This is a genomic window from Streptomyces sp. 11-1-2 (genome assembly GCF_003595545.1).
GTDB classification, from domain to species: Bacteria; Actinomycetota; Actinomycetes; order Streptomycetales; family Streptomycetaceae; genus Streptomyces; species Streptomyces hygroscopicus_B.
The window spans coordinates 5,953,089-6,066,130 of record NZ_CP022545.1 but is presented as its reverse complement, the minus strand read 5'-3'; the positions used below and the strand labels follow the sequence as shown (position 1 = coordinate 6,066,130).

106 protein-coding genes, 1 tRNA gene and 3 pseudogenes (2 of these 110 cut by a window edge) are annotated in these 113,042 nt (G+C 69.8%); 52 read left to right on the top strand and 58 right to left on the bottom strand.

What is annotated here, in order from left to right; genetic code table 11:
- Positions 1-232, top strand: the 3' portion of a protein-coding gene (locus tag CGL27_RS25720) for a hypothetical protein (protein WP_205587751.1). It extends 956 nt beyond the left edge of the window; 232 of the gene's 1,188 nt are visible here — the last part of the coding sequence; its start codon lies beyond the left edge, outside the window; the stop codon is at positions 230-232.
- A gap of 134 nt (positions 233-366) precedes the next feature.
- Here CGL27_RS25720 and CGL27_RS25715 read toward each other — a convergent pair whose 3' ends face one another.
- Together CGL27_RS25715 and clpB are read right to left on the bottom strand one after the other, a co-directional pair.
- The gene (locus CGL27_RS25715; protein WP_078642600.1) at positions 367-903 is read right to left on the bottom strand and encodes a YbjN domain-containing protein; all 537 of its coding nucleotides are present in this window, start codon (positions 901-903) and stop codon (positions 367-369) included.
- 142 nt (positions 904-1,045) lie between these two features.
- Positions 1,046-3,637 (bottom strand): ATP-dependent chaperone ClpB, encoded by a 2,592-nt coding sequence (gene clpB / locus CGL27_RS25710; protein WP_119990314.1) that lies wholly within the window; start codon positions 3,635-3,637, stop codon positions 1,046-1,048.
- Between the two features lie 137 nt (positions 3,638-3,774).
- Here clpB and CGL27_RS25705 point away from each other — a divergent pair, with 137 nt between their 5' ends.
- On the top strand, positions 3,775-4,179 hold the full coding sequence (locus CGL27_RS25705) for a TIGR03618 family F420-dependent PPOX class oxidoreductase (RefSeq protein ID WP_078642598.1): 405 nt from the start codon (positions 3,775-3,777) through the stop codon (positions 4,177-4,179).
- A 13-nt stretch (positions 4,180-4,192) separates the two neighbouring features.
- On the opposite strand, the gene proP is transcribed toward CGL27_RS25705, so the two are convergent.
- The 6 genes from proP to dnaK form a co-directional block, all read right to left on the bottom strand.
- Positions 4,193-5,719, bottom strand: coding sequence for a glycine betaine/L-proline transporter ProP (proP, locus tag CGL27_RS25700; protein WP_240450631.1), 1,527 nt, complete (start codon positions 5,717-5,719; stop codon positions 4,193-4,195).
- 138 nt (positions 5,720-5,857) lie between these two features.
- The gene (locus CGL27_RS25695) at positions 5,858-6,229 is read right to left on the bottom strand and encodes a cupin domain-containing protein (RefSeq protein WP_119990312.1); all 372 of its coding nucleotides are present in this window, start codon (positions 6,227-6,229) and stop codon (positions 5,858-5,860) included.
- Positions 6,230-6,390: 161 nt separating this feature from the next.
- Positions 6,391-6,870, bottom strand: a complete 480-nt coding sequence (locus CGL27_RS25690) for a helix-turn-helix domain-containing protein (protein WP_119990310.1) — start codon at positions 6,868-6,870, stop codon at positions 6,391-6,393.
- A gap of 5 nt (positions 6,871-6,875) precedes the next feature.
- Complete coding sequence (gene dnaJ, locus CGL27_RS25685; RefSeq protein WP_119990308.1) at positions 6,876-8,066, bottom strand: molecular chaperone DnaJ; 1,191 nt, start codon at positions 8,064-8,066, stop codon at positions 6,876-6,878.
- Positions 8,067-8,111: 45 nt separating this feature from the next.
- Complete coding sequence (gene grpE, locus CGL27_RS25680) at positions 8,112-8,762, bottom strand: nucleotide exchange factor GrpE (RefSeq protein WP_119990306.1); 651 nt, start codon at positions 8,760-8,762, stop codon at positions 8,112-8,114.
- Positions 8,759-10,630, bottom strand: coding sequence for a molecular chaperone DnaK (dnaK, locus tag CGL27_RS25675; protein ID WP_119990303.1), 1,872 nt, complete (start codon positions 10,628-10,630; stop codon positions 8,759-8,761). Before dnaK ends, grpE begins: the two co-directional genes overlap by 4 nt.
- 270 nt (positions 10,631-10,900) lie before the next feature.
- On the opposite strand from dnaK, the gene CGL27_RS25670 reads away from it, so the two are divergent.
- Complete coding sequence (locus CGL27_RS25670; RefSeq protein ID WP_119990302.1) at positions 10,901-13,165, top strand: (Fe-S)-binding protein; 2,265 nt, start codon at positions 10,901-10,903, stop codon at positions 13,163-13,165.
- A 164-nt stretch (positions 13,166-13,329) separates the two neighbouring features.
- On the opposite strand, the gene CGL27_RS25665 is transcribed toward CGL27_RS25670, so the two are convergent.
- Complete coding sequence (locus tag CGL27_RS25665) at positions 13,330-16,146, bottom strand: SpoIIE family protein phosphatase/ATP-binding protein (RefSeq protein WP_240450630.1); 2,817 nt, start codon at positions 16,144-16,146, stop codon at positions 13,330-13,332.
- Between the two features lie 711 nt (positions 16,147-16,857).
- Between CGL27_RS25665 and CGL27_RS25660 the strand changes: the two genes are divergently transcribed.
- Both CGL27_RS25660 and CGL27_RS25655 read left to right on the top strand, forming a co-directional pair.
- Positions 16,858-18,498: an FG-GAP repeat protein gene (locus CGL27_RS25660; RefSeq protein WP_119990300.1), complete on the top strand. Its 1,641-nt coding sequence runs from the start codon at positions 16,858-16,860 to the stop codon at positions 18,496-18,498.
- A 188-nt stretch (positions 18,499-18,686) separates the two neighbouring features.
- A complete protein-coding gene (locus tag CGL27_RS25655) occupies positions 18,687-19,640 on the top strand; it encodes a Yip1 family protein (protein ID WP_119990298.1) in 954 nt (317 codons plus the stop codon).
- 129 nt (positions 19,641-19,769) lie between these two features.
- Here CGL27_RS25655 and CGL27_RS25650 read toward each other — a convergent pair whose 3' ends face one another.
- Complete coding sequence (locus CGL27_RS25650) at positions 19,770-20,267, bottom strand: phosphoribosyltransferase (RefSeq protein WP_119990296.1); 498 nt, start codon at positions 20,265-20,267, stop codon at positions 19,770-19,772.
- 5 nt (positions 20,268-20,272) lie between these two features.
- Complete coding sequence (gene dcd / locus CGL27_RS25645) at positions 20,273-20,848, bottom strand: dCTP deaminase (RefSeq protein ID WP_078642588.1); 576 nt, start codon at positions 20,846-20,848, stop codon at positions 20,273-20,275.
- Between the two features lie 530 nt (positions 20,849-21,378).
- On the opposite strand from dcd, the gene CGL27_RS25640 reads away from it, so the two are divergent.
- Positions 21,379-21,452: transfer RNA gene (locus CGL27_RS25640), tRNA-Gly, on the top strand.
- 51 nt (positions 21,453-21,503) lie between these two features.
- Here the strand turns inward: CGL27_RS25640 and CGL27_RS25635 are convergent.
- The 11 genes from CGL27_RS25635 to CGL27_RS25585 all read right to left on the bottom strand — a co-directional run bounded on the left by CGL27_RS25635 (position 21,504) and on the right by CGL27_RS25585 (position 28,689).
- Positions 21,504-22,661 carry a tyrosine-type recombinase/integrase gene (locus tag CGL27_RS25635; protein ID WP_119990294.1) on the bottom strand — a complete coding sequence of 386 codons (1,158 nt, stop codon included), beginning with the start codon at positions 22,659-22,661 and terminating at the stop codon, positions 21,504-21,506.
- Positions 22,661-22,864: an excisionase family DNA-binding protein gene (locus CGL27_RS25630; RefSeq protein WP_030836256.1), complete on the bottom strand. Its 204-nt coding sequence runs from the start codon at positions 22,862-22,864 to the stop codon at positions 22,661-22,663. Before CGL27_RS25630 ends, CGL27_RS25635 begins: the two co-directional genes overlap by 1 nt.
- A complete protein-coding gene (locus tag CGL27_RS25625; protein ID WP_119990292.1) occupies positions 22,857-24,152 on the bottom strand; it encodes a replication initiator in 1,296 nt (431 codons plus the stop codon). Before CGL27_RS25625 ends, CGL27_RS25630 begins: the two co-directional genes overlap by 8 nt.
- Positions 24,153-24,316: 164 nt before the next feature.
- On the bottom strand, positions 24,317-24,613 hold the full coding sequence (locus tag CGL27_RS25620; RefSeq protein ID WP_119990290.1) for a hypothetical protein: 297 nt from the start codon (positions 24,611-24,613) through the stop codon (positions 24,317-24,319).
- Positions 24,614-24,637: 24 nt separating this feature from the next.
- Complete coding sequence (locus tag CGL27_RS25615) at positions 24,638-24,832, bottom strand: hypothetical protein (protein WP_020869652.1); 195 nt, start codon at positions 24,830-24,832, stop codon at positions 24,638-24,640.
- Between the two features lie 15 nt (positions 24,833-24,847).
- Positions 24,848-25,033, bottom strand: coding sequence for a mobile element transfer protein (locus CGL27_RS25610; RefSeq protein WP_069875102.1), 186 nt, complete (start codon positions 25,031-25,033; stop codon positions 24,848-24,850).
- A gap of 12 nt (positions 25,034-25,045) precedes the next feature.
- Entirely contained in the window at positions 25,046-25,672 is a 627-nt protein-coding gene (locus tag CGL27_RS25605) for a DUF2637 domain-containing protein (RefSeq protein WP_119990288.1), read from the bottom strand.
- Positions 25,673-25,695: 23 nt separating this feature from the next.
- Positions 25,696-25,905, bottom strand: a complete 210-nt coding sequence (locus tag CGL27_RS25600; protein WP_119990286.1) for a hypothetical protein — start codon at positions 25,903-25,905, stop codon at positions 25,696-25,698.
- Positions 25,906-25,986: 81 nt separating this feature from the next.
- Positions 25,987-27,363: an FtsK/SpoIIIE domain-containing protein gene (locus CGL27_RS25595; RefSeq protein ID WP_119990284.1), complete on the bottom strand. Its 1,377-nt coding sequence runs from the start codon at positions 27,361-27,363 to the stop codon at positions 25,987-25,989.
- Positions 27,364-27,368: 5 nt separating this feature from the next.
- A complete protein-coding gene (locus tag CGL27_RS25590; protein ID WP_030836282.1) occupies positions 27,369-27,719 on the bottom strand; it encodes a hypothetical protein in 351 nt (116 codons plus the stop codon).
- Between the two features lie 184 nt (positions 27,720-27,903).
- Complete coding sequence (locus CGL27_RS25585) at positions 27,904-28,689, bottom strand: GntR family transcriptional regulator (RefSeq protein WP_119990282.1); 786 nt, start codon at positions 28,687-28,689, stop codon at positions 27,904-27,906.
- Between the two features lie 111 nt (positions 28,690-28,800).
- Here CGL27_RS25585 and CGL27_RS25580 point away from each other — a divergent pair, with 111 nt between their 5' ends.
- From CGL27_RS25580 to CGL27_RS25570, 3 genes are read left to right on the top strand one after another with little or no spacing between them, the layout of a single operon-like run.
- Positions 28,801-29,208, top strand: a complete 408-nt coding sequence (locus CGL27_RS25580) for an NUDIX hydrolase (protein WP_119990280.1) — start codon at positions 28,801-28,803, stop codon at positions 29,206-29,208.
- A 45-nt stretch (positions 29,209-29,253) separates the two neighbouring features.
- Positions 29,254-29,682 carry an ATP-binding protein gene (locus CGL27_RS25575; protein ID WP_119990278.1) on the top strand — a complete coding sequence of 143 codons (429 nt, stop codon included), beginning with the start codon at positions 29,254-29,256 and terminating at the stop codon, positions 29,680-29,682.
- Positions 29,676-30,089 (top strand): hypothetical protein, encoded by a 414-nt coding sequence (locus CGL27_RS25570; RefSeq protein ID WP_119990276.1) that lies wholly within the window; start codon positions 29,676-29,678, stop codon positions 30,087-30,089. The genes CGL27_RS25575 and CGL27_RS25570 overlap by 7 nt, the downstream gene beginning before the upstream one ends.
- A gap of 353 nt (positions 30,090-30,442) precedes the next feature.
- Here CGL27_RS25570 and CGL27_RS25565 read toward each other — a convergent pair whose 3' ends face one another.
- Positions 30,443-31,516 carry a hypothetical protein gene (locus CGL27_RS25565; RefSeq protein WP_199817090.1) on the bottom strand — a complete coding sequence of 358 codons (1,074 nt, stop codon included), beginning with the start codon at positions 31,514-31,516 and terminating at the stop codon, positions 30,443-30,445.
- Positions 31,517-34,346: 2,830 nt separating this feature from the next.
- A protein-coding gene (locus tag CGL27_RS25560) for an IS5 family transposase (RefSeq protein WP_240451007.1) occupies positions 34,347-35,278 on the bottom strand; the annotation gives its coding sequence in 2 pieces (ribosomal slippage) (positions 34,347-34,859 and positions 34,862-35,278; 930 coding nt in all).
- A 128-nt stretch (positions 35,279-35,406) separates the two neighbouring features.
- Between CGL27_RS25560 and CGL27_RS25555 the strand changes: the two genes are divergently transcribed.
- Both CGL27_RS25555 and CGL27_RS25550 read left to right on the top strand, forming a co-directional pair.
- Complete coding sequence (locus CGL27_RS25555; RefSeq protein WP_037954114.1) at positions 35,407-35,628, top strand: hypothetical protein; 222 nt, start codon at positions 35,407-35,409, stop codon at positions 35,626-35,628.
- Complete coding sequence (locus tag CGL27_RS25550; RefSeq protein WP_119990275.1) at positions 35,615-36,025, top strand: PIN domain-containing protein; 411 nt, start codon at positions 35,615-35,617, stop codon at positions 36,023-36,025. The genes CGL27_RS25555 and CGL27_RS25550 overlap by 14 nt, the downstream gene beginning before the upstream one ends.
- Positions 36,026-36,755: 730 nt before the next feature.
- Here CGL27_RS25550 and CGL27_RS52250 read toward each other — a convergent pair.
- Positions 36,756-36,899: pseudogene (locus CGL27_RS52250) on the bottom strand (site-specific integrase); the annotation flags it as partial.
- A gap of 803 nt (positions 36,900-37,702) precedes the next feature.
- On the opposite strand from CGL27_RS52250, the gene CGL27_RS25535 reads away from it, so the two are divergent.
- The 3 genes and pseudogenes from CGL27_RS25535 to CGL27_RS25525 all read left to right on the top strand — a co-directional run.
- Entirely contained in the window at positions 37,703-38,320 is a 618-nt protein-coding gene (locus CGL27_RS25535) for an RNA polymerase sigma factor (protein WP_119990273.1), read from the top strand.
- A complete protein-coding gene (locus CGL27_RS25530) occupies positions 38,313-39,287 on the top strand; it encodes a CU044_5270 family protein (RefSeq protein WP_119990271.1) in 975 nt (324 codons plus the stop codon). The genes CGL27_RS25535 and CGL27_RS25530 overlap by 8 nt, the downstream gene beginning before the upstream one ends.
- 592 nt (positions 39,288-39,879) lie before the next feature.
- A pseudogene (locus CGL27_RS25525) lies at positions 39,880-40,011 on the top strand (DNA-binding protein); the annotation flags it as partial.
- A gap of 217 nt (positions 40,012-40,228) precedes the next feature.
- On the opposite strand, the gene CGL27_RS25520 reads toward CGL27_RS25525, so the two are convergent.
- The gene (locus tag CGL27_RS25520) at positions 40,229-41,449 is read right to left on the bottom strand and encodes an FAD-dependent monooxygenase (protein WP_119990269.1); all 1,221 of its coding nucleotides are present in this window, start codon (positions 41,447-41,449) and stop codon (positions 40,229-40,231) included.
- Between the two features lie 104 nt (positions 41,450-41,553).
- On the opposite strand from CGL27_RS25520, the gene CGL27_RS25515 reads away from it, so the two are divergent.
- The 3 genes and pseudogenes from CGL27_RS25515 to CGL27_RS52240 all read left to right on the top strand — a co-directional run.
- Positions 41,554-42,174 carry a PadR family transcriptional regulator gene (locus CGL27_RS25515; RefSeq protein WP_119990267.1) on the top strand — a complete coding sequence of 207 codons (621 nt, stop codon included), beginning with the start codon at positions 41,554-41,556 and terminating at the stop codon, positions 42,172-42,174.
- Positions 42,175-43,236: 1,062 nt separating this feature from the next.
- Positions 43,237-45,723: an IPT/TIG domain-containing protein gene (locus CGL27_RS25510; protein WP_119990265.1), complete on the top strand. Its 2,487-nt coding sequence runs from the start codon at positions 43,237-43,239 to the stop codon at positions 45,721-45,723.
- A 193-nt stretch (positions 45,724-45,916) separates the two neighbouring features.
- Positions 45,917-46,168, top strand: a pseudogene (locus CGL27_RS52240) (DNA-binding protein); the annotation flags it as partial.
- Positions 46,169-46,399: 231 nt separating this feature from the next.
- On the opposite strand, the gene CGL27_RS25500 reads toward CGL27_RS52240, so the two are convergent.
- The gene (locus CGL27_RS25500; protein ID WP_119990263.1) at positions 46,400-47,134 is read right to left on the bottom strand and encodes a DUF4232 domain-containing protein; all 735 of its coding nucleotides are present in this window, start codon (positions 47,132-47,134) and stop codon (positions 46,400-46,402) included.
- A 523-nt stretch (positions 47,135-47,657) separates the two neighbouring features.
- Between CGL27_RS25500 and CGL27_RS50200 the strand changes: the two genes are divergently transcribed.
- Positions 47,658-47,813, top strand: coding sequence for a DUF6131 family protein (locus CGL27_RS50200; protein WP_162953068.1), 156 nt, complete (start codon positions 47,658-47,660; stop codon positions 47,811-47,813).
- 54 nt (positions 47,814-47,867) lie between these two features.
- On the opposite strand, the gene CGL27_RS25495 is transcribed toward CGL27_RS50200, so the two are convergent.
- Positions 47,868-48,401, bottom strand: coding sequence for a DUF5994 family protein (locus CGL27_RS25495; RefSeq protein WP_119994543.1), 534 nt, complete (start codon positions 48,399-48,401; stop codon positions 47,868-47,870).
- Positions 48,402-48,697: 296 nt separating this feature from the next.
- Between CGL27_RS25495 and CGL27_RS25490 the strand changes: the two genes are divergently transcribed.
- Both CGL27_RS25490 and CGL27_RS52235 read left to right on the top strand, forming a co-directional pair.
- Entirely contained in the window at positions 48,698-49,297 is a 600-nt protein-coding gene (locus tag CGL27_RS25490; RefSeq protein ID WP_119990261.1) for a DUF5994 family protein, read from the top strand.
- 177 nt (positions 49,298-49,474) lie between these two features.
- Positions 49,475-49,735, top strand: coding sequence for a hypothetical protein (locus tag CGL27_RS52235; RefSeq protein ID WP_078647547.1), 261 nt, complete (start codon positions 49,475-49,477; stop codon positions 49,733-49,735).
- 236 nt (positions 49,736-49,971) lie between these two features.
- Here the strand turns inward: CGL27_RS52235 and CGL27_RS25480 are convergent, their stop codons facing one another.
- Positions 49,972-51,087: an acyl-CoA desaturase gene (locus tag CGL27_RS25480; RefSeq protein ID WP_240450629.1), complete on the bottom strand. Its 1,116-nt coding sequence runs from the start codon at positions 51,085-51,087 to the stop codon at positions 49,972-49,974.
- 779 nt (positions 51,088-51,866) lie between these two features.
- Here CGL27_RS25480 and CGL27_RS25475 point away from each other — a divergent pair.
- Together CGL27_RS25475 and CGL27_RS25470 are read left to right on the top strand one after the other, a co-directional pair.
- Positions 51,867-52,136 carry a hypothetical protein gene (locus CGL27_RS25475; RefSeq protein WP_159037818.1) on the top strand — a complete coding sequence of 90 codons (270 nt, stop codon included), beginning with the start codon at positions 51,867-51,869 and terminating at the stop codon, positions 52,134-52,136.
- A gap of 224 nt (positions 52,137-52,360) precedes the next feature.
- Complete coding sequence (locus CGL27_RS25470; RefSeq protein ID WP_119994542.1) at positions 52,361-53,599, top strand: PP2C family protein-serine/threonine phosphatase; 1,239 nt, start codon at positions 52,361-52,363, stop codon at positions 53,597-53,599.
- Positions 53,600-53,603: 4 nt separating this feature from the next.
- Here the strand turns inward: CGL27_RS25470 and CGL27_RS25465 are convergent, their stop codons facing one another.
- A complete protein-coding gene (locus CGL27_RS25465) occupies positions 53,604-54,179 on the bottom strand; it encodes a CGNR zinc finger domain-containing protein (RefSeq protein ID WP_119990254.1) in 576 nt (191 codons plus the stop codon).
- A gap of 82 nt (positions 54,180-54,261) precedes the next feature.
- On the opposite strand from CGL27_RS25465, the gene CGL27_RS25460 reads away from it, so the two are divergent.
- Positions 54,262-55,434: an epoxide hydrolase family protein gene (locus tag CGL27_RS25460; protein WP_078642573.1), complete on the top strand. Its 1,173-nt coding sequence runs from the start codon at positions 54,262-54,264 to the stop codon at positions 55,432-55,434.
- A gap of 76 nt (positions 55,435-55,510) precedes the next feature.
- On the opposite strand, the gene CGL27_RS25455 is transcribed toward CGL27_RS25460, so the two are convergent.
- Complete coding sequence (locus CGL27_RS25455) at positions 55,511-55,798, bottom strand: hypothetical protein (protein WP_119990252.1); 288 nt, start codon at positions 55,796-55,798, stop codon at positions 55,511-55,513.
- 6 nt (positions 55,799-55,804) lie between these two features.
- Between CGL27_RS25455 and CGL27_RS25450 the strand changes: the two genes are divergently transcribed.
- The gene (locus CGL27_RS25450; protein ID WP_240450628.1) at positions 55,805-56,584 is read left to right on the top strand and encodes a MerR family transcriptional regulator; all 780 of its coding nucleotides are present in this window, start codon (positions 55,805-55,807) and stop codon (positions 56,582-56,584) included.
- Positions 56,585-56,983: 399 nt separating this feature from the next.
- On the opposite strand, the gene CGL27_RS53220 is transcribed toward CGL27_RS25450, so the two are convergent.
- On the bottom strand, positions 56,984-57,769 hold the full coding sequence (locus CGL27_RS53220) for a helix-turn-helix domain-containing protein (RefSeq protein ID WP_119990249.1): 786 nt from the start codon (positions 57,767-57,769) through the stop codon (positions 56,984-56,986).
- 223 nt (positions 57,770-57,992) lie between these two features.
- Here CGL27_RS53220 and CGL27_RS25440 point away from each other — a divergent pair, with 223 nt between their 5' ends.
- The 5 genes from CGL27_RS25440 (at position 57,993) to CGL27_RS25420 (ending at position 65,355) form a co-directional block, all read left to right on the top strand.
- Complete coding sequence (locus CGL27_RS25440) at positions 57,993-58,655, top strand: DUF4097 family beta strand repeat-containing protein (protein ID WP_119990247.1); 663 nt, start codon at positions 57,993-57,995, stop codon at positions 58,653-58,655.
- Between the two features lie 58 nt (positions 58,656-58,713).
- Entirely contained in the window at positions 58,714-59,685 is a 972-nt protein-coding gene (locus CGL27_RS25435; protein WP_119990245.1) for an ATP-binding cassette domain-containing protein, read from the top strand.
- A complete protein-coding gene (locus tag CGL27_RS25430; RefSeq protein WP_119990243.1) occupies positions 59,682-60,473 on the top strand; it encodes an ABC transporter permease in 792 nt (263 codons plus the stop codon). Before CGL27_RS25435 ends, CGL27_RS25430 begins: the two co-directional genes overlap by 4 nt.
- Positions 60,474-60,725: 252 nt before the next feature.
- A complete protein-coding gene (locus CGL27_RS25425; protein ID WP_078642567.1) occupies positions 60,726-62,699 on the top strand; it encodes an APC family permease in 1,974 nt (657 codons plus the stop codon).
- Positions 62,700-62,811: 112 nt separating this feature from the next.
- Entirely contained in the window at positions 62,812-65,355 is a 2,544-nt protein-coding gene (locus tag CGL27_RS25420) for a DUF4118 domain-containing protein (RefSeq protein WP_119990241.1), read from the top strand.
- A 5-nt stretch (positions 65,356-65,360) separates the two neighbouring features.
- On the opposite strand, the gene CGL27_RS25415 is transcribed toward CGL27_RS25420, so the two are convergent.
- Positions 65,361-65,903, bottom strand: coding sequence for a DUF1707 domain-containing protein (locus CGL27_RS25415; protein WP_078642565.1), 543 nt, complete (start codon positions 65,901-65,903; stop codon positions 65,361-65,363).
- Between the two features lie 177 nt (positions 65,904-66,080).
- On the opposite strand from CGL27_RS25415, the gene CGL27_RS25410 reads away from it, so the two are divergent.
- The 5 genes from CGL27_RS25410 to CGL27_RS25390 all read left to right on the top strand — a co-directional run bounded on the left by CGL27_RS25410 (position 66,081) and on the right by CGL27_RS25390 (position 71,806).
- Positions 66,081-66,767 carry a DUF4232 domain-containing protein gene (locus tag CGL27_RS25410; protein ID WP_119990239.1) on the top strand — a complete coding sequence of 229 codons (687 nt, stop codon included), beginning with the start codon at positions 66,081-66,083 and terminating at the stop codon, positions 66,765-66,767.
- 64 nt (positions 66,768-66,831) lie between these two features.
- A complete protein-coding gene (locus CGL27_RS25405) occupies positions 66,832-67,578 on the top strand; it encodes a VCBS repeat-containing protein (protein WP_078642563.1) in 747 nt (248 codons plus the stop codon).
- 189 nt (positions 67,579-67,767) lie between these two features.
- A complete protein-coding gene (locus tag CGL27_RS25400; RefSeq protein ID WP_119990237.1) occupies positions 67,768-69,966 on the top strand; it encodes an MMPL family transporter in 2,199 nt (732 codons plus the stop codon).
- Positions 69,967-69,971: 5 nt separating this feature from the next.
- A complete protein-coding gene (locus tag CGL27_RS25395) occupies positions 69,972-71,171 on the top strand; it encodes a sensor histidine kinase (RefSeq protein ID WP_203348490.1) in 1,200 nt (399 codons plus the stop codon).
- Positions 71,168-71,806, top strand: a complete 639-nt coding sequence (locus CGL27_RS25390) for a response regulator transcription factor (RefSeq protein WP_078642561.1) — start codon at positions 71,168-71,170, stop codon at positions 71,804-71,806. The genes CGL27_RS25395 and CGL27_RS25390 overlap by 4 nt, the downstream gene beginning before the upstream one ends.
- 66 nt (positions 71,807-71,872) lie before the next feature.
- Here the strand turns inward: CGL27_RS25390 and CGL27_RS25385 are convergent, their stop codons facing one another.
- The 3 genes from CGL27_RS25385 to CGL27_RS25375 all read right to left on the bottom strand — a co-directional run bounded on the left by CGL27_RS25385 (position 71,873) and on the right by CGL27_RS25375 (position 73,913).
- Complete coding sequence (locus CGL27_RS25385) at positions 71,873-72,346, bottom strand: GNAT family N-acetyltransferase (RefSeq protein WP_119990235.1); 474 nt, start codon at positions 72,344-72,346, stop codon at positions 71,873-71,875.
- A gap of 22 nt (positions 72,347-72,368) precedes the next feature.
- On the bottom strand, positions 72,369-73,094 hold the full coding sequence (locus CGL27_RS25380; RefSeq protein WP_119994541.1) for a DUF899 domain-containing protein: 726 nt from the start codon (positions 73,092-73,094) through the stop codon (positions 72,369-72,371).
- Between the two features lie 177 nt (positions 73,095-73,271).
- The gene (locus CGL27_RS25375; RefSeq protein WP_119990234.1) at positions 73,272-73,913 is read right to left on the bottom strand and encodes a DUF4232 domain-containing protein; all 642 of its coding nucleotides are present in this window, start codon (positions 73,911-73,913) and stop codon (positions 73,272-73,274) included.
- A 244-nt stretch (positions 73,914-74,157) separates the two neighbouring features.
- Here CGL27_RS25375 and CGL27_RS25370 point away from each other — a divergent pair, with 244 nt between their 5' ends.
- Positions 74,158-74,712: an NUDIX domain-containing protein gene (locus CGL27_RS25370; protein ID WP_119990232.1), complete on the top strand. Its 555-nt coding sequence runs from the start codon at positions 74,158-74,160 to the stop codon at positions 74,710-74,712.
- On the opposite strand, the gene CGL27_RS25365 is transcribed toward CGL27_RS25370, so the two are convergent.
- Positions 74,713-75,150, bottom strand: coding sequence for a nuclear transport factor 2 family protein (locus tag CGL27_RS25365; RefSeq protein WP_078642557.1), 438 nt, complete (start codon positions 75,148-75,150; stop codon positions 74,713-74,715). It abuts the gene before it with no gap.
- Positions 75,151-75,400: 250 nt separating this feature from the next.
- On the opposite strand from CGL27_RS25365, the gene CGL27_RS25360 reads away from it, so the two are divergent.
- A complete protein-coding gene (locus CGL27_RS25360) occupies positions 75,401-75,757 on the top strand; it encodes a DUF5335 family protein (RefSeq protein ID WP_078642556.1) in 357 nt (118 codons plus the stop codon).
- Positions 75,758-75,809: 52 nt separating this feature from the next.
- On the opposite strand, the gene CGL27_RS25355 is transcribed toward CGL27_RS25360, so the two are convergent.
- Both CGL27_RS25355 and CGL27_RS25350 read right to left on the bottom strand, forming a co-directional pair.
- Positions 75,810-76,568, bottom strand: a complete 759-nt coding sequence (locus CGL27_RS25355; RefSeq protein ID WP_119990230.1) for a sulfite exporter TauE/SafE family protein — start codon at positions 76,566-76,568, stop codon at positions 75,810-75,812.
- A gap of 134 nt (positions 76,569-76,702) precedes the next feature.
- Positions 76,703-77,359, bottom strand: a complete 657-nt coding sequence (locus CGL27_RS25350) for a DUF4232 domain-containing protein (protein WP_119990228.1) — start codon at positions 77,357-77,359, stop codon at positions 76,703-76,705.
- Between the two features lie 339 nt (positions 77,360-77,698).
- Between CGL27_RS25350 and CGL27_RS25345 the strand changes: the two genes are divergently transcribed.
- Positions 77,699-79,960 carry a serine/threonine-protein kinase gene (locus tag CGL27_RS25345; RefSeq protein ID WP_119990225.1) on the top strand — a complete coding sequence of 754 codons (2,262 nt, stop codon included), beginning with the start codon at positions 77,699-77,701 and terminating at the stop codon, positions 79,958-79,960.
- Between the two features lie 84 nt (positions 79,961-80,044).
- Here the strand turns inward: CGL27_RS25345 and CGL27_RS25340 are convergent, their stop codons facing one another.
- Entirely contained in the window at positions 80,045-81,064 is a 1,020-nt protein-coding gene (locus tag CGL27_RS25340) for a hemolysin family protein (RefSeq protein WP_078642552.1), read from the bottom strand.
- Entirely contained in the window at positions 81,061-82,470 is a 1,410-nt protein-coding gene (locus CGL27_RS25335; protein WP_119990223.1) for a hemolysin family protein, read from the bottom strand. The genes CGL27_RS25340 and CGL27_RS25335 overlap by 4 nt, the downstream gene beginning before the upstream one ends.
- Positions 82,471-82,813: 343 nt before the next feature.
- On the opposite strand from CGL27_RS25335, the gene CGL27_RS25330 reads away from it, so the two are divergent.
- From CGL27_RS25330 to CGL27_RS25315, 4 genes are all read left to right on the top strand, one after another.
- Positions 82,814-83,416 carry a hypothetical protein gene (locus CGL27_RS25330; protein WP_119990221.1) on the top strand — a complete coding sequence of 201 codons (603 nt, stop codon included), beginning with the start codon at positions 82,814-82,816 and terminating at the stop codon, positions 83,414-83,416.
- 118 nt (positions 83,417-83,534) lie between these two features.
- Entirely contained in the window at positions 83,535-83,786 is a 252-nt protein-coding gene (locus tag CGL27_RS25325) for a hypothetical protein (RefSeq protein WP_078642549.1), read from the top strand.
- Positions 83,787-83,797: 11 nt separating this feature from the next.
- Complete coding sequence (locus tag CGL27_RS25320) at positions 83,798-84,946, top strand: flotillin (RefSeq protein WP_119990220.1); 1,149 nt, start codon at positions 83,798-83,800, stop codon at positions 84,944-84,946.
- Positions 84,947-85,153: 207 nt separating this feature from the next.
- Positions 85,154-85,585 carry an NUDIX hydrolase gene (locus tag CGL27_RS25315; RefSeq protein WP_119990218.1) on the top strand — a complete coding sequence of 144 codons (432 nt, stop codon included), beginning with the start codon at positions 85,154-85,156 and terminating at the stop codon, positions 85,583-85,585.
- 16 nt (positions 85,586-85,601) lie between these two features.
- Here the strand turns inward: CGL27_RS25315 and CGL27_RS25310 are convergent, their stop codons facing one another.
- A complete protein-coding gene (locus tag CGL27_RS25310) occupies positions 85,602-86,501 on the bottom strand; it encodes a LysR family transcriptional regulator (protein ID WP_119990216.1) in 900 nt (299 codons plus the stop codon).
- Positions 86,502-86,608: 107 nt separating this feature from the next.
- Here CGL27_RS25310 and CGL27_RS25305 point away from each other — a divergent pair, with 107 nt between their 5' ends.
- On the top strand, positions 86,609-87,520 hold the full coding sequence (locus CGL27_RS25305; RefSeq protein ID WP_119994540.1) for a PhzF family phenazine biosynthesis isomerase: 912 nt from the start codon (positions 86,609-86,611) through the stop codon (positions 87,518-87,520).
- Between the two features lie 50 nt (positions 87,521-87,570).
- Here CGL27_RS25305 and CGL27_RS25300 read toward each other — a convergent pair whose 3' ends face one another.
- The 4 genes from CGL27_RS25300 to CGL27_RS25285 form a co-directional block, all read right to left on the bottom strand.
- On the bottom strand, positions 87,571-88,251 hold the full coding sequence (locus tag CGL27_RS25300; protein ID WP_119990215.1) for a response regulator transcription factor: 681 nt from the start codon (positions 88,249-88,251) through the stop codon (positions 87,571-87,573).
- A complete protein-coding gene (locus tag CGL27_RS25295) occupies positions 88,248-89,582 on the bottom strand; it encodes a histidine kinase (RefSeq protein ID WP_119990213.1) in 1,335 nt (444 codons plus the stop codon). The genes CGL27_RS25300 and CGL27_RS25295 overlap by 4 nt, the downstream gene beginning before the upstream one ends.
- A 126-nt stretch (positions 89,583-89,708) precedes the next feature.
- Complete coding sequence (locus tag CGL27_RS25290; protein WP_119990211.1) at positions 89,709-91,946, bottom strand: MMPL family transporter; 2,238 nt, start codon at positions 91,944-91,946, stop codon at positions 89,709-89,711.
- Positions 91,947-92,458: 512 nt separating this feature from the next.
- Entirely contained in the window at positions 92,459-93,142 is a 684-nt protein-coding gene (locus tag CGL27_RS25285; RefSeq protein WP_119990209.1) for a hypothetical protein, read from the bottom strand.
- Between the two features lie 164 nt (positions 93,143-93,306).
- Here CGL27_RS25285 and CGL27_RS25280 point away from each other — a divergent pair, with 164 nt between their 5' ends.
- From CGL27_RS25280 to CGL27_RS25265, 4 genes are all read left to right on the top strand, one after another.
- Positions 93,307-93,945, top strand: coding sequence for an HAD family hydrolase (locus CGL27_RS25280; RefSeq protein WP_119990207.1), 639 nt, complete (start codon positions 93,307-93,309; stop codon positions 93,943-93,945).
- Positions 93,946-94,015: 70 nt separating this feature from the next.
- A complete protein-coding gene (locus tag CGL27_RS25275) occupies positions 94,016-95,188 on the top strand; it encodes a helix-turn-helix transcriptional regulator (RefSeq protein WP_119990205.1) in 1,173 nt (390 codons plus the stop codon).
- 93 nt (positions 95,189-95,281) lie between these two features.
- Positions 95,282-95,707 carry a hypothetical protein gene (locus tag CGL27_RS25270; protein WP_240450627.1) on the top strand — a complete coding sequence of 142 codons (426 nt, stop codon included), beginning with the start codon at positions 95,282-95,284 and terminating at the stop codon, positions 95,705-95,707.
- Complete coding sequence (locus CGL27_RS25265; RefSeq protein WP_119990203.1) at positions 95,704-95,943, top strand: hypothetical protein; 240 nt, start codon at positions 95,704-95,706, stop codon at positions 95,941-95,943. The genes CGL27_RS25270 and CGL27_RS25265 overlap by 4 nt, the downstream gene beginning before the upstream one ends.
- Before the next feature lie 15 nt (positions 95,944-95,958).
- Here the strand turns inward: CGL27_RS25265 and CGL27_RS25260 are convergent, their stop codons facing one another.
- The 9 genes from CGL27_RS25260 to CGL27_RS25220 all read right to left on the bottom strand — a co-directional run bounded on the left by CGL27_RS25260 (position 95,959) and on the right by CGL27_RS25220 (position 104,519).
- On the bottom strand, positions 95,959-97,056 hold the full coding sequence (locus CGL27_RS25260) for an ABC transporter ATP-binding protein (RefSeq protein WP_119990201.1): 1,098 nt from the start codon (positions 97,054-97,056) through the stop codon (positions 95,959-95,961).
- Positions 97,053-97,874, bottom strand: coding sequence for an ABC transporter permease (locus CGL27_RS25255; protein ID WP_237299938.1), 822 nt, complete (start codon positions 97,872-97,874; stop codon positions 97,053-97,055). Before CGL27_RS25255 ends, CGL27_RS25260 begins: the two co-directional genes overlap by 4 nt.
- 68 nt (positions 97,875-97,942) lie before the next feature.
- Positions 97,943-98,779 carry a molybdate ABC transporter substrate-binding protein gene (gene modA, locus CGL27_RS25250; RefSeq protein WP_205587749.1) on the bottom strand — a complete coding sequence of 279 codons (837 nt, stop codon included), beginning with the start codon at positions 98,777-98,779 and terminating at the stop codon, positions 97,943-97,945.
- 65 nt (positions 98,780-98,844) lie between these two features.
- On the bottom strand, positions 98,845-99,234 hold the full coding sequence (locus CGL27_RS25245; RefSeq protein WP_203348488.1) for a helix-turn-helix transcriptional regulator: 390 nt from the start codon (positions 99,232-99,234) through the stop codon (positions 98,845-98,847).
- A 111-nt stretch (positions 99,235-99,345) separates the two neighbouring features.
- A complete protein-coding gene (locus tag CGL27_RS25240) occupies positions 99,346-100,869 on the bottom strand; it encodes an FAD-dependent oxidoreductase (protein ID WP_162953067.1) in 1,524 nt (507 codons plus the stop codon).
- A complete protein-coding gene (locus tag CGL27_RS25235) occupies positions 100,853-101,254 on the bottom strand; it encodes a (2Fe-2S)-binding protein (protein ID WP_119990197.1) in 402 nt (133 codons plus the stop codon). Before CGL27_RS25235 ends, CGL27_RS25240 begins: the two co-directional genes overlap by 17 nt.
- The gene (locus CGL27_RS25230; RefSeq protein WP_119994538.1) at positions 101,251-102,438 is read right to left on the bottom strand and encodes an FAD-binding oxidoreductase; all 1,188 of its coding nucleotides are present in this window, start codon (positions 102,436-102,438) and stop codon (positions 101,251-101,253) included. Before CGL27_RS25230 ends, CGL27_RS25235 begins: the two co-directional genes overlap by 4 nt.
- A gap of 133 nt (positions 102,439-102,571) precedes the next feature.
- Positions 102,572-103,573: a proline racemase family protein gene (locus tag CGL27_RS25225; RefSeq protein WP_119990195.1), complete on the bottom strand. Its 1,002-nt coding sequence runs from the start codon at positions 103,571-103,573 to the stop codon at positions 102,572-102,574.
- Positions 103,574-103,598: 25 nt separating this feature from the next.
- Positions 103,599-104,519: a dihydrodipicolinate synthase family protein gene (locus tag CGL27_RS25220; protein ID WP_078642532.1), complete on the bottom strand. Its 921-nt coding sequence runs from the start codon at positions 104,517-104,519 to the stop codon at positions 103,599-103,601.
- 476 nt (positions 104,520-104,995) lie between these two features.
- Here CGL27_RS25220 and CGL27_RS25215 point away from each other — a divergent pair, with 476 nt between their 5' ends.
- Together CGL27_RS25215 and CGL27_RS25210 are read left to right on the top strand one after the other, a co-directional pair.
- Positions 104,996-106,759, top strand: coding sequence for a cellulose binding domain-containing protein (locus CGL27_RS25215; RefSeq protein WP_119990193.1), 1,764 nt, complete (start codon positions 104,996-104,998; stop codon positions 106,757-106,759).
- A gap of 81 nt (positions 106,760-106,840) precedes the next feature.
- Positions 106,841-107,185, top strand: a complete 345-nt coding sequence (locus CGL27_RS25210; protein ID WP_078642530.1) for a hypothetical protein — start codon at positions 106,841-106,843, stop codon at positions 107,183-107,185.
- Positions 107,186-107,301: 116 nt separating this feature from the next.
- Here the strand turns inward: CGL27_RS25210 and CGL27_RS25205 are convergent, their stop codons facing one another.
- The 3 genes from CGL27_RS25205 to CGL27_RS25195 form a co-directional block, all read right to left on the bottom strand.
- Positions 107,302-107,568, bottom strand: a complete 267-nt coding sequence (locus CGL27_RS25205; RefSeq protein WP_159037816.1) for a hypothetical protein — start codon at positions 107,566-107,568, stop codon at positions 107,302-107,304.
- On the bottom strand, positions 107,565-107,990 hold the full coding sequence (locus tag CGL27_RS25200) for a hypothetical protein (protein ID WP_119990191.1): 426 nt from the start codon (positions 107,988-107,990) through the stop codon (positions 107,565-107,567). The genes CGL27_RS25205 and CGL27_RS25200 overlap by 4 nt, the downstream gene beginning before the upstream one ends.
- A gap of 199 nt (positions 107,991-108,189) precedes the next feature.
- Positions 108,190-108,909, bottom strand: a complete 720-nt coding sequence (locus tag CGL27_RS25195) for a response regulator transcription factor (protein WP_119990189.1) — start codon at positions 108,907-108,909, stop codon at positions 108,190-108,192.
- A gap of 297 nt (positions 108,910-109,206) precedes the next feature.
- Here CGL27_RS25195 and CGL27_RS25185 point away from each other — a divergent pair, with 297 nt between their 5' ends.
- From CGL27_RS25185 to CGL27_RS25170, 4 genes are all read left to right on the top strand, one after another.
- Entirely contained in the window at positions 109,207-110,571 is a 1,365-nt protein-coding gene (locus tag CGL27_RS25185; RefSeq protein WP_119994537.1) for an aldehyde dehydrogenase family protein, read from the top strand.
- Positions 110,572-110,699: 128 nt separating this feature from the next.
- The gene (locus CGL27_RS25180; protein ID WP_119990187.1) at positions 110,700-111,800 is read left to right on the top strand and encodes an AMP-binding protein; all 1,101 of its coding nucleotides are present in this window, start codon (positions 110,700-110,702) and stop codon (positions 111,798-111,800) included.
- 185 nt (positions 111,801-111,985) lie between these two features.
- Complete coding sequence (locus tag CGL27_RS25175; RefSeq protein ID WP_162953066.1) at positions 111,986-112,456, top strand: hypothetical protein; 471 nt, start codon at positions 111,986-111,988, stop codon at positions 112,454-112,456.
- A 96-nt stretch (positions 112,457-112,552) separates the two neighbouring features.
- Positions 112,553-113,042: the 5' portion of a DUF3105 domain-containing protein gene (locus CGL27_RS25170; RefSeq protein WP_119990183.1), read on the top strand. It continues 179 nt past the right edge of the window; 490 of the gene's 669 nt are visible here — the first part of the coding sequence; the start codon lies at positions 112,553-112,555; its stop codon lies off the right edge, out of view.

Sequence of the window (113,042 nt, the reverse complement as noted above, 5' to 3'; positions counted from 1 at the left end):
GCTGCCGCTGGTCGTCTACACCCTCGTCCTGGTGTTCATCGCGCTCACCGGCTCGAACTACTTCGCGTCCAAGCCGCGCTTTCTGCTGCCCGCCTTCCCGCTGCTGTTCCCGGCGGCGCTGGCGATGGCAAGAGCCCGGCCACGCACCGCCGTCCTGGTGGGCGGCGCGCTGGCCGGGCTCTCCTGTCTCTACGGGATGTATCTGCTGACCATGGCCGACAGTCCGGCCTGACCGCGATAAGGGCATGCCGACCTGACCGCGGTCCGGGCCTCATATGGGCCCCGGGCCCCGTCCGGCCGCGATCCAGCCCTCCCGGTCCAGCCGTGATCCAGCCCCCGGTCCGACCGCGATGCGGGCCCCGCGGCTCAGGACTCGCCGTCGTCCGGCTTGTCGTCGCCGTCGGACTCGATGTCGGCCTCCAGACCAAGCTGTTCGACCAGCCAGCGGTCGAACTCGATCGAAGCCCGCACCCAGCTGACCGTGCTGGATACGAAGTGCTCAAGGCTGACGCCGGTGCCGATCAGCATCTGCGCCTCGCCGATCAACCGGACCGTGCCGTCGTCATTGGTGTGGGTGTAGACCTTCGGCCACAACGTGCGGCGGTTCCAGTCGTCGAGCGCCTCGAGCAGCCGCGGCTTCTCATCGATGCCATGCGGCCGGTCGTAGAACGTACGGACGGAGAAGACCTGCTGCTCCTCCTCCCCGCGGAACATGAAATAGGTGCGGAACTGCTCCCACGGCGCGGCGAGGTCCCCCTCCTCGTCGACGACGTACTTCAGCTCCATCTGCTCCAGCAGCTGCTTGACCAGATCCTGGTCGGGCAGCACGGGGCCGCTCGGACCCGTCGGTTCGGGCTCGGGCTGACCCCCGAAATTCGGAATCGAGGACGGGTCGATGCTCACCGTGGATTTCCCTTCGTATGGAATACCGCCATCCTCCCTCACACCCGCCCCCGCCGTGCAACCCCGGCCGTACATTGCCCGATCCGGCCGAACAAGGACCGGCGGGACCTATTGCCGGGGACGTGCCGGGGCGTGCCGGGACCTATTGCGCGGGGCCCACCAGAAGGCCGTCGCCGACCCGGTCCACCCGGACCTTGTCGCCGTCGCGGATCTCCCCGGCGAGGATCTCCTTGGCCAGCTGGTCGCCGATCGCGGTCTGGATCAGCCGGCGCAGCGGGCGCGCCCCGTACGCCGGGTCGTTGCCCTCCTCGGCCAGCCATTCCAGCGCGGCCGGGGTGATGTCGAGGGTCAGCCTGCGGTCGGCGAGGCGGCGGGCCAGCTTGGCGATCTGGAGCTCGGCGATCCGGGCCAGCTCCGGCCCGCTGAGCGCGGAGAAGACCACGAGGTCATCCAGGCGGTTGAGGAATTCCGGCTTGAAGGAGGTCCTTACGGTCTCCAGGACGCGTCGCTTCTTCTCCTCCTCGCCGAGCAGCGGATCCATCAGGTACTGGCTGCCCAGGTTGGAGGTGAGCACCAGGATGGTGTTGCGGAAGTCCACCGTCCGGCCCTGGCCGTCGGTGAGCCGCCCGTCGTCGAGAACCTGCAGCAGGATGTCGAAGACCTCGGGGTGGGCCTTCTCCACCTCGTCCAGCAGCACCACGCTGTACGGGCGGCGGCGCACCGCCTCGGTCAGCTGGCCGCCCTCCTCGTAGCCGACGTACCCGGGCGGGGCGCCGACCAGCCGGGCCACGCTGTGCTTCTCGCCGTACTCGCTCATGTCGATGCGGACCATGGCCCGCTCGTCGTCGAAGAGGAAGTCGGCGAGCGCCTTGGCCAGCTCGGTCTTGCCGACGCCGGTGGGGCCGAGGAAGAGGAACGAACCGGTGGGCCGGTCCGGGTCTGCGATGCCCGCACGGGTCCTGCGCACGGCGTCCGATACCGCCCTTACGGCTTCCAGCTGGCCGATCAGCCGCTTGCCCAGCTCGTCCTCCATGCGCAGCAGCTTCTTGGTCTCGCCCTCCAGCAGCCGGCCGGCGGGGATGCCGGTCCAGGAGGCGACCACATCCGCCACGTCGTCCGGCCCCACCTCCTCCTTGACCATGGTGGGGCGGTCCTGCTGGACCTCGGCCTCGGCCTCCGACGCCTCGGCCAGCTCCCGCTCGACGGCCGGGATCTCCCCGTACAGCAGCTTGGAGGCGGTGTCGAAGTCGCCGTCGCGCTGGGCGCGCTCGGCCTGGCCGCGCAGCTCGTCCAGCCGCTCCTTGAGCTCACCGACGCGGTTGAGGCCCTGCTTCTCCTTCTCCCAGCGGGCGGTGAGCCCGCGCAGCTCCTCCTCCTTGTCGGCGAGGTCGCGGCGCAGCTTGTCCAGCCGCAGCTTGCTGGCCTCGTCGGTCTCCCGGGCCAGCGCCATCTCCTCCATCCGCATCCGGTCCACCGACCGCTGGAGCTCGTCGATCTCCACGGGAGAGGAGTCGATCTCCATCCGGAGCCGGGAGGCCGCCTCGTCGACCAGGTCGATGGCCTTGTCGGGCAGGAAGCGGGAGGTGATGTACCGGTCGGAGAGGGCGGCGGCGGCCACCAGCGCGCCGTCGGCGATCTGCACCTTGTGGTGGGCCTCGTAGCGGCCCTTGAGCCCACGCAGGATGGCGACGGTGTCCTCGACGGTCGGCTCGGCGACCAGCACCTGCTGGAAGCGGCGCTCGAGCGCGGCGTCCTTCTCGATCCGCTCGCGGTATTCGTCGAGGGTGGTGGCGCCGACCATGCGCAGCTCACCGCGGGCCAGCATCGGCTTGAGCATATTGCCCGCGTCCATCGCGGAGTCGCCGCCGGCGCCCGCGCCGACCACGGTGTGCAGCTCGTCGATGAAGGTGATGATCTGGCCGTCGCTGGACTTGATCTCGGCCAGGACGGTCTTCAGCCGCTCCTCGAACTCACCGCGGTACTTCGCGCCCGCGACCATCGCACCGAGGTCGAGGGCGACCAGGCGCTTGTCGCGCAGGCTCTCGGGGACGTCGCCCTTGACGATCCGCTGGGCGAGCCCCTCGACGACGGCCGTCTTGCCGACGCCCGGATCGCCGATCAGCACCGGGTTGTTCTTGGTGCGCCGGGAGAGCACCTGCACCACCCGGCGGATCTCCTGGTCCCGGCCGATGACCGGGTCCAGCTTGCCCTCGCGCGCCGCGGCGGTGAAGTCCGTACCGAACTTCTCCAGGGCCTTGTACGTGCCCTCCGGATCGGCCGTCGTCACCCGCTGTCCACCCCTGACCTTCTCGAACGCGGCGAGCAGCTCCTTGGCGCTCGCCCCCTGCTGGTCGAGCAGCTCCCCGGCCTGGCCGCCCTTGGCGGCGATGCCGATGAGCACATGCTCGGTGGAGACATAGTCGTCGCCCAGTTCCCTGGCCCGCTGGGTGGCGTCCGCGATGACGGCGAGCAGCTCGCGGCTGGCCTGCGGCGGGGCCACGGTGGAGCCCTGGACGCTGGGCAGGGCGGCGAGCAGCCGCTCGACGCCGCTGCGCACGAGGGCCGCGTCGGCCTCTACGGCTGCCAGCAGATCCATGACGTTCTCGTTGTCCTGGCCCTCCAGCAGGGCGAGCAGGAGATGCGCGGGCGTCATATCCGCGTGCCCGGAGGACACCGCCCGGTCATTGGCGGCGCTCAGCGCCGCCCGGCTCTTGTTGGTCAGCTCGGCATCCACGTCCCTGTGCTCCTCCTCGCTGCGATCTTCCCATCCTGCCCTACCCAACCTCCGCAAAGTTGAGTCTATTCCACTCAACCTCGCTCACGCCACTCCCCTGGCCTGAGGTTCTGGGCCATGTCGGTAGGTTCTGGGCCATGTCTGTCGATCCCCGCAACCCCGATCCCGGGTACCTCGATTTCTGGCGCGAACGCCATGTGTGCACCCTGACCACCCCGCGCCCGGACGGCACCCCGCATGTCGTCCCGGTCGGCGTCACCTACGACCCCGAGGCCGGGCTCGCCCGCGTCATCGCGAACCGCCACAGCCGTAAGGTCGCCCATGTCCGGGCGGCGGGCGAGGGCGGTGCGCGGGTCGCGGTCTGCCAGCTGGCGGGCAGGCGGTGGGCCACGCTGGAGGGGCTCGCGGTCGTACGCGAGGACCCCGAGCTGATCGCGGAGGCGGTACGCCGCTACGCCGAGCGCTACGAACGCACCCCGCGCCCCAACCCCGACCGCGTCCTCATCGAAATCGCCCTCACCCGCGCCATGGGCAGGGGCTGAGGCCCGGGCCGGATCACTCCTCGTTCTCCTCCCGGTGGCCCGCCCCCGCCCAGGGGTGGCGCAGCCGGATCCAGACGTCGCGGGCGTGCCGCCCGGCCTCCGTACGGCTCTCGGCCACCGCCGTACGCGCCTCCTCGTCGGTCTCCACCATGGGCCCCGAGCCGCGCAGCGGCTTGCCCGCCGTCTCATGCAGGAACAGCGTGGCGATCAGCCCGATCACACCCGCCGCCATCAGGTAGAAGGCGGGCACCAGCGTGTTGTGCGTGGTGGCCACCAGCCACGAGGCCAGCAGCGGCGTCGTCCCGCCGAACAGCGACACGGAGAGGTTGTACGAGATCGACAGCGCGCCGTAGCGCAGCCGGGTCGGGAACAGCGCCGGAAGCGTGGCGGCGCTCGTCCCCGCGAAGATGACCAGCATCGCGCCCAGGATCAGACAGCCGATCGCGGGCATCAGCACGCCGCCCGCCCGGATCAGCAGCACCGCCGGAATGGCCAGCGCCACCAGACCCAGGCTGCCGACCAGGAACAGCGGCCGCCGCCCCCAGCGGTCGGAACCGTGCCCGACCACCGTGATCGCCAGCACCACGAACAGCATGGTGCCCAGCACCAGCACCTGGGCCGTGGTGGCGTCCTGGCCGAGCGTGGAGGACATGTACGTCGGCAGATACGACGTCACCATGTAGTTGGTGACGTTGTACAGCAGCACCAGGCCCATGCAGATCAGCATCGCCTCCCAGTGCTGGGTGAAGATCTCCTTCAGCCGCCCCCGTCCGGACTGGCGGGCCTCCTCGATCGGCACGGTGTCGCCATGCGCCTCCGCCGCCTGTGCCGCCTCGGCCGCCCGCTCGGCCTCCTGCTGGAACGCCGGGGTCTCCTCCAGCCGCAGCCGCATATACAGACCGATCAGCCCCAGCGGCCCCGCCACCAGGAACGGCACCCGCCAGCCCCACTCCACCATCCCGGTCTCACCGATGGCGGCGGTGAGCACGGTGACCAGACCGGAGCCCAGCGAATAGCCGATGAAGGTGCCGAAGTCGAGCCAGCTACCGAGAAAGCCACGGCGCTGATCGGGCGCGAACTCGGCGATGTAGGTGGTCGCCCCCGCGTACTCACCGCCGGTCGAGAAGCCCTGCAGCACCCGGCAGGCCAGGAGCAGCAGCGGGGCGGCGAAGCCGATCTGGGAATAGCCGGGCAGCACACCCACCGCGAAGGTGCCGGCCGCCATCATGATCATGGTGGTGGACAGCACCTTCCGCCGCCCGATCCGGTCGCCCAGCGGCCCGAACACCAGCCCGCCCAGCGGCCGCACCACGAAGGCCACGGCGAAGGTGGCGAACGTGGAGACCACCTGGGCGGCGGGGTCCTCGGCGGGGAAGAAGACCCGGCCGAGGGTGACCGCGACATAGGCGTAGACACCGAAGTCGAACCACTCCATGGTGTTGCCGATCGCGGTCGCCGCGACCGCGCGGCGCATCCCCGGCTTGTCGACGACGGTGACGTCCTCGATGTCCAGCGACTCCTTACGGCGTCGCAGCAGCATCCGGATGAGCTGGTCGGTACGGGCACTTCCGTGCGGCCACCCCCCGCGGCGGGGTCCACGCGGTGGTATCCGACCGGTACTCATCTCGTCCCCTGCCGACGGCTGAACCGCTACAGGACGCCGCTCCCGCCCCCCGTGTCAGGCCCCGGCCTCACTCGACTTCGCATACGTCAGCGCCATCTGCCCGGCGACGTCGTACACCACGACCTGCTCATCGCCGACGACCCACGCGTCATGGCCGGGCGCCACCACATACACATCCCCGGGCCCCAACTCGGCCTCCGCGCCATCGGCCGTGCGCAGCCGCATCCGGCCCTGGATCACGATCCCGCTGTGGTGGACCTCGCACAGATCGGTCCCCACGATCGGCCGCACCGACTCCCGCCAGCGCCAGCCGGGCTCGAAGGTGCCCACGGCGAAATCCAGCCCGGTCAGATGCAGGGCTTCGATATGGCCTCCGGGAAAGTCACGCCGTTCATCCGGCTTCTCGATCGTCTTGACTTCCACCATGGCGATACCTCCTCCCATATCTCCATGGTGCGCCCGGCACGCCCCATCGGCGCGCCCGGCCGGGAGCCCACCGGGCAGGCATATGGCGGGGCCGGGCACGCGAAAGGCCCGGTGGCCGTGAGGACGGTCACCGGGCCTGCGATCAGCGGCGCGCCGGGGCGCTACTCCGGGCGCTTGGGGCGCCAGACGACCAGGGCGCTGCTCTGCTGGACGTCCTGGTAGCGGACCAGGTCGCGGCGGTAGGAGGCGTGGACCTGGGCCTCACGCTGCTGCATGGCGGTCGCGGCGCCCTCGACCGCGGCCTGGAGCTCGGCGACATGGGCCTGGAGAGCCGCGACCTGGTTCTCCAGTTCGATGATGCGCTTGATCCCGGCGAGGTTGATGCCCTCGTCCTGGGACAGCTGCTGGACCTGGCGGAGCAGCTGGATGTCGCGCGCGGAGTACCGCCGGCCACGGCCGGCGGTGCGGTCGGGGGAGACCAGGCCGAGGCGGTCGTACTGACGCAGGGTCTGCGGGTGCAGCCCGGAGAGCTGAGCCGCCACCGAGATGACGTACACCGGCGAATCCTCGGTCAGCTCATAAGGGTTACGGGGCCGGCCGGCGCCCCTGCCTCCGATGCCTCCTCGGCCGTGCAGCTCCATTGGGCTCACGCTCCCTTCGCGGCCTTGAACAGCTCCGCCCGTGGGTCCTCTCCCACGGTCGCTTCGCGATACGACTCCAGCGCGTCCCGCGCCGTGTCGCTCAGGTCCTGCGGCACCGTGACCTCGACGGTGACCAGCAGGTCTCCGCGCGTGCCGTCCTTACGGACCGCACCCTTGCCACGGGCGCGCATCGTCCGTCCGTTGGGCGTGCCGGGCGGCAGCTTCAGGGTGACCGGCGGGCCGCCCAGGGTCGGGACCTTGATCTCGCCGCCGAGCGCCGCCTCCGGAAGGGTGACGGGCACGGTGACGGTCAGGTTGTCGCCCTTACGGCCGAAGACCGGATGCGCGTCCACGTGCACGACCACATACAGATCACCGGCCGGGCCGCCGGTCTCGCCCGGGGCGCCCTTGCCGCGCAGCCGGATCCGCTGGCTGTCGCTGACGCCCGCGGGGATCCGGACCTGCATGGTGCGGGCGGAACGGGCCCGTCCGCTGCCCTTGCAGGTCTCGCACGGGTTCTGAGCGATCAGGCCGCGGCCGCGGCACTCCACGCACGGGTCGGTGAGCGAGAAGCCGCCCCCGCCGCCCCGGCTGACCTGGCCGGTGCCGACACAGGTCGGGCAGACCCGCGGGGTGCCGTCCCGGTCGCCGGTGCCCGAACACGCCTTGCACGGGGCCTGGCTGGACATCCGCAGCGGGACCGTGGCCCCCTCGACGGCCTCGGTGAAGCTGAGCGTCACCTCGGACTCGATGTCCTGGCCCCGGCGCGGCTGGGCGCGGGTGGCGCCGCCGCGGCCGAACAGCCCGCCGAAGACATCCCCGAGCCCGCCTCCGAAGCCACCGGCGCCACCGCCACCGGCACCGCCTCCGCCCTGGGCGCCGCCGAAGAGGTCGCCCAGGTCGAAGTTGAAGTTTCCGGTGCCGCCCGGACCGCCAGGACCGGGGCGGAATCCGCCGCTCCCGAAGAGCGAGCGGGCCTCGTCGTACTCCTTGCGCCGCTTGGGGTCGCCGAGGATGTCATTGGCCTCGGAGATCTCCTTGAAGCGGTCCTCCGCCTTGGCGTCGCCCTTGTTGGCGTCCGGATGGTACTCGCGGGCGAGCTTCCGGTACGCCTTCTTGATCTCCGCCTCGGTCGCGTCCTTGGGGACGCCGAGGACTTTGTAGTAGTCCTTCTCCACGAAGTCCTTGGTGCTCATCCTCGACGTCCCTCCTCTCCTGCTGCTCCCGCGATCACCGTCACGTCAGCCCTCTTCCGGGCCACCGCTCTCCTCGTCCGGCGCCGCGGCCTCGCCTTCGCCGCCCTTGACGGGGGTGGCTCCCGGCTGGGGCTCGGCGACCGCGACCCGCGCCGGGCGGATCGTGCGCTCGCCGATTCGATACCCCGGCTGCAGAATCTGCACGCACGTGGTCTCGGTGACATCCGGCGCGTACGAATGCATCAGGGCCTCGTGCACCAGCGGGTCGAAGGGCTCGCCCTCCTTGCCGAACTGCTGCAGGCCCAGCTTCGCCGAAACCGACTCCACCGATTCGCCGACCGACTTGAAGCCGCCGACGAGCTCGCCGTGCTCACGGGCGCGGCCGATGTCGTCGAGCACGGGCAGCAGCTCGGACAGGAGGCTCGCCACCGCGATCTCCTTGACCGTCACCCGGTCCCGCTCGACCCTGCGCCGATAGTTCTGGTACTCCGCCTGGAGCCGCTGGAGGTCGGCCGTCCGCTCACTGAGGGCGGTACGCACCTGGTCCAGCTGTGCCTGAAGGGCTACGTCCCCGGCCGGGGCTGCCGGGCCCGCCTTGTCGGCGGACCCGGCGCCCTTCGCCGCGTCGTCGGGGGTCTGCGCGGCCTCGGAGGGGACGTCGGGCTGCTCCTCGAAGCCCGGGGTCTCCTCCGTCACGCGGCACCACCCTGGCCCTTGCCGGCCTTGTCGTCGTCGACGATCTCGGCGTCCACCACATCGTCATCGGCCTTGGCCTGGCCCGCGGCGCCGGCGTCACCGGCGGCGGCACCGGCCGCGTCCGCGCCGTCCGCCTGGGTGTTGGCGTACATGGCCTGGCCCAGCTTCTGGCTGACCGCGGCGACCTTCTCGGTCGCGGTGCGGATCTCGGCGGTGTCCTCGCCCTTGAGCTTCTCCTTCAGCTCGGTGAGGGCCTCCTCGACCTCGGTCTTGACCTCGCCCGGGACCTTGTCCTCGTTGTCCTTGAGGAACTTGTCCGTCTGGTAGACGAGCTGCTCGGCCTGGTTGCGGGTCTCGGCGGCCTCGCGGCGCTTGTGGTCCTCCTCCGCGTACTGCTCGGCCTCGCGCATCATGCGGTCGATGTCGTCCTTCGGCAGCGCGGAGCCGCCGGTGACGGTCATCTTCTGCTCCTTGCCGGTGCCGAGGTCCTTCGCGCCGACGTGCATGATGCCGTTGGCGTCGATGTCGAAGGTGACCTCGATCTGCGGCACGCCGCGCGGGGCCGGCGGCAGGCCGGTCAGCTCGAACATCCCGAGCTTCTTGTTGTACGCCGCGATCTCGCGCTCGCCCTGGTAGACCTGGATCTGCACGGACGGCTGGTTGTCCTCGGCCGTGGTGAAGATCTCCGAGCGCTTGGTCGGAATGGTCGTGTTGCGCTCGATCAGCTTGGTCATGATGCCGCCCTTGGTCTCGATGCCGAGGGACAGCGGGGTGACGTCCAGCAGCAGGACGTCCTTGACCTCACCCTTGAGGACACCGGCCTGGAGGGAGGCGCCGATGGCGACGACCTCGTCCGGGTTGACGCCCTTGTTGGCCTCCTTGCCGCCGGTCAGCTCCTTGACGAGCTCGGCGACGGCGGGCATGCGGGTCGAGCCACCGACCAGGACCACGTGGTCGATCTCGGACAGCGAGATGCCCGCGTCCTTGATGACGTTGTGGAACGGGGTCTTGCAGCGCTCCAGCAGGTCGGAGGTGAGCTGCTGGAACTGGGCGCGGGTGAGCTTCTCGTCCAGGTGCAGCGGGCCCTCGGCGGACGCCGTGATGTAGGGCAGGTTGATGGTGGTCTCGGACGAGCTGGAGAGCTCGATCTTCGCCTTCTCAGCGGCCTCGCGGAGGCGCTGCAGGGCCATCTTGTCCTTGGACAGGTCGACGCCGTGGCCGTTGTTGAACTGCTTGACCAGGTGGTCGACGACGCGCTGGTCCCAGTCGTCACCACCGAGGTGGTTGTCACCGTTGGTGGCCTTGACCTCCACCACGCCGTCGCCGATCTCCAGCAGCGAGACGTCGAAGGTGCCGCCACCGAGGTCGAAGACCAGGATGGTCTGGTCGTCCTTCTCCAGCCCGTAGGCGAGCGCGGCGGCGGTAGGCTCGTTGACGATACGCAGGACGTTGAGGCCCGCGATCTCACCGGCTTCCTTGGTGGCCTGGCGCTCGGCGTCGTTGAAGTACGCCGGGACGGTGATGACCGCGTCCGCGACCTTCTCGCCGAGGTACGACTCCGCATCCCGCTTGAGCTTCTGCAGGATGAAGGCGCTCATCTGCTGCGGGTTGAAGTCCTTGCCGTCGAGGTTGACCTTCCAGTCGGTGCCCATGTGGCGCTTGACCGACCGGATGGTGCGGTCCACGTTGGTGACCGCCTGGCGCTTGGCCACCTCGCCGACGAGCACCTCGCCGTTCTTCGCGAACGCCACAACGGACGGCGTGGTCCTGGCGCCCTCGGCGTTGGTGATGACGGTGGGCTCACCGCCCTCGAGAACACTGACGACGGAGTTCGTCGTACCCAGGTCGATGCCGACCGCACGTGCCATTTCGGGATCCTCCAGCTACAGCATTGAGTGGAACAGGCTCAAGCGTGCATCAGCCCGATCGTCGCTGTCAACAGACCTGAGTCGCATGGGCTCAAGTTTTATATGAGGCTTATGCCCAACCAGGCGCGGATGAGAGGGAGGAGGGGCCAAGTGAGCGACACAGATCACCGGCTCGTCGACTACATACGCCCCCGTCCGGGCGGGTAATCTCGGTCAGGCCACATTAAGTTACTGCTTAGTAATCCAGCTCGCAGGTTCGAGGAGCCCCATATGCAACTCGCCGCGATCATCGTGTCGCTGGTTCTCACCGCGGTCGGCGTTGCCCTGCTCGGCCGGGCCGTCGCGCAGTTCGTGCGCTTCTTCAAGCTCGGCGCGCCGGTCCCAGCGGGGGCCAGGACCGACAACCCCTACCAGCGCAGCGTGACCCTGGCCCGGGAGTTCCTCGCGCACACCCGCATGAACAAGTGGGGCGTGATCGGCGTCGCCCACTGGTTCGTGGCGATCGGCTTCCTGACCCTGCCGCCGACCATCATCAACGCCTACGGCCAGCTCTTCCAGGCGGACTGGACGCTGCCGATCCTCGGCGGCTTCCTCCCCTACGAGCTGTACATCGAGTTCATCGGCACGATGACCACCCTGGGCATCCTGACGCTGATGGCGATCCGGCTGCTCAACCTGCCCAGCCGGGCCGGCCGCAAGTCGCGGTTCGCGGGCTCCACCGCCTGGCAGGCGTACTTCGTCGAGTACGTCATCCTCATCATCGGCGTCGCGATCATGGCCCTGCGCGGCACCGAGGGCGCGCTGCACCACGTCGACCACTACGAGCCCGCGTACTTCGCCTCGTATCCGCTGGTCCAGCTCTTCGACGGGCTGAGCGTGGACACGGTGCAGAACCTGACCTACCTGTTCGCGATGATCAAGCTCGGTACGACCATGATCTGGATGATCACGGTCAGCACCAACCTCGACATGAGCATCGCCTGGCACCGCTTCCTCGCCTTCCCCAACATCTGGTTCAAGCGCAACACGGACGGCGACGTGGCCCTCGGCGCGCTGCAGCCGATGGTGAGCGAGGGCAAGCAGATCGACTTCGAGGACCCGGACGAGGACGCCCAGTTCGGCGTCTCGCAGATCGAGCACTTCTCCTGGAAGGGCATCCTCGACTTCTCCACCTGCACCGAATGCGGCCGCTGCCAGTCGCAGTGCCCCGCCTGGAACACCGGCAAGCCGCTGTCGCCCAAGCTGCTGATCATGGCGCTGCGCGACCACTCGCACGCCAAGGCCCCGTATCTGCTCGCCGGTGGCGGCAAGACCATGGAGGGCGAGGAGAAGGCGAGCGAGGGGCAGCTCGCGGACGTGCCCGCGTCCGCGCTGGCCGAGGCCGAGCGTCCCCTGATCGGGACCCTCGAAGAGAACGGCGTCATCGACCCCGACGTGCTGTGGTCCTGCACCACCTGCGGTGCGTGCGTCGAGCAGTGCCCGGTGGACATCGAGCACGTTGACCACATCGTGGACATGCGCCGCTACCAGGTGATGATCGAGTCCTCGTTCCCGTCCGAGGCGGGCACGATGCTCAAGAACCTGGAGAAGAAGGGCAACCCCTGGGGGCTCGCCAAGAAGCAGCGCCTCGCGTGGACCAAGGAAGTCGACTTCGAGGTGCCGGTCGTCGGCAAGGACATCGAGGACCTCACCGAGGTCGACTACCTGTACTGGGTCGGCTGCGCGGGCGCCCTGGAGGACCGGGCGAAGAAGACCACCAAGGCCTTCGCGGAGCTGCTGCACATCGCGGGCGTCAAGTTCGCGATCATGGGCGGCGACGAGGCATGCACCGGTGACTCCGCCCGCCGCCTGGGCAACGAGTTCCTCTTCCAGCAGCTCGGCCAGCAGAACGTCGAAATGCTGAACATGGCCTTCGGAGAGGATGCCGAGGAAGGCGTCACGGTCGAGAAGGCCAAGAAGAAGATCGTCGCGACCTGCCCGCACTGCTTCAACACCATCGCCAACGAGTACCCGCAGCTTGGCGGCGAGTTCGAGGTCATCCACCACACCCAGCTGCTGCAGCACCTCATCGACGAGGGCAAGCTGATCCCGGTCACCCCGGTCGAGGGTCTGATCACCTACCACGACCCCTGCTACCTGGGCCGCCACAACAAGGTCTACACCCCGCCGCGCGAGATCATCGCCAAGGTGCCGGGGCTGCGGAACGAGGAGATGCACCGCCACAAGGAACGCGGCTTCTGCTGCGGCGCGGGCGGCGCCCGGATGTGGATGGAGGAGCGGATCGGCAAGCGCATCAACAACGAGCGCGTGGACGAGGCGCTGTCCCTCAACCCGGACATCGTCTCCACCGCCTGCCCGTTCTGCCTGGTGATGCTGACCGACTCCGTCAACGGCAAGAAGAACGACGGGAAGGCGAAGGAAGAGCTGCAGGTCGTGGACGTGGCGCAGCTCCTCCTCGACTCGGTGAGGACCCCGGCCGCGCCGGAGGACGGCGGCAAGAGCGCCGAGGAGCCGGAGCCGGCCCCGGCCAAGTAACGCCGCAACCGATGCGCCGAAGCCCGCCCACGGGGTCCGTGGGCGGGCTTCACGCTGTGCTGAGGGCCGTACGGCGGCCCTGGAGAGTCGTAGGCGGCCGCGTTGCCCTTACGACGCTTAGCGCCTTACGGCTGTCATGCGAGCCCTGGAGCGACCTGAGGCCCTTACGACCGCGGCTTGACGCTCTTCGACAGCGGCAGCGCCTGCTCGGTCCAGATGACCTTGCCGTCCGAGGTGTAGCGGGTACCCCAGCGGTCGGCGAACTGCGAGACCAGGAAGAGCCCCCGGCCGCCCTCGTCCGTCGTCCCCGCGTACCGCAGATGCGGGGAGGTGCTGCTGGTGTCGAAGACCTCGCAGATCAGGCTGCGGTCGCAGAGCAGCCGGACCCGGATCGGGCCGGTCGCGTAGCGGATCGCGTTGGTGATCAGCTCGCTGAGGATGAGCTCGGTCGTGAACGCGACATCGCCCAGATCCCACTCCGCCAGCTTCCGGGCCACCGCGGCGCGCACCGCGGCCACCTGCGACGGGTCGGAGGCCACCTCCCAGTCGGCCGTCAGACCGGGCTCCAGCACCCTCGTACGGGCCACGATCAGCGCGATGTCGTCGCTCGGGCGGTCGGGCAGCAGCGCGTCCAGCACGGCCGTACAGGCATCCTCGGGCGTCCGGCCGGGGTGGGACAGGGCATCGCGCAGCATCGCCAGACCGGTGTCGATGTCACGGTCGCGCTTCTCGATCAGCCCGTCCGTGTAGAGCACCAGATGGCTGCCCTCGGGCAGGTCCAGCTCCGACGTCTCGAACGGCAGCCCACCGAGGCCCAGCGGGGGCCCGGCGGGCAGGTCGAGGAACTCCACCGAGCCGTCGGGACGCACCAGCGCGGGCGGCGGATGACCGGCCCGCGCCATCGTGCACCGCCGCGTCACCGGATCGTAGATCGCGTACAGACACGTCGCCCCCGTGATCCCCTCGCTCCCACCGCCGTCACCGTCAAGTCCGCCAGGGCCCTCGTCCTGGTCGATCCGGGCGATCAGGTCATCGAGGTGCGACAGGATCTCGTCGGGCGGGAGATCGAGCGTGGAGAAGTTGTGCACCGCCGTCCGCAACCGCCCCATCGTCGCCGCCGCGTGCAGGCCATGCCCCACCACATCACCCACCACCAGCGCCACCCGCGCCCCCGGCAACGGGATGACGTCGAACCAGTCGCCCCCGACCCCCGACTCGGCCGGCAGATAGCGGAAGGCCACATCCAGCGCGTTCTGCTCCGGCAGCATCCGGGGCAGCAGGCTGCGCTGCAGGGTCACCGCCATGGTGTGCTCACGGGTGTAGCGCCGGGCGTTGTCGATGCTGACGGCGGCCCGGGTGACCAGCTCCTCGGCGAGGGAGATGTCGTCCTCCTCGAAGGGCTCCGGCTTCTCCGCGCGCATGAAACTGGCCACGCCCAGGACGACGCCCCGGGCTCGCAGCGGGACCGTGATCATCGAGTGGATGCCGTAGTCGACGATCCGCCGGGCGTGCTCGGGGTCCTGGTCCTGCCAGCCGGCGAAGTCGCTCAGGACCGGCTCGACCGTCACCGCTCCGCTGCGGAAACCGCGGGCCTGGGGCGCGCTCGGGCCGAACTCGATCAGCATGCCGAGGGGGTAGAGCGGCCCGTCGTCGCGGATGCCGCTGAGGGCCGTACGGCGCAGGACGGTACGGCCGCCGTCGGCGACCGCCATAGCGCTCCACGGGCCCGTTTCCGGGGCGCCGGTGCCCGCCGCTCCGTCCGGGGGCTCCTCGCCGCGCAGCACCGAGTCCGCGAGGTCCACCGAGACGTAGTCGGCGAACCGGGCCACCGCGTACTCCGCCAGCTCCTGGGCGGTGCGCACCACGTCCAGCGTGGTGCCGATGGAGACGCCCGCGTCGTACAGCAGCTTGAGCCGGTTGCGCGCGAGGTCGACCTTGCCGGACAGCGCGCGCAGCTCCGTGGTGTCGCGCAGGGTGGCGACGCTGCCGGGCGGGCCGCCGTCGCGGTCGGTGGGGCGGTGGCTGACGGACAGCAGCCGCTCACCCGCCGTATGGACCTCGTCGGTGGCGGGGCGCCCGGACACCAGCAGCGCGGCGGTGTGCGGATCGAAGCCGAGCTCGGACACCAGCCGGCCCTCGGCGTCCGGCGGCAGATCGAAGAGCCGGCGCGCCTCGTCGTTGGCGAGCACCAGCCGCCGGTCGCCGCCGACGATCAGCACGCCCTCGCGCACCGAGTGCAGCACCGCGTCATGGTGCTCGTACATCCGCGTCATCTCGGCCGGGTCCAGCCCGTGGGTCTGGCGCCGCAGCCGCCTGCTGACCAGGGCCGTGCCCGCCGTGGCGAGCGCCATCGCGGCCGCGGCCGCGCCGAACAGCAGCGGGAGCTGATGGTCGGCCGCACCGCTGACTTTCTTGATCGTGATACCGGCCGCGACCAGGCCGACGACCTTCCCATGGCTGTCCTTGACGGGCACCACGGACCGCACGGACAGGCCAAGCGTGCCCGTGAAGGTCTCCTGGACCGTCCGGCCCTCCGCCGCCGCGCGGATGCTGCCCATGAAGTGCTTGCCGATCCGGGCGGGGTTGGGGTGGGTGAAGCGGATCCCCTGGGGCGTCATGACGACGACGAAGTCGACGTGGGAACCCTTACGGGCACGCTCGGCGAGCGGCTGCAGCACGGCGCTCGGATCGGGGCCGCGGATCGTGCTCACCATGCCCGGCGCGCTCGCGAAGCTCTCGGCGACCGCCATGGAGCGGTTACGGGCCTCCCGCTCGCTGTCGTAACGGGACTGCAGGACGAGCGCCACCACGGCGGCGACGACCAGCAGCAGCACGACCCCCACCTGCAGAACGAAGACCTGGCCGGCCACGGTGCGCACGCCGCGCACCGGGTTCCGGCGGGGCCGCCCGTAGCCGCGGCCGTGGGCGGTGCCGTGGCCGGAGCCGGGACCGGATCCGCCGCCGGTCCGGCCGATGCGCACCGGCGACCGCTCCTGCGGGCCCCGCTGGGCGTACGCGTCCTGCCGACCCCGCGGATCCCAGTGGTCATGGGGATCCGGCGAGCCCTGCGGATCGGATTGATCGCGCTGATCTCGCTGACCCTGCTGGTCCTGCTGAACGCGCCGCCCACGTCGTTCCCACGCCGAGCGGGGCCCCTCACGCCGACCCCGTGGGCGCCAGTCGTTCATCGTGCGGGCCAGCGGAACCCGTGGTCGACCGAAAAGTCCGGCCATGTCGTTATTTCTAGCACCCTCGCTCAGCGGCGGGCGAGCGGCGTCCGCCGCCGGGCGCCGAGCGCTCCCGTCCGACATCGCGACTACACCCCGCCCGAGCCCTCTTTCGCCGGTCTCGCCGCTTCACCCGTCACCCGCACACCGTGCGTTAAGCACATGATTGCCCCCGCTTTTCCGCGTTGAAGTTCCGCGTCGACCGACTACCGATACTGGCCGTGAAGTATCCCTTCTCACAACGACGTTACGAATTCCCTACAGGATCATGCCCGACGGCGCATAGGTAAATGTCCTGGACAGACCTTGTGCTCCAAAGGTCATCTTTACAGCCAAACGGACTGATCGGTCCCGCGTCCTCGGGCACAACCAGTGAGCGGACGAGGACGAAACGCCAGGCATCACCCTCGTAACGAAGTGCCGCGCCCCTTGGCCTCAGCCACCCTGATGGGTTGAGGTGGCCCGATGACGCCCGCACCTCCCCCCACCGCACCACCCGGCAGCGTCCCGGGCCCCCGACGCCGCACCCTCCTCCGCGCCCTCCTCCACGTCCCCACCGCATCCATCGCCGCATCCATCGCCGCAGGTACGGCCTGCCTGGCGCTGCTGCTGACCGCCTGCGGCCCAGGCGACGGCGACGGCGACGCACAGGGTGGGCGCGACGGCTCCTCCCCCGCCAGCGGGTCCGTCATCACCCCCACCGCCACCGCCCCCGTCCCCCACGGAAAGGGCAGCCGGCTGCCGGATGACGTCAACGGCGACGGCTATCCCGATCTGCGGCTCCCCGTCCCGTCCGGCAAAGGGGGCCTGCCCAGCCGGATCGCCTTCGTCCACGGCTCGTCCCACGGACTGAATCCCGCCACCCGCACCGTGCTGCGCCACCGCGACCTCGGCCTGCCGTCCCAGGACGTCACCGTCGCGGGCGCGACCGAGGTGGCCACGGCCGACCTGGACGGCGACGGCTACGCCGACGTCACCACCACGGCGGGCGAGGCCCTGGACGAACGCGAGACGGAGCGCACCCAGGCCACCGTCCGGACCGTCCCCTACATCTCCTGGGGCGGCCCCGGCGGCCCTCAGAGGACCCGCTCGGCCGCCCGCGTCCAGCTGACCGGCCCGGACGACGGCGTGGACGCCCAGCGCCCGACCGTCGGCGACTTCGACGGCGACGGCCACCACGACCTGGCCCTGATCCGCGAGGACCGCCGTTCGCTGCTGGTGCTGTACGGGCCGTTCAACCGGGCGGGCAAGGCCGCCCGGACCGTCCCGTACGCGAGCCCGCTGGACGGCCACGGCGAGATCGGCGATCTCATCGCCGACACCATCGCCGACGACACCGACTCCGACAGCGACACCGCCCACGGCACCGGCACCGGCACCGGCACCCACGCCGCCGACGGCCACCGCGCCACCGATCTGGTGGTGCACGCGGTCAACGACAACGACCAGTCCGGCTCCACCCTCCTCGCCGCCGGATCCCACGGCCTCGGCACAGAGGGCCGCAGACTGCGCGAGGGCAACGCGATCACGTTCGGCGACTTCGACGGCGACGGCCGCCGCGATGTCGCGGTCGGCGACAGCGGCACCCGCAACGACGAGCCGGGCGGCGAGACGGAGCGGCCGGACATCGGTAAGACGGTGAGCGTCTACTACAAGCGGACGGCGCAGCCGAGGCATGCCGATCCGCGCCCTCTAGAACCACGCCCCCTCAAGATGCCGGGGATGTCGGGCAAGCTGGCCGCCGCCGACACCGACGGTGACGGCACCGATGAGCTGGCCGTCTCGCTCGGCCGCGGCGGCGTCGAGCTGCTCACCCTGCGCCGCGCCTCCCACACCGCCACGACCCGCGTCACCGGGCGTCACCTCCTGACCCGCGCGGCACCTTCCGTCGTGGACGGCAAGACGATCCGTAAAGGCGAGCGCGCGGCCCGGCTCTACGACGTCGCAGACTTCGATCATGACGGTAAGGACGAGGTCGTCCTGGCGTGGGGCCCCGGTCTGGCCTTCTCGCGGTACGGCGAACGTCCCGAGTGGTGGTGGATCACGGACGGTAAGGCGGACAAGACGGCCTTCAGCAGCAAGCCGTTCGGGGCGGACGCGGACTAGGTCGGCTTGCCGGGGGGAGCGAGGGCGGGCGAACGCCGAGGGAACACCGGACGGGTACACCAGATACCCTCAGGAACCACCGGGGGAAAACCCATAAGGGACCCCCTAAGGGATGTCACAGCTCGGCCGCAAAGCCTGGTCCGCCACACAGCTCCCGCGCCCGGCCCGCTACGACCGGGTACGTTCGAATGGTGGCTGGATTCAGGATCGGACGCGGACGGGACTCCCACTCCGCGCAACAAGGGCAGCAGCAGCGGCCGCCGCAGTCGCCGTACGGACAGCAGGAGCCGTACGGCGGTCAGCAGCCGCCGCAGTGGCAGCAGCCCCCCTCACAGGGAGAGCCGGAGTACTTCGGCGGCCAGGACCCGCACTACGGCCCCGGGCACGGCCCTGGTCCCGGGCACGGAGGCCAGGGCCAGGGGCAGAGACCGTACGGACAGGGCGGCGGGTACGCCGACAACAACGCGGGCCATACACAGCAGTTCAGCGTCGGCGAGGCGCCCGACGCGTACGACCCGTACGGCCAGGCCCCCGGTTCGTACGACGACGGCTACGGCGGGCAGACGTACCGTGCCGGCTCCTCCACCGCCCCGCCCTCCGGCCCCCGGCTGCACTGGCAGCAGCTGCTGAGCGGCATCGTGCTGCGCCCGTCGGCCACCTTCTGGCAGATGCGGGACTACGCGGTGTGGGGCCCGGCGCTGATCGTGACCTTCGTCTACGGTCTGCTGGCGGTCTTCGGCTTCGACGACGCCCGTGAGGACGTTCTCAACGCCCCTATGGCCAACAGCATCCCGTGGGTGCTCACCGCGGGCGTCGCCATGGTGATCAGCGCACTGATCCTGGGCGCCGTCACCCACACCCTCGCCCGCCAGTTGGGCGGCGACGGCACCTGGGCACCGACCATCGGTCTGTCGATGCTGATCATGTCGATCACAGACGCGCCGCGGCTGGTGTTCGCGCTCTTCCTGGGCGGTGACAACTCACTGGTGAAGGTGGTGGGCTGGCTGACCTGGCTGACCGCGGGCGCCCTCTTCACCACGATGGTGGGCAAGTCGCACGACCTGCCGTGGCAGAAGGCGCTGGGCGCGTCGGCGCTCCAGCTGATCGCCCTGCTGAGCCTGCTGAAGCTGGGGACGCTGTAAGGCAGCCACCGCATTCCGCACGACCAAGGGGCCCGCACCGGCGGGCCCCTTCCTCATCTCCTGCGCGATCTCACGGGCTTGGCACCAGTGCACCCGTAAGGCGTCCAGCACCCTTCACCATCGCCCCCATCAGGCGTCCCGTACCTGCCCCTCCCGCCGCACGACGGGCGATTCGACGCTCCACGGGAAGTTGATCCACTGATCGGTGCACTTCCAGATGTACTCGCACTTCACCAGCGACTGCGGCTTCTCATAGATCACCGCGCTGCGCACCTCGGCGACCGAGCCGAGGCAGAAGTCACGGACCAGCTTCAGCGTCTTGCCGGTGTCCGCCACATCATCGGCGATCAGCACCTTCTTGTCGGAGAAGTCGATCGCGTTGGGCACGGGCGCGAGCATCACGGGCATGTCGAGGGTGGTGCCCACGCCCGTGTAGAACTCGACATTCACCAGGTGGATGTTCTTGCAGTCGAGCGCGTACGCCAACCCGCCGGCCACGAAGACCCCGCCACGGGCTATGGAGAGCACGATGTCGGGCTCGTACCCATCCTCGGCGATCTTCTCCGCCAGTTCGCGGACCGCGACCCCGAACCGCTCGTACGTAAGGTTCTCCCGCTGCTCACCCATGCCACTCACACCTTCGTCCGATGGAAGCGCTGGAACGACCGCGAGGGCGTCGGCCCGCGCTGCCCCTGATAGCGGGAGCCGTAATGGGCAGAGCCGTAAGGATGCTCGGCGGGCGAGGTCAGCCGGAACATGCACAGCTGCCCGATCTTCATCCCCGGCCACAGCTTGATCGGCAACGTCGCGACATTCGACAGCTCGAGCGTGACATGCCCGGAGAACCCCGGGTCGATGAACCCCGCCGTGGAGTGCGTCAGCAGCCCCAGCCGCCCCAGACTCGACTTCCCCTCGAGCCGCGAGGCGATGTCGTCGGGCAGCGATACGACCTCGTACGTCGAGGCGAGCACGAACTCCCCGGGATGCAGGATGAACGCGTCCTCGCCCTCGGGCTCCACGAGCCGCGTCAGATCGGGCTGCTCCACCGCCGGGTCGATATGGGGATAGCGGTGGTTCTCGAACACCCGGAAGAACCGGTCCAGCCGTACATCGATACTCGACGGCTGCACCATCGCCGGGTCATACGGATCAATCCGCACCCGTCCGGCGTCGATCTCGGCCCGGATGTCCTTGTCTGAGAGAAGCACCCGAAGAGGATACGCACATCGGACCCACCCCCACGGCACAGGCCCGGCCCCACCGGACCGGGCCCGCACCCTGCGGCTTCATCGGCTACCGCTTACCGCTTCTCGGCACCCACCGGCACAGCGTGCCGGAGCCGGGCGCAACGCGGACACCGCAGCAACCGGCCGGGACCAATGCGGTCGACGGTGAGGTGCTGCATCGGGAACGAGGCGGTGCTGAATACGTGCCCTTCAGCACAACGGACGACGGTGCGCTCCATTGAGTCCCTTCCCCAAGAACGTGGACGGCGTGGACGACAAAAGCCACATTAGGGGATCAACCACGCACCGCTCCACGCGGCACTCCGCACTCCCACCGTACGCCCAACTCCCGCACCCCAACAGCCGCTTCCACCCCGCCCACACCTCAGAATTCCACCCCAAAACAACCCAGAATCCACCCCGAACAGCACGAAAACCCCACGACGAATGCGTCTGGGGTCAGCCATGGGGTAAAGTATCCGACGATGCGGCGCCGAGATCAGGTGCCCCTCGCGGGTGTAGTTTAATGGTAGAACATGAGCTTCCCAAGCTCAGAGCGCGGGTTCGATTCCCGTCACCCGCTCCACGCTTAAGGCCCAGGTCAGCGACCTGGGCCTTGTTTGTTGTCTAGACCTCTCTATGCCTCCCGTGCCCGTTGCGTGCCCGATGGGCTCTCGGCCGCCGCGCGGTGTGCCCGTACCCGAGCGTCCAGGGCGGCGGCGATCTCCTTCTGACGGTCGAGGTTGGAGTGCTGATAGATCAGCGCGGCCCGCTCGGAGGACTGGCCGGCACGGACCATGGTGTCCTTGAGCGTCGCCCCGGATTGGGTCGAGAGGGTATGTCCGGTGTGACGAAGATCGTAGAAACGAAAATCTTCCGGCAGCCCGACCTTGGCCCGTGCCCGACGCCACTTCCGCCCAAAGGAGGACCGCCGGAACGGTGCCCCCTTCTCACCCACAAACAGAAGCCCGTTGGGCTCCTTTTCGGCGAACCACTTCAGATGACGCTCCAAGTCCTTCCGGAGGAAGCCGGGCAGGACGATGAACCGCTTGCCCGCCTCGGACTTGGTGTCACCGACCACCCGCCGCCCGGTCGTCAGCTCAGGAGCGGCCCGCCGGACCCAGACGCCGACCGTTTCGAGGTCCACGTCAGGCCGCCGCAACGCGGCTTGCTCCTCCGGCCGTGCGGGCCCGTACGCCGCGATGTAGACCATGAGGCGCCAGCGGGGTCCGATCGCGTCCGCGAGGGCATCCACCTGGTCCACGGTGGCGATGGGCCGCTCAGGAGCCGACTCCTTGCCCGCCCCTCGAATCCGGCACGGATTGCGGCGGATCAGCTCATCCTCAACAGCCGTTTCCAGGATCGCTTTCACCAGCCGATACGACTTGGCGACGGTCGTTTCCCCCGTAGCCTTGAGCCGCTCAGCTCGCCATGTGCGCACCCGGGGCGGGGTGATCTCGTCCAGCTCCCAGGCCCGGAAGGTGGGCAGTATGTGCAGCCGCAGAAGGCGCCGGTACAGCTCTTCAGTGGTCGCGGAGAGGTCCCGTTCGTCGACCCACTGCGCGGCGTACTCAGCGAAGTTGACCGCCCCCGCGTCGGGGTCCTGCCAGTCGCCTTTGCGTACCTCCGTCTGCTGCTCTGCCAGCCAGTCATCTGCCTCCCCGGCCGTGGCGAAGGTGACTGGTGCCGGGCGGTCGATGCCATCGGGGCCGAGGTACCGCGCCTGATAGCGACCGGAGGGCAGCTTGCGAACACGCCCGAAGCGCCGCTTCTTCGATGGCTTCTTCTTCGGCATCAGGCAGCCCGCCCAAGGCGCCGACGCCGAGGCTGCACCGTGTTGGCGTCGATGTACTCCTGAATGACGCTCTCCGGGATACGGACGTGACGACCCACCTTGACGTACTTGATGCGCCGCTCGGCGACCAGCCGTCGAGGGAAACGGTCCGTGGTGCCCAGCAGCTCGGCCACCTGAGCAACGCTGAGGTACCGGTCACGCATGGGTCGGTTCTCCTTCCGTTCCGGGAGCGGGGGCGATCGTGGCAGTCAGCCATTCCTCGGCGGGCGTGAGGCCGGTACCGGCGTAGACCCAGTGGGCGAGGACCAGCGTGGTCTCGGCCGGGCCGGAGTCGTCGGCCGCAGCCTGAGCACGACGCCAGGCAGCGCGGGCGTCATGGAGGGCGCCGAGGGTGGTGGAGTAGCGGCGGGATTTGGTGGAGAAGTGGCCCCGGAAGCCGAGCATGTGAGCCCAGGCACGGAGCCGGAGGTGTTCCAGGTCTTTGCGGGCGCCGAGGGCCCAGGCGGTGCGTATGAGGCGGCGGGCGTGCTCGCTGATGTCGAGTTGGGCGACTTCGGCGATGAGCCGTATGGGCCGGTCCAGGGCCCCGGTCGCCGTCTCGGCGCCCTTGGTGGCGTACTTGGCGATGTATGCGGCCACGGCCCGATCCGTCAGCTCCTGGCCGCCGTTGAAGTCGGCGCCTCGGATGGGCCGTACGTCGAGTTCGTCACCGAAGGCGAAGGTGTGGGCCTGCCCGTCGATGACCGGCCCGGCGACCTGCGCCTTGGGCGTAGCCGCCTCGATAGCGTCGGCCAGCAGCTCGACCGTGGCCCAGGTCGGAGGCGGAGTGTGGCTGCCGCCGGGGCCGTCGAGGCGGATCACGGCATGGAAGTGGACAGCGCCGCGCTTTTGGTACTCGGCCACTTTGGCGAAGGACAGCCGGGCGTGCTCGCGGAAGGCCCGTTGCGTGAGCCCGGCCCGCTTGGCGACCTCCCGCCGCAGGTAGATCGAGAACCGCCGCCACAGCAGGCCCGCGTGAGCGTTCCAGAGCACCGCGGATTCGTAGTCGTACCTGTCCGGGGCCAGCGGCGTACCAAGCGCGTCGTCCTCCTGATCGTGGCGGACGCCGCACCGGCACCGACGGACCGTGCCAGCCGGACCGGTGGGCCGGTTGTGGACCGGGCCGAAGCTGGGCGCGGTGAAGGTGGCGAAGACGCGAGGGTGAGTGGCGACGTCTTCCGGGATGCCCTTGCCGCCACGTAGTCCGGCGGTGATCAGGTGGAAGGTGTCGCGGCGGTAGGTCTCGGCGCAGGCCGCACAGCGGGTGACACGGCGGTTGTTGCAGCGGACCAGGAGATGCCCGGCGGGCAGTTCGGCGGAGTCCAGGTGTCGGAGGACGCGGCCGATCTCGCCGGTGTCCTGGTTGAGGTGGTGTTCGGTGCGGTGGCCGTCGAGGCGGATGGGGTTGGTGCAGCCGCCGAGGCCGGAGAGTTGGCGGAGCAGTGCGGGCATGGTCCCGAGGGCTGCCAGGCTGCGGAGTTCGGGCAGCGGAGGCGGGGTGGTGCGGGTGATGACGGGGTCTCCTCTTTCGGCTCTTGGGTCGGGAGGGGTTGGGCTGCCGGGGCGGCGGATGCTTGGCGGTATCGAGGCCGCCCCGGCAGTCGTGTGGTGTGGGATCAGCGGCGGCGCTGGCTAGCCAGCAGCGAGCGCATGACCACGGCGGCCACGGCGACGGAGACGGCCGTGACAGCGACAGCGGCCAGGAGCGCGGTCAGGACGATGCCGACCGTGACCACGGCGCCGACCGTTCCGGCGTTGAGCCCGCTCAAGACCCCGGCCGGGCGAGTTGGAGCGGGCGCGGGGGCGTGTTGGCAGGAGCAGGCCGCAGCGTGACTCTGCTGGGCCGCCGGGACGGCCGTGGGCACGTGGACGATCGACGGCTTGGGGGCCTCTGGGTACTTCGGTCGGAACACAGCGATCTCCCCTCAGCTACTCGTCTAGTCGTGTTGTTCGTTGACGGAGTCGACGCCGGAGCGCGTACCGGACTCCACAGACGGCGCGAGGCCGGTGTGGGCGAGCCAGAAGCCGAACAGCGCGATCACGACGGCGACCCACAGGCGGACGCCCATGAACTTGATCGCGATCCAGGCGACGGCGCCGAGGACGAGGACCAGGGGCAGGCTCACGGTCACAGGCAATCTCTCCTTTCAGCGGACGGGGCAGCGGTGCGTACGAGCGGCCAGCTCGGCGGCGGCACGGGTGTCGTAGTCGGCGGAGAAGTCACAGCGCGGAGCGGTGCACACGGCGGTGTGCTTCACGCGCCCGCGTTGGTCGTTGGCGGTGCCAACACGGACCGGACCAACGCGCAGGATGTTGCGGAAACGGCGGAGCATGGTGGACTCCTGTCAGAGGCGGGAGGCGATGGCGTCAGCCAGCGGCGCGGGGACGCCGAGACGGGCGCGCAAGGTGGCTGTGTCGATGGGCGAGCCAGTACGAGCGAGATGTTCGTCGGCGAGCTTGCGCGCGTGGTTCACGAGCGCAGCCGGAACGTGCAGCGTGGGCGTTTCCGGCTCGGGCTCCGGGGCGGCGGGTGGCCCCGCGGTTTCCGGTGCGGCCGAGAGTGATACGACTTCGGCGGATTGGGCCGGGACCGGAGCGGCCTCGGCCGCTGGTGTGGTGTGTGCGAGGAGCGTGCCGCCGAGGAAGGCGACGGCAGGCCATCCGGCGACGAGGATGCGCAGCCAGTCCGGTACGTCGGCCAGGTCGAGCAGCCCGGCGGTGGCGACGTTCGCCCCGAGCGACGCGGCCAGGGCAACGACGAACCAGCACCAGCCCGCAGCCTTGGACGCCCCCGACCGGAGCCGCTTCCAGGCCGCCACGAGCAGCAGGTCAACGGAGACCGGATAGGCCCACGCCTTCCACCCGTCCTGCCCGGCCGCCGAGGCCAGGTCATGCAGGTGGGCGAAAGACAGCGCGGCAGCGATGACCGCTTGCACGAGCACCGCGTCAACCCGCGCCAGGTAAGCGCGCATGGGTAGAAGCTCCTTCCAGTGAGTCAGCCGTCTGCGGTGAGTTCGTCGGCACGTGCGCGAGCGGCGGCGGCGACCTCAGCGGCCTCAACGTCATCGGGCTGGGCAGCGGCGATGCGCTCCAACAGGTCCGCTTTGCGGTTCATCAACTCGGCGTTACTCCCGGCCCCGCGTGTACGGAAGTCGGCCAGGTCGGCCAAGAGCGCGGAGACCTCGGAAATGGTGGGACGAGGCACAGGGACTCCCCTTCGCTTTCAGGCATGGCGGGGGTAAGGACACGGCGCGGGTACGGTCGCGCCAGCCGTCGGGCGGGTGGATTACTCGGCGGCCGGAAGCGGCTTGAGCAGGGACGCCGGAGCGCTCACCGGTACGGCCGGCACGGTCGGCCGGAACGCTTCCAGCGCGGGCAGGTCCGGCACGAGATGGGCATGGTCGCGGCAGACGGCCGCAGCATCGGCGAGTGAAAGATGAGGCGGACGGATGCGGGACCAGCCGCCGGACGTGTCCCCCGCGACCGCAAGACCGGGCCGTTCGGGGGCGATGGCGCAGGCCGCGCCGACCGCTTCGGGGGCGATATCGCCAAGGGCCATCTTGGCGGAGGCTTCATCGTTCACGCGGTGGCAGACCCGGCCGGTCAACTGAGCCCGGAGCATCGTGGCGCCCTTGCCCAGCTCGGCTCCGAACCGCTGTCCGCACACCTCCAGGTAGATGCCTGCCGCGCGGCCGAGTTGGGCGAGGCGGATGAGCTGGGTGACCATCTCGTCCCGCCGTTCCTCGTCCTTCCGCGTGGCGACGAGGAAGAGTTCGGCCACCTCGTCCACAAGCAGCACCACCGGCACCGGCTGCTCATCCTCCGGCAGCCCCCAGACATCAGAAGTGATCTCCTCATCCGGGGTACTGGGAGCGATGCCCTGCCGGGCCTTGATCAGGTCGTACCGGTCCTCCATCAGCCCGACCAGCACAGGCAGCAGCTCCGCCGCCTGCTCAGGATCAGTCGCCAGGGCCGAGAGCCGTGGGGCGAACGGCGCCAACTCGACACCCCGCTTGCAGTCGATCCCGACCAGCGCTACCGGCTGCCGAGCGAGCCCGGCGATCAAGTGCCGCAGGAACATCGACTTCCCCGACAGCGTCGCGCCTAGGGTGAGCTGGTGCGGGATGGCCCTGTAGTCCCGGACGAACGCCGTCGCGTCCTCCCGCAGCGCCACCGGCACCTTGAGAAACCCGCCACCGGTCTTACGAGGCATCCGGACCTTCCGGAGTACATCGAAGCCGATCAGCCGCAGCTCGACCACGCCCGGTTTGATCTCCTCCACGTAGGCGCCGTGCACGCCCCAGGCATGCCGAAGCCGTTCGGCCGAGGCCGCCACGTCCGCCGGTTCCTGCCCCGGCGCCAGCCGCAACCGGACCCGCAGCCCGGTCGACGTCGGACGGATAAGCCCCCGACGAGGAGGCACCGGCCGGACTTCCCGGTGCGTGAGTGCCTGCACTGCCCAGGCCCGCAGCCGGGACGGCGGAACGGTCAGCCCGCACGCGTCCATCACGGACCCGTACGACCCCAGCAGCCGGGCCGTCGAGATGGGCATCCCGATCGTGGACCAGTAGGCGGCCGGATGCTGGGCCCGGAGGTAGGCGGCTCCGCCGACCGTAGCGGCGACCGGACCGCCCACCTCCATCAGCGTCATCACGTCAGCCATCAGGTTCAGGCCCCCGCGCCGACGGATATGGCGGCCGGGGCGATGGCCTCGGCGCGGAAGGCGATGCCGTGCCGCTGCTGCCCGTTGAACACGGTGTCCCAGGGCCGGGCGATCAGCCCGATCAGAGTGACCGGGGAACCGAGGGCCAGCCCCTCCGTCACGCCGCTCTCCGGCACGGTGACCTGGAGCAGCGAGGATTCCCCGCCGTCGATGTAGACGACGCCGAGCCGCATCAGCGTCTCGCCGCTCTGTGCGTCCTTGGCAATCTCGCCGGTCTGCCGGTCCTTCACCTTCGGCTCCGGCGCCTCAGTCAGCAGAACCGTGGCGCCAGAGGTCTCAACTCGGATGGAACGCAACTACTTCTCCTTCTCTCACGAACAACGCACCTAGTTGTGTAGATGAGTTGCGGCCTTCGAACCCGAACGAGCGGGAACGGGGACCACCATGCCACACAGCTTGCCCACTCGTCTATACGAGTATGCGTCTTCGTGTATACGAGTCAGAAGAAGCAGCCCGGGGCCACCACGCCCCGGCCATGCGTCAGTTGGCAGGAAGCTGGTAGGCGAGGACGTACGCGTCAGCGGCCATCACGGTGTCACACACCTCCACCGCCCGCCCCTCACCGTCGTAGGCAGTCCGGACCAGATGAATCACCGGCACCCCGGAAGCGAGCTGGAGCGTACGCACCTCGGCAGGCGAGGGCATCCGGGCCCGGATCTCCTCATCGAAGTGATCCAGGCGATGCCCCATCTCCTCCAGCCGGGCATAGATGCCACCGGGGCCGGGGTTGGGCTGCGCGATCGGGGTGTTCCGCGCCAGGTCGAGCGGCAGATACGAGGTAGCGAACTCCACCGGCCGCCCATCCAGCAGATACCGCCGCCGCCGAGCCAGCACCTTACGAGGCGAACCCAGCCGAGCCGAGATGTCCGGCGACGGCCGCTCCTCCTTCACCTCGAGGTTGTCCACCTCCGGGCGACTGCCCGCCGCCTCGGCCTCCACGGTGAAGGCCGCCTTCCCCTGATCCCGATGCCGCCGCGCGAACCGGTCCGAAGCCAGCCGCCGCACAGGCGGCCGGGGCCGCACGAAGACCCCCTTGCCATGCTCGGACACCGCCAGCCCCTCTTGCTGGAGCAGCGACAAAGCGTTGCGGACGGTCATCCGCGAGACACCGAAGTGATCGACCAGCTCAGTCTCCGAGGGCAGCTTGTCGCCCTCCCGGAAGCGTCCCTTGTCGATCGCTTCCCGCAGCGCGTCGGCGATCTGCCGGAACACCGCCCGGTCGCTCGTCGGGTCCAATACACCCAGAACAGAGGTCAGAGAAGGCATTCGCACATACTCCTTTAGGTATCTAGACGAGCGGCTGACCGGGATTGCTACGGTGGAGAGCCTAGCCAGCCGAGAGGGCCGAGGAACGTGAGCACTGAGCGCCCGCACTCCGTGAGCGTCGCCGGAGTCATCGTCGACGACGCGGGCCGTGCGCTGCTGATCAAGCGACGCGACAACGGTAAGTGGGAACCGCCCGGCGGCGTGCTCGAACGCGAGGAAACCATCCCCGACGCCTTGCAACGGGAAGTCCTCGAAGAGACCGGCATCAAGATCGCGCTCCCCGCGACCCTCACCGGCGTCTACAAGAACATGACCGGCCTGATCGTCTCCATGGTCTTCCGCTGCGAGGCCATCGACGGCACCCCGACCACCGGAGCGGAAACCCGCGCCCTGCGCTGGGCCACCCGCGCCGAGGTCACCGAGCTCGCCGACGAGGCATACGCGATCCGCGTCCTGGACGCGCTCGACAACACATCCCCGCCGGCCATCCGCGCCCACGACGGCGTACGACTCATCTAGCACGCACCCACGCCCCATAGCCCCTACCAGCACGAAGGAACTTGTATGAACGAGTATATGAGTGCTCCGCGAGTTTGGGGCCTGATGTGCCCAGGATCCCGAGAAGAAGTCACCCGCGCTCGCCGCTGGACCCGCGACATCCTCAGCAACCACCCATGCGCCGACGACGCCGAGCTGATCGTGAGCGAACTCGGCAGCAACGCCCTCACCCACACCGCAAGCGGCAGCCCCTACGGAACCTTCCAGCTCACGCTGTCTCTCTCACCCCGCACCGTCGCGATCTCCGTCACCGACGAGGGAGGCCACCCCGAAGAACCCCGCCATACGGAGGCCGACGCAGACGACACCCACGGCCGCGGATTAAGCATCGTCATGGCACTCGCCCGCCGCCTGGACATCACCGGCAGCCAGCACGGCCGCACCGTCACCGCCCAACTCGTAGCACCCGAGCAGGCAGGAGTCACCACATGCTGAGGCCCCTGCTGCACCCCGGCTACTGGTGCGAGTGCTGGAGCCGTTCACCAGCCACAGGCCCCCGCTCGGTCCTCCTCGCCTCCATCGAAACCAACAGCCCCAGCGAGGCCACCAACTGGGTCCGCATCACCGTGCGAACCATCGCCTCAGCACTCGACCGCGAAACAGCCCACAAGGCATGGGACTGGGTCACCTACGGCCACAAGGAAGCCGAAGACGCCCTCACCAACGGCGAAGCGACCACGTTCGCACTCACCCAGCACGACACTCACATCGAATGGATCATCCGGCCGGTCATCTTCCTACCCCTCGCCCATCGCGAATCCCGACGCCTTCCGGCATGCGCCGAACAGTTCACCTGCCCCACCACACACAAGATCGCCCGACACCAGGCCAACGGCCACTGAGTTACAACCTTCTTTACGGGTTCAAGGCGGCTCGCTCCGCTCACCGCGCGCGGCCCGGCCCCCGGCCGGGCCTGCGCTCCTGTCTCCGCCCCGCTCCAGCCCAGCCGCCGCCCGTGCCGCGCACACAGCAATCAGCCGCCTGACGTCAGAGAAGGGGTACGTCGTGGCTGGCGCCGGTCGGCTCCACGGCTTTAGGCAGCCACTTTGGGGCGAGCCTCTAAGATCATGGCCCCAACGTCGTGCTTTACCGGGCAGGTCCACAGACTGCCCGACGCGCCGCAAGCTTACGGGGCCATGATCACTCGCCCCAAAGCAGCTCCAGCCCAAAGCCGCTCCACCGACCTACGTCACGCTCACTGGCGACCCAGGAACCCTGCGAGCTGGGCGTGACGCTTCAACGTAGTGCGAATAGCATCCTTGATTGAAGATGGCCGCGTATTCTCCGTCGAGTATGCCTTCAGCTCGACGATCACCGAGTCCTGCTGGGCACCAGGCCGCTGAACTAGAACGTCTGCCCTGACCTTACTATGAGGCGTCTTAATCTCCTGCTCATGCTCAGCGTCGAAACCAATCGCCTTCAAGCAGAGCGCAATACGCCTACCAAGCTGGGTGGGCATAGTGGTTACACCTTCGTACCACTCTCTCGCGTTCCGCGCCCTCGCAGACTCACGCTCCCGCAGAGGGCTAAAGGTGCTGGGGTCCCAGTGCTCGCTGATGATCGACGCGAAGTGCGAGTTCTCCAGACGGTCCAAGTAGGAGCGGCTCGGCGTTACGTCAGCCTTATCGAGATCCTTGCAAAGAGGGTGGAGGTCAGCAGCAGCAATGGGCACGAGGCGAACATCGAAGTAGAGTCGCGCCCGGTTGAGCTCAGAGAGCGGAAGACTCTGTCGATCGTCTTCGTTGAGCTCGCGATAAAACGCATTCCAATCGAGCTTGTACCCGTCTCGCGCATTAGTGAAGCCCGCAACTCGTGTAATGCGAAGACCATCTGTCACCGGCCACAACATCACGACTTGATAGCGCGAGATGTCATGCAACTTAGTGGTGTAGGAAGCGAGCTCTTCTGCAACCTTCTCAATTGCAGCGCCGATAGTGGGAGACTTATCGGAGAAATCCTCCACATCTGAAGAGAGGACTTCAAAGTCAGCAAGTGGTTGGTTCTTGTTGTGGAAAGCGAAAGTCTCTTCGACAATTTCAGGCCACTCACCCCGCGCGGGCCCGGAAAGCTCGAAATCGCCACTTAGCAGGATGCGCTCATTCCTAGAAGTAGCCGCAGCCAAGTCCGCCTGAAATTCCCTGCTAGTGGTCAGCCAAAGAAACAGAACGGGGCGCTGCCTCAACTCTCCACGATCAAGAAGGCTAAGCCGTTCGACGAACTGCGAGGGAATGGCCGTCTTTTCAGCCACTCGCTCCTCGAATTGATCCACTACAGCAATTATCAGCTGGGCTTGGTTTCGGTACCCGTCGACTGCCCTCAACTCTTCAAGCAGAGCGGCCTCCGATGCAATTGCTGAACGACTAAGTTCGACGACCTTGCATTCGGGAAGGTGTGTAGCCAGCTCACGAGCAGCCGAACTCTTCCCCGACCCGCTCCGACCAAAGATGGGTAGGAAACGAATTCCGCCCGTGATCTGCATGCTGGCGTGGGCCCGCTGGACCTGCGCGAGCAACTGACGATTCGGCCGGAGACGACCCCTGAAGGCAGGGTCGAGGTCCTCATAGCGGGAAGGTAGGCGCGCCAACATGTCCTGAGTATAGGCGACTTGCGCGTAGTTGCGGTGACTACGCCGACTGCATGCTGGCAGCACACGCGAGCGCCCTCCCGGGCCGTCCTCGGGCCGTGGAAGGGCGCTCAATGGTGACCAACGTCGACAGGTGCCGACAGCTCGGCAGCAGGTCAGGGCGTTGATCGGTTAGGCGGCCGCAGGTCACGGCCGCCGTAGGTCAGTTGTGGCTTGGTAGAGCGCGTACTAGCGCCACCATGCTGCACAAGCTACTGACGGCCGCGGCATGAAACTGTCAGGAGAGGAGCGCGGCCAGAAAAGTCAGGCTGAAGCCCCACCAGTCGTACGGCTCAGGCTGGAGCTTGGCGGGGCCGGCGGACCAGTTGCCTACTCCCTTGTTGCCTGAGCAGGCGGCAGGAGGCGCTGACTGAGCAGCGTCCCTGCAACTGTGCGCCGGGGAGGTGGTCTTGCGCCCTTGAGCCTAGGAACTTACTGTCGGGACCCCTGGAGGGTGCAACTTTATTGGGGGAGAGTACACGTGGACTTCAGTTCCTTAGTACAAGAGTTAGGGACCCCTGCCAACCTCGTTGTGAACTCTGAGGCAGAACTCGCGAAAGAAGTCGAAAGGGAGGCCCGCGAGAGGATCGGCCCTAAACGCGGAGCTTCCTATCTGTATCGGAAGCCGGTGTATCCAATAGACTCTTCCCTGTTCAACGGAATCGTATCTAGCCCGGCAGAAGTGCTACGCGAATTGGGGCTGGCGACCACTTTTATTACGGCCTCACCGTTTGCAGATATAGCCCGCCACTGGGCCCATGTACGTTACTGTGCGACCCTGGCTAGTAACCAAAAAAGGATCCTGGCCTTAACTAAAAGCGGGTCTGATGTTGTCCATCATCACAAGATGGTCCAATCTGAGCAATTAGGCATTGGCTTGGCTCTGGTGGTAGCCAAGCGGATACTTGAACGAAAATATCCTGGCTGGCTGTTTTCCAGCGTAGACGTAGATGTGGCCTTGCATGCTGGTTTCATTGACGGAGTAGGGCCGGTCCGGCAGAAAAATAAGACAACAATGCGTCCGGACTACTTCTTGGTCGGACAGCGCGCTGGAGGCGGAACCTCGGGCTGTAAAGTATATGCACTAGAATGCAAAGGGACCCACGGCAGCGCGTATCACGCCAGACAGCAGCTGGCTACCGCCTCTTTGCAAGTAGGTTCTATCGAATTGGGATCACGGACTCTGCCGAGTCTTATAGTAGCCTCTCGCCTCTCTACGGCGGGAATATCGATAAACGTGTTTGATCCGCCTGGCGATGACGATCTGTGGACTGGTGAGTACGGGCAATTCGATGAGCTAATATCAGCGGATCCAGGGCCGCAGCAGTGGACATCGGGCAGGCCAACTTTTGAGCAATTCATGGCACGGCGAAGAGAGCTCTCTGGCATAGAGGGCGAGCCCGACGAGGAGGAGTTGCGATCCTCCCGTGCCGGTTATGAAGCGAACGTAGACGACCTGCCAGTCGTTTTCCGGATACCCGAGGACGGCAAAAAGTGGCTGTTTCGCACCCTTGCGAGGAATGCTGCTCATTCCATCCTGAGATTCGCTGGAGATAATAGCTCGGCTTCGCGGTTTGCTACTACGAGAGCCAGTGAGCACGAACGTCTCCCGATAGATGGTTTGACTCCGGACTGGCAAGACTTCACGGTAAGTTCCGAATCTAGGATTCGCTCGCATAAATTCATCGGTGTCGAGTATTCGATGCCACTCCCCAATGGCGCTTCTCTCGAAATATTTAGAGGTGTCGAGAAGGGAGTGTACGAAAGTCTTCGTGAAGGGAAAATCAGTTCCTACCTGAGACGAGCTAATCGACTACGCGACTCATGGCAAGCCGTCTCGGACGGAGCGAATGGGAATCGCATCGCACACCATGCGATCTCGGTCGGGAACGACGGGACCGGCCTGCGAGTTCGCGTGGTTCGGCGATCCACAAACTAACCAGTGGAGCGCGCTGTATGTGACGGTGCGTGCCACAGCCGTGCCGCATAGTGCGGTCAACCATGGTCAACGACAGTTCGCCCCAGTCAAAATGAGCCAGTGACCTGCCCTGCCTCCACAGCCGGAGTGGCCTGCGCACCACAGGCCGCAGTGGTCGCCCGTTGATCGAACTCCGAAAGCGGGTGTCGGTCCGCCTGACGCGGCTCCTCGCGCTGACGTATGCGCGATGGCTCAATGCTTGCTGCCCAGTAAGACCGCGGAGCAGGGTCGTGCCCGATGCGTGCCCGATGGGGCGGTGAACCACGGTCAATCAAGGGCTGCCACGAGCCGGACGGTGGGGCTCTTCTCCACCCGTCCCAGCAGGTCAGAGTGGGTTTTCAGCGCACTAGACCCCGTGATTCCCAAGCTCAGAGCGCGAGTTCGATTCTCGTCACCCGCTCCAGCACAAAGCCCCAGGCCAGCGGCCCGGGGCTTGTTTGTTGTCTAGACCACGCTAAGCGTCTTGCACCAGATCCGCACTAGGACTTGTTCGGTCGATCATGTTCTGAGCCAGATGGCGAGTGCTGCTGCGGTGGCTGTGCCGAGGAAGACGTAGCCGCGCTTGTCGTATCTGGTGGCCACGGCCCGGTGCTGCTTGAGTCGGTTGATGGCTCGTTCGATGGTGTTGCGTTTCTTGTACCGCTCTCCATCGAAGCCGGGTGGCCGTCCGCCGCGTGAGCCTTTGCGCAGGCGGGCGGCCTGGGTGTCAGCCTTCTCCGGGATGGTGTGCCGGATTCCCCGGCGTCGCAGGTACTTGCGGATGGGTCCGTTGCTATAGGCCTTGTCCGCGGCGAGGCTGTCAGGCCCCTTGCGGGGCCTGCCCGGGCCGAGCTTAGGAACGCGGATCTTGTCCAGCACCTTCGTGAACTGGGTGCAGTCCGCCCGCTGGCCTGGTGTGACGATGAGGGACAGCGGGCGGCACCGGCCGTCGGCGCTCAGGTGGAGTTTGCTGGTGAACCCGCCCCGCGAGCGGCCCAGGCCCTCACTTCCTGCACCACCTCCACCAGGCGGGCATGCAGGCTCTGCCACGCTGTTTCGCCCTGGTGTTCTGCTTGCTCGGCCCCCTTTGATGCCGGGATCGGCGGCGGATCGGTCCGGGCGCCGGCCGCGTGCTGATGAGCGCGAACAATGGTGGAGTCCACCGAGATGTCCCAGTCGATCTCACCCGCCGCGTCAGCCGCAGCCTGGACCTGCTGCAGCAGACGTTCCCACGTCCCGTCCGCCGACCACAGCCGGTGCCGTTCATAGACCGTCTTCCACGGCCCGAACCGTTCCGGCAGGTCACGCCACTGCACACCAGTCCGCACCCGGTGCAGAATCCCGTCGATCACCTGCCTGTGATCCCTCCACCGGCCACAACGCCTATTGCTGACCGGCAGGAACGGCCGCAGCCGTTCCCACTCAGCATCGCTCAAGTCACCCCGCCCCATGTCCACATCAACGACCCGGACGGCGAGTAGTCACATGATCGGCCGGACAAGTCCTAGATGCAGAGTCCCCGGCGGTCTCCTCGATCGAGCGCTATCGTGAAGCAGAGACGGCCGACAGGGAGAGTCCGATGACTGCCGCCCATGACTACAGCGATCTGCACGACATCATCGAGCGGCTTGAGCCCGAGCAGGTGGAAGAGCTGCGTCGGCACGCCCTGCGCTTGGTGAAGACGCCCCCGCCGAGCCGTTTCCGCGTCCTGCGAAGCTTCGACGGACCGTCGGACGACCTCGGAGCTCGCGCCAAGGACATCGCTCGCGAGGAGCTCGGCGAGGCCGATGCTGATCGTTGACACCGGCCCCATCGTCGCCCTACTGAACCGCAACGATCCCGGCCACAAGAGCTGTGCCGAGCTACTGGAGTCCCACAACGGCGAACTGCTGATCACGCCGTATGTGCTGACCGAAGCCTGCTACCTGCTCGCCAAGTACGTCGGCCCCGACGCAGAGATCAACCTCATCGAGGCCGTTGCCGCAGAGGACCTCGTCCAAGCCCCAACCGCCCGGGACGACCTTTCCCGCATGGCCGAACTCATGCAGCAGTACCGCGGATTTCCTCTTGGTGTTGCCGATGCCTCAGTAGTCGCCCTTGCGGAGCGCCTCAAAGCACCAACGGTCGCCACACTGGATCATCGCCACTTCCATGCCATCAAACCCCTCCACGTGCCCGCGCTGACGCTCCTGCCATGAGGTCGCGCCGTGCCCGATGCGTGCCCGATCGGGCGGCGAACAGCGGTCAATCACGGGCTCAGAGGAACCCCGCAGGAGCCCAGCCAGCAGCGCGTTAGCGCAGATCAGGGCCGGTTTCGCGGCCGCTAGGCCCGGTGATTCCCAAGCTCAGAGCGCGGGTTCGATTCCCGTCACCCGCTCCATAGCGAAGGCCCAGGTCAGCAACCTGGGCCTTATTCGTTGTCTGGACCTCTCCACGATCGTGCGCCCGTTGCGTGCCGGACAAGGCGCCGACATGCCGACCGGTCGCCTCGCAGTCGACGTTCACTCCGTAGTGCACTCCCTGCGATATCAGCGCCATCGGCAGGCCCCATCAGGCATGCTGGAGCCATGAGCAGGTACGCAGCGGCGAAGCCGTACGTACTGCCGGCATCGCTCGCCTAGCTGGATGGGCCGACGACCGGCACCGTCACGCTGCCTCGTCACATCGACTGGGGACCGCACTACGTCTACGACCTGGCCGACGAGGCGGACTTCCGGCTGATGTACGAGCGCGTCATCCGCGAGGCCCGGACTGATGACGACCTCAACACGAACCTGAGCGCGATGTCTCTGCGGCATGTATGGCGGGAGCTGTTTCTCCCCTTACCGATCAGGGCCGCTTGGGAAGCCCGCTTCCCTGAACTCCGCACACCCGGCACGACGGCAACCGCGGCCTAGCGGACGAACTGCGCCCCACCTTGTCACGCGACTTGCGCTGCCGCTCCAGGGGTGAGTGCTGGTAGATCAGCGCGGCCCGCGTGGACGACTGCCCGGCGCGCGCCATGGTGTCCTTGAGCGTCGCGCCGGATTGGGTCGAGAGAGTGTGCCCGGTGTGACGAAGATCGTAGACCTGGAGGGCATGCACGAACTCCGTGTCGCCATTGGCGACGTGGAGTTGTAGAAGGTAACGCCCCCATTCCCGGTAACGGCCCGGCACTCCTAGCTCGGACGCCCGGGGCAAGTAACCCGCAGGTAGGTTCTGGAGGTTCACCGGCGTCGGGCGGCGGGACTGCGCTCCGGGACATGCTGGGGACCGCATCAACGCAGGGGCGGGATACCGCTCCAGGGAGTGGATGGAGGCGGAGGTCGGCGTCTGTTCCGGCCGGTCGGCAACGGCTCTCGGCGATGGGTTCTCCGAGACTGCTCGGCGTTACGTCGGTGATCCAGACGAATCGGCTGCGGCTCTCGGTATCGCCGAGAACCTGCATGGACGCGTGGTGGTGCGTGGGCTCCAGAGAGCCGCCGACCACCGCGCAGGCGATGCGTCGGGCTTCGTCGTCGAGGTCGACGATGAGTTCGCAGGCCCTGGGCCTGGCCCACTTCGAAAGCCGCACCTGGAGAGACTGGCACCACCACGTCACCCTCGTCTCCGTCGCGCACGCCCTCTGCGCCCCTCCAGCGCATCACCCGGTCCCCAAAAGAGACGGCGTCGGCCGGATCCTGTATCGGGTCACCCGCGAACTGCAGTTACTCCTCGCGCTCTGGACCGGCGCCTGCCCCACCTGTCACCGCGACATGCCAGAACCGATACCAACCCGACCAAGCACTACCAGGGACCAGCGGCCAGGGCTCCAAGGGAACTCGCCGGGGGCGACGGGCGAAGAAGAGAGGAAAGCCCAAGCCTTCGAAGCGTTCTTCAGGACGAGAGGAGCCCCGATGACCGTCCAGCCAGGCGTCCGCACGGGGGCGGAGAGCGATGCCTCGGTAATTGCGCGGTCCCGGGATGAGCCCGAGGCATTCGCCGTGCTCTTCGACCGACACGCGGATGCGGTACACCGTTATCTGGCCCGTAGGCTCGGCGGCGAGCCGGCCGACGACCTCATGGCGGAGACCTTCACCACTGCTTTCCAGCAGCGGCACCGGTACGACCCCGCACGGGCCATGGGCAACGACGCCCAGCCCTGGCTGTTCGGCATAGCGACCAACCTGGTCGGCCGGCACCGGCGGGCCGAGGCCCGCCGGTTCAAGGCCCTGGCCCGCATCCAGGCCCCCGCCGACCACGAGGAGCCGCTGGCCGACCGGGCTGCGGCCCGGGTAGGGGCACAGGCCATACGCCGCGAGCTGGCGGCGGCACTGGCCGCACTGCCCGCGCGGCACCGGGACGTGCTGCTGCTGGTGGCGTGGGGCGGTCTCGGCTACGAGGAGGTGGCCCAGGCCCTCGGTGTCCCCATCGGCACAGTCAGATCACGGCTGCACCGGGCTCGCAGCAAGCTACGCGAAGCGTTGGGCGGATCCGATCCGACGACACTGCGAGAGGCATCCGGCCATGACTGACGAACTCGAACTCCTGCGGGACTGGAACGCGGACGCGGCCCCGCTCACCGAACCGGCCCGAGCGCAGGCCCGCCACCGACTGCTCAACACGATTACGCGCACGGAGCGGCACCCCGACGCCGCACCCAGCCGCCGCCACACACTGCGCCTCGCGACAGCCGCGGTGGTCACCATGGCGGTTACGGGCACGGCGATACTGATCGCCGCGGACGGCGCCGACGAGGGCGACCGCACCGACCGCGCGGGCACGAACGCCCCGCGGATGCGCAACGTCGGCGCCGTGACGGTGCTGAACGGGGCGGCAGCGCGGGCAAGTAAGCACGAGAAGCCCGTGGCGCCGCGCGACGACCAGTTCATCTACTGGAAGCGGATCATCAAGGAGACGGAGCGGAAGACCGGCGCGGTCAAGACCTACGTGGACGTGAACTGGGACTCGGTGGACGGCTCCAAGCGATCTTTGACCATGGAGCTCGGCCGGGTGATCTGGGAAAAGCCCATGGGGAAGAACGAGGGCGTGTGGCCGCCTCGGGAGTGGAGCCAGCTGAAGAAGCTGCCCACCGACCCGGAGAAGCTCATCCCGGGCATCATCGGCGTCGGCACATCCGACAAGTCGATCGACGACTTCACCGCGTGGGACTGGTACGACGCCTACTTCATGCTCGGCGAGCTCCTGAAGTGGCCGGTGCTGCCCGAGGGACTGCGTCCCGCCGCGTACGAGGCGCTGGCCCTGGTGCCCGGGGTCAAGGCGACCCCGGGGATGAAGGACTCCGCCGGGCGCACCGGGGTGGGGATCTCCTACCCCAAGCGCGCGTCCGAGAAGGGCAAGTACCTCATCTTCGACCCGGAGTCCTATGAATTCCTGGGCTTCCGCGACGAGCGGACCTCGCGTTCCGGGAAGAAGACGTACATCCAGCTGTCGCACGTGGCGGACTGGGCGATCGTCGACCGCTTGAAGCAGCGCCCCTAGACCCCCTTAGTACTCCAGCAGGGTTTCGCTGTCCGACCTGGGACGAGGTCGGGTGGCTGGGGTGTATCGGGCTGATGGCTGGTCAGGGGCGGTCTCGTGGAGACCGCCCCTCGAACGTGGGACGACGCCGCTGGTGGCGGCAGCGGCCGAGGAACCCTCTCGATGTGATCACCGAGCACGCTGCCGAACACTGGGACCGCGAACTGGAGGCTTCTTCCTGACCATCGGCTACCGTTTCCACCGCGTCGAGCTCCGCCCCGCATGCGCGACCACGAGCGCGGTCTGCTCGCCCCGCCACCTGTCCCGGCCTGCCGTGGGAACCCAAGGCCGCCTTCAACGCACTCGCGGAGTACGGCCGCGGCCGGACGGGCCGCGGCGGCCCTCCCCCGGTCGCGGCCGGACGGGCCGCGGCGGCCCTCCCCCGGTCGCGGCCGGATGAGGCGGGGCGGCTGCCATGCGTGACGACAGCCGCCCCCACTGCACGATCACGACTGGATACGGCGCCCGGACACTGACCCGAAACTCCGTGGCAATCATCGCGTCCGCCTCCCCGCGCTCGAACCGCTCAGCCGCTTTGGGAGCCACCCGACGCCACAAGTACGCGATCGACGCCACGGTCGCGGAGGCTGCCCTCCGCCAGCCGGCCCCGGTGGCGCTCCTCACGTCCGACACGGACGACATGGCCAAACTCTGCGGAGAGCGCGTACACCTCATCGCGCTCTGACAACGTCCGTGTCCCCATGACCGCGCCTCCGGCCTCCCCGCACGCGTCGATCAGACGCGCAGAGCCATACCGAGGCGAGCGGGGCCGTACGCAGCGAGGTGGGCCATCAGGCGCCGGCGAAGCCCCTGGAGTCGGCGAGCGCACCCACCCGCTCCACGGTGGCGGGTCCGCGGGGAAAGGCTGAGGCGCTGGTCGCCCTCCCGGTTTCCGATTCCCGTCAGGCCGTGGCGCTGAGCGTCTCATCAACCCCCATGTTCACCTTCACCTCCCACTCGATGCGATGGAAGTGGAGCGGGCGGAGGGTCTCCTCCAGACTGGGGAACGCCGACACAGGAGCGTCACTCTTGCCGGACTTGACCTTGTTGACAGCCGCAGCATTGCGGCCGATCGCCTCCACGCGCGGGCGGCGCAGGGCCTCGTAGGCGGCGAACGCGTCACCTGGCACAGGCAGATCGCGTAGGCAGCGGGCCAGTTCGACCGCGCTCTCGATGGCGAGCGAGGCACCCTGTCCGGAACTGGAGGACGGGGCGTGCACCGCGTCTCCGACCAGCACCATCCGGCCGCTGTACCAGTGCGGTACGGGCGGCATGCGCTCCATCCGGCCGACTACCATCAGCTCGTCGGGGCCGGTGTGCCGCAGTAGCCGCTCACCCGGGACATGGCCGGTGTACAGATCACGTAGCCGGCTCAGCCACTCGGCGCTGGGTACTCGCGCAAGGTCGGCCGGGCTCGGCGGGGTGTCCGTGGGCAGGCCGGCGAACCAGATCATCCGCCCGTCCGCGCCCTGCCAGTAGCCCATGAAGGCGCGGCCGAACGCGAAATAGGTGGTGCCCGGTTCGACCCCGGCTTCACTGCCCATCGGCGCGTAACCGCCGAAGCTCAGCACACCACCGTATTCGGGAGCGGGTGATTCCGGGTCGATCACCGTGCGGACGGTGGAGCGGATGCCGTCGGCACCGATCAGTATGTCGGCGGTCGCCGAGGTCTTGTCGGCGAAGTGGGCAGTGACGCCCTCGGGCGTCTCCTCCGCAGCGACCAGCCGCTTGCCGTAGGCGAACCGAACACCCGCGGCGGCCGCATGGTCGGTGAGCGCCCGGAACAGACAGTCACGCGGCAGCATCAGCGTGGCGGGCAGTTCCGGGAATCCGCCGAAGTCGGCGAGGTGGTTGCCGACGCCATCCGCCATCACCATGCCGGGCACCGGCTGCCCGACGGCCTTCACCGCCGCGTCGGCACCAACCGTCGCCAGCGCCGCTTGACCGTTCGGCGCCAGACCCAGCCAGGCCCCCACGCCGTCCGCCGCGCTGGGATACGCCTCGTAGACCGTCGCCGTGATGCCCGCCTTGCGCAGGGCGAGTGCCGTAACCGGGCCCGCCACACCGCCCCCGATGACCAGTGCTGTCCGTACACCGGAGCCGTGGCCGCGATTGTCGCTCATAACCCCTCCCGTGGGTCGTGTGGATGCGTCGGGTGAACGCCGAGCTATAGTTACAAAGAGACTAGTAGAAATGCAACTAGTTTCTCCTTGTCTACGATGCCTGCATGACCGCCTCCGTGAAAAGCTCGCCGCTCGGACTGGCCGTGCTGACACTGCTGCACCATCGGCCGCTGCATCCATACGGCATCCAGCAACTGCTCAAGCAGTGGGGGAAGGAGCAGGTCGTCAACGTCGGCCAGCGGGCCGGGCTGTATCGCACCATCGAGCGGCTACAGGCCGGCGGGCTGATCACCGTCCGGCAGACCGAGCGCGACCAGCAGTACCCCGAGCGAACCGTCTATGAGGTCACCGAGGAGGGCCGGGCGGTCACCCGCGAGTGGCTGGAGCAGATGCTCGCGGTGCCCAAGGCGGAGTTCCCCGTGTTTCCGGCGGCGCTGTCGAACATGCTCCTGCTCAGCCCGGACGAGGTGGCACCGATCCTGGAACGACGGGCGGCGCGACTCGCCACCCAACGCGCTGAACTGGAGCGCCAGTCCGCCGAAGCCGCGACCGGACTGCCGCGCATCACGTTGATCGAGAATGAATACCTGCTCGCCATCCTCGGCACCGAGGAACGCTGGCTACGGGGGGTGATCAGCGATCTGCGGGACGGAAGCCTGACCTGGTCCCCGGAGATGCTCGCGGCGTTCCAGGAGGCGTCGGCATCAGGTTCGGCTGCGCCCTGACGAGGCCGGAGCGGGATGCGGGTTTCGACGGAGGCGACTGATTCGGGAGCGCAGGCTCCGCTCGTGATGACGACCGCGATGCCGCCCTCTCACACTCGTGACCGTGTCAGCATCAGCCGCCCCACGAGAGGTGGAGCGCGTCCGCAAGCCGCTCCAGCGAGTCGTGTGCCCTATCCGTGCCCTCCAGAACGGTCAACGACGGTCAAGAGCGGCGTGTCAGCGCCAGCGCACCTCTCAAATGGCAGGTAGGGCGGCGTACGGCCTGATCACACACCTCTTTGGCCTACCAGGCCGTGTGATTCCCAAGCCCAGAGCGCGGGTTCGATTCCCGTCACCCGCTCCAGCTCAAAGGCCCAGGTCGGAGGCGCGGGCCTTTCTTGTTGCCTAGACCGACTACAGGCCGCCGCGCCCTCCACGTGCCTCATCTTGTGCGAATACGCAGCACAGAGGGCATATGACGCACCACGTGGGTCGACTCGACGCGCACCCGCCCCGCATCACGAGACGCGACCCAAATGGTCCGCACCATATGTGGGTGCGAGGCGGTGAATTCGCGCTCGTCGAGGACAGATCGGGCCCACCTGTAGACCTTCCGTCTGGACGGCCCGGCGATGGCGCGAAGTGATCACGCACGGCGATTGATGGGGGACACGGCTGTGCCCGTAGTCGAGCAGTACGTGAAGTCGGACGGCACCGTAGTCAGGAGACATACCCGCCTCCCGGGAGACCAGCCCGCTGACCGGCCCGCACTGCGCCCGCTCCGTCGGCGCCTGATCAGCGGTGGGCCGCCCGCTCCGCCAAATGGGTGACACTGCGTCAAGGCCCTTGTACAGAAAGCCACTCCAATGGCTTACTGAGGTATCCGAACCGGCGGGCCGCCCATCCCTCTCCGGGGAGCGCGGCCATTGGCCGTCCGCAGACCTCGATTCAGGCGAGGCAGCGTCCGGGCGTTTTGCGTCGTGAAGGGCATCCCCGTGGAGGACTTGCAGCCGTCAGCTGCTGCCGTGCTCTGGTAGCAGCTGGTGCGGCAGCGCTCCGCCGCCTCGACATCTAGGGGGCGTCATGAACGGTGTCTTCCCGGAGCAGGGGTCCTCAGCCGGCGGGACGCAGGTGATCATCGTCGGGCACCACCTCGGCGGCGCGACCGCTGTGCACTTCGGCGCCCGTCCGGCCCTGAGCTTCATGGTCATCGACGACCAGACCGTGAACGCGGTCGCTCCGTCGGGCAATGGCGTCGTCCCCGTGAGCGTCACCACCCCCAGCGGCACCGACACGATCGGCTCCTTCTTCTATCTCTCCGCGCCCCGCCTGTCCGGGATCGCCCCCGGTGGCGGTCCGCTGGTCGGCGGCGGCAGCGTCACTCTGACCGGCGTGAACCTGTCGACCGCGCAGAGCGTGCACTTCGGGGACGCGACGGTGCTTCCCACGGTGCTCTCTGACCAGCGGTTGACCGTCGTCGCTCCTCCCGCCGCGGTGCCCAGTACGGTTCCGGTCTACGCCGTCGCGGTCGGGGGCGTCAGCAACCGGCTGCTCTACATCTATGCCGCGGTTCCGGCGGTCTTGGGCGTGACCCCGGCGAGCGGGCCCATCGCCGGCGGGACGACCGTCGTTGTCAGCGGCACCGGGCTGGCCGACGCCATCAGCGTGACATTCGGCGGCTTCGCCGCATCCTCCTTCCGCTCCTACTCCGACACCCTGATCGTCGCCGTGACACCGCCCGGACTCACAGGGCCCGCCGCGGTCACCGTCACCACCGCCGGAGGCAGCACCACCCTTCCGAACGCCTTCACCTATCAGGCGGCGTCGGCGACCGTGGTGACCTCCGATCCCACTCCTTCCGTCTCCGGCGAGCCAGTAGCGGTCACGGCCACCGTGACGGGCGTTCCGACCACTTCGGTCACGCCGACCGGCACCATCACCTTTGACTTCGGCGACGGAACACCGGGGGTGACGGCGCCGCTCGCCGACGGCGCGGCCACCGTCACGCACGCCTACGCCGCCCCTTCGGGGAGCCCGTACTCCATCACCGCCGTCTACAACGGCGACAGCGTTTTCCACCCCTCCACCGGTACGGGCTCCCACACTGTCGCGCAGGCGGCGACGACCACGACGGTGACGTCGTCTCCCGATCCGTCGGTGTTCGGTCAGCCGGTGACCTTGACCGCGACGGTCGCCGCGGTCCCGCCCGGCGCGGGCATCCCCACCGGCTCGGTGACGTTCACCATCAGCGGGACCGGTGGCGGCACTCTGACCGGTGCCCTCAACGCGGGTGGCGTGGCCACGGTCACGAGCAGCACGCTCGCTGCGGGCACCCACACGATCACGGCGGTCTATGGCGGCGCGGTGAACTTCTCCTCCTCGACCGGCACCGACACCCAGACCGTCAACCCAGCCTCTCCCACGGTGAGTTCACTCACCCCCACCTCCGGCGCCGCTGCGGGCGGCAGCGCGTTCATCCTGACCGGAACCAACCTCACCGGCGCCGCTGTCACCTTCGGCGGCACCGCCGTCACCCCCGTCACCGTCAACGCCGCGGGAACCGTCCTGACCGGCACCACCCCGGCCCATGCCCCCGGCAACGTAACCGTCCAAGTCACCACCACCGCCGGAACCACAACCGCCCCGGGCGGATACACCTACACCCTGCAACGCGCCTACATCACCAACCAGAACTCGAACAGCGTCTCGGTGATCAACACGGCCACCAACCTGGTCATCGGCACCCCCATCACCGTCGGCTCCAGCCCGCAGGGTGTGGCGATCACCCCGAACAGCGCCACCGCCTACGTCGCCAACTTCGCCTCGAACAGCGTCTCGGTGATCAACACGGGCAGCAACACCGTCATCAAGACCATCCTCCTGGGCACCGGCCATGGCCCGCAGGGGATGGCGATCACTCCGAACGGCGCCAGCCTCTACGTCACCAACCAAAGCTCGACCACCGTGTCCGTGATCGACACGGCCACCAACGCCGTCATCGGCTCTCCCATCACGGTCGGCACCACCCCGAGTGGTGTGGCGATCACCCCGAACGGCACCCGCGCCTACGTCACCAACTTCAACTCGGCCACCGTGTCGGTCATCAACACCGCCACCAACCTGGTCTTCGGCTCTCCCATCACCGTCGGCACCAGTCCGTATGGTGTGGCGATCACCCCGGACGGCACCCGCGCCTACGTCACCAACCAGAACGCGAACAGCGTCTCGGTGATCAACACGGCCACCAACCTGGTCATCGGCACCCCCATCACCGTCGGCACCAACCCGCGTGGTGTGGCGATCACCCCGGACGGCACCCGCGCCTACGTCACCAACTTCAACTCCGCCACCGTGTCGGTCATCAACACCGCCACCAACCTGGTCATCGGCTCTCCCATCACCGTCGGCGCCAACCCGATCGGTGTGGCGATCACCCCGGACGGCACCCGCGCCTACGTCACCAACAACGGCTCGACCACCGTGTCGGTGATCAACACGGCCACCAACCTGGTCATCGGCACCGTCACCACCGGCACCGCCCCGGACGGCGTGGCGATCACCACTTTCTGACGACTCACCGGCCGGGGAAGCCGGTGGGGGTAGACAGCGGTGGCCACAGGCATCATCCGGCCGCTGACCAGGAGCGCATCTGCACTGCGTTTTCGCTGGTCAGAGCGATGCCTGGCGATCAAGCGCCGGTTGATTCCCGAGCTCAGAGCGCGAGTTCCATTCCCGTCACCCGCTCCACAGCGAAGGCCCAGGTCATTCGCGAGCGAACCTCCCACGCCTGAACTGGGCCCTCTCACGGGTCAAGGTCGAACCCGTCACCGAACAGGCGGCCAAGGCAGCCGCCGAACTGCTCAAGTCAGCAGGACTACGCGGGCACAAATACGCGATCGACGCCACCGTCGCCGAGGCAGCACTACGCCAGCCGCCACCAGTCGCCGTACTCACCTCCGACACCGACGACATGGCCAAGCTCTGCAATGACCGCGTGCGTCTGATCGGCCTATGAGGTGCGGGCCTCTTAGGACAGGCAGATGTGCGGTGGACGACGCACCAGATGCGCACCGGACAGGGCGGTAAACAGCGGTCGATGAATCCCACCGCGCCGACGAACTACCCAGCCGGCCCCATGGGATGACCTCTTGAGGGCGCGGGCCGTGAAACGGAAAGTCCGCTGCCCTGGCGCGTCACACACCAGGGCAGCGGGGCAGTGGACCTTCATGGCATAGCTGTGAGCTGGTCAGCCGATGGGGTTGACGAAGGTGCCGGGGTGGGTGGCGCCGCGCTGGTCGACGAGGGTGTCGGACTCCCAGGGCCACTCGATCTTGAGGGCCTTGGTCTCGTTGGGCGGGGTGATCTCGACCCAGGCCGGCTGGTAGAAGCCCTCTTCCTCCTTGGTGAAGGCGAGGTTGAGGGTGAACTCGGTGCTCTGGCCGGCCTCCACCTCCACGGAGCTCCACTTCTGCGAGGAGCGGGCCAGGGACCAGCGCTCGCCGCCGTTGATCGAGGTCAGGTCCACACCGGGGAAACCGCCGAGCTTGCAGGAGTAGGAGCCCTTGTTCATCAGGACGATGGTGGCGGTCGTCGCGCCTTCCGCGCCCTCCTCCGGCACCGGCAGCGCGTCCTCACCCGTGGCGAACGCGGCCTCCAGGTTCTCGGTGCGGCAACGCTCGACGCCCGCGTGCGCCCTGCCGCCGCCCTCGGTGGCGGCCTGCCCACCGCCCGACTCATTCGCCGCGGTGCCCGCCTCCGAGCCCCCCTTGGCCTTGGCGTCGGAACCCTGCGCACCGCCGGAAGAACCAGAGGAGCCGCCGGACCCGGCCGGGGCCGTGTCGGCCTGGCCCGCGGACTTCGTGTCGCCGCTGTCCGAGCCGTTGCAGGCCGTCAGGGTCAGGGCGGCGGCCGCGGTCAGGACCGCGGCGGCGACGCGGAGGGTGCGACGGCGGGCGATGCGGGCAGTGGTGTTGGAGCGCATTTCGGGTCCCCCAGAGCGGTCGGTGTCGTGGTCTGCTCGGTACGACAACAACTCTGTCCGGGGCCGCTACCGTAACGCCGCCGTCCCGCTAACATCCGGCTAACACGACTGTGACCAGGGAAAAGACGCCAAGGGGAACTGAGGAGCCAGATCACACCCGCCTAGGCCGTTTCCTTCGGATCAGGTCGGCCGGCAACGCGGGGTGGCCGGGGTGTTCGACGCATCCACGACCAGAGCCGCACCTACCTTGAGGCCCTCGCACCGTGTCCTGGCTCGTCGGCATGCCGTAGCAGGTGGGGGTGGCTCAGGCAGTGGAAGGACGTCTCGCCGGTTCTGGCGCCGCGGCGCTGCCCGCGGAGCCCCGGAGGGCGGCGATCCGCGCACGGGCTCCAGGAGGGTGCGGCGGACGGAGATCGCTCAGGTCGGGCTCCGCCCCCTCGCGGCAGTGAGGGAACGAGTTGGCATGGTGCCTGATTCGGGACGACAGTGGAAATGGAGCATTCCCGGAAGATCGGAGGACTCCATGATCGTCCTCGGGATCATTCTCCTCGTCGTCGGCTTTCTGACCGGCATTTCCATCCTGTGGACCATTGGAATCGTCATCCTCGTCATCGGAGCGATCCTCTGGGTCCTTGGCGCCGTCGGGCACGCGGTCGGTGGGCGTCGGCACTACTGGTAGCAGGGCGGCAACGCTGTTCGCCCCCTCCTGGGACAGGCGCAGGCGCATGAGGCATCAAGACGTGCCGCGGCGTTCCTGGCCTTGCCGCGGGCCTTCCGCGCCGATCGGGCGGGCTCGGCCGGTGCCGGTTCCGGTGTCGATGAGGATCTGCTCGGCCGGCGCGAGGTTGTCGACGCGGACGGCCCGCGCCATCGCCGCGCGTGCCACGTCCGGCGGCGCGTGCGGCGGGACCACCAACACGGAGAAGAGGTCTCCATCCCCCTGGGTGATGAGGATCGTGTCATCACCCACCGGGAACGAGTCGATGTGCACGATCCGGTCGTCGACGATCATTCGTGTCGGCAGTTCTTCCCAGGCGTCGGAGTCCAGGCCGACGCGCTCGATGGGCCCGAGGTACTCGGTCAGCGCGGTGACCAGGGCGGGAAGCTCGGCGCCTATGTCGCGGGAACGTGGCCACCACGCACCGTCGAGATTGCCCTCACGGGTAGGTGTGGTCACCAGTCGCAACAGGGCTGTTCCAGGTTTCACGGCGTGGTGGATCGCGTCCAGCAGAAGATTCACGTCACGCGGGGTGCCGGCGTCGGACATGGTCTCCTCACCCTCCGCGGGGTTCGGTGGGTGGTGGGCCACCGGTTTCACCGTATGCCGCCGCTTTCACCGTACTCCGAGAGCCCACGCCCAGGCTCGTCCGCCCGCTCCCCTCGGACCCAGACCCCGGGAGTCCCGAGGAAGTGGCTGATCACACAGGGCCTCAGCGGGGCCTCGCCCCGGAGTACAGTGAAAACACCGGGAGTATTTCGCACACCGGCTACCACGCGGGTGTCGTTTTCGGCGAGCAACAACACCGGGACGTTGCAAGACGCGCCCGGGGACAGGTCCGCGCCATGACCGTGGCCATCGACCGTACGACCCCTGATGAGCACGTGCCCTCCCCACCGGCCCGCCTGTCACTGACGCCGACCAGCTCGGTTCCAGGTCTTCTGGACGGTGCGTGGTGGCCTCGCTCCCGCGATCTCCTCCGTGAGCTGCCCGCCCTGACGGACGTGTTGGACGCACGCTGGGGCCGGATTACGCGTGTCTCCGTGAACCCGGCCCACTGGCCCGTGATCCCGCGCAAGGTGCCTGCGACCGGGCACACGGTGAACGTGGGCTGGTTCACCGATGAGCAGGACCCGCACAAGTTGATTCTGCTCTCCTACACGACGGGCCGCTGGGACCTTCTGGTGATCCCACCGGAGACGAGTGCGGCAGCCGCCGCCCGGCTGATGGCCGCCGCAGCCACCGTCGGCAGCCTCCTCACCGCGAGCAGTCTGATGGCGAACGAGACCGCCACCCGGGCCGCCCGGGCGGATCTCAGCCGGGAGGAGGACTGGGAAACCGATGGCGGGATGCCTCAGTGGCGGCCGGAGGCCGAACCCGAGCGGACTCCTGAGCTCCACCGGACTCCTGAGCTCCACCGGACTCCTGAGTTCCAAGGGAGGTGAGGATGTGGTGGCAAGCCTGTGGGCTCACCCCTCGCGCCCTCCACACCCCGACCAGCGCGACACCCGGCCACCGCGACGGGGCGGCGAATGACCCATGACCTTCTCCTGACCTGGGCCGGTGGGCACGAAGCGAGAGCCCGCGCCCACCACCACGTCTTCCTGATGAACGAGGTCACCATGCAGCCACCGGAATCACCCTCGGCAGGTCGCGCCGAGGTGCGTATTGTCGCCGCGTCCCCCGAGGTCGCCCGTCAGGTCGCGGAGGTGCTCCGTCGTTGCTTCGCCGGCACCGAACAGCGGAGCTACCCGGCCGGCGCGGACGGTGGAACCCTCCTCCATCTCACCGTGGACACCACGCACACGGCAGAGCCGGCGCGGTCCTGGCTGGTAGCAAGTCGGTCCTCCAGGCAAGACCCCAGGCAGACGGACCACGTCTGAAGGGGTTCAGGGCGCCGTCGACCCGCGTCGGCGTCCGGCGCCCGGCGCCCGGCGGAAGAAATTCTGGCCCCGAAAAGTCCCTGATGCCGGAAAAGCGCGCCAGACATAACATGGGAGTGGGCCGGTGCACTCTCACGTGCGACCGACCCGAAAGGGCGGCCCCGGTGTTTCTGCGCCGGGGCCGTTGTGCCGACGTCGGCGCAACGCCAGGGAGCGCACCTACGGGGTCTACGGGGTCATGCCCGACGTTCGGCCCGTAGTGGGGCCCCCACCGCGTGGAGATGACGCAGCACCTGCCGGTACGAGTCCACCAAGCCCGTCTGTTCGTAGGGCAGGGCGAGCTTGGCACAGTAGGCGCGGATCAGGGGCTGGGCCGCCGGCAGAGCGGTTCGGGGCATGCTGGGGAACAGGTGGTGTTCGATCTGGTAGTTCAGACCGCCGAGCACGAAGTCGATGACCTGTCCGCCCCGTACGTTGCGCGAGGTGAGGACTTGGCCGCGCAGGAAGTCCGGTCGGTCATGCTCCCCCAGCATCGCCATCCCCTTGTGGTTGGGGGCGAAGGAAACCCCCATGTACAGGCCGAAAAGGGCCTGCTGGACCACAACGAACGCCAGCGCCTTCAGCGGCGAAAGGACCACGAGCACAACGGTGAGATACGCCGCCACGTGCACGAGCAGAGCCAGTACCTCGACCGGGAGAGGAGCGGGAGCACTCGTCCGGCCCCTGCGCAGCGCCCGGAATGTGGCCACATGCAGTGCCCAGCCCTCCAGCAGCAGCATGGGGAAGAAGAGGCGGGCCTGGTGGCGGGTGATGAAACCGGCCACCCCCGTACGCCCACGAGCCTCGTGATCGATGAAGACCACGGCGCCGGTCTCGATGTCGGGGTCGCGGCCGACCTGGTTGGGATGGGCGTGGTGACGGTTGTGCTTGGCCATCCACCATCCGAATCCGAGACCGATGAAGAGATTGCCGAACACCAGCCCTGTCGCGTCGTTTGCCCGCTTGCCATGGAACAGCTGGCGGTGGCCCGCTTCATGGCCGCGGAACCCGCACTGTGTGAAGGCGAAGGCCAACACCGCGGCGACGGGCAACTGCCACCAGGAGTCGCCGATCAGGAGGAAGGCCGCCCAGCCACCGGTCAGGAGGAGCAGCGTGACAGCCAGCGCCGTGACGGAGCGCAGTGGCCGGTGCCGCAGCAGTCCCGCGTTTCTGACCTGGCGGGAGAGCAGCGCGTAGTCACTGCCCGGGGATCGATCACGGATCGTCTTGGACCCGCCCAGGATGTTCCCGGAGGGCTCGGCCCGCGGTGCCGAAGGGCTTGAGGAAGTCGAGGAGGTTTCAGCCGACCCCACGCCGACAACGGGGGGTTGACTGAAGTCTGAGGACGCCATGGATCTCGATCCTGATCGGTGTCAGCCGTCAGCCCTCAGCCGTCGGTGCTCAGCCGTCAGCTGTCAGCGGCACGCGGATGCGGGCTGTTCGTGCGGTGCGGTGCCATCGGAACGCAGCCCTCGCAGGTCACCACGGGGGACAGCCATCGTGCGGATCAACCGGTCCGCTTGGCCGGTGCTCGGACCACCTCGTCCATAACCCTGACGCGGACGACGTGAGCTGTGTATACGCCCTCTCCGAGCCCGTGGTCCGGACCGTGTCGTGAATCGCGAAGGATCGTGAAGGATCGTGAATCGTGAAGGATCGTGAATCGCGAAGGACGGCTGCCTTGGCGGGGGAACCGCCATTCCCGATCGTCCTTCTTCAGCTTCACCGTACTCCCCGCGCGACGAGGAGGCATGTTCCCGTGCGGCCCGGCGGCCACAGACGCGCTCCAGCGTCCGGACGAGAGTAGGGTGGCGCTACCCACGCGCATCTCGGGTGGCGTCATCGCCGCGGCGTCAGCCTCGGGAACGGCAGGCCGGGCAGCCACCGCCGGGATGAGAGCCCGACCACCGGTCGCCACGTCGCGTGCAGCGAATCGTCGGGCCCGAGCGCCGACCGACCGCCGGGCCCGCAACGGCCCAGAGCAGATCAGTAACGCTCCCTGAGCACTACGGAACCAACCGCAACACACCCGGCCCTTGCCACGGGTCCCTTGGGCCCACTGTCGCGCCATGAGCAAGAGGAAATGGTTCACATGTATTCATCTGACGCCATCTCAAGCCGCCGTCGCAGTCACTCCGAACCGACCGAGGAGATGGTGGCCGGACTGGTCTGCGTCGTCTGCCGCACCGATTACCGGCGTGCACCGGACACGGACGCGATGGTGGTCGGGCACGACAGCGGCAAACAACTGCTCGCTTGCGAGGGTGTCTGCGCGCGAATGGCCGGCGGGTCCGTCAACGGTCCCGACGGGACGCCTCTTCCGCTGGTCGAGCGCATGCACAGGTATGAGGCCGAGCACTGATGCCGTACCCGGCGCTTCGCCGGGGCGCCCATCGCTCTTCGCTCGCCTCAGGCACCCGTCGCGCCCTCCGGCGGGCTCAGTCGCGCGCTCCGGCGGCCTGGCGCCAGGTGTCGCCGACTCCCATGTGAGCGATGCTGGAGTGGCGGAGGCAGCAGGGGCACCGTGCGGCGAACAGCGCCAAGGACCGCCTCCGCGGGAGAGCGGTGCGGCGAGACGAGGTCGCCATGGCAGACGGTGAACAGGACTTCCGTAAAGTCACAGTGGACCGGTCGGAGGGATTCGGCGAGCGGCTGCTGGGTGTGCTGCTGGACCGGGCGCACGAGATGCCACCCCAGCTGATCGCCCCACTCGTCGCCGAGGAAGTGAGCAGGATCGGCGGGCGGAACGTCTCCATCCTCCTCCAGGACTACGACCAGCTGATGCTGGCTCCCCTGCCAGGCATGAGACTCGTGGTCGGGGAAGCTGAACGGATCGACGACACTCAGGCCGGCAGGGCTTTTCTGAGCGCCACGACAGTAGAACTACCGCAGGCCGACGGCGTACGGATGTTCCTGCCGCTGCTCGACGGCAGCGACGTGGTAGGGGTACTGGCCGTCACCCTGACCACTGTCGACGACGACGACCGGCGCTTGCTGCGGCGCCTCGCCGGCCTGATCGCCGACATGCTCGTCACCAAGAACAGCTACACCGACCAATTCTTCCGGGCCCGGCGACGTGAGCCGATGACGCTGGCCGCGGAGATCCAATGGTCGCTGCTGCCCCCGCTGACCATGGTCACACCACAGGTGGCAGTGGCCGGAATCCTCGAACCCGCCTACGACGTCGCGGGTGACAGCTTCGACTACGCCCTGAACGACGACATCCTGCACGTAGCCATCATCGACGCCATGGGCCACGGGCTGGACGCCGCCGTACTGGCCACCGTCGCCATCGGCGCCTACCGGCACGCCAGACGCGCCGACGTCGACCTGGCCGACCTGTACATGTTCATGGACACGGCCATCGACGCGCAGTTCGGGCCCGATCACTTCGTCACCGCGCAGATGATGCGCCTCGACATCGGAACCGGCCATCTGCAATGGGTCAACGCCGGACACCCGGCGCCCCTGCTGATCCGCGGCCACCGCGTCGTCCAAGCGCTGGAGAGCCCAGGCACTCTGCCCGTCGGCTTCGGCGGTGCCATCCCACAGATCAGCGACCAGCTACTGTCCCGCGGCGACCGGATCCTCTTCTTCACCGACGGTCTCATCGAGGAGCACCGCACCGGCGAAGAGCAGTTCGGCGAGGAACGGATGCTCGAATTCGTGGACCGAGCGGGATGCGTGGGAGAGGGCGTACAGGAAATGGTGCGTAGCCTGTCCCATACCCTGATGCGAGAACGCGGCGGGGTCACCACCGACGACGCGACGCTCTTCATGGTCGAGTGGTCTGGCGGCACTGCCGACCGCCTCGTCACGATATGAGCGGTCACTCCGCCGATCTGGGGTTTTTGCGCTGGTTGGCATTGAAGCGCGCTTTCTTCTGACGATTCCCGCACGTGTTCATGTCACACCATTTGCGGGTGCGACTTTGACTGGTGTCGAAGAAGGCGGCTTGGCAGGTTGGCGATGCGCACAAGGCCAATTTTCCGTCTCGTTCGCCTGAGATGATGCTGATCGCGTCGGCGGCGATCACGCCGAGGGCATCTTCCACGCAGGAAGCCGAGCTGAGCCGCCATCGCCGCTTACCCTCGGGCGTCAGGATCGCCGCGGCCCGACCCTGAACGCTGCAGTCATTGATGACTTGGACAGCGGACGCAGGGAGAGCGTCCTGGATCGCGGCCGCTGTCGCGGCGGCGTGAATCGACTCCCTCAGTTCCCGAGCGAGGTCGAGCTGGGCAGGGGTGCAGGAATCCACGGCGAGGCCGTTCACTACCAGCCAGTCGACGAGTCGGTGCGGCGCGGGAATGCGCTCCACAGCGTCGCCATAACGCTCCGACAGAGTCCCCGTGAAGCTGGTCGCCAGCACGCTACCGAGGCGGAAGTCAGGAAACCCAGCACGCATGGAACCACCTTAGCTGGTTGCACGCCGGCAAGAAGGCATGCTAGAACCGCCTTAGCCGGTTCCGCGATGGCCAGGAGGTCTCATGCCCCGTCCAACCAGCGACGTGCAAGCATTTGAAGCCCACGCGACTGACGCCGACCTCGACGATCTGCGCGCGCGATTGGCCGCGGCGCGGCTGCCGGAGGCCGAGACGGTCTATCGCGCCGCGCCCGGCCCTCGCCGATGGGAACAGGGCGTTCCTCTCGCCGACCTCGTCGATGTCGTGAGCTACTGGCGCACCGGGTACAACTGGCGGTCGTTCGAAGATCGCCTTAACCGGATCGGCCAGTTCCGTACGACCATTGATGATCTGGGAATCCACTTCCTGCACCGCCGATCCGCGCGTGCGGATGCCACTCCTCTGCTCTTGACGCACGGCTGGCCAGACAGCATTGCCCGGTTCATCGACGTAGTGGACGAGCTGGCAGATCCGAACGATGCGGACGCGCCGGCGTTCCACGTCGTGGTCCCGTCGCTACCAGGCTTTGGTTACAGCGACAAGCCGGCCACCACCGGGTGGGGAACCGAAAAGATCGCGGCCGCATGGGTGGAACTGATGGGAAGGCTCGGCTACAGCGAGTTCCTGGCCCACGGCGGCGACTGGGGAGGCAATATCACCACGGTTCTCGCCGGCAGGTTCCCGGCGCACGTTCTCGGCATCCACACAACGTTCGCGGAGGGACCGCCCGGGTTGACAACGGACGGGCTGACGGCGGTCGAGCGCAAGTGGACCGAGGAAACCCGTGATTTCTGGCGCCACCGCGGGGCGTACGCGAAGCAGCAGGCGACCCGACCGCAGACCATCGGCTATTCGCTCGTCGACTCACCGGTCGGGCTTCTTGCCTGGATCCTTGACAAGTTCGCCGAGTGGTCGGACACCGAAGACAGCCCGTTCGAGACGATTTCCATGGACAGCGTTCTCGACGACGTCACCCTTTATTGGCTGACGCGGACCGGCGCATCGGCGGCCCGCATCTACTACGAAAGCCACAACTCGCTCGATCCCGAACTTCGGGTCGACGTCCCGTCAGCACTCACCATGTATCCCCGCGACGTCGAGAAGTGTCCGCGCCCCTGGGCGCAGGAGCGGTACCGACAAATCGTCCGATGGAGGGCGCCCGAAATCGGAGGACATTTCCCGTCGCTGGAGGTTCCCGAGTATTTCGTCAAAGATCTACAAGAGGGCCTCGCGGCAGTGCTGGCCGCTAATCGGTGATTTCCCAAGCTCGCCTCCGGCGATCGCGTAGAGATGCGAGCCGTGCCCTCTTTGCCCCGTAGGCCGGCCAGATCCCTCAATCCCGATGCCCGTCGACCGGCGCCTTCAACAGCCGGTCCAGCTCGTTCCCGGCCTCGTCGTATCCGGCGTCGGCGATCCGTTGCAGTTCGCGCAGGTCGCCGGTCGCGGCCGCGCGGCGGGTGAGCAGGAACCCGGCGTGCATGGACCCCTCGTCCAACAGCTCGCTCAGCTCGCCGAGGTCGCCGGCTGCCTCGGCAAGGTCGGCCAGCCGGTCCAGAGCGGTCTCGTTGCCCTGATCGGCCAGCTCGCGCAGGCTCTCCCGATCGACATTCATGTCTGCCATGACGCCATGCTGCAACCCTGCCCCAGGGGAAGGGTCAAGTGGAACGATGGCCGGGTGATCACCATCGGGCAGCTGGCCGGGTACGTCGGGGTGTCGGTCAAGACCATCCGCGTCTATCACGACAAGGGGCTGTTCCCCGAGCCCGACCGCGATGCGTCCGGCTACCGGCGGTACGGCGCGAACGACGCCATCGAGCTGATCAAGATCCGCACCCTCGCCGAAGCCGGCGTCCCCCTGGCCCGTATCCGGGACCTGAGATCAGCGACCGACGAGGAGTTCCAGCAGGCGCTACGCGAGATCGACGAGGAGCTCACCACGCGTATCCGTGGCCTGCGGGCAACGCAGGGGCGCCTGCACCAGCTCGCCGCCGGGCGACTGTCACCGCTGCCCGGCGAGGTCGGTGCCCATCTGAAGCGCCTCGCTCGCTGGGGATTCACGTCTCGGTGGGTGGAGCTGCAACGCGACCTGTGGATCCTCGTGTTCGCCACCCACCCGGACCGCGCGATCACGCTGTTTCACGACCAAGCCGAGTCCCTTGCCGACCCGGCGCTGCGGCAGCTCTTCCTCGACTACGACCACGCGCACGATCTGAACGCCGACGATCCCCGCATCGACGACCTCGCCCGCCGGATCTCCGAGGCGACCCGGGAACGGTACAGCCCCGACGAACTGCCCGAGCTGGACGCGGCCTCCGAGATCCCCGCCCTCATCCAGGGCACGGTCAACGACTCGTCCCCGGCATGGCAGCGGCTCGACACGCTCATTCGCGCACAACTGAACGCATGACTCGACGCATGGCGTCAATCACCCGCGGGATGGGACGGGGGCCTGCGCAGCAGCCACTGCGCGAGCGTCCGGCGCGGGGGCCGCACCACGACGCGGCCGTGGGCTGGCCCGCAGCTCGGGCGACGAGCCGGGGCCGGGGCGCTTCCCGGCGGGCGAGATCTCTCCCGACATGCTTCCGTCCTGGTCGTGTCGAAGTCCTGTCGAACGTCTCCGCCGTCTCCGCGCGGGTGCAGACAGCGGCGCGAGTGGAAGACTAAAGCTATATCGCGATATAGATCCGGGCCAAGCCCCATCGCGGAGAGGCGATGGCGAGCGTCGATTCACAGCATGCGGCCTCCATCGTGCCGAGGCCCGGTCGCGGCAACAACCGCATCCCAGAGGCCAGTTCCCTGCGGCCGTCTATCCGCGGTCCGGGCTTGGTGTGGCAGGGCTGTCCGGGGTCGTCGGTTCGGCGCTCGCTTCGGCGTTCGGCTCGGCGCTCGTGTAGAGGATGTCGCGGGCCTGCTCCGTGGCGCGGGCGAGGCTTTCGGCGACGAAGTCGAGGAAGCGGGCGACGTTCTCCAGGCGGACAGCGGCCGGGGTGCCGGGGCCGAGGATGCCGACACCCTGCCGTGAGATCTCGACCTGCTGGGTGAGGGCGCGGACGCTGGCGGCCATCGACTGGTACCAGAGGCTGTCGTCGATGACGTAGCGCTCCCGGCGGCGTTCGTCGCGTTCCCTGCGGACGAGGGACTGGCTCTCCAGGAAGGCGATCGATTTGGAGATGGACGCCGGGCTGACCTGAAGACGCTGGACCAGTTCGGCGGCGGTCATGCTGCCGGAATCGGTGGTGAGGAGGCAGACCATCACCCGCGCCATCATCTTGTTGGACAGCCCCGATTGCATCATGACGGTGGTGAACCGCTCTTCGTACTCGGCCACGGCCTCGGGGTCGCGGCCATGCGGCAGGGCGGCCGGCTCCGCCCCCCGGGACGAGGCGGATTTGCGCCGGTGGGCGCGGCGCTCGGTGGCGCGGTGGGCCAGGTCGGCGCGGTAGCCGGTGGGGCCGCCGTTGCGCATCACCTCACGTGTGATCGTCGAGGTCGGACGCTCCAGGCGGCGGGCGATCTCGGCGTAGGGGAGGTTGTCGGCCAGCCCCAGCGCGATCTGCTGACGGTCCTTCTGGGTGAGCCTGCCGCCCGGCATCGCGCCCTCCTTCATGTTGTCCGATGCTCCACAGCATAGCGTTCACGCGCAATCCATTGCAACGTTCGGTGAGCCCAAGTTGCATTACATTCAGGACCATCGCAACGATTAATGGTCTTCTACCTGCATAGATAGAGATTCCATGCAACGATTCCGTTGCCAGTTTCTTGAACGCAACGTAGCTTTTCCAATGTCGGAAACAACGAGTCGCAAGGAGAGCACGATGCCGAAGTTCGAGACCCCCGCCCCGATCGCCGCCGTCCTGGACATCCCCGCGGGGCGAGTCCAGATCATCGCCGCCGATCGCGCCGACACCGCGGTCGAGGTCCGGCCCACCAACGCCTCGAAGAGCCGTGATGTGAAGGCGGCGGAGCAGACCACCGTCGGATACGCCGACGGAGCCCTGCGGATCGAGGTGCCGGTGAAGAACCAGTACCTCGGCCCCTCCGGATCCATCGAGGTGACCGTCCAACTCCCCGCCGGTTCCCGCGTCGAGGCGAAGGCGGTGAGCACCGAATTCCGGGCCGTCGGCCGCCTCGGCGACATCGCCTTCGACGGCGCGTACCGCCAGATCAAGATCGATGAGGCCGCCAGCGTCCGCCTCACCGCGATCGACGGCGACGTCGAGGTCGGCCGGCTCAACGGACCCGCGGAGATCAGCACCGCGAGGGGCGACATCCGGATCGCCGAGGCCGTGCGCGGCAAGGTCGTGCTGAGCACCCAGCAGGGCGACATCTCGGTCACCGCCGCCGCCGGGGTCTCGGCCTCCCTGGACGCCGGTACCGCCTACGGCCGCATCAGCAACGGCCTCAAGAACGCGGGCATCGCCGAGCTCGACATCCACGCGACCACCTCCCAGGGCGACATCGCCGCCCGCGGCCTCTGACCCCGCAACCTCTGACCCCGCAACCTCTGATCCGCGGCTTCCAGAAGGAGCACCCCTCATGACCAGCTTGGCCATCGCGGCGAACGGGCTGCGCAAGTCCTACGGCGACAAAGTCGTCCTCGACGGCATCGACCTGGCGGTGCCGGCCGGCACCGTCTTCTCCCTCCTCGGCCCGAACGGCGCCGGCAAGACCACCGCCGTCAAGATCCTCTCCACCCTCATCAGCGCCGACGGCGGCGAGCTGCACGTCGCCGGCCACGACCTCGCGACCGACCCACAGGCGGTGCGGGCCGCGATCGGTGTCACCGGGCAGTTCTCCGCCGTCGACGGGCTGATCACCGGTGAGGAGAACATGCTCCTCATGGCGGACCTGCACCATCTCTCCAAGCGCGAGGGGCGGCGGGTCACCACCGAGCTGCTGGAGCGGTTCGACCTGGTCGAGGCCGCGAAGAAGCCCGCCGCCAGCTACTCCGGCGGCATGAAGCGCCGCCTGGACATCGCCATGACGCTGGTCGGCAGCCCGCGGATCATCTTCCTCGACGAGCCGACCACCGGCCTCGACCCGCGCAGCCGCCACAACATGTGGGGCATCATCCGCGAGTTGGTCTCCGACGGCGTCACCGTCTTCCTCACCACCCAGTACCTGGACGAGGCCGATGAACTCGCCGACCGCATAGCGGTCCTGAGCGACGGCAAGATCGCCGCCGAGGGCAGCGCCAATGAGCTGAAGCGGCTCATCCCCGGCGGGCACATACGGCTGCGCTTCGCCGACCCGGCCGCCTACCAGTCCGCCTCCGTCGCCCTGCGCGAGGTGACACGGGACGACGAGGCGCTGTCGCTGCAGATCCCCAGCGACGGCAGCCAGCGTGAACTGCGCTCCATTCTCGACTGGCTGGACTCGGCCGGCGTCGAGGCCGACGAGCTGACCGTGCACACCCCCGACCTCGACGACGTGTTCTTCGCGCTGACCGGCCTGACCGGCTCCACCGTGCCCACCCAGAACAACCAGCTCAAGGAGAACGTCCGATGAGCGCCCTCTCGCTTGCCGTCCGCGACTCGGCCACGATGCTGCGCCGCAACCTTCTGCACGCCCGCCGCTACCCGTCGCTGACCCTGAACCTGCTGCTCACACCGGTCATGCTGCTCCTGCTCTTCGTCTACCTCTTCGGCGACACGATGAGCGCGGGCATCGCCGGAAGCGGCGCCGACCGCTCCGACTACATCGCCTACGTCGTCCCCGGCATCCTGCTGATGACCATCGGTTCCACTGTCATCGGGGCCGCGGTGTCCGTCGCCACCGACATGTCCGAGGGGATCGTCGCCCGCTTCCGCACCATGGCCATCCATCGCGGATCCGTGCTCATCGGGCATGTCATCGGCAGCGTGATGCAGTCCATCGCCAGTGTGGTCCTCGTCGGCGCCATCGCCGTGGCCATCGGCTTCCGCTCCACGGACGCCACCGCCCTGGAGTGGCTCGCGGCGTTCGGACTGCTGGTGCTCTTCGCCCTGGCCCTCACCTGGATCGCGGTCGGGATGGGCATGGCCAGCCCGAACGCCGAAGCCGCCAGCAACAGCGCGATGCCACTGATCCTGCTGCCGCTCATCTCCAGCGCCTTCATCCCGATCGACTCGATCCCGGGCTGGTTCCAGCCCATCGCCGAGTACCAGCCGTTCACCCCGGCCATCGAGACCCTGCGCGGTCTGCTGCTGGGCACCGAAATCGGCCACAACGGGTGGCTCGCCCTCGCCTGGTCGATCGGCCTGACCGCGCTCGGCTACCGCTGGTCGACGGCGTCGTTCAAGCGCGACCCGAAGTAACCGGCATGAGCCCGCGGGCCATCTCCCGCACCATCTCCCGCACCTCGTCCCACCCGGGGCGGCGTCCACCGACACCTTGTCGCGGACGCCGCCCCGTCGGCGTTCCCGCCATCAGCCGGGTGCCCTCGGAAGAGGCGTGAAGGGCCGTGAAGGCCATGCCACTGTGGGGCCCGGAGACGGCCCTGCCTACCCTGATTCGGCTGATTCTTTTCGACGACATGTTCGGTAACCCGAGCTGACCAGGAGTGCACCATGGCCACCTCCACCGATGTGGAGCCCCGCCCGGCGGAGGCCCCCACGGGAGGCCGTCTGCGGACCTGGCTGCTGCAGGGCCTGTCCGATATGGCCAAACAGCAACCCGGACCGCATGCCCAGGTCCCCGAGGGGCACCGGGGGCAGCGGTGGTGGCGGGTGATGTGCCTGACCGGCGTGGACTATTTCTCCACGCTCGGCTACCAGCCCGGCATCGCCGCCCTCGCCGCCGGGCTGCTGTCCCCCATCGCCACCGTCGTGCTGGTGGCCGTGACTCTGGCCGGGGCGCTGCCGGTGTACCGGCGGGTGGCCAAGGAGAGCCCGCATGGCGAGGGGTCGATCGCGATGCTGGAGCGGCTGCTGTCGTTCTGGAAGGGCAAGCTCTTCGTCCTGACGCTGCTGGGGTTCGCGGCCACCGACTTCCTGATCACCATCACCCTCTCGGCCGCCGACGCCTCCACCCACCTGGTGGAGAACCCGCACTTCACCAGCGCGCTGCACGGCCATGAGGTGGCGATCACGCTGGGGCTGGTGGCCCTCCTCGGCGCCGTCTTCCTCAAGGGCTTCATGGAGGCCATCGGGGTGGCGGTGGTGCTCGTCGGCGGCTACCTGGCGCTGAACGCGGTCGTCGTGATCGTCGGGCTGTGGCATGTGGCCACCGCGTCCCACGTGGTCACCGACTGGTCGCGGGCGCTGACCGCCGAGCACAGCAACCCGCTGGTCATGGTCGGTCTGGCGCTGGTGGTGTTCCCCAAGCTCGCGCTCGGCCTGTCCGGGTTCGAAACCGGTGTGGCCGTCATGCCCCATGTGGACGGCGGCCCCGGCGACACCGAGGAGCGTCCCACCGGGCGGATCCGGGACACCCGGAAGCTGCTCACCACCGCCGCCGTGATCATGAGCGTCTTCCTGATCACCACGAGCTTCATCACCACCGTGCTCATCCCGCAGGACGAGTTCAAGGCCGGCGGCCAGGCCAATGGACGGGCCCTCGCCTACCTCGCGCACCACTACCTGGGGTCCGTCTTCGGCAGCGTCTACGACGCCGCGACCATCGGCATCCTGTGGTTCGCGGGCGCCTCGGCCATGGCCGGACTGCTCAACCTCATGCCCCGCTATCTGCCCCGCTACGGCATGGCCCCGCACTGGGCCCGGGCGGTGCGTCCCATGGTGCTCGTCTTCACTCTGATCGCCTTCCTGGTCACCTGGCTCTTCGACGCCGATGTGGACGCCCAGGGCGGCGCCTACGCCACCGGGGTGCTGGTCCTGATGACCTCCGCCGCGGTCGCCGTCACCATCGCCGCCCGCCGGGCCGGGCAGCGGGGCTGGACCATCGGCTTCGGCGTGATCTCGGTCGTCTTCGTCTACACCACGGCGGTCAACGTCGTGGAACGCCCCGACGGCGTCAAGATCGGCGCCTGTTTCATCGCCGGCATCATCGCGGTGTCCCTGCTGTCCCGGCTCGCCCGTGCCTTCGAGCTACGGGTCACCGACATGGACCTGGACGACCTGGCCGAGCGCTTCGTCCGTGACAGCGCCACCCGCCGCATACGGTTCATCGCCAACGAGCCGGACCGCCGGGACGTGGCCGAGTACCGCGACAAGATCCAGCAGATCCGAGCCGACAACGACATCCCGGACGACGAGGACCTGATCTTCGTCGAGGTCACCGTCCGCGACCCGTCCGACTTCGAATCGGCGCTGCGCGTGCACGGCGAGGTGCTGCACGGCCGCTACCGCGTCCTGACCCTCGACGGCTCCAGCATCCCCAACTCGCTGGCCGCGCTGCTGCTGCACGTACGGGATGTGACCGGGTGCAGGCCGCATATCTACTTCGAGTGGACCGAGGGCAGCCCCTTCGCCCAGTTCCTGCGGTTCTTCCTGTTCGGCCAGGGAGAGGTCGCCCCCGTCACCCGGGAAGTGCTGCGCGAGGCCGAACCCGACCGGGCCCGGCGGCCCCATGTCCACGTCGGCTGAGTGCCAGGGTTGCCCTTCGTCGCGTACCGCACCCGGCCGCCATTCCGCGTTCCCCGGCGCACCATGGAAGTGCGGAGCGCATGATCGCGGCCGAGCCGACAGGAGCCCGCCGATGGCGCGTGGACGATTGCGGATCCACCTCGGGGCCGCCCCCGGGGTCGGCAAGACGTACGCCATGCTCCAGGAGGGCCGGCGGCTGCACACGCAGGGCGCCGACGTGGTCATCGGCCTGGTCGAGCCGCACGGGCGGCGGCTGACGGCGGCTCTGGCCGAAGGTCTGGAGACCGTCCCCCGGCACACCCTGGTCCACCGGGGTACGGCCTTCACCGAGATGGACCTCGACGCCGTCCTGGCCCGCCGCCCCCAAACTGCCCTGGTCGATGAGCTGGCCCACACCAACGTCCCGGGGTCGCGCAACACCAAGCGCTGGCAGGACGTGGACGACCTCCTCGACGCCGGGATCGACGTCGTCACCACGCTCAACATCCAGCACCTGGAGTCGCTGAACGACGTCGTACGGCAGATCACCGGCGTCACCCAGCACGAGACGCTGCCCGATGAGGTGGCGCGCCGCGCCGACCAGATCGAGCTGGTCGACCTGCTGCCCGAGACGCTGCGCCGCCGTCTGGTGCACGGCGATGTCTATCCGCAGGACCGTGTCGAGGGCGCCCTCACCCACTACTTCCGGCTGGGCAACCTGACCGCGCTGCGGGAGCTGGCCCTGCTGTGGCTGGCCGACCGCGTCGAAGAGGGGCTGCAGCGCTACCGCGCCGAGCACGGCATCACCGCCCCCTGGGAGACCCGGGAGCGCATCATGGTCGGCCTGACCGGCGGTCCCGAGGGCGAGACCCTGATCCGCCGCGCCGCCCGCATCACCACCCGGACCCCCGGCAGCGAGCTGCTGGCCCTGCATGTCGTCCCCGGCAACGGGCTCGCCCAGCCGAACCACCCGGGCGTTCTGTCCGGGCAGCGGGGTCTCGTGGAGTCGCTGGGCGGCAGCTACCACCAGACGGTCGGCGAGGACATCCCCGAGGCGCTGCTGCGGTTCGCCGAGGACGAGAACGTCACCCAGATCGTGCTCGGTGCCAGCCGACGAGGCCGGTTCTCGCTGTTGCTGCGGGCGGGTGTGGGGCAGCGGACCATCCACCGGTCCGGGCCCATCGACGTCCACATCGTCACCCATGAGCAGGCGGCGAAGGGCCCCTCCCTCCGGCTGCCGCAGCCGACGCGCGGCACCGGCCCGGCGCGGCTGTGGTCGGCGCTGGCCGGATCCGCGGTGCTGCTGCCCCTGCTGACCCTGCTCCTGATCGCCCTGCGCGACCGGATGGGCCTCCCCGGTGCCCTGGTGATCTACATGCTGGCCGTCGTGCTGACCGCCCTCGTCGGCGGCGTCCTGCCCGCGCTGGTCACCGCCGCGGCGGCGGGGCTGCTCGCCGACTACTACTTCACCCGGCCCCTGCATTCACTGGACGTCGTCCACACCATCGACGTCGTGGCGCTGGCCGTCTTCCTCGCCGCCGCGTGGCTGGTCGGCACAGCGTCCGGAGCCGCCGCCCGCCAGACCGGTCAGGCCCGGCGCGCCACCTCCGAAGCCCGGGTCCTGAGCCGGCTGGCGGCCGCCATGATGCGCGGACAGGACCTCCCGGCCCTTCTCGAACAGGTGCGCGAGAACTTCTCCCTGACCTCGGTCAGCCTGCTGGAACGCGGGCCGGACCACACCCGCGAGCCGGACCACACCCGCGAGCCGGAACCCGCCCACGGTCCGGAACCCGCCCCCGAGCCGCACCACGCCCGCGAGCCGCACTGGTACGTCGTCGCCAGCACCGGCGAACGGCCACCCGAGCGCCCCCACCAAGGCGACGTGGAAGTTCCCATCGGCGACCGCCTCACCCTGGCCGCCTACGGCCACGGACTCAGCGGCGACGACCAGCGCGTCCTCTCCGCATGCGCCACGCAGATCGGCATCGCCCACACCCACGGCGCACTCACCCGCCACGCCGCCGAAACGGACACCCTGGCCGCCGCCGAACGCACCCGCGCCTCGCTGCTCCTCACCGCGAGCCACGATCTGCGGGCCCCGCTGCGTTCGGCCGAAGACGCCCTCGTACACCTGCGCGACCTCCAGCCCACCGGCCCGTCCCGGGAGGCGATCCGCTTCCTGGCCTCCGCCCGCTCATCGGTGCGCCGCGCCGCCCAGCTCGTCACCGACCTGGACGACCTGAGCCGGCTGCACGCCGGAGCCCTGGACCTCTACCTCCGGCCGGTCGACCTCGACGAGGCACTGACCGCCGCGCTGGACGACCTCGGCACCAGCGGCCGCACCATCGCCCTCCACCTGCCGGAACAGCTCCCGTACGTCATCGCCGACGCCGCCCTCCTCACCCGGGTCCTCACCGCGCTGGGAGCCGACGCACTGCGCCACAGCACCCCCGACACCCCGCCGACCCTCACCGCCGAGGCCCGGCCGGAACGGCTCACGGTCCGCATCACGGACGGAACCACCTCGGAGCCGAACGGTTCCCGGGCCGACAGCCTGCCCCTACGGCTCTCCCGCGACCTCACCGAGGCCATGGGCGGCACCCTGAACCACACCAGCCGCCGCGCCTTCGCGGTCACGCTCACTCTCCCGACCTCAACGCACCGGCCGGGACGCTGACGGGCTCACCGCCGCGCGTGGCGGATCGTCAGTCGTCCGAATCCCATGGTCCCGGAGACGCGGATCCTCGGCCCGCCGGGGCCGGAGTGCCGCCGGGGCTTGTAGCGCGTGTCCTTCCACCCGGTGTGCAGATCCTCGAGGTCGACGATCGCGTCGCGCGGCACCGTGATCTTGGCTCTGCCGGTGCCGAGTTGCAGCTCGATGTCCACGACCGGATGTTCGATGACCGCCCGGGACAGGTCCAGGCGCACCCTTCCGAACGCGGACGCGACCTTGAGGACCCGAGGCACCCGCCATGCGCCGCGCCGCTTGATCCGTCCACCGGCGGCGGCAATCGTGGACGTGGTGCCCGCGTTCTCCTCCGGGAGCGAGGCCAGAGCCGACACAAGTTCGCCGCGCGTCTTGGCGGTGAGCACCTGGTGGAGGCGTTCGTCCATGTCCTCGTGCGAGATGTGCCCCTCGGCGTACGCCTCCTGCACGCGCTGTACGGCCGCGTCGCGGTCGTCTTCGCTGACCAGTAACGGCGGGTCTTCCGGCAGAGAAGTCACCGTTTCACTCTACTGGCGCGGCGACAATACGCGGATGAGTCAGCCGGTTTGTGATCGCGTCAGCGCTTCGTTAGCGGAGCGCTAATGGAACGGTAGCGGCCACCGGCAAGCTGAGTTGCACACCGAGCGAAACATCGCCGGGAGCACTGCACCACTGATGACGAAGAAGGTCTTCCCATGCTTATCAGCCGCCCCCGGGTCCGTATGTTCGCCGGTGCCAGTCTGTTGGTGACTGCCGCGATGTTCGCCACCGCTTGCCAGTCGGACGAGACGAGTAGCGGGTCCAGTGACTCGTCTGCCTCCGCCAAGGCCACGACCGGGGCCGCGGGCGATGCCGCGGGCGACAAGGACACCGCCGCCGACTCGTCGGCCAAGACCCCCGGCGCGAAGGACAAGGGAGCCCAGGACGGCTCCGGTGCCGACACGGGCAACGGCGAGCGCGGCAAGGTCGGGCAGGTGTGCGGGGCCAACGACATTTCCTGGAGCACTCGGGAAGAGACGCAGGCCGGCGGATACATCCTGGTCATGGCGAAGGCCAAGGCGGGGATCACCTGTGTGCTGCCCGCCGCGCTTCCCACGGTGGCCTTCGGGTCGGACGGCACCGAGGCGGGTCCCGCGGAGCAGTCCGTGGGACCGGCGGTCACGCTGAGCGGGGGAACTACCGCCTATGCCGGGGTGAACCCGAAGACCACCGGGGACAACAACGGCAAGGAACTGGACAGCATCATCGTCGCCGTCGGTGACAAGGACCCCAACCCGGTCTCCCTGCCGGTCGGCACCATCAAGGTCGACAAGCCCATCGTCACCAACTGGCACACCTCCGCGGCGGACGCTGTCCCCTTCGACGGCGGAACGGACCAGTGACGGTACGCGCTCGCGGGGCATCGCCACCCTCTCACTTAGCCGTAACGACATTAGGAGTTCGTAGATGCTTCGCAAACGGTCACGTCTGATCGCCGCCCCGATCGCGGCTGTCGCCCTGACCCTGACCATCGCCGGTTACCAGGCCAGTGCGGCCGGGTCGTCGCCCTCGGGCGGCGCGGACCGGTCCGGCAAGGTCAGCGAGGCGGCGGGCCCGTGTCTGGCCGACGCCACGACGCTGGTCGGCGATCTCGACGGCGACGGCCACCCGGACAAGATCTCGAATCCCGGGCACACCGGAACCAAGATGACCATCCAGTGGGGCGCCGCGGACGGCACGTTCGGCGCGAAGCACGCCGTCAGCGAACTTCTCGGCGCGAAGAAGGGGGAGGTCGCGACCGCCGCGGTCGCCGACTTCCAGAACGACGGCACCCTGGGCATGGTCGTCAACATCGTCAAGCCGGCCGACGGAGACGACCCCTCGACCGCGCGCGTCGCGGAATACCGCCCCGGCCCGCTCGCACGGACGAACCTGAGCTCCGCCGACGCCCGGCACTCCGACATCGGCGACCAGGGCGAGGTCCAGCAGCTTCGGATCGCCAACTACGGCGACGACCCGTACCCGGACCTCGCGATCCTCAACAACCCCGGTGACGGGCAGCTGGATCGGGACGTGCGCCTGTCGACCGCGGGCAGCGGCCCGGGGGACTTCGACTACGCGATGAAGGAGAAGTACGGGGAGTTCGGCAGCACGGCCGAGCCGCCCGCCATGCCCGGCGACGGCTGGAAGCACTTCTACAAGCCCTGCTCCTGACCCCGGCCCTGCTCCTGACCCCAGCCCGGCGCCGCCGATCCTCCGGGCATCGGCGGCGCCGGGCTGCTTCACGCACTCTCCCGGGCCAGGGACCGGGATCGGGCCCGGTCCCGTCCACCGATCGGTGGACCGGAAGTTCAACCGGGCACCTCTGTCGGCCAACCGCGTCGGCCAGCAACGCTTTTGGCCATGAACTCATTCACTGTGCGCATGGCGCGTTGGAGCGCTCAGCACCCCTGGCGGGCCATCGTCGGCTGGCTGGTGTTCGTGGTGCTGTGCCTGGGGATCGGCAGTGCCGTCGGCACACACAGCGCGACCACGGCCGATTACCGGGTCGGCGAGGCCGGGCGGGCGGAGGCGATGGCCGCCGAGGGGGGTCTGGAGCGCAGGGCCGCCGAGCAGGTGCTGATCTCTTCCCGGTCGGGACCCTTCGACCGGGACGCGGCCGAGGCCGCCGCCGAGGACCTGACCGCCCGGATGAAGCGGCTGCCCGAGGTCGCGGGCGTCGCCGACCCGCTGCTGTCCGAGGATCGCCGGATCCTCATGGTCGAGGTGGCTCTGAAGGGCGAGGAGCGGGACGCCAAGGACAAGGTCGACGCGCTGGCCGGACAGACCGACGCCGTGGGAAAGGCGTATCCGGGGCTGCGGCTGGAGGAGACCGGGAGTCCCTCCATCAGCAAGGGAGTCGACCAGCAGCGCGGTGACGACCTGGCGCTCTCCGAGAAGATCACGCTCCCCATCACCCTGATCACCCTGTTGGTCGTCTTCGGATCCGTGACCATGGCGGGGGTGCCGCTGCTGCTCGCGCTGTCGTCCATCGCGGCGGCCGTCGGGCTTTCGATGGTGGCCTCACACCTTTCCCCCGACGCCGGGGTCGGCACGAACGTCATCCTGATGATCGGCCTCGCGGTCGGCGTCGACTACACGCTCTTCTACCTCAAGCGGGAGCGCGAGGAGCGCGCCCGCTCGGGCGACCGGCTGAGCTCCGAGGCGCTGGTGGAAATGGCCGCGGCGACCTCCGGCCGGGCCGTCGTGATCTCCGGACTCGCGGTCGTGGCCTCCACCGCGACGCTGTATCTCGCCTCCGACGTCATCTTCTCCTCACTCGCCACCGGCACGATCGTGGTCGTCATGGTCGCGGTGGCCAGTTCGCTGACGGCGCTGCCCGCGATGCTCGTCAAGCTCGGACAGCGGGAGGAGCGCAGGGCGCGGCGCCGTGCTGAGCGAGGAAAGCCCGCGCGCCGGACCCGGGGCGACAGCGGTGGCCGCATATGGGCCGCCCTGCTGCGCCCCGCGAGCCGGCACCCCCTGGCCACCCTGTGCGTCTCGGTTCTCGCCCTGCTCGCGCTCGTCACCCCGTTGGCCGGGCTGAAGATCACGGAGATGAGCCGGGACACCCACTCCCGTGACATCGCCGCCATGCGGGTGTACGACCGGCTCAACGCGGCGTTCCCGGAGCAACGGGTCACCCACCAGGTCGTCGTACGTGCCGACGCCGCGCGCTCCGGCGAGGTCGGCGGGGCGCTGCGCGAGCTGGCCCGGCGCGCCGACGCCGACCCGCTGTTCGCCGGCGCCTCGCGCATCCGGACCTCCGCCGACCACCGGCTCAGTGTGCTCGAGCTGAAGGTGCCGTACCTGGGCAACTCCGACCAGGCCTACGACTCCCTCGACCACCTGCGCGAGGACTACCTGCCCGCCACCGTCGGCCGGGTCGAGGGGGCGGAATTCGGAGTGAGCGGGGACGTCGCCCGGTACGCCGACTATCCCGCTCACCAGAACAGCAAACTCCCCCTGGTCCTCGGGGCGTTGTTGCTGGTGACCTTCGCGATGACGACGTACGCGTTCCGCTCGGTGGTGCTGGGCCTGATCGGTGTCGTACTGAATCTGCTGTCCGCGGCGGCGGCGCTCGGACTGCTCGTCCTGGTCTTCCAGAACACCTGGGCCGAGGGGCTGTTGGACTTCCACTCCACGGGTTCGATCGGATCGCGCGTACCGCTGTTCCTCTTCGTGATCCTCTTCGGGCTCTCGATGGACTACCAGGTGTTCGTGGTGAGCCGGATCAGGGAGGCCGTCCTCGCGGGCGTGTCCACGCGGCAGGCCGTACTCGAGGGGATCCGCAGGTCGGCGAGTGTGGTGACGAGTGCGGCGGTGGTGATGACGACCGTCTTCGTGAGTTTCGTCTTCCTGCACATCATCGAGATGAAGCAGATCGGCTTCGTCCTCGCGGCGGCCGTGCTGCTCGATGCCTTCATCATCCGGATCATGGTCCTGCCGTCGGCGATGCTGCTGCTCGGTGAGGCGAGCTGGTGGCCCTCGCGGACGGCGGGGCGAACGGCGGCGGCCTCGGCTCATCCGGCCGACGGGCAACCGGTGGTCGACGTACGTTGATCGGTATGACCGCTCTCGCGAACCCCTTGGCCGACACCTTCTGGGCCACTTCGCTGCGCCGGTGGAACGCCGTGTGCTGGGGCCTGTTCGCCGCGATGGCCGTCGGGCTGGTGACGACGGTTCCGGCCGGGGGGAGCAAGTACCAGGCGATCGCGCTTCTGGGCTGCGTGGTGCTGTGCTACGCGGTGCTCGACCGCTTCCCGGGGAATCCCGTCGTACGTCCGCGGGTCTATCTCTCGGTGCTCGTGCTCGCGCTCGGCGGGCTGGCCTATCTGGGCAGCAGCTATGCGGCGCTGTTCATGGTGACGCTGCCGCACTACTGGATGTTCGGGCGCACTCCGCGGGCCTCGATGGGGTTCCTCGGGCTGGCCACCGGTGCCACGCTGGCCGGGAGCCTGGTCCGGCAGGGCTGGTCGGCGGAGTTCTTCGGCGAGACCCTGATGTCCACCCTGATCGTGGTCGCGGTGGGCGTACTGATCGGCCTGTGGGCACACTCGGTCGTCGCGCAGAGCAGTGAACGGGCCCGGCTGATCGAGGAGTTGGAGCGGACACAGGCACAGCTCTCCGAGGCACACCAGCGACAGGGCGCGGCGGACGAACGGGAACGCATCGCACGCGACATCCACGACACGCTCGCGCAGGGCTTCGCGTCGATCATCGTGCTCGCGGAGGCGGCCCAGGCGGGCATTCACCACAATCCGGCGACCAGCGCCCAGCAACTGCGGTCGATCGAGTCCACGGCCCGGGAAAACCTCGCCGAGGCGAGGGAGTTGGTCGGCTCCGTGGGGCAGCCGGGTCCGGGCCAGGTGGCGGCCGGTTCGGTGGCGCGGACGCTGCGCCGTACGCTGGACCGCTTCGCGGAGGACACCGGGCTGGCGGTGGACGCCGACCTGGCAGACCTGGAGTGCGATCAGCAGACCCGTATCGCGCTGCTGCGCTGCACCCAGGAGTCCCTGGCCAACGTGCGCAAACACGCACACGCGTCCATGGTCGGCGTGGTACTGGTACGGCGTCCGCACGGAGTGGAGCTGGAGATCACCGACGATGGGACCGGGTTCCGGGTGGGGGAGTCGACCGGCTTCGGACTCGACGGCATGCGCAAGCGACTGGCTGAGCTGGGCGGGAGGCTCACGGTGACGAGTTCGGTGGGCGACGGGACACGGATCCTGGCGATGATCCCCATGGCAAGCGAGGTGGAGGCATGAGCGAGGAAGGTCTGCGCATCGTCGTGGTGGACGATCACACCGTGATGCGGGCCGGAGTGATCGCCCTGCTCGCCGCCGAGGACAGCATCGAGATCGTCGGCGAGGCGGGCGACGGACGCGTGGCACTCGATCTCGTCGAGCGGTACGACCCCGACGTGGCGCTGGTCGATCTGCGGATGCCCGTGCTCGACGGGGTGGCGACGACGACGGAGATCGTCGCCCGGTATCCGCGTACGCGGGTGCTGATCCTGACCACGTACGACACCGACACCGAGATCGAGCGCGGAGTGGAGGCCGGTGCCATCGGCTATCTGCTCAAGGACACCACCCGTGAGCAGCTCGTCGACGCCATCCACGCGGCGGCCCGGGGCGAGACGGTGCTCGCTCCCCGGGTCGCCGAGAAGCTGGTCGCGCGGATGCGGCGACCCGTTCAGGAGCCGCTGACCGACCGCGAGACCGAGGTCCTGGGCGCCGTGGCGGACGGTCTCACCAACGCCGAGATCGGACGACGTCTCGTGATCGCCGAGGCCACGGTGAAGACGCATCTGCTGCGCCTGTTCGCCAAGCTCGATGTGAACGACCGGACGAGGGCGGTGGTGGTGGCCATGGAACGGGGGCTTCTGCGGCGGCCTTAGGGGCGTATGACGCGGCGGCGGCCATAGCGGCGTACTGGCCACTGGTGCGCGACAGGGACGGGGGCCTCACCGCTCGTCGGGCGTTGCCCCGGGAATGCGCTTCCGGTAGTGGATCCGGTCGTACGCGCCGTCCTGGCGGCGCTCGGTCACCTCGTACCCGTACCTCGGGTAGATCTCCTGGTTCTCCCACATGTGGGCGTTGGTGTAGAGCCGGATCTCCGGGAGGCCGAGAGCGCGTGCGTGCAGCTCGGCGAAGGCGAGCAGGCGCCTGCCCACGCCCTGCCGGTGCGCGTCCGGGTGTACGGCGATGCTCTCCAGGACGAGATGGTCGGGCTCGGCCACCAACACCAGTACCCCCACGACCGGGTCGCCGGTGAGGAAGACGCGCCCCGCCGCGATGTCGGCCGCGTGGTCCGCGTCCATCGGCGCGGGGCGGACGCCGATCCGGGCGACGTAGGGGCGGTATGCCGCGTCGGTGACGGCCTCCACCGCGTCAACGTCGGCCGCGGTCGCAGGGCGGACGTGGCTGCGGTTGTCCATGCCCCACAGTTTGGCGCACGGCTCAGCCCGGCTGGGCCTGGGTGCCTCGTTGGGTCTGGGCCACCCACTCCGGCGCCGGCGCGGCGTCGTCGTACGCGTCGTGCCAGTTCCACCATTCGTACGGCGGGGTCTTGGGGTAGTCCTTCGGCGAGTCCTCCCACTCCTCCTGCCGCCCGAGCGCCGTCATGTCGAGGTAGCTCCAGGTGCTCCCCAGCGCCTCGTCACCGCGGGCGTTGATGAAGTAGGTGCGAAATACGCGGTCGCCATCGCGGATGAACGCGTTCGTGCCGTGCCACTCGTCCACGCCGAAGTCGGCGTCGAAGTCGTCGGTGATCGTGTACCAGGGCATCGTCCAGCCCATCCGCGCCTTCACCTGCTCGATCTCCGGCTGCGGCGCGCGCGAGGCGAAGACGAGGGTGGTGTCGCGGGCGTGGAGATGAGCGAGGTGGCCCACGTGGTCGGCGACCATGGAACAGCCGCGGCAGGCGTGGTCGGGCCAGCCGTAGACGACGGGCTCGAAGAAGGCGCGGTAGAGGATCAGCTGACGACGCCCCTGGAACAGGTCGAGCAGACTCACCCGGCCCTCGGGCCCCTCGAACGCGTACTCCTTCTCCACCGCCAGCCACGGCATCCGCCGGCGCTTGGCGGCCAGTGCGTCACGGGCGCGGGTCAGCCGCTTCTCCTCCCCGAGCAGCTCCTGACGCGCGGCCTCCCACTCCTGCGGCGAAACGACCGGGGGTGTCTTCATCGTGACGTTCACCTTCCAGTTCGGTCCGAGCTCCTGCGCTGGGCCAGGGGCACGCGAGCCCGGGCGCTGCTCAGCAGGCTCCCCGCGTCCACCCTCCAGGGTCGGCCGTCACCGGCGAGGTCGCACGCCGGCACGCCGGAAATCAAACGTACGATCGATATACGGCAGTGGGTCTGCCTACTTGCCGGTGCCGACGGGGTCCACCTTGATGGCGGAGTCGGAGCCGTCGGAGACGGGGACGTTGATGCTGACGGGCAGGGAGTGCGAGTGGGTCTCGTTGGGCGGGGTGACGACGAGCGTGGTGAAGGTCTCGCCGGAGCCACCGGAGGTGTTCGGCGGGTAGTAGAGCGTGAAGCGGGTCTCCTCACCCGGCTTGACGCTCGTCTTCGGCGCCGCGAGGTCGCTGCGCTTGGCGCTCAGGGTGCCGTTCTTGCTCTTCAGGTCGACGCCGGGGAAGCCCTGGAGCGTGCAGGTGGCCGACCCGGTGTTCTTGAGGTCGACGATCAGGGTGCCCTCACCCATGCCGTGGGTGCTGCGGAACGCGAGCTGCGAGGTCGCGCAGGCATCGGAACCGGCGTTGCCGCCCCCACCGGAGCCCGAGGAACCCGAGCCGGAGGAACCGGATGAACCCGAGCCGGAGGAACCCGACGAACCCGAGTCGGAGGAGTCCGAACCGCCGGAGCTGGACGAGGCTGCGGAGGACGAGTCCCCGCCGGCATCCGCGTTGTCCTGGCACGCGGTCAGACCGAACGCGGCGACTGCGACGACCGCGGCGGCGGCGACCTTGCGTGCGTGACGAGTGGTGATGCGGTGCGACATGAGTCCCTCTGTTGTCGTGAGCGTTGCCCCCGTCCCCCGGGGCCATGACAACAAGTCTGTCCGGCCCCGCTGACGATCAACTAACGCCTTGTTAACAGGCTGACAACGCTGTGACCTCGCGCTTTGTCGCCCTGACCCCTATGGGGCGTTGTGCCCTCCATGTGCGGTCCCGGGCACGTTGCCGCGGGCCCGGGTGACGAAAACCCCGCGCCGTAGGCGGCCCCGCGTCGTTAGGATCCGGCGCATGGCCACAGCCGACCGCGCAGTTACCCATGTCCTTACGGGCTACCGGCCGAAGACCACCGCGGAATGCGTCGACCTCGAGCGGGTGCTCGGCGTTGTCGAGGCGGGCGCCCCCTGGGACCGGTCGACGCCCCTCCACATCACCGCATCCGCCCTGATCGTGCACCCCGACAGCGGCCGTGTGCTGCTGCGCTGGCACCAGCGTCACCAGTCGTGGCTGCTGGTCGGCGGGCATGGCGACCCGGGCGAGTACGACCCGCTCGCCATCGCCCTGCGGGAGGGGCGGGAGGAGACGGGTTTGCCGGATCTGGCTCCGTGGCCGGATGCGGAGGTGCGGCACCTGGTGATCGTTCCGGTTCCTGAGAACAGCCGGGAGCCGGCGCATGAGCACGCCGATGTGCGCTATGTGCTGGCCACCAGCGTTCCCGAGGCGGTGCGGCCGGAGAACCCGGATGCGCCGCTGCGCTGGCTGACGCCGGACGAGGCGCGGATGGCGATCACCGAGGCCAATGTCCTGGACACCTTGTCCCGGGTGGAGTCCCTGCTCGCGCGCTGATCAGTCCTTACTGAATGCCTGGACTACGGCGAGGCTGTCCTCGTAGACGTGGTGGCGGGTGAAGAGACCGCCTTCGAGGGTGAGATGCAGGGCGAACCGCGCACGATAGGCGCGTCCGGTGGCCCGGGCGGTCTGGCGGATCTCGCCCAGCACGACCGCGTCGTCGCCGTCGACGAGGATGCGCTCGACCTCGGTGGCCGCCTGCTCGGGCACATGGTGGCGGGCCAGCTCCCGGAAGTGGGCGGCCACGTCCGCGCGGGTGGAGCGGTGGCGAATCCACGGGGTGGCGGGGCGGCCGTGCTCGGCCTCCGGCCAGTCCAGCTTCCAGTCGCTGCGCTCGGCATACAACTCGGCGATGCGCTCGGGGTCGCCCTCACCGATGCGGCGCAGCAGTTCCGCCACCAGGGCGTGGGTGGTCGTGGGTGCGGCCGAGGACATGGTGATCCCTCCGATCGGAAACCTTGCGGGGAGCGATCACCATGCTGCCCGGGGGCGCGGCGCGGTGCGATTACGTCCCAGGTAATGCCCGCCGTGGAACGGGGTGCCGCCGACTGTTTTGTCCGGGGAGGTCAAGCCCGGCCGGACCGATTCGACCCGGGCGGACGTGGCGGCCCGGGGCGGTGGCGGCCAAGGTGGGACGGGTTGGCACAGCAGGAGGAGTAGTGGAGTAGCGGAGGGAGGATCGACGATGGCCGGTTCCACAACGTTCGATCGCGGGGAGTGGCGGACCAGGCTCGATCAGGTCACGGCCGAGCACGAGGGGGAACTCGCCACCATCGAGGTGCTGGACCCGTCGGTCGGGCATCAGTACGAGGCCGAGCGGCTGCCCTTCTCCTCCCTCAGCTACGACCCGAAGGACGACACGGTGATCGGTGCCGTCGGTGGGAGAGCGCCGCGGTATCCGGTGGTGCTGCGGCACATGGTGTGGCATCCCACCGAGGTCGACGTGGCCACGGAGGACATCCCGGAGGCGGCCGTCCGCGTCGTCGCGCCGGACGGGAGCACCACCTTGATCACCTTCTATCCGGAGGAGTCCGGGACGTAAGCGGTGAAGGGCGCTCCGCCGTCTCGCCTGGCGTACGTCAAGAGCTCGCCGCCTAGTGCCACAGCGAGATGGCCAGGCCCAGGCCGCCGAGGGCGATGGCGATCCGGAGCGGGGTTTCGGGCAGGCGGCGGACGACCAGGGGGCCGAGCCAGCTGCCGAGGAGGGCGCCGAGGCCGAGGGATACGGCGGCGGCCCAGTTCACGGGGGCGACGGCTACGTAGGCGACGGCCGCCGTCACATTCGCCGCACCGGTGGCGATGTTCTTGACGGCGTTGGTGACCGGGAGGGGCTCCGTGGCGGAGAGCGAGAGCACCGCCAGCATCAGGACGCCCGAGGCCGCGCCGAAGTAGCCGCCGTAGAGGCCGACCAGCAGGACCGCGCAGGCGAGCGGGAGGGTGGGCCGGGCGGTCTGCGCGAGGGGCCCTGAGCGGGAGGCCACGAGTCGGCGGAGCGGATCGCGGACCAGGATCAGCACCGAGCCGAGGGCGATCAGCCACGGTACGACGGTCTCGAAGGCGGAGGACGGGGTTCCCAGCAGCAGGGCGGCCCCGACCGCGCCGCCCAGCGCCGCGATGACGCCGAGCCGGAGGAGGCGGTCGCGCTGGCCGCGGAGTTCGGCGCGGGATCCCGCCGCGGTGCCGACGGTGTTGGAGAACAGGGCCACCGTGTTGGTCACATTGGCGGCCACCGGCGGCAGGCCCACCGCGAGCAGCGCCGGATAGCTGAACAGCGAGGCCAGCCCCGCGATCGAACCGGCGAGCCCGGAGGCCACCCCGGCCGACACCAGCAGCGCGGCCGAGTCGATGCCCATCCGTTCCCCCTGTTCGCCACTTCGGCGACGCCACTGTTCCTTCCGCACGTCGGCGACGTCGCTTCATACTCCAGGGGTGCTGTCTCCTATGCAAGACAGCGTTCACGTATATGGACTTAAGGGGTTGCTCGGGCCTACCAGGTCAGGGCGTCCTGCGCGGTCGTCTGCCAGTACGTGACCTGGGCGGCGCTGTCGATGTAGACCGAGCCGCCGGGCAGTTCGACGCTCGCGGGGTCCTCGCTGCCGTCGATGTACACCTCGAGCGAGTTGACCTCGCTGCCCTCCGAACCCGAGCCGTCCCCCGAGGAGGTGGTGATGCCCGCGTAGGTGCTCTCGCCCGGGGCGAGCACGACGACGGACTGCGGCTGGCTGTCCTCGTTCACCGGGGTGGCGGACTGCGCCTCCTCGCCGAACTTCAGGCCGGGGTAGCCGACCAGCTTGCAGTCCACGCCGGCCCCGTTGGTCGCCTTGAGCAGCAGGTGGTTGATCGGGTTCTTGACCTTCTGGAGGGAGAAGGCCGTCTTGTTGACGTCACAGTCGCCGATCGGCTCGTCCTCGGACGCCGCCCCGATCTTCTGGGCCTGCGTCTTCGCGTCCTTGGCGTCCGCGCTGCCCCCCTTGGCCGTCTTGTCCGCCGGGGCCGAGGCCGACGACTTCGCCTTGCCCTCGTTGTCCGAACCTCCGTCTCCGCTGCCGCCGCACGCCGCCGTCAGGCCCAGCGCGGCGACGGCCAGCATGGAGGCGGCGATGGTACGGACGGTGCGGCCGCGGCGGTAAGCGGTGACGTTCATGGTGGGTTTCTCCCTTTGGGTCGGGTCGGCGGTCCGGCCGGTGTTCCGCTCCGGCCCTCGGTACGGCTATGAGCCTGCCGTGATCCGCTGGCGTAAAGCTGCCGCCGAAACGCCGTTCCGCTAACGCGGCACTAACGCAACGGCACGGCCCCCACCTCCAGTTGGCCGACCCGCCCGTTCGCCGGTCCGTCCGTTTGTCCCGCCGCCGGACGGCGCTCCGCTGGTAACCGTTCCGCCACGCCCTGGGCCGCCTGGTCCGCCGATGCTCCCGCCGACCTAATCTAGGAGGCCGGTAGGGCCGTTCAAGACGCGGAGACAGCGCGGGAAAGGGGATCGGCGATGCCGCTGGCCACCGGGGATCCGGAATCCATAGGCGGCTACGCCCTGGTCGACCGGCTGGGGTCGGGCGGCATGGGCGTCGTCTATCTCGGGCGTTCGGCCTCGGGGCGGCAGGTCGCGCTCAAGCTGGTCCACGAGCAGTACGCGCAGGACGAGGAGTTCCGGACCCGGTTCCGGCAGGAGGTCGCGGCGGCGCGCCGGGTGAGCGGGGCGTTCACCGCACCTGTCGTCGACGCCGATCCGGAGGCCGACCGGCCGTGGATGGCCACGCTGTATGTGCCCGGGCACACCCTCTCCGAGGTCGTACGGAAGAACGGGCCCCTGGACGGGCGCACCTTGCGGACGCTCGGCCTCGGGCTGGTCGAGGCGCTGCGCGAGATCCACCGGGCCGGGGTGGTGCACCGGGACCTGAAGCCCGCCAACATCCTGATGGCCGAGGACGGGCCGCGCGTCATCGACTTCGGCATCTCCCGCGCCGTCGACAGCCAGACCCTCACCGTCACCATCGGGCGGGTGCTCGGCACCCCGCCGTTCATGTCGCCGGAGCAGCTCCGCAGTCCGCGGGACGTCACGGCGGCGTCCGATGTGTTCTCGCTGGGGTCGCTGCTGGTGTTCGCGGCGCGGGGCAGCAGCCCGTTCGAGTCCGACAGCCCGTATCTGTCGGGCTACCAGGTGATGTACGAGCATCCGACGCTGGACGAGGTCCCGGCACCGCTGCGGGGCATCGCCGAACACTGTCTGGCCAAGGAGCCGGAGGACCGGCCGAAGCTGGACGAACTGCACCATATGCTGCGTGCGCTGCCGGACTTCCCCGCGGCGGAGCGCGTCGTAACCGCCGGTGGTCCCGGGGCGGACGGTGGTCCCGGAGCAGCCGCCGCCGGGCATCCCCCCGCCTCCTCGGCCCACGCTCCCCAGACCGACTCGCGGCCCGAACCCCAGCCCCCCGGCCCACAGCCCCCCGGACCGGGACGGACCGAACCTGGGCGGGGAGCTCGGCGGCGGCTCGTCGTCACCTCCGTCGGCGTCGCGCTGGCCGTCACCGGGCTGGCCGTCGCGGCGGCGGTCTTCGCCCCGGACATGACGGATTCGTCGGGCGACGCGTCCGCCGCCTCCGCCACCGCGCCGTCCCAGAAGCCCGCGTCACTTCCCCAGGGCTGGCGGCCGTGGCGGACGGCTCTGCGGGTCGAGACCGAGGGGCCGCCGCTCGTCTACCAGCAGTCCGGATGTGTCCCGGATAACGGCCGGACCCTGTACTGCGGCGGAAACGGGTTCACGATCGCCAAGGTCGACGCCGCCACCGGTCGCGTCCTGTGGCGCTGGGGCACCCGCCCCCAGGCGGCGCGCCCGATCGGGGTGCGGGACGGAATCGCCTACGCCTACCGGGCGTCGGAGGACGGCCGGCGGTGGGTGGTGGCCCTGGACGCCGCCACCAAGCGACAGCGGTGGGAGCAGCGGATCAGCGACTCCGCGTCGGCGCAACTGTTCCGCGGCGGGCTGCTGACGCTGTCGCCGGACGGCAGTCAGCTCGTCGCCTACGGGACGTCGGGTGAGCGGCTGTGGCAGTCACCGGCGCCCCAGGGGAAGTACTGCGAGCCGACGGTGCTGGGCGGCGAACCGTACGGCCTGTGCTCACCCGTGACTTCCGACGGACTGGCCGCCGAGGGCCCGTACGACCTGCTGCGGCTCGACCCCTCCGACGGCAAGCAGCACGAACTCACCATTCTCCCGAAGAAGACGCTGACCGTCGGCGCGGCCACGGGCAAGCCACTGTTCCTGGTACCGCAGACCGCGAAGGAGGTGTACGACTCGGGGTACGAGCGCCCGTACACGTCCATGCTCCGGGTGGATCCGAGCACCGGCGAGACCAAGCGGATCCCGCTGCGGCGCCCCGTGATGGGTGAGCCGACCCTGCTGCGCGGTGCCGTCTACTTCGTCCGTGCCAACGGCACGGTCACCGCGGTGTCGGCGGACAGCGGCCGGGAGCTGTGGCAGCGGGCGACGGAGACGGAGAACCTGTCCGCGCCCGTGCTGTCCAGGCGGTACGGACAGCTTTACTTCTCCAACCGCTTCGGCCGGCTGCTGGCGCTGAACGTGGACGACGGCACGGAGGCGTGGCGCACGGCCGCGCTGGACAACCCCGGGACGGCGGCGCAGGACACGGAGCCGAGGGTGGTGCTCGTCCAGGACGCGATCGTGGGGACGGCCGGGGACACGGCGTTCTCCGTACGCCCGGACCGTCCCGCGGCGCGGCCCCCGTCCTGATCCACCCGCTCCCGTTCCGATCCACCCGCTCCCGTCCTGATCCACGCGCTCCCGTCCTGATCCACGCGACGGCGGTCGGCGCGGCTACACCGGGGCCGGGCCCACGAGTTCGTCCAGGACGTCCGTCATCGTGACGAAGCCGAGGACCGCCGTACCGGTGTCGGCCGTCACGACGGCCAGGTGGGTGCCGGTGGCGCGCATGGTGGTGAGGGTGTCGTCCAGCGGGGTGTCGGCCCGCACGCGGGGGATGGTGTGGACGGCGGTATGGGGGAACGGGCGGTCCCGGTCGACGGCCCCGAGGGTGTCCTTGATGTGGAGGTAGCCCAGCATGGCGCCGCCGGGGCCGGTGACCGGCAGGCGGGAGTAGCCGGAGGCCGCGGCCGTGCGTTCCAGTTGGGCGGGGGTGACGCGATGGTCGACGGTGACCATCGCGTCGAGGGGGACGAGGATGTCGCCGACCCGCCGGGTGCCCAGTTCCAGGGCGTCGCGCAGCCGGTCGCCGCCGGACTTGTCGAGCAGCCCGGCGTCACTGGAGTCCCGTACCAGCCGGATGAGTTCGTCGTCCGTGAAGACCGACTCGACCTCGTCCTTGGGCTCGACCTTCAGCAGTCGCAGCACGGCGTTGGCGAAGGCGTTGACGCCGAAGACGACCGGGCGCAGGAGGTGGGTGAGGGCCACCAGGGGCGGGCCGAGGAGGAGTGCGGTGCGCTCGGGGGCGGCGAGGGCGATGTTCTTGGGGACCATCTCGCCGATGAGCATGTGGAGATACGTGGCCACTGTGAGCGCGACGACGAAGGCGATCGGATGCACCAGGGCGTGCGGCACGTGGACGGTGTCGAAGACGGGCTCCAGCAGATGGGCGATGGCCGGTTCGGCGACCGCGCCCAGGACGAGGGAGGAGATGGTGATGCCGAGCTGGGCCGTGGCCATCAGCGCGGACAGGTGCTCCAGCGCCCACAGCACACCGCGCGCCCGCTTCTCCCCCGCCTGTGCGCGCGGCTCGATCTGGCTGCGACGCACGGAGATCAGGGCGAATTCGGCGCCGACGAAGAAGGCGTTGGTGAGGAGGGTGAGGGCGCCGATGGCGAGTTGGAGGACGGTCATCGGGTGGCCTCGGTGATCTCGGCGGTCTCGGCGGTCTCGGCGGTCTTGCCAGCTTCGGCTGTCTCGGTGGATTCGGCTGTCTCGGTGGATTCGGCTGTCTCGGTGGATTCGGCTGTCTCGGTGGATTCGGTGATCCGTACGCGGTCGGCGCGGTGGTGGTCCACCTTCAGGACCGTGAGCTGCCAGCCGTCGGTCTCGACGGTGTCCCCGGCCGCCGGGATGCGCTCCAGGGCGGTGGCCAGGAGGCCCGCCACCGTTTCGTACGGGCCCTCGGGGGCGGTCAGGCCGATGCCGGTGAGCTCGTCCAGCCGTACGCCGCCGTCCGCCTCCCAGGCGCCGGGGCCGAGGGGCACCAGGCCCGGGGCCTCGTCGGTGTCGTGTTCGTCGCGTACGTCGCCGACGATCTCCTCGACGATGTCCTCCAGGGTGGCGACCCCCGCCGTGCCCCCGTACTCGTCGATCACGACGGCCATGGTGTGCGCCCTGCGCAGCCGGTCCAGCAGCCGGTCCACCGGGAGGCTGTCCGGGACCAGGAGCGGGGGCGTGGCCAGGTCGGTGACGGGGGTGGTGGCGCGGTCGGCGGCGTCCAGGGCGAGGACGTCGCGGATGTGCACGGTGCCGACCACCTCGTCCAGGGTGTCGCGGTAGACGGGGAGGCGGGAACGCCCGGTGGCCAGGGTGAGGTTGGCGGCGTCGGCGGCGGTGGCGTGGGCCTCCAGTGCCTGGACGTCCACGCGCGGGGTCATCACGTTCTCGGCGGTCAGCTCGCTCAGGTGGAGCGTACGGACGAACAGCTCGGCCGCGTCCTGCTCCAGCGCGCCCGCGGCGGCCGAGTGGCGGGCCAGCGCGACCAGTTCGTCCGGGGTACGGGCGGAGGCCAGCTCCTCGGCGGGCTCCAGGCCCAGACGGCGCACCAGGCGGTTGGCCATGTTGTTGAGGTGGTGGATCAGCGGGGCGAAGGCGGCGGTGAAGGCGCGCTGCGGGGCGGCGACCGCCTTGGCCACGTGCAGGGGGCGGGAGATCGCCCAGTTCTTGGGCACCAGCTCCCCGGCGACCATCAGCACCACCGTGGAGAGGGCCACGCCCAGCACCAGCGCGGTCGTCGAGGCCGCGCCCTCGGGCAGGCCGGTCGCGGTGAGCGGGCCCTGGAGCAGTGCGGCCAGGGAGGGCTCGGCGAGCATGCCGATCACCAAGGAGGTGACGGTGATGCCGAGTTGGGCGCCGGAGAGCTGGAACGTCAGCCGGCGCACCGCCGTAAGCGCGCTGTCGGCCCCACGCTCACCGGCTTCGGCGGCGCGCTCCAGGTCACCACGTTCGACGGTGGTGAGGGAGAACTCGGCGGCCACGAAGAGCGCGCAGGCGAGCGTGAGCGCCAGCGCGAGGAGAAGCAACAGGATCTCGGTCACCGTGCCACCTCCGTCTGCGGGCGGAGGGTGGCACGGGTGGTACTGGGAGGGTCAGGGTCGCCCATCGCGGGTCTGGTGCTCCTTCATCGCTGGTAGGTGGCTCGCCGGGACGTCCGGTGGATCCCCACATGTCCGGGGAAGGCAGTGTCCCTCCACCCATAGTAAAGGGACGGTAAAGGTGCGGGCCCCCGGCCCGCGCCGCGGCCCGCGTCGAGATTCGCTCCGCACAACCTGCGGCTTTTCCGTGTCGGCTCGATTGGGGACGGGGTTGCCTGTCGTCGGCACAGGTTTATCGGCAATACTTCCCGCCGTGGAGCAGAGCACTGGACCGATCATCCCGCCCATGCACACAGCCGGGACGGATCCGGGGTATGTCCCCGGCCTGACGTCCCCGCGCCCTGCCGATGTGGAGGAGGACGCACCGGACAACGCAGCAGAGCGACCGCCCGAAGAAGTCACCGCCGAGGACGAAGCCGACCAGGTAGAAAGCGCCGAGGCGGAGTCCGACGACGAAGCCGACACGAAGGGCGACGTCGCGTCCGACGGGGAAGCGGACGACGACGGCGAGAAAGAGGAAGCGGAAGCGGACGGCGAGGAGGAGGACGGCGGCGGCGTCTTCGACGTGTCCGACCGGCGCGGTGCGATCCGGGCCGGGCGCCATGGTGTCGCGTTCGAACTCGACGGCGAGAAGGCCGAGTTCGAGTGGGACGAGATCGGCGCGGTGGAGGTCGATACCCCACGGTTCGGGAAGCGCTTCGGGATCACGGTCTATATGACCAACCGGCGTTGGTACACGGCCGATGTCGAGGCACCCGCCCGCAAGCTCCTCAAGGAATGGACGGCGGAGCTCGACGCGGTGCTCGACGCGTATTTCGAGGACTCGACGGACGGCGAGGCCAAGGACGACACCGACACCGACACCGAAGCCAAGGACGCCACCTCGTAGCGGCCATCCGCGCGGGTGGCGGTTTATCCGGTCCTCGCTGCGCACAACCGTATCCGGCGCCGGAAAAACGGTCTAACGTCGGGTTTCAGCAGCGGAACGACTGGGGGGCGGCCGCCGTATGACACCGGATGATCCTGTGATCGGTTGCACCGGGGTGCTGGTACTCGGCACCCGGGGGGCCGGTGGTCCCGGTGAGGTCCTGGTGCGGGTCAGAGGCGGTTCGGAGACGTTCCTCGCCTGGTCTGCCGACCCGTTGCCCCAAGGCGCGTCCGTCCTCGTGATCGACTTCCGTGGCTCCCGCCAGGTCGACGTCATCGAGTGGACCGATCCATTGAACGCGTCGTCCGGCCTGGCCGGCGGCGCCGGCTGAGGAGACGAAGGATGTTCGGTTACCGCGTGCCCGCACCCGACCAGGCGATGCTGATCTCGGGGGGCAGGCGTGGGCAGGGGGGTGCGCCGTTTCGCGTGGTGACCGGGCACGGCAAGTTCGTGCTTCCGGTCTTCCGTAAGGTCCGCTTCCTGACACTGGCGATGTGTGAGGCGGAGGTCGAGGAGAAGTGCGTCAGCCGGCAGGGCATCACGCTGACGGTGCGCTCGGTGATCGCGTTCAAGGTGGGCAATGACACCGAGTCCATCGTCAACGCGGGGCAGCGGTTCCTCTCCGACCAGGAGCAGATGGCGGTGCTGACGGGCCGGATCTTCGCGGGCCATCTGCGGTCCATCATCGGCTCGATGACGGTCGAGGAGATCATCACCGAGCGGCAGAAGCTGGCCACCGAGGTGCTGGACACCTCCAAGGCGGAGATGGCGAAGATCGGTCTGATCGTGGACTCGTTGCAGATCCAGTCGATCGACGACGGCGACACCGGCTATATCGACGCGATGTCCGCCCCGCACAAGGCCGCCATCCAGCGGCAGGCCCAGATCGCCCAGGCGCAGGCCAGCCAGGCATCGGCCGAGGCGGAGCAGGAGGCGGCACGCAACCAGGCCGAGTACGCGCGGCAGACGGCGGTGGTCCAGGCCCGGTACACCGCCGAGGTGGACCGCGCCCAGGCCGAGGCCGCCCAGGCGGGGCCGCTGGCGGAGGCGCACGCCCAGCGGGAAGTGCTGGCCGCGCGGACCGAGTTGGCCCAGCGGGCGGCGGATCTGCGGCAGCAGCAGCTCGTGGCCGAGATCGTGAAGCCGGCGGAGGCGGAGGCCGAGCGGATCCGGGTGGTGGCACTGGCCGAGGCGGAGCGGATGAAGATCCAGGCCGAGGCGGCGGCCTCGCACGGCCGGGTGGCGCTCGACCGCATGCTGATCGACCAACTCCCGCAGATCGTCAAGGAGGCCGCCTCCGGGCTGTCCGGGGCGAACGTCAACGTCCTCAACGGGGCCGACGGACTGGGCGAGATCGCGGCGGGCCTGGTCGGCCAGGGGCTGACCATCCTGGACGCGGTGCGCCGCAACATGGGCACGCCGGGTCCGCGGGACGAGCCGAAGCCCAAGCGACAGGGCGGAGCGGACGACGGCGCGGTCGAGGTCCGTTAGGGGGTGTCCGGCGGGTCGTGACGCCTGCGGCGGGCTGCTCCCCGCCCCTTCCCGCGGCATCGATATGCGGCTCCGCCGCGTGGTGGGGCTCCGCCCCCTGACCCCGGACGCCCTTCGGGCGTGTCCTCAATCGCCGGACGGGCTGCATTCAGCCCGTCCGGCCGTTGCTACCGTGAGAAATCCAGCCAGCCGAGAGGGCCGAGGAACGTGACCCCTGACCGCCCGCACCGCGTCAGCGTCGCCGGAGTCATCGTGGACGAGCGCGGCCGAGCGCTGCTGATCAAACGGCGCGACGGCAGCACCTGGGAGCCGCCGGGCGGTGCGCTCGACCCCGACGCCACCGTCCCCGACGCCCTGCAGCGCGAAATCCTCGAGGAGACGGGCGTCAAGATCGCGCTCCCGGCCGCGCTCACCGGGGTCTACAAGGACATGAACGACCTCACCGTCTCCCTCGTCTTCCGCTGCGAGGCCCTCGACGGCACCCCCGCCACGGGCCCCCGCACCCGCGCCTGGCGCTGGGCCACCCGCGCCGAGGTCCCCGACCTCGCCGACGAGGCGTACGCCGTGCGCATCCTGGACGCCCTCGACGCCACCGCCCCACCGGCGGTCCGCGCCCACGACGGCGTCACGCTCGTCTGACCCACGCAGCCATAGGTCACGCCGGAAGCAACCGCGTCAGCTCGTCCGCCACCGCCCGCGCCGCCGGGCTGGTCCAGCGGCGGCGGTGCTGGGTGAGGTGCACGGGGACCGGGGGGATGGGTGGGCCGTGGACTTCGGCGAGTTGGCCGTCGGTGAGCTGGCGTTCCACCGTGGCGCGGGGCAGCAGCGTCAGGCCGAGCCCGGCGGCGACGCAGGACCGGGCGGCCTCGATGCTGCCGAAGCGGGTGAGGCGGGGTGGCGGGCCGGGGAGGGTGAGGAGGGTGCGAACCAGGTGGTCGCTGTAGGAGCAGCCCTGTTCGTGGACGAAGAAGCTCTGCGCGGCCAGTTCGTCCCAGTCCGCCTCGCGTCCGGCCAGCGGGTGGCCGGGGGCGGCGAGGTAGACGAGGGGTTCACGGGCGATGGGGCGGGCGACCAGGTCGGCGTCGGTCACGTCCTGTTCGAGGAGGAGGGCGAGGTCGAGCCGTCCCGTACGCAGCCCCTCGACGGCCGCCGTGGTGCCCGAGGGGTGGAGGTGGAGGTCGATACCGGGATGGGTGCGGCGCAGCGAGGCGATCACCCGGGGGAGGTGCGAGGCGCACAGGGACTCGCCCGCGCCGAGGGCGACGGGACCCTGCACCGAGCCGTCCGCGCCGTCGCCGTTTCCGGCCGCCGCCACCGCACGCAGCCGGGCCTCGGCGTCCAGGACCTCCTCGGCCTCCTTCAGCAGCCGTCGGCCGGCGCTGGTCGGCAGGGTGCCGGACGGCAGCCGGTCGAAGAGGCGGGTGCCCAGCTCACGTTCCAGGGTGCGTATCTGGACGGTGACGGTGGACTGGGCGAGATGGAGATCGGCGGCGGTCGCGGTGAAACTGCCGGTTCTCGCCAGCACCGCGAACGTCCTCAGGAGTCGTGTGTCCACGACGGTCAGGATAGGCAGCCCCCACCTGGCCCCATCGGGTTTCTCGATCGCCTCCAGCGAAAGGAATCGTTGGACGCGATACCCACTGCGGTGGAACCGTGGACGGCATGACCGCACCCACGACGGACATCGACGTTCTGCACTACTCCGCCTTCACCACCCACCCCGACGGCGGCAACCCCGCCGGTGTGGTCCTTGACGCCGCGGCCCTCGCGGACGACGACGCGGCCATGACCGCCGTCGCCGCACGGGTCGGCTACTCGGAGACCGCGTTCATCACCGAGCGGGACGAGGCCGCGCGCCGCTACCGGCTGCGGTACTTCAGCCCGCTCGCCGAGGTCGCCTTCTGCGGACACGCCACCATCGCCACGGCCGTCGCCCTCGCCGACCGCGACGGCCCCGGTGAGCTGGTCTTCGACACCGCCTCGGGCGAGATCCGCGTCGAGACCACGGCCGACGGCGACGGCCCGTCCCGCGCCACGCTCACCAGCGTTCCCACGCGGTCGCGCCCCGCCGACCCGGGCGCGGAGGTCGAGCCGACGCTGGCGGCGCTGCGCTGGTCCGCGGACGACCTGGACCCGGCCCTGCCCCCGCATGTCGCCTTCGCGGGCAACGACCACCTCGTCCTCGCCGCCGCCACCCGCGAGCGGCTGGCGGACCTCGACTACGACTACGACGCGCTCGAGGCGGTGATGCGGCGGCGCGGCTGGACGACGGTGCATCTGGTGTGGCGCGAGGTGGCTGATGACGCCGCGGGCGCCTTTACCAATGGCTTCGTCTTCCACGCCCGCGATCCGTTCCCGGTCGGCGGGGTGGTCGAGGACCCGGCCACCGGCGCCGCGGCCGCCGCCTTCGGCGGCTATCTGCGGGCACTCGGCCTGGTCGACGGCCCGACCCGGGTCCGTATCCGCCAGGGCGAGGACATGGGCCGGCCCAGTGATCTCCTGCTCGACGTCACGCCCGACGAGCCCCGGGTGCGGGTCAGCGGGCAGGCCGTCCGGATCCCGCGGAGCGAGTGAGGAGCGGTGCGAATCATCAACGCGTGACACCGCGACACCGGCCTCGGCGGTCACGGTGCGGGCGGAGCCGCCTGCGCCAGGCCCGTCTGGTAGGCGATGACGACCAGTTGGGCGCGGTCGCGGGCGCCCAGCTTCGTCATCGCGCGGTGGATGTGGGTGCGCACGGTCAGCGGGCTGAGCGTGAGGATCTCGGCGATCTCGGTGTTGGACCTGCCCTCGGCGGCCAGGCCCATCACCTCGCGCTCACGGCCGGTGAGCTCCGACAGGCGCTCCGGGGGCGCGAGGTGGGCGTCGGGGGCGGGGGACATGAGGAAGTTCGTGATGAGGGTGCGGGTCGCGGCGGGTGACAGCAGCGCCTCGCCGGAGGCCACCGTGCGCAGGCCGGCCAGCAGAGTGTCCGCGGTGACGTCCTTGCCGAGGAAGCCGCTGGCACCGGCGCGCAGCGCCTGGGCGACGTAGTCCTCGGTCTCGAACGTCGTCAGGATGAGGACGCGGGTGGCGGCCAGCTCCGGGTCGGCGCAGATCGCGGAGGTGGCGGCGAGACCGTCCGTGCCCGGCATCCGGATGTCCATGAGGACGATGTCGGGGTGGTGGTCGCGGGTCAGTTCCAGCGCCTCCGTGCCGTCCGATGCCTCGCCGACCACCGTCATGTCCTCGCAGGAGTCGATCAGGATCCGGAAGGTGGCCCGCAGCAGGGCCTGGTCGTCGGCGAGCAGCACCCTGATGGTCATGACTCTTCTCCTCCTGCTGGAACATCGGTGGCGGCTACGGCCGCCTGGGGGGCCGTCTCGGGTGCCGCCTGGGGTGCCGAGGGCTGGAGCGGCAGCGCGGTGGTGACCTCGAAGCCGCCTTCCGGGCGGGGTCCCGCACGGAGTTCGCCGCCGATGGTGTGGGCGCGTTCGCGCATGCCCATGACGCCGAAGCCCCGGCTCGGCACGGCCTCGGCGGCATCAGTGCGGCCCATGGTGTCCGTGGTGTCTGTGGTGCCCGTGGTGCCCGTGGTGCCCGGACCGTCGTTGCTGACCGTGATCAGCAGACGTGATCCGGCGTAGGCGATGCGTACGTGTGCGGCGTCCGCGGCGGCGTGCTTGGTGACGTTGGTGAGCGCCTCCTGCACGATCCGGAACGCGGTCAGGTCCACCCCGGGGGAGAGCGGGCGGGGCTCCCCTGCCGTGGTGACCGTGACGGTGAGCCCCGCGGACGCACACGCCGAGACCAGTTCGGGCAGGCGGGCGAGGCCGGGGGACGGCTCCAGCGAGGCGGCGGCCGGGTCGTCGTTCTGGCGCAGCAATCCCAGCGTGGCCTTCAGCTCGCGCAGAGCGGAGGAGGTGGTGCCGGTCAGATCGGTGAGGATCTTCTTCGTCTGCAGCGGGTTGGTGAGCGCGAGGTGGGCGGCCGTACCGGCCTGCGCGTTGGCCAGGGCCATGTGGTGGGCCACGACGTCGTGCAGCTCGCGGGCGATGCGCATGCGCTCCTCGGTGACGCGCAGCCGGGCCTCCTCCTCCCGGGTGCGCTCGGCGTGTTCGGCGCGGGCCTGCACCGATGCCAGGTAGGCGCGCCGCAGCCGGGTCATGTTGCCGGCGGCGAGCGGCAGCATCAGCCAGAAGAAGGGGCCGATCGTCCTGAGCAGCAGGGAGAGGCCGTCCATGGAGCCGACGAACACCGCCGCGGCCATCAGCGCCACCATGGTGGTGACGCCGAAGACGCGTGTGGTCTTGCGGTCGGTGAGCGTGGCCAGCCAGTAGAGCGCCGCCATGACGGGGCCCAGCAGCAGGGGGGTGAGCAGATACCCCACCGAGATCGCGATCACGGTGCAGACCGCGGTCACGACGACGGCGGTGCGCGGGTGGGTGCGGTACTTCAGCAGGGCGAGGCAGGACACGCCCATGAGGACGACGGCGGCCCTGTCCTGGTCGGGTGGGTCGGCGCCGGGCAGGCTGAGATTGCTGCCGAGAGTCGCACCGCCCATCAGTGCCAGGACGAGCATCACGTCGACGACGCGGGGGTAACGGTCGGCGTACTGCTCGAAACGGTCCGTGTAACGCTCAAGGCTGGTGCTCATCGGGCTCTCCGGTCGTTGCTCTGGGGCCATCGTGACCGTTCCCCGCTCCCCGTGCGAACGGCTGCCGGGACCGCCCATGGCGTTCGCCACGGGTGGTCCCGGTGGGGGTGGGTCGGGCGGTCGCCGTCAGATGCGGGCCACTTCCCGGCCGGAAGCCCCGGCCGGCTCCGGGTCCGCTCCCGGGTCTGCTCCCTGGTCCGCTTCCCGTCGGCGGCTGAGCGCCTCGCCCTCCACGTCGACGTTGGGCAGCAGCCGGTCCAGCCACTTCGGCAGCCACCAGGCCCTGTTGCCGAGCAGAGCGAGCACGGCGGGCACGATCGCCATCCGTACGACGAAGGCGTCGAACAGGACGGCGGAGGCGAGTCCGAACCCGATCATCTTGATCATGGAGTCGCTTTCGCTGACGAACCCGGCGAACACCGCGATCATGATCAGCGCGGCGGCCACCACCACGCGCGCGCTGTGCCGGAAGCCGGATGTGATCGCCTGGCCGGGCCCCTCGCCGTGGACGTACGCCTCCCGCATCCGCGAGACGAGGAACACCTCGTAGTCCATGGCCAGGCCGAAGACGATGCCCACCAGGAAGATCGGCATCAGGCTCATGATCGGGCCGGTCTGTTCCACGCCCAGCAGTCCGGCGCCGTGACCCTGCTGGAAGACGAGGACGACCACGCCGAGGGAGGCCAGCACCGACAACAGGAAGCCGAGGGCCGCCTTCAGCGGGACGAGCAGGGACCGGAAGACCACCAGCAGGAGCACGATCGCGAGGCCCACCACGACGACCAGGTAGGGGATCAGCGCGGACTGCACCTTGTCGGAGATGTCGATGTTCAGCGCGGTGGTGCCGGTGACCTCGAAGGTCGCCCCGGTCTCGGACTCGACTCCGGGCCGCTCGCCCCGAATGGTCGTGACCAGGTTCTTGGTCTTCTCGTCGGTCGGCGCCGTGGACGGCACGACCTGGACGACGGCCGTGTCACCGGCCTCGTTGAAGCGGGCCGGGGAGACGGACAGGACACCCTCGGTGCCGCCGATCTCCTTCGCGACCATCTCGGCGGCGCCCTTCGGGTCGGCGGCGCCCTTCGCGTCCACGACGACGCTCAGCGGCCCGTTGAAGCCCGGCCCGAAGCCCTCGGCGAGCGCGTCGTAGGCCCGGCGCTCGGTGGTGGAGGTCGGCTTGGCCTCGTCCCCGGGCATGCCGAGCTGCAGGTCCGTCATCGGCACCGCGAGGGCTCCGAGGCCCACCACGCCGAGCAGCAGCACGGGCAGCGGACGCCGCAGCACGAACCGCGCCCAGCGGCTGCCCCCGTTGTTCCGGGTGCCCTCCTCCTCGATCCGTCCGCTCTTACGGGCCCGCCGCCGGAGCACGGCATTCGGCCAGAAGCCGAGGAACGCCGGAACCAGCGTCAGCGCGACCAGTACGGCGACGACGACCGCGCCCGCCGCGGCCAGACCCATCTTCGTGAGCATCGGGATGCCGACCACCGAGAGTCCGGCCAGCGCGATGACGACGGTGAGCCCGGCGAACACGACCGCGGAACCGGCCGTGCCGACCGCCATGCCGACCGCCTCCTGCGGCGCACGGCCCTTGGCGCGCTCCTCGCGGTAGCGGGAGACGACGAACAGCGCGTAGTCGATGCCGACCGCGAGGCCCAGCATCATCGCCAGGGTGCCGGTCGTCGTGGACAGGCCCAGCGCGTCGGACAGGGCCAGGATGGTGGCCATGCTCACGCCGACGCCGATGAGGGCGGTCAGCAGCGGCAGCCCGGCGGCGACCAGCGAACCGAAGGTGACCAGCAGCACGACGGCGGCTATCGCGACCCCGACCACCTCGGCCACACCACCGGGCCCACCGCCCTGGTCCATCGCGTTTCCGCCGGCCTCGACGGTCAGCCCGGACTTCTGGGCCGTGTGGATGGCCCGCTCGAGCTGGGTCTTGGCGGCGTCGGTGAGGTCGTTGGCGGCGACCTTGTAGGTGACGGTCGCGTACGCCGTCGTGCCGTCCTTGCTGACGGCCTTCGCCTGGAACGGGTCGACAGCGCTCGCGACCTGTGTGCCGTCGGCCAGGTCGGCCACGGCCTTCTCGACGGCCCGCTTGTTCTCGGTGGCGGTGACCTTCTCACCGCCCGGCGCGACGAAGACGACCCGGGCGGTCGCGCCGTCGGCGGTGGCTCCGGGGAAGCGCTGTTCCATCAGGTCGAACGCCTTCTGGGACTCGATGCCCGGCATGGAGAACCCGTCGTCGGAGGCTCCCGGAGCCTTGAGGGCGCCCAGTCCGACGGCGGCAAGGACGGCCGCCCAGACCAGGGCGACGTACCAGCGTCGCCGGAAGGCCAGACGGCCCACTCGGTAAAGGAAAGTAGCCACGGCAGGAGGTCTCCACATCTGGTGCCGACTGTCCGTCCAGGCTCTCTGGGAGGGGGTGGTCGTGTCGTCGTGCGGCTGCCGACAGTTCGCACTACTGAGAACGTAGTAGGGAGGGGGCGAGGGGGTCCGCCGCTGGGACGACGGACCCGGTGGGGTGGTCGGGGTTGTCGGGATGTTCGGGATGTTCGGGCTGTTCGGGGTTGTCGGGATGTTCGGGCTGGTCGGCTTGGTTGGGTGCGGCGCCGTTTCGCGCCTTCGGCGCAATTGAGCAGCGGCGGCGGAAGTGGGGGGCGCGGCGCCGCCGCCGGGCGCCGGGTCGGTGGGTGCGAGCGCCGGTGGCGGCTGCGCTGGTCGGCGGCTGGGGGTGGTGCCGGGCAGCCGGGAGGGGGTTTGGGGTACCCCTCTTGGAAAGGCTTGACAAGTTAGTTGCTTCAGATCAAGCGCTTTTTTTTGGGGAGGGTACCCGGAGGGGCCGTCGGTCCGGATGGGGTCCTGGCGGCGGCGCCAGACCGCTAATGGAGGCCGTGGAGCTTGGTGATCAGACGTCGCAGGAGGGCCACCCGGTCGCTGCCACGCGGTCGGCAGTCCTCCAGACGGCGGACGACCCCCGGCGGCACATCCTCGACCCCGACGGCGTCCACGACCTTGTCGAGCGCGTGAATGCCCCAGTACTGGTTGAAGGCGAGCGGCTCCCTGACGACGGCGTCGGCGAGAAGGGTCAGCGCGTCGGGTACCGGCACCGCGTACAGCCGGGCGTACGCCGCCAGCCGCAGACCGCCGTCCGGGGAGGTGAGCCAGCCGTCGAGGTCGGGGGCCGCGAGCCGCTGGGTGGTGCGCACCAGCCGCGCGAAGATGCCGCTCATACGCTGCGTACGGGCCGATCCACTGGCCATCGACCTACGGACCTCCAGGTATTCGGCGGCCAGTCGGCGCACGTCCGCCAGCGCCGTGGGGTCGTCGGTCTCCGGTCCGTCGTCGCCGCTTCCGACGAGGGCGGCGTCGGCGATGCGCTCGGCGGCCTCGATGCGCTGCTCGACCGCCTCCTTGAACTCCAGTCGGACCCCGCCCGGCAGTTCGATGCTGTTGAGCAGATCGCGCAGCCAGGGCACGACGGCCACCACCAGGAGCGCCACGGTGACGTTGTCTATCTTCAGGTCCGGCGCCAGCACATGCGTGACCGCCACCGCGGCAGCCACCCCGCTCACCACGGACGCGACGACATACCGACGCCACGCGGCCCGCCGCGCAAACCGCTCACCCTGCCTGGGCTCCCCCCGCCTCATGTCCCCCAGCCTTCCCCAGCCGGGGCCACTTCAGGCCGAACAGGCATGGGCCCGGGCCGGCCGCCTACGCTGCCCGCATGATGCGCGCAGTGGTCTTCGACGTCGGCGAGACCTTGATCCGGGATGACCGTGGATGGGCCATGTGGGCGGACTGGCTGAACGTCCCTCGCCATACCGTGTCCGCACTCGTCGGCGCGGTCGTCGCTCAGGGCCGCGACAACGCCGAAGCCCTGCGGCTCATTCGGCCCGACATCGACATCGCGGCCGAGCGAGCCGCGATGAAGGCCGCTGGGGTGGGCGAGGAACTGAGCGAAGTCGATCTCTACCCGGATGTGCGTCCCGCCCTCGCGGCCCTCCGTGAGAAGGGGCTCCGCGTCGTCATCGCGGGCAACCAGACCGCGCACGTCGGCCAGTTGCTACGGGAGCTGGACCTCCCGGTTGACGAGATCGCCACGTCGGGGGAGTGGGGCGTGGCCAAGCCCGACCCCCGCTTCTTCGCCCGCGTCCTGGACCTCGTCGGCACTCCGCCCGACAAGACGGTGTACGTGGGGGATCACCCCGCGAACGACATCCGTCCGGCAAGGGCGGCGGGACTGCGCGTCGCGCATCTGCGCCGTGGGCCGTGGGGACATCTGTGGTCCGGCACTGCTGAGGCGGCCACTGCCGACTGGCAGATCGACTCGCTGCACGATCTCGTACGATTCGCCGCCAGTTGAGGTGAGCAGCCCCGCTGTCGCAAGGCCGCTCGCTACCGTTTGAAGTGGACGCACCGAACGGAGCACCGGTATGCCCGCCGATCTCGGCAAGCGTGTGGCCTATCAGCGCCGCATCGCTCGCATGACGCAACAAGAGCTGGCGGACGCCGCCGGTGTGCACGTCGGCACCCTGCGCAAGATCGAACGCAATGCCCGGGGCGCCGGCGACAACGTGGTGGAGGCCCTCGCGGCAGCTCTCGGTGTCGACCCATCCGTCTTGTTGGGAAGCCGAGACCGAACCGACGCCCGCGTTCACGCCGCGATGCCATCCCTGTCGGCCGTCATCGCGGCGTACGACGTGCCCGACGACGGGCCGGTGCGGCAACTCTGCGAGCTGAGCACAGCAGTGGATGAGGCGGTGACCTGGCGTCTGGCCTCCCAGTACGTCCGGATCGCACGCCACTTACCATCGCTCATCAGCGAGCTGATTCGCGCCTTCCACCTCGCTTCGGCAGAAGCGAAGCCCGAGACAGCGAGTCTGCTCATCGCCGCGGTTCGAACCGCTGACGCAGTGGCGTACAAGTACGGTGCCCGGGACCTGTCTGCCCGTCTGGTCGATCTGATGCGCTGGGCGGCACCGTATACCGACGACCCGCTGCTGGACGCCACCGTCGCATACGTCCGCACCGAGACCTTCTTCGCCGCCCGCGCGTTCACCCCTGGGCTACGCGCACTGGAAGCCGCGTTGGACCGCGCACCCACCAGTGATGATGAGGTGGCAATGGCTGCCCGAGGCGCCTTGCACATGCGCGCCGCTGTCATTGCGGGGCGCGCCGGTCTTGTGAAGGCCGCGGACAAGCACCTCGCGGAGGCTCGGCGCCTGGGGGATGCCGTGCCCGAGAACGTCTATCAAGGCACAGCGTTCGGGCCGAACAGCGTCCGCGTCCACGAAGTGTCCGTCGCGGTCAGCCTCGGTGGTGACCATGTGCGTCGCGCCCTCGACGTGGCCAACGATTGGGCCCCGCCGAGAGACCTTCCTGCCGAGCGCCGCAGCGGGTTCTACATCGAGGTCGCCCGTGCGCAACTGTGGTCAGGGCTGACCCGCGATGCTTTCGAGTCGCTTAAGGTCGCGCGGCACATCGCACCGCAGCACACCCGTGATCACCCGTGGGTGCGAGAGGACGCCGCGACTCTCCGCCGCCTGCGGCGCGGAGATGCCGAGAGCTTGAGCAATTTCGCGGAGTGGTGTCACGCGGGTGAGTGACCCTGGCTGACCCTCTCTGGGTCACTTGCCGCCCTTGCAGCGGAGAACCATCTACCTGTCCACACCGACCAGGCAGATGGGACAGCACCAGCCATGGCAGCCGACTCCCTCAAGTCCGAACCATGGGCGCCACCGCGCGGCGCCGACGTAGAGATGGTCCAAGTCGGCCCGCACTGGGACGCCGTACGGGCGCCGGAGGCGCTTGGCGGGCGGGCGCTGGAGTTACTCGGTGGGGGAACCGGCGCCGTCATCGCCGACTACAACCTCATGTGCTGGCTCATCCGGCCGGGAAGCGCCCAGTACTGGCGACGCATCCGGCAGGTTCAGACGCTCGGTACGGGGCGCGTCGAGACCTCGTACATCAGGGTTCCCCCCATCGACCGCACCAGCGGGCCGTATCTGCACTGGCGCGTTCCGCTCGGGCCAGGCCGGTATCTCACCGACGCCAATCGGCTCCGCGAGGCCCTCGCCCGAGCGGCCGTCGCCGAGCTCGGGATCGGCGAGGAGGACGACCGGTGACCGACGGGGGTTCAGCCGCCCAGCAGCCGCTCGCGGCAGCGCGGGGCATCGAGTTGCCGGATCCCGACACGCTGACCGGACCGCAACTGGAGGGCTGGCACTGCGCCCTGTGCGGGCGGCGGCTGTACGCCGACCAGTTGCTCGGCACGGTCGTGTGGACCTGCGGCAGCAGGCCCCAGGAGGTCGAACTGTGGGTGTGTCGGCCGCTCTGCGGGGAGGGCCAAGATGGCGCGTAGGTGTGCTGGACCGGCTTACGCCGGATACGCGTGGGTCTGGGTCGCCTTGAGGGTGGCCCAGACGGTGCGGCCCGGGTGGAGGGACAGTTCGGCCACCGCCACCGTCGTGAGGTCGGCCAGCAGGGGGAGTTCGCCGGTGAGGTCGACGCGGATCTGGTCGCCGTGCGACTCCATACCGGCGACCTCCAGCCGCCACAGGTTGCGGGCGCTGGAGTCGGGGCGGTCGCGGTGGAGGGTGACCGCGGCGGGTGGGAAGGCGACGAAGACCGGGCCGGTGAGGTCCTCGGTGGTGGTGATCGTGGCGCCGCCGTCGAGCCGTACGGTGTGGCCGTCGGCACGGCCCTGGTAGAGGTTGAGGCCGACGAGGCTGGCGATGTAGTCGGTACGGGGGCGGCGGGAGATGTCCGAGGGGGCGCCCTCCTGGACGATACGGCCCTCCTCCACGACCACGAGCCGGTCGGCGAGCACCATCGCGTCCAGCGGGTCATGGGTGACCAGGACGGCCACCGCCTCGAACTCGGCCAGATGGCGGCGGAGTCCGGCGCGCACGTCGAGGCGGGTGCGGGCGTCCAGCGCGGCCAGTGGCTCGTCCAGCAGGAGCAGCCGGGGACGGGTGGCGAGGGCGCGGGCGAGGGCGACCCGCTGTGCCTGACCGCCCGACAGGGCACGGGGTTTGGCGCCCGCGCGGTCGGTCAGGCCCATCCGCTCCAGCCAGTCGGCCGCCTGGGCGCGGGCCTCCGCCTTCGGCACCCCGTGGCAGCGCGGGCCGAAGGCCACGTTGTCGAGCGCGGTGAGGTGAGGGAAGAGCAGATAGTCCTGGAAGACGACACCGACCGGGCGGTGTTCGGGCGGGGTCCTCAGCCGGCGCTCCGGCTCCTCCAGGGTCCGGCCGTCCAGCCGCAGCGCCCCCGTGGTGAGCGGGGTGAGTCCGGCCAGGGCGCGCAGGGCGGTGGTCTTGCCCGCGCCGTTGGGCCCGAGCAGGGCGACCACCTCGCCGGGCGCGGCGGACAGCCGGAGGTCGAGGCGGAAGGTGCCGCGGTCCACGACGAGGCGGGCATCGAGGCCGTCGGTGCGCGGCCCGGCGTCCTCGGCGAGAGACGTGTCCGTGGTCATGAGGCGGCCATCCAGCGGTCGCGCAGCCCGGCCAGGACCGCGATGGAGACGGCCAGCAGGACGAGGCTGAGCGCGATGGCGGCGGCCGGGTCGCTCTGCAGCGCGAGATACACCGACAGCGGCATCGTCTGCGTACGGCCGGGGAAGTTGCCCGCGAACGTGATGGTGGCGCCGAACTCGCCCAGCGCCCGTGCCCACGCCAGCACCGCGCCCGCGGCCACACCGGGCGCGACCATCGGCAGGGTGACGCGCCAGAAGGCGGTGAAACGCGAGGCGCCGAGGGTGGTGGCGGCCTCTTCGTAGCGCGGATCGGCGGCCCGCAGCGTGCCCTCGACGCTGATCACGAGGAACGGCATCGCCACGAACGCCTCCGCGACCACCACCCCCGCCGTGGTGAACGGCAGCGTGATGCCGAAAGCCGAGTCCAGCCAGCGGCCGACGATCCCGTTGCGGCCCAGCGCGAGCAGCAGCGCCACACCGCCCACCACCGGCGGCAGCACCAGCGGCAGGGTCACCAGGGCGCGCACCAGCCGGCGGCCGGGGAAGCGGGCGCGGGCCAGCAGCCAGGCCAGCGGCACGCCCAGCACCAGCGCCACGGCGGTGGCGGCGGTCGCGGTGATCAGCGAAAGCCGCAGCGCCTGCCACACCGCGACACTCGTGAGCTGGTCGGGCAGGCTCCGCCAGGGCGCGCGGACCAGCAGCGCCACCAGCGGAAGCACCAGGAAGACCAGGCCGCCGAGGGCGGGCAGCAGCAGCGGCAGCGGGACCCCCGTCCGGAAGCGGGGGGTGCCGGACCGTCGGCGCGAGCCACCGTCCAGAACCTCCGCCGGGCCGGTCGCGGCGTCCGGCACTGCCCCCGCCTTCGGCGTCCCCGCCTTCGGCTCCGTCACGGCTTGAGGAAACCGGCCTCGCCGAGCACCTGCTGGCCCTGCGCGGACTTCACCAGGTCGATGAAGGCGGTGGCCGCCTCGGCGTTGGGGGCGTTCTTCAGCAGGGCGATCGGATAGTCGTTGATGGCCTGCTTGGACTCGGGGAACTCCACGCCCGCGACCTTGCCGCCCGCCGCCTTCACATCGGTCTTGTAGACGACGGAGGCGTCCACCTCCTTGAGCTGCACCTTGGTCAGCGCGCCCTTGACGTCCTGCTCGTACGAGACCGGGGTGAGCTTCAGCTTGGACGCGTCCAGCGCCTTCTGGGCCGCCGCGCCACAGGGCACCTCCTTGGCGCACAGCGCGACCTTCAGCCCGGAGCGGGTGAGGTCCTTCAGCGTCGCGATCTTCTTCGGGTTGCCCGGGAGGGTCGCGATCTCGAGCTGATTGCGGACGAAGGTGGCCGGGGTGCCCTTGGCGTCCTTGGCGTCGGTGACGGTCTTCATGGTCTTCGGGCTCGCGGCGGCGAAGACATCGGCGGGCGCACCGGAGGTGATGCTGGCCGCGAGGGCGTCGCTGCCGCCGAAGTTGAAGGAGACCTTGGTGCCGGGGTGTTCCTTCTCGAAGGTCTTGCCCAGCGCGGTGAAGCTCTCCTTCAGCGAGGCCGCCGCGAACACGGTCACCGTGCCGGACGGCTTCTTCGAGGAGGAGCCGGAGTCGGACTTCTTGGAGGAGTCGTCGGAGTCGCCGGAGGAGCAGGCGGTGAGCGCCATGGCGGCGAGCGCGAAACCGCCCACCGCACGGTAGGTCCAACGGACTCGCGGTCGGGATCCGGGTACGGAACGGGTCGTCATGGAGTCTGTCTCTCCCTCTCTGCCTCTGCTGCCGCTGCCGCCTCTGCCGCTCTCGGCGCGCGTGCTCACGGGGTTTCCACGACCACGTTGGTCGACTTGATCACGCCGACGGCCGGAACGCCGGGCTCCAGCTTCAGCTCCTCCGCCGACTCCCGGCTGATCATGGACACCACGCGGAACGGCCCGGCCTGGATCTCCACCTGCGCGGACACATCGCCCAGGATCACCTCGGTGACGATCCCCGAGAAGCGATTGCGGGCCGAGGAGCCGGGGTTGTCGCGCTCCGCGCTGCTGGCGACCTCGCGGGCGAACGCGGCGAGCGCCGGGCCCGGGATGATCCGGCGCCCCTGCTCGTCCCGTTCGGCGGCCAGCCGTCCGCTGTCGACCCAGCGCCGCAGGGTGTCGGCGCTGACCCCCATCAGGGCCGCGGCCTCACCGATCCGGTACGTATGCATCCGCCGATGGTAGCGCCGCATCTGCGAGCCGGTACACGGCGGTCAGGTGGTATTCGTCCAACGATTCGGGTACGAAGGCTGGCATCTGCGCGAGGGGAAACGAACGTGAGCTCAGGGCTCGCCGTCGGCGCCGGTTTCGGGCTCCCCGTCCGCGGCGGCTCCGGGCTCCCCGTCCGCGGCGGCTCCGGGCTCCCCGTCCGCGTCGGCTCCCGGCTCCTCGTCCCCGTCCGCCATCCCCGCCAGCTCCCCCAGCGTCACCGGGGCCGCGAACGGCCGTGCCGAGAGCGGCCGTAGATCCTCCGCCGTGGCCGGGCGGCCGGTCAGCGACGCGGTGACGGCGGCGACGGCGAACCCGCAGATCCGGCCCTGGCACCAGCCCATCCCCGGGCGGGCCAGGAGCTTCATGGTGCGGGGGTCCTCGGCACCGAGCTCGCTGCGGGCGCGGCACAGCTCCCCGTAGGTGACCTCCTCGCAGCGGCAGACCACCGTGCGTTCGGTCAATCGGTCAGTCCACCCGGCGGGCACGGGGTAGGTGCGGTGCAGGGCGGCGGCGAAGGCCCGGCCGTGGCGGATCGTGGTGCGCAGCCGTCGCACGGCGCGCGGATCGACCGGCAGCCCGTGGGCCGCCGCCAGGGTCAGGGCGGCCATGCGTCCCTCGGCGACGGCCGGCGCGGCGCCGCCCACGCCCGTGGTCTCCCCCGCGGCCAGGACGCCCGGGACGGTGGTGCGCTGGCGGGCGTCGACCACGGCGACGAGGGAGCCGTCGAGGTCGCGCCGGGTGGCGGCGCCGACCATCAGGGGCAGTTCGAGGGCGGGGGTGAACCCCCAGCCCAGCGCCACCAGATCGGCCTCGAGCACCTCGCCGCCGTCGAGCCGCACCCCGCGCACCCGGTCCTCGCCCAGGATCTCGGTCACCGCGGCCCGTGTCCGGTACGGGATGCGGTGGCGGGCCATCAGCGCCGCGTACCGCAGCGCCTCGGCGGACTTGGCGGGCGCCCGCGCCGCCCCGCCCAGGTGGCGCAGCCAGCCGTGCGCCGGGTTGGCCTCGCATACGGCCAGGACGCGCACACCCGCCTGAGCCAGGCCCGTCGCCACCGGCAGCAGGAACGGGCCCGTGCCCGCGACCACCGCCCGACGGCCCGCCGCCGTCCGATGCCCCTTCAGCAGCGCCTGGACACCTCCGGCCGCCATCACCCCGGGCAAGTCCCAGCCAGGAAGCGGCAGTTGGCGGTCGTGGGCGCCGCAGCAGAGCACCAAGGCGCGGGCGCACACCCGGTCCCGCTCGACGGGGGCCGTGTCGTACGGACCGTTCAGGCGCAGGGTGAACGGCCCGGTGTCCGGGCGGGGGCGGTCGATCAGCCAGACCTGATGGCCGGGGAGGTAGTGGAGGCGGCCGAGGCGACGCTGGTGGTGCAGCCGGGCGCGGAGGCGGGCGAAGAGCCGCCCGTCGCGGTGGCCGGGGTGCGGGGAGTGTTCGTCGTCGTGGCGCCAGTACTGGCCGCCGGGCAGGCGCCCCGCGTCGATAAGGGCCACTTCCAGGCCCGCCTCGGCGGCGCCGACGGCGGCGGAGAGCCCGGCGGGTCCCGCGCCCACGACAGCCACGTCATACGTCGGCGGATCAGTCGACATCGCCATCACCGCCGCCTTCGCCGTCTACACCGCTATCGACACCGCCACGGCTGCCGTCACGGCCACGGTCACCGCCACCGCCACCACCGCCACGGTCGCCGCCACCGCCCTCCGCCGACAGCCGCATCCCGTCCCGTGCCGGGACCAGGCAGGCCCGCTGGCCGGGTCGCCCGTCCACGGTGATCAGGCAGTCGAAGCACACCCCGATCCCGCAGAACAGCCCGCGCGGCCTGCTCTCCCGCCGCGTCGTCCGCCAGGCCACGATCCCGGCGGCCACCAGCGCCGCGCCCACGCTCTGCCCGGGCAGCGCCGTGACCGTCGCGCCGTCGAAGGTCAGCCAGTACGGCGGCGATCCCGTGCCGACGACGGGCTCACTTCCCGCGTGGCTCATCCGCGTCCTCCTCCGCCTGCGAAGCGTTCGGGGGCGAACGGCGTCAGGTCCAGCTCCGTCGCCTCCCCGGTCAGGGCCTGCGCGATCAGCTTCCCCGTCCCCGCCGCGAGGCCGATGCCCGCGCCCTCGTGGCCGCAGGCGTGCCACAGCCCGGGGGCGCGCGGGTCGGGGCCGATGACCGGCAGATGGTCGGGGCAGTACGGCCGGAAGCCCGCGTACACGCGCATCGCCCGCACCGACGCCAGCACCGGGAACAGCCCGATGGCGCCCCGGGCCAGCGCCCGTAGGGCGGCGGGGGACGGCCGCCGGTCGAAGCCGACCCGCTCCCGGGTGGAGCCGATCAGCACCGTGCCGCCGCCCGTGCCCTCCACGACCGGCGACGCCTGAAGCTCCGCGTCCGAACTGGCCACGGCGTCCACGTAGTCGGCCGCGTAGACCTTGTGCCGTACGGTCGCGGGCGGCAGGGGTTCGGTGACGAGGACGAAGCCCCGGCGCGGCAGCACCGGCAGCTCGACGCCCGCGAGCCCCGCCACCGCACCGGCCCAGGTGCCCGCCGCGTTCAGGACGGCGGGGGCGCCGACCGTGCCGTGGGGGGTCCGTACGCCGATGACCGGTGAGCCCGCGGGCCCGCCGCCGGGCCGCAGGAACCCCACCACCTCCGTCCGCGTCCGCACCACCGCTCCGCGCCGCCGTGCGAGCCTCAGCAGATGCGCCGCCGCCAGCATGGGCTGCACCTGGGCGTCCTGCGGATACAGCGCGCCCCCGGCGGCCTCGCGGGTCAGCCGCGGTTCGAGGGCGTGGAGCTCCGCCCCGGACACCTCCCGTACGTCGACACCGAGGGCCCGCTGTCGCTCGGCCAGCGTCCGCAGCGCGCCCAGGGCGGTGGGTGAGGAGGCCACCACCAGCCCGCCCTTGGACTCGAACTCCCACAGCCCGCCGTACGCGCCCAGGTCCTCGCCCCACACCCGCCGCGAGTACTGGGCGAGTTCCAGCTCCGGGCCTGGTTCCTTGTCCGAGACCAGGACGTTTCCCTCGCCCGCGCCCGAGGTGCCGCCCGCGACGGCGCCCCGGTCGACCACCACGACCCGCAGCCCCGCCAGGGCGGCGAACCAGGCGGCGGCCGCACCGACCACTCCGGCGCCGATGACGACCAGGTCGGCGGTGCTCGGCAGCTCCTCGGCGATCCCGGGAGTCGTGATGCGCCGGTCCGGGGTCACGACCGGTCACGCAGGCTTTCACTCTTGCCGAGCGGCCCCGGGCCGCAGGGGCGCCCACGGGAATCGGATGTCTTTCCCACCATCGCCATGCTCGCTCCCCCTACATCAAGAACCCGGCCGGAAACGGATCGTCGGGATCGAGATGGAACTGCGCGGTGCCGGTGACCCACGCCCGTCCGGTGATCGCGGGCACGACGGCGGGCACCCCCGCCACCGTGGTCTCCTCCAGCAGCCGCCCGATGAACCGTGTCCCGATGAACGACTCGTTCACGAACTCCTCGTCGAGGCCCAGCTCACCGCGTGCGTAAAGCTGCGCCATCCGCGCGGAGGTGCCGGTCCCGCAGGGGGAGCGGTCGAACCAGCCCGGATGGATGGCCATGGCATGGCGGGAGTGGCGCGCCGTCGACCCGGGGGCCTTCAGATAGACATGGTGGCAGCCGGTGATGTCCGGCCGCTCGGGGTGGTGCGGCGGCTCCTGCGCGTTCACCGCCTCCATGATCTTCAACCCGGCGGTCAGCAGCTCCTGCCCCGCCGCCCGGTCGAACGGCAGCCCGAGGGCGTCCAGATCCACGATGGCGTAGAAGTTGCCGCCGAACGCGATGTCGTAGCGCACCTCGCCGAAGCCGGGGACCCGCACCGTACGGTCCGTGGCCAGGCAGAACGAGGGCACGTTCCGGATCGTCACCGAGGTCGCGGCCCCGTCGCGTACGGCGACGTCCGCGACCACCAGGCCCGCCGGGGTGTCCAGGCGGATGGTGGTGACCGGCTCGCGCACCTCGACCATCCCGGTCTCGACCAGCACCGTGGCCACCCCGATGGTGCCGTGCCCGCACATCGGCAGCACCCCGGACACCTCGATGAAGAGCACTCCGTGATCCGCGTCCGGCCGGGTCGGCGGCTGCAGGATGGCCCCGCTCATCGCGGAGTGGCCGCGCGGTTCGTACATCAGCAGGGTGCGCAGATCGTCCTGGTGCTCGATGAACCACCGGCGGCGCTCGGCCATGGTCGCGCCCGGGAGCGTCCCCACCCCGCCGGTGACCACCCGGGTGGGCATGCCCTCGGTGTGGGACTCCACGGTGTGCAGGACCCGCCGCGACCTCACCGGCGCCCCTTCGCCGAGGGGCCCTTCACCGGTACCCCAGCCCGAGCACCGTCTCGGTCTCCCGGACGACGCGCGCCGCCACCTCGCCGGTCAGCCGCGAGCGCGGCGGCCGGCAGGATCCGCCGCGCAGCCCGGCGAGGTCCATGGACACCTTGATGGCCTGGACGAACTCGGTCCTGGAGTCCCAGCGCAGCAGCGGATGCAGCGCGCGGTACAGCGGCAGCGCCTTCTCCAGGTCCGTGCCGACACCCGAGGTGGCGAGCCGGTACAGCTCCACGGTGGCCTCGGGAATCGCGTTCGGATACCCGGCGATCCACCCCACGGCCCCGGCGAGCCCCAGCTCCAGCAGGACGTCGTCGGCGCCGATCAGCAGATCCAGCCCGGGGGAGCGCTCGGCGATCTCGTACGCCCGCCGCACATCCCCGCTGAACTCCTTGACCGCGACGATCAGCCCCTCCCCGTGCAGCTCGGCCAGCAGCTCCGGGGTGAGGTCGACCTTGGTGTCATGGGGGTTGTTGTACGCCACCACCGGCAGCCCGGCCCGCGCCACCTCGCGGTAGTGGCCGACCACGGCCTCCCGGTCGGCGCGGTAGCTGTTCGGCGGCAGCGCCAGCACCGCCCGCGCCCCGGCCTCCCGCGCCTGCTCCGCCCACCGCCGGCTCTCCAGCGCCCCGTACGCCGCCACCCCCGGCATCACCCCGAACCCCTCGGGCGCCGCCTCCACGGCCACCCGCACCACCCGCGCCCGCTCCTCGTCCGTCAGGGTCTGGTACTCCCCCAACGACCCATTGGGGCAGACCCCGTCACATCCGTGCTCGGCGAGAAACCGCACATGGGCGGCGTATCCCTCGTAGTCGACCGACAGTTCGTCATCGTCATGGAACGGAAGCGCCGTGGCGACATGAACGCCACGCCAGGGCGCGGAAACACCGGGAATCTCGGGCATGCGGAACCTTCTCGGCGAGGGGACCAGGCCACTTGTCCATTCAACGGTAACAGTGCAATGTCACACCGCACAGACCTCGGCGCGCGGCTGGTCATGGCGATGAGGCACCGGACCGGAGGCCGGGGCGGGCCTCACCGGAAGTCACCGGAAGCGCACAGGAGTTCACACGGCGAACGGTGCGGTCTGGACCTTTTGCAGCATGCAACTTCTTGTCGCATCGGGCAGTGAACGTGACTACTATTCACCTCAATTCGGCACGACCTCACGGCTTGTCAGGCAGCTCGAAATCCCTAAACGGGGACTGCTCTACGTCTCTTGTCAGCCAGGTCACCGGCGTGAAAGGCTCGGCCCGCCCCGTAAGGGGAATCCCCAACTCCGAGGCAGAGCTGTGCTGTTGGCTGACCACCCCGCGGCCCGTTTATGAGAGGGTTGCCCCCGGCGGGGGCGCCGCTGTTCGTGAGTGAGGAATTGCCTCCATGCCCGACCACTCATCCCCCAGGGAATCTCCCGGGGACGGCTCCCCGGCGCGCCACGGTTTCGCCGAAGCGCCCGCCGAGGAAGTCGATGGCGCGGCCTCCGCGACGGCGCTGCTGGGCGCCTATTGGGAGGCGGTCGCCGATTACGCGGAACTGTGCACGACCACTCCCGAAGACGGGATGCGGCTCGCCACCGAGGCGTTCCGGCGGGGTATTCGGGAGACCCGCCACCGCCGCGCCCGGGGCTTCGGCAAGCGTCTCCCGTGGCTTCCGCTCTTTCTGACGTCGGTACGGAAGACCGCCGCCGACTGGCACGCCCACCGCCACGGCGACCGGCTCAACCCGGAGCTGCGGACGTGGCTGACCTCCGACCTCGCCGCCCGCTTCGCCGCCCCGCCCCGCGACCAGCCGCTCGCCCTGCGCGCTCTGCGGGATCTGCCGGAGGCGGACGGGGAGCTGCTGTGGCTGGTCGAGGTGGAGGCGCGGTCCACGGAGGCGGTGGCCCGGCAACTGGGCTACGACCCGGAGTACGCCACCGAGGAGATCGCCCGGGTCCGCGCGGCCTTCCGTGAACGGTGTCAGCGCGCCCATATGGACACCCTCACCGACGAGGAGTGCCGCAGCTACGCCAAGCTGCTGGACGCCGCCACCCGGGCGCCCGACTCGCCCTCACCCGCCGACCTGTGGCAGCACCTCGCCCGTTGCCGGGCCTGCCGTGACGCCGCCACCTGCATGTATGTGGACGGCGATGGGCTGCCCGGCGCGCTGACGGGCGGGGTCATCGGCTGGGGCGCGCACCCCTATCTCGCGCGGCGCCGCGCGCTCGCCGAGCGGGCCCCGGGCACCCGGCCGAGCGCCCGCGCCGCAGCGCCCACCGCGCACGCGGTCCGCGCGCCGCTGTGGGAGCGGCTGCGCGACCGGGTCCTGGACGTGATCGGGGCGCGGCGCGGCAGACGGGCCGGTGACGCGGAAGGCAGAGCCGGAGCGGGCGGCAGAGCCGGAGCGGATAGTGCGGGTGCTTCCCGCCCCGGGGGACACCGGGTCAGTCGGAGCCGCGCCTCCCGCCGCCGGTTACGCAGGGCCCGTACGACGGTCATCCTGGCGGTGATCGCCATCGTCGCCCTCGCCACACTGGTCGCGCTGACCAGAACCGCCGCGGACTCCGACGACCGCAGCAACGGGTACCTGGGCCCGGAGGAGACCCCCAGCCTGGCCCCCGCCACCTCCTCACCGAACAACCCCGGCGCCCCCGCCTCCCCGAGCCCCTCGAAGGGCGGGAGCGACGGCAAGGACCCGGGCGAGGGCTCCGGCCACGACCCCGGCAAGGGCTCGACGAGGAAGCCCGGTCACTCCCCCTCCGCGTCCCCCTCGCCCTCCAAGGGCGACTCAGGCTCCGGCTCCGCCTCCGGCCACGGCGGAAGGCCGCCCTCCGACCGGAGGTCCGGCGAATACGCCGACTGCACGGCCCGCTTCCACCTGGTCACCGAATGGCCCGACGGCTTCAAGGCGGCCGTCACCCTCACCTCCCGCAAGCCCCTCGACGACTGGCGGGTCACCTGGACCTTCCGCGACTCGCAGCGGGTGACCCAGATGTGGGACGGGGACTTCACCCAGCACGGCTCGAAGGTGACCGCCACCGCCGCCGACTACAACAGGCGGGTCAAGGCGGGCGGCTCCCTCTCCGTGGGCTTCCTCGGCACCTGGAACGACGGCAACCGGCCGCCCGGATCCTTCACCCTGAACGGCCGCCCCTGCTCGGACTGACGACACGCTCCGCCCGGCCCGAACGGCGTTCCCACCCGGATGGCGGAACAAGTCCTCCGTCCAGGGGGAAAACATCTCGGAGTGAGCAGTGTCCTGAGCGGCATCGTGACCCTGCCCCCCGACGCCCCCGCCGGGCGGGCGGCGCGGGTGGTGGTGGAGGTGCGCAACGTGTCCCGCTCCGATACCCCCGAGTCGATCGTGGCGGCGCAGGTCCTCACCGATGTGCCGCTGAGCCCGGGAGGCCACGTCCCGTTCAGTGTCACCGTCCCGGTTGAGCTGGTCCCGGGCGACAACTACGGGCTGCGGGTCCATGTGGACGTCAGCGGCTCCGGTGTCATGGAGAGCGGCGATCTGGTCAGCGCCGAGGCCAACCCCGTACCGGCCGGATCCACCGCCGGGCTGATCGCCTCGGTCACACTCGTCTGAGGGGACCCCGGCGCGATGCCGCGCCGGGGACCTCCCGGCTCCTTGTGATCACTTGCCGTTCGGGGTCAGTCGTCGTTCGCCGTCAGGTGTCGCTCGGGGTCAGTCGTCGCTCGGGGTCAGTCGTCGCTCGCGGCGTCGGAGTCCGCCTTGTCGGCCGCCGACTCGGCGTCGTCCACCAGCTTGTTCAGCTCGTCCAGCTCGGAGGTGGACGGAGCCGGTGCGGTGGCCGACGGGGCGGACGACGACCCCGATGAGCCGTCCGAGCCGTCCGCGTCGTCCGAACCGCCCTTGCCGCCACCGCAGCCGGTGGCCAGCGCGGCACAGAGCACCGCCGTGGCCGCCACGGCCCAGGGGCCGCGCCGCACGGGCCGGCCGCGCCTCATGTGCCGGAACCCTCACCGCGCGAGGCGCACCACGTCTGGACCTTCGACAGGTCCTTCTGGCGCTGCTCGAGCGTGGTCACAAGGGACCTGCGGAAGGTGAGCTTGTGGTTGAGGAAGGTCTCGACCTCGGTGTGGTCCGCCTTCTTCGCCCGCTCGACCCGCTTCGCCAGCCGGGCCACGGACCCCTTGACGGCCGCCTGGCCCTTCAGCCGCTTCAGGGCCCGGTCCAGCCGCTTGTCGATCTTCTTGGAGCGCTTGCACAGCCCCTGGGAGCCGTCCCCCGCCCCCTTGTGCGGCTTCGCGCTCGGGGCGGCGGCCGGTGTCGAGGCCGGGGCGCTGCCGTCCGCCGCCGCGACACCCACCGGACCGAGCAGGGCAGCGGTGGCCACGCAGGCCACGATGACGCTCTTTCCACGGTGCATGGTGCTGTTCCTTCCCTTGGAGCCGGACGGCCCGGGAGGGGCCGGACCGTCCCGGACTAGGGAAAAAGCTAGGAGCCTTCTTTGTGGAAATTCTGTGGGCCGGAACGGCCGGAACATCCGGAACAGCCGGAACAGCCGGAGCGCCCCGAATACACAGAACGCCCCGCGGAACCCGTCGGCGGAGCTGAACAGCCCCCGCTCACGGGACTGTTGGACCGCCCTCCGGTGGTCCGGACGGTCGCAGGACGAAGCCCACGCCGCGTACCGTGTGCAGCATCCGGGGCCGGCCGCCCGCCTCCAGCTTGCGGCGCAGATAGCTGACGAAGGTGTCCACGGCGTCCGTCCGCACCTCGAAGTCATAGCCCCAGACGCGGTCCAGGAGCTGATCGCGGGTGAGCACGATCCCGGCGTTGCGGGCGAACATGTCCAGCAGCTCGAACTCGCGCCGGGTGAGCCGCAGCGGCGTCCCGTCCAGCCACGCCTCCCGGGCCTCCGGCGCCATCTCCAGCGCGCCCGCCCGCACCCGGTCGGTGGCGGCGGGCGGACGGCGGCGCAGCAGGGCGTGCAGCCGCAGCACCAACTCCTGGAGCGCGAACGGTTTGACGAGATAGTCGTCGCCCCCGGCCTGCAGCCCGGCCACCCGGTCGGACACCTCGTCGAGGGCCGAGAGCATCAGGACGGGGACGTCATTGCCGTCCCCGCGCAGGGCGCGGCACACCTCGATACCGCTGAGGTCGGGCATGGAGATGTCCAGGACCACCACATCGGGGGCGGACTCGCGCACCGCGGCGAGCGCGGCGTGGCCGCCGTCCGCGAGGGTCACGGAGAACCCGTTGAGCCGCAGCCCGCGCTCCAGGGACCGCCGTATGGCCGCGTCGTCGTCGGTCACCAGGACGCGACCGCCACCCGTCTCTCCCATGTCCCTACCACCTCCGGCCGGGCATGGTACGTGGCCCGCGGTGCGCCCGGCCCGGCCCAGGGGGCCGGTATGGCCTTTGGGCCAATTGACTCTGTCCCGCCCGCGCCGTGGGATAAGCGTGGTTCACCCCTTTCCCGCCGCGCCCGCCAAGGGGCCGGTGTGTCCTCCGCCCGCGAAGGAGCCAGCGTGTCCCAGCCCGCCACCACCCCGGACGCCCTGGACGCGCCGGACGCGCCGCATGCCGTGGACACGCCGGACGCGCCGCACGCCCCGGGCTCCCCGGACGCGCCACCCGCCCTGCAGGCCCTGGACGCCCTCGGCCCCAAGGGGCCGTACCGCTCCCGTCACCGCCTCACCATCAGCGATGTCACCGGCACCCCCATGGCCGAACTCTCCCTGGTGCCCCGGCTGTTCGTCACCCGCGCGCTGGCCGCGCTGCGCGCCGCCGCCACCCCGCCGCTGGAGGAGCGGCTGGCCGCGCTGAAGCGGGCGGGGGAGCTGTTCGCCACCGGCACCGTCGCCGGGATGACGGCGGCGGCGTACGAGAGCGCGGTGTGCCGGATGTCGGGCACCCCGCTCGCCAATGTGCGGATCGCCGTGGAGGCGATACGGCTCAGCGCCACCGAGGCGTACCGCAGCGTCCAGGCGGCCCGCCCGGTGGGGGCGGTGGGCGACTGGCGCGATCCGTACGCCCGCGGCGGCACCGCGGTGTGGATCAGGCGCGGCGATGTCTTCGCCGTGCACGCCGCCGGAAACCACCCCGCCGTGCACGCCCTGTGGCTGGAGGCGCTCGCGCTGGGTTACCGGGTGGCCGTACGCCCCTCCCGCCGTGAGCCGCTCACCCCGTACCGGCTGGTCAGCGCCCTGCGCGAGGCGGGCTTCGGGACGGATCAGGTGGTGCTGCTGCCCACCGACCACGACGCGGCCGGGGAGATCCTGCACGGTGCGGATCTGTCCATGGTCTACGGCGGCCAGGAGGTCATCGACCGCTACGCCGCCGATCCGGCCGTGCTGCCCAACGGCCCCGGCCGCTCCAAGATCCTGCTCACCGCCGACCGGGAGTGGCGCGACCACCTCGATGTGGTCGTCGACTCGATCGCCCGCCATGGCGGCACCGCGTGCGTCAACGCCACCGCCGTGCTCGTCGAGGACGACCCGGCGCCGGTCGCCGAGGCGCTGGCGGAACGGCTCGCCGCGCTCCCCAGCCTGCCGCCGCAGGACGAGAAGGCGGTATTGCCGGTCCATCCGCTCGACACCGCCCGCGGCTTCGAGCGCCTTCTGCTCGGCAAGGCCGGGGGCGCCCGGGCGTGGCTGGGCGGCGACGGAGTGGTGGACGACCTCGGCGACGGCAGCGCCGCCCTGCGTCCCGCCGTCTTCCAGCTCGACGATCCGCTGGACCCGCGGCTGGGCATGGAGCTGTCGTTCCCCTGCGTCTGGGTGGCCCCCTGGACACGTGCGGCGGGGGTCGCCGCGCTCCGGGACAGCCTGGTCGTCACGGCGATCACCGGGGACGAGGCGCTGCTGGACGCGCTGCTCGCCGAGCCGTCCGTCAAGAACCTCTACATCGGGGACCACCCCACGCACTGGATCGCCCCTGGCATCCCGCACGACGCGTATCTCGGCGAGTTCCTGATGCGTACGAAGGCCGTCATCCGCGGCTGACGGCGCCGCCCGTCCTGATGGCGCCGATCCGGCGTCGCCTGTCCTGACGGCGCCGATCCCGCGCCGCCCATCCTGACGGCGCCGATCCCGCGCCGCCTGTCCCCCACGAGGAGCATGAGGAGCAACCCGTGCCGACAGCTTCCCTTTCCGTGCTCGACGTCCCCTTCGACGAGCGCCCCGACCCCGACGAGTACATCCGCGCCGCCATGGAGTGGCACTTCGGCCCGGACACCGGCTCCCCGTTCTGGCTGCGGACGGCGCGCACGCTGGACTTCGATCCGCGCCGGGACGTCAAGGGCGTCGCCGATCTCGCGCTCTTCCCCAATGTCACCGGGGAGTTGCGCGACGTTCCGGTGCGCGATCTGATTCCCCAGGGCTACGGCGCCGACGCCCGGATCGTCGGTGTCTTCGAAAGCGGCGGCACCACCGGCGCGCCCAAGCGGATCGTGTGTCTGCGCGACTGGCTGGACCGGCTCACCCACGGGCTGAGCGCCGACCTCGACGGGCTCGGCATCCCGCGCGGGGTGGACTGGCTCGCCATCGCGCCCAGCGGCCCCCATATGGTCGGCGAGATGGTCGCGGGCACGGCCGCCCGGCACGGTGGGCTGATGTTCCGCGTCGACATGGATCCGCGGTGGGTGAAGAGGCTGATCTCCGCCGGGAAGGCCGAGGAGACCGACGCCTATGTGAGCCACCTGGTGGAGCAGGCGGCGTACGTCCTGCGCACCCAGGACATCGGGGTGCTGATGACCACCCCGCCGCTGCTGGAGCGGCTGGCCCGGCATGACGACCTGATCGAGCTGATCGGGGAGAAGGTCAAGGGCATCATGTGGGGCGGCGCCCATATGGACGCCGACACCCGCGATCTGCTGCGCACCGAGGTCTTCCCCGGCTGTGCGCTCTACGGCACCTACGGCAACACCATGATCCTCGGCGGCGCCACGGAGCGGCTGGGGCTCGGCCCGGACGAGCCGTGTGTCTTCGATCCGCGCACGCCGTTCGTCACCTTCTCGGTGGTGGACCCGGCGAGCGGGGAGCCGGTGCCGTACGGCGAGCGCGGCCAGGTGGTGATGAACCACGTCAGCAAGTCCGCTCTGCTACCCAACAACCTCGAGCGCGATCTGGCGATCCGCGTCCCGCCGCCCGAGGGCGCGGCCGGGGACTCGGTGGCGGATGTGGGGCCGGTCGCGATGTTCGACGACGAGGTCGTGATCGAGGGCGTCTACTGAGGGGCGGCGGCGCGGCGCGGCTGACGCCGGGGCGGCGCGGCTGACACCAGGGCGGCGCGGCTGACACCGGGCCGCCTAGGGCGGCCGGACGGCACCGCTGATGCCGCGCCCCCACCAGGCATTTGCCCACGTTCCGCCGTGGGCCCATTCAGCCGCGGCAGTCACAGTGGTTACGATCTGGCGCGATGGGCAGAGGGCAGGGCGGAGAGGGCCACATACGGAGGGACGCGGTGCGCGGCACCGTGCCGTCCGTCCTCTGCCGTGCCGTTCTGCTGCTCGCCGCGGCGATATGGGTGGCGCCCTCGTGCGTCCAGCCCGCCGCCGACCACAACGGCCTGTCGACGGGGTGCCCGCGCCGCCAGGCGGACACCGTCGCGTCGGCCGAGCCGCACGAGAAGCCGGTCACCTATCCGTCCCCGGGGCACGGCCCGTCCGACGGCTCCAGCTCCGGCACCGGCTCCGGCTCCGGAAGCGACGACTGTGTCACGGGCCCCCGGGGCGTGGTCCAGGCCCTGGTGCCCACACCCGTACCCCCGCTCTTCCTCGCCGAGGTTCCGCCGCCCGACGGCCACCGGAATCCGGACTCCGTCCGGGCGCCGCCCGACCACCCCGTCCGCGCCCTCGGCCTCCATCAGCTCCAAGTGCTTCGGACCTAGGCCGGCGCCGGTAACCGCGATGCACCGCTCCACCCATCCAGCGTGCGAAGTGCGCGAACTGCGCGAACTTTGAGTACTCCGAGGACAAGGACAGCCATGGGCTCCAAGGGATCGAAGACGAAGGGCACCGCGGCCGACCGCCGCGCGAAGATAGAGGAACTGCGCCGTGCGGAGAAGGCGCGCGAGCGCAGGTTCCGGGCCATCACCATCACCTCCGTCGCGGTGATCGTCGCCGGACTCGCCGTCGGGGGCTACTTCCTCGTCGACGCGAGCAACAAGAAGGACGAGAAGGAGGCCAAGGTCACCTCCGCGGTCGTGAAGACCGGCGAGTTCAAGGGCATGAAGACCTGGAAGAACCTGGGCCGGACGCATGTCCAGGGCACGGTGAAGTACGCGATGTCGCCGCCGGTCGGCGGAAACCACAACCAGGTCTGGCAGAACTGCAACGGCGACGTCTACACCAAGCCGCTGGCGAAGGAGAACGCGGTGCACGCGCTGGAGCACGGCGCGGTGTGGGTGACGTACACCGACAAGGCGCCGAAGGAGGACATCGCCGCCCTCTCGGAGCGGGTGAAGAAGACCCCGT

What these genes read in the sequence shown, in the direction of transcription:
- CGL27_RS25270 (WP_240450627.1), top strand. Translation starts at nt 95,282, where the DNA reads ATGGCAGCCGACTCCCTCAAGTCCGAACCATGGGCGCCACCGCGCGGC.
- CGL27_RS25360 (WP_078642556.1), top strand. Translation starts at nt 75,401, where the DNA reads ATGGCCGGTTCCACAACGTTCGATCGCGGGGAGTGGCGGACCAGGCTC.
- CGL27_RS25405 (WP_078642563.1), top strand. Translation starts at nt 66,832, where the DNA reads ATGCTTCGCAAACGGTCACGTCTGATCGCCGCCCCGATCGCGGCTGTC.
- CGL27_RS25500 (WP_119990263.1), bottom strand. Translation starts at nt 47,134, where the DNA reads ATGCGCTCCAACACCACTGCCCGCATCGCCCGCCGTCGCACCCTCCGC.
- CGL27_RS25490 (WP_119990261.1), top strand. Translation starts at nt 48,698, where the DNA reads ATGACCGTGGCCATCGACCGTACGACCCCTGATGAGCACGTGCCCTCC.
- CGL27_RS25585 (WP_119990282.1), bottom strand. Translation starts at nt 28,689, where the DNA reads ATGCCTTCTCTGACCTCTGTTCTGGGTGTATTGGACCCGACGAGCGAC.
- CGL27_RS25530 (WP_119990271.1), top strand. Translation starts at nt 38,313, where the DNA reads ATGACTGACGAACTCGAACTCCTGCGGGACTGGAACGCGGACGCGGCC.
- CGL27_RS25420 (WP_119990241.1), top strand. Translation starts at nt 62,812, where the DNA reads ATGGCGCGTGGACGATTGCGGATCCACCTCGGGGCCGCCCCCGGGGTC.
- CGL27_RS25695 (WP_119990312.1), bottom strand. Translation starts at nt 6,229, where the DNA reads ATGGTGGAAGTCAAGACGATCGAGAAGCCGGATGAACGGCGTGACTTT.
- CGL27_RS53220 (WP_119990249.1), bottom strand. Translation starts at nt 57,769, where the DNA reads ATGCCGGGCGGCAGGCTCACCCAGAAGGACCGTCAGCAGATCGCGCTG.
- CGL27_RS25400 (WP_119990237.1), top strand. Translation starts at nt 67,768, where the DNA reads ATGAACTCATTCACTGTGCGCATGGCGCGTTGGAGCGCTCAGCACCCC.
- CGL27_RS25455 (WP_119990252.1), bottom strand. Translation starts at nt 55,798, where the DNA reads ATGGCAGACATGAATGTCGATCGGGAGAGCCTGCGCGAGCTGGCCGAT.
- CGL27_RS25355 (WP_119990230.1), bottom strand. Translation starts at nt 76,568, where the DNA reads ATGGGCATCGACTCGGCCGCGCTGCTGGTGTCGGCCGGGGTGGCCTCC.
- CGL27_RS25460 (WP_078642573.1), top strand. Translation starts at nt 54,262, where the DNA reads ATGCCCCGTCCAACCAGCGACGTGCAAGCATTTGAAGCCCACGCGACT.
- CGL27_RS25410 (WP_119990239.1), top strand. Translation starts at nt 66,081, where the DNA reads ATGCTTATCAGCCGCCCCCGGGTCCGTATGTTCGCCGGTGCCAGTCTG.
- CGL27_RS25510 (WP_119990265.1), top strand. Translation starts at nt 43,237, where the DNA reads ATGAACGGTGTCTTCCCGGAGCAGGGGTCCTCAGCCGGCGGGACGCAG.
- CGL27_RS25200 (WP_119990191.1), bottom strand. Translation starts at nt 107,990, where the DNA reads ATGCACCGTGGAAAGAGCGTCATCGTGGCCTGCGTGGCCACCGCTGCC.
- CGL27_RS25245 (WP_203348488.1), bottom strand. Translation starts at nt 99,234, where the DNA reads ATGCATACGTACCGGATCGGTGAGGCCGCGGCCCTGATGGGGGTCAGC.
- CGL27_RS25575 (WP_119990278.1), top strand. Translation starts at nt 29,254, where the DNA reads ATGAACGAGTATATGAGTGCTCCGCGAGTTTGGGGCCTGATGTGCCCA.
- CGL27_RS25655 (WP_119990298.1), top strand. Translation starts at nt 18,687, where the DNA reads ATGGTGGCTGGATTCAGGATCGGACGCGGACGGGACTCCCACTCCGCG.
- CGL27_RS25440 (WP_119990247.1), top strand. Translation starts at nt 57,993, where the DNA reads ATGCCGAAGTTCGAGACCCCCGCCCCGATCGCCGCCGTCCTGGACATC.
- CGL27_RS25390 (WP_078642561.1), top strand. Translation starts at nt 71,168, where the DNA reads ATGAGCGAGGAAGGTCTGCGCATCGTCGTGGTGGACGATCACACCGTG.
- proP (WP_240450631.1), bottom strand. Translation starts at nt 5,719, where the DNA reads ATGCTGCTGCGACGCCGTAAGGAGTCGCTGGACATCGAGGACGTCACC.
- CGL27_RS25375 (WP_119990234.1), bottom strand. Translation starts at nt 73,913, where the DNA reads ATGTCGCACCGCATCACCACTCGTCACGCACGCAAGGTCGCCGCCGCC.
- dnaJ (WP_119990308.1), bottom strand. Translation starts at nt 8,066, where the DNA reads ATGAGCACCAAGGACTTCGTGGAGAAGGACTACTACAAAGTCCTCGGC.
- CGL27_RS25380 (WP_119994541.1), bottom strand. Translation starts at nt 73,094, where the DNA reads ATGAAGACACCCCCGGTCGTTTCGCCGCAGGAGTGGGAGGCCGCGCGT.
- CGL27_RS25425 (WP_078642567.1), top strand. Translation starts at nt 60,726, where the DNA reads ATGGCCACCTCCACCGATGTGGAGCCCCGCCCGGCGGAGGCCCCCACG.
- CGL27_RS25515 (WP_119990267.1), top strand. Translation starts at nt 41,554, where the DNA reads ATGACCGCCTCCGTGAAAAGCTCGCCGCTCGGACTGGCCGTGCTGACA.
- CGL27_RS25275 (WP_119990205.1), top strand. Translation starts at nt 94,016, where the DNA reads ATGCCCGCCGATCTCGGCAAGCGTGTGGCCTATCAGCGCCGCATCGCT.
- CGL27_RS25295 (WP_119990213.1), bottom strand. Translation starts at nt 89,582, where the DNA reads ATGAGCACCAGCCTTGAGCGTTACACGGACCGTTTCGAGCAGTACGCC.
- CGL27_RS25205 (WP_159037816.1), bottom strand. Translation starts at nt 107,568, where the DNA reads ATGAGGCGCGGCCGGCCCGTGCGGCGCGGCCCCTGGGCCGTGGCGGCC.
- CGL27_RS25535 (WP_119990273.1), top strand. Translation starts at nt 37,703, where the DNA reads ATGACCGTCCAGCCAGGCGTCCGCACGGGGGCGGAGAGCGATGCCTCG.
- CGL27_RS25450 (WP_240450628.1), top strand. Translation starts at nt 55,805, where the DNA reads ATGCTGCAACCCTGCCCCAGGGGAAGGGTCAAGTGGAACGATGGCCGG.
- CGL27_RS25385 (WP_119990235.1), bottom strand. Translation starts at nt 72,346, where the DNA reads ATGGACAACCGCAGCCACGTCCGCCCTGCGACCGCGGCCGACGTTGAC.
- CGL27_RS25430 (WP_119990243.1), top strand. Translation starts at nt 59,682, where the DNA reads ATGAGCGCCCTCTCGCTTGCCGTCCGCGACTCGGCCACGATGCTGCGC.
- CGL27_RS25650 (WP_119990296.1), bottom strand. Translation starts at nt 20,267, where the DNA reads ATGGGTGAGCAGCGGGAGAACCTTACGTACGAGCGGTTCGGGGTCGCG.
- CGL27_RS25465 (WP_119990254.1), bottom strand. Translation starts at nt 54,179, where the DNA reads ATGCGTGCTGGGTTTCCTGACTTCCGCCTCGGTAGCGTGCTGGCGACC.
- CGL27_RS25215 (WP_119990193.1), top strand. Translation starts at nt 104,996, where the DNA reads ATGCCCGACCACTCATCCCCCAGGGAATCTCCCGGGGACGGCTCCCCG.
- CGL27_RS25240 (WP_162953067.1), bottom strand. Translation starts at nt 100,869, where the DNA reads ATGGCGATGTCGACTGATCCGCCGACGTATGACGTGGCTGTCGTGGGC.
- CGL27_RS25195 (WP_119990189.1), bottom strand. Translation starts at nt 108,909, where the DNA reads ATGGGAGAGACGGGTGGCGGTCGCGTCCTGGTGACCGACGACGACGCG.
- CGL27_RS25625 (WP_119990292.1), bottom strand. Translation starts at nt 24,152, where the DNA reads ATGCCCGCACTGCTCCGCCAACTCTCCGGCCTCGGCGGCTGCACCAAC.
- CGL27_RS25260 (WP_119990201.1), bottom strand. Translation starts at nt 97,056, where the DNA reads ATGACCACGGACACGTCTCTCGCCGAGGACGCCGGGCCGCGCACCGAC.
- CGL27_RS25395 (WP_203348490.1), top strand. Translation starts at nt 69,972, where the DNA reads ATGACCGCTCTCGCGAACCCCTTGGCCGACACCTTCTGGGCCACTTCG.
- CGL27_RS25605 (WP_119990288.1), bottom strand. Translation starts at nt 25,672, where the DNA reads ATGCGCGCTTACCTGGCGCGGGTTGACGCGGTGCTCGTGCAAGCGGTC.
- CGL27_RS25325 (WP_078642549.1), top strand. Translation starts at nt 83,535, where the DNA reads ATGACACCGGATGATCCTGTGATCGGTTGCACCGGGGTGCTGGTACTC.
- CGL27_RS52235 (WP_078647547.1), top strand. Translation starts at nt 49,475, where the DNA reads ATGCAGCCACCGGAATCACCCTCGGCAGGTCGCGCCGAGGTGCGTATT.
- dnaK (WP_119990303.1), bottom strand. Translation starts at nt 10,630, where the DNA reads ATGGCACGTGCGGTCGGCATCGACCTGGGTACGACGAACTCCGTCGTC.
- CGL27_RS25660 (WP_119990300.1), top strand. Translation starts at nt 16,858, where the DNA reads ATGACGCCCGCACCTCCCCCCACCGCACCACCCGGCAGCGTCCCGGGC.
- CGL27_RS25340 (WP_078642552.1), bottom strand. Translation starts at nt 81,064, where the DNA reads ATGACCGTCCTCCAACTCGCCATCGGCGCCCTCACCCTCCTCACCAAC.
- CGL27_RS25365 (WP_078642557.1), bottom strand. Translation starts at nt 75,150, where the DNA reads ATGTCCTCGGCCGCACCCACGACCACCCACGCCCTGGTGGCGGAACTG.
- CGL27_RS25495 (WP_119994543.1), bottom strand. Translation starts at nt 48,401, where the DNA reads ATGTCCGACGCCGGCACCCCGCGTGACGTGAATCTTCTGCTGGACGCG.
- CGL27_RS25690 (WP_119990310.1), bottom strand. Translation starts at nt 6,870, where the DNA reads ATGGAGCTGCACGGCCGAGGAGGCATCGGAGGCAGGGGCGCCGGCCGG.
- CGL27_RS25635 (WP_119990294.1), bottom strand. Translation starts at nt 22,661, where the DNA reads ATGCCGAAGAAGAAGCCATCGAAGAAGCGGCGCTTCGGGCGTGTTCGC.
- CGL27_RS25550 (WP_119990275.1), top strand. Translation starts at nt 35,615, where the DNA reads ATGCTGATCGTTGACACCGGCCCCATCGTCGCCCTACTGAACCGCAAC.
- CGL27_RS25370 (WP_119990232.1), top strand. Translation starts at nt 74,158, where the DNA reads ATGGCCACAGCCGACCGCGCAGTTACCCATGTCCTTACGGGCTACCGG.
- CGL27_RS25175 (WP_162953066.1), top strand. Translation starts at nt 111,986, where the DNA reads ATGGGCAGAGGGCAGGGCGGAGAGGGCCACATACGGAGGGACGCGGTG.
- CGL27_RS50200 (WP_162953068.1), top strand. Translation starts at nt 47,658, where the DNA reads ATGATCGTCCTCGGGATCATTCTCCTCGTCGTCGGCTTTCTGACCGGC.
- CGL27_RS25350 (WP_119990228.1), bottom strand. Translation starts at nt 77,359, where the DNA reads ATGAACGTCACCGCTTACCGCCGCGGCCGCACCGTCCGTACCATCGCC.
- CGL27_RS25570 (WP_119990276.1), top strand. Translation starts at nt 29,676, where the DNA reads ATGCTGAGGCCCCTGCTGCACCCCGGCTACTGGTGCGAGTGCTGGAGC.
- CGL27_RS25705 (WP_078642598.1), top strand. Translation starts at nt 3,775, where the DNA reads ATGTCTGTCGATCCCCGCAACCCCGATCCCGGGTACCTCGATTTCTGG.
- CGL27_RS25520 (WP_119990269.1), bottom strand. Translation starts at nt 41,449, where the DNA reads ATGAGCGACAATCGCGGCCACGGCTCCGGTGTACGGACAGCACTGGTC.
- CGL27_RS25630 (WP_030836256.1), bottom strand. Translation starts at nt 22,864, where the DNA reads ATGCGTGACCGGTACCTCAGCGTTGCTCAGGTGGCCGAGCTGCTGGGC.
- CGL27_RS25435 (WP_119990245.1), top strand. Translation starts at nt 58,714, where the DNA reads ATGACCAGCTTGGCCATCGCGGCGAACGGGCTGCGCAAGTCCTACGGC.
- CGL27_RS25610 (WP_069875102.1), bottom strand. Translation starts at nt 25,033, where the DNA reads ATGCTCCGCCGTTTCCGCAACATCCTGCGCGTTGGTCCGGTCCGTGTT.
- CGL27_RS25330 (WP_119990221.1), top strand. Translation starts at nt 82,814, where the DNA reads ATGCACACAGCCGGGACGGATCCGGGGTATGTCCCCGGCCTGACGTCC.
- CGL27_RS25475 (WP_159037818.1), top strand. Translation starts at nt 51,867, where the DNA reads ATGTATTCATCTGACGCCATCTCAAGCCGCCGTCGCAGTCACTCCGAA.
- CGL27_RS25595 (WP_119990284.1), bottom strand. Translation starts at nt 27,363, where the DNA reads ATGGCTGACGTGATGACGCTGATGGAGGTGGGCGGTCCGGTCGCCGCT.
- CGL27_RS25470 (WP_119994542.1), top strand. Translation starts at nt 52,361, where the DNA reads ATGGCAGACGGTGAACAGGACTTCCGTAAAGTCACAGTGGACCGGTCG.
- CGL27_RS25320 (WP_119990220.1), top strand. Translation starts at nt 83,798, where the DNA reads ATGTTCGGTTACCGCGTGCCCGCACCCGACCAGGCGATGCTGATCTCG.
- modA (WP_205587749.1), bottom strand. Translation starts at nt 98,779, where the DNA reads ATGACGACCCGTTCCGTACCCGGATCCCGACCGCGAGTCCGTTGGACC.
- CGL27_RS25345 (WP_119990225.1), top strand. Translation starts at nt 77,699, where the DNA reads ATGCCGCTGGCCACCGGGGATCCGGAATCCATAGGCGGCTACGCCCTG.
- CGL27_RS25220 (WP_078642532.1), bottom strand. Translation starts at nt 104,519, where the DNA reads ATGCCCGAGATTCCCGGTGTTTCCGCGCCCTGGCGTGGCGTTCATGTC.
- CGL27_RS25300 (WP_119990215.1), bottom strand. Translation starts at nt 88,251, where the DNA reads ATGACCATCAGGGTGCTGCTCGCCGACGACCAGGCCCTGCTGCGGGCC.
- CGL27_RS25305 (WP_119994540.1), top strand. Translation starts at nt 86,609, where the DNA reads ATGACCGCACCCACGACGGACATCGACGTTCTGCACTACTCCGCCTTC.
- CGL27_RS25670 (WP_119990302.1), top strand. Translation starts at nt 10,901, where the DNA reads ATGCAACTCGCCGCGATCATCGTGTCGCTGGTTCTCACCGCGGTCGGC.
- CGL27_RS25280 (WP_119990207.1), top strand. Translation starts at nt 93,307, where the DNA reads ATGATGCGCGCAGTGGTCTTCGACGTCGGCGAGACCTTGATCCGGGAT.
- CGL27_RS25235 (WP_119990197.1), bottom strand. Translation starts at nt 101,254, where the DNA reads ATGAGCCACGCGGGAAGTGAGCCCGTCGTCGGCACGGGATCGCCGCCG.
- CGL27_RS25555 (WP_037954114.1), top strand. Translation starts at nt 35,407, where the DNA reads ATGACTGCCGCCCATGACTACAGCGATCTGCACGACATCATCGAGCGG.